The organism is Rhodococcus sp. SJ-2, from assembly GCF_053750035.1.
Window position 1 is genome coordinate 3,317,548 of record NZ_CM132340.1, and the last position, 112,267, is coordinate 3,429,814.

General features: G+C 66.1%; 112 protein-coding genes and 2 tRNA genes (2 of these 114 running past the window's edge). 74 read left to right on the top strand and 40 right to left on the bottom strand.

Going from position 1 to position 112,267, the window contains the following annotated elements; genetic code table 11:
- Positions 1 to 332, bottom strand: the start of a protein-coding gene (locus ACSYG9_RS15560; protein WP_440123426.1) for a trypsin-like peptidase domain-containing protein. The gene continues 763 nt to the left of window position 1, outside the view; only the first 332 of its 1,095 coding nucleotides appear in the window; the start codon lies at positions 330 to 332; its stop codon lies beyond the left edge, outside the window.
- Entirely contained in the window at positions 329 to 1,438 is a 1,110-nt protein-coding gene (locus ACSYG9_RS15565; RefSeq protein ID WP_440123427.1) for an NAD(P)-binding domain-containing protein, read from the bottom strand. Before ACSYG9_RS15565 ends, ACSYG9_RS15560 begins: the two co-directional genes overlap by 4 nt.
- A gap of 172 nt (positions 1,439 to 1,610) precedes the next feature.
- On the opposite strand from ACSYG9_RS15565, the gene ACSYG9_RS15570 reads away from it, so the two are divergent.
- The 8 genes from ACSYG9_RS15570 to ACSYG9_RS15605 all read left to right on the top strand — a co-directional run bounded on the left by ACSYG9_RS15570 (position 1,611) and on the right by ACSYG9_RS15605 (position 10,145).
- Positions 1,611 to 2,498, top strand: a complete 888-nt coding sequence (locus ACSYG9_RS15570; protein WP_454839049.1) for an SPFH domain-containing protein — start codon at positions 1,611 to 1,613, stop codon at positions 2,496 to 2,498.
- A 10-nt stretch (positions 2,499 to 2,508) separates the two neighbouring features.
- On the top strand, positions 2,509 to 2,712 hold the full coding sequence (locus ACSYG9_RS15575; protein ID WP_440123429.1) for a hypothetical protein: 204 nt from the start codon (positions 2,509 to 2,511) through the stop codon (positions 2,710 to 2,712).
- A 125-nt stretch (positions 2,713 to 2,837) separates the two neighbouring features.
- On the top strand, positions 2,838 to 3,479 hold the full coding sequence (locus tag ACSYG9_RS15580) for an ABC transporter permease subunit (RefSeq protein ID WP_440123430.1): 642 nt from the start codon (positions 2,838 to 2,840) through the stop codon (positions 3,477 to 3,479).
- Positions 3,479 to 4,681, top strand: coding sequence for an ATP-binding cassette domain-containing protein (locus tag ACSYG9_RS15585; RefSeq protein WP_440123431.1), 1,203 nt, complete (start codon positions 3,479 to 3,481; stop codon positions 4,679 to 4,681). Before ACSYG9_RS15580 ends, ACSYG9_RS15585 begins: the two co-directional genes overlap by 1 nt.
- Positions 4,678 to 5,415, top strand: a complete 738-nt coding sequence (locus ACSYG9_RS15590; RefSeq protein ID WP_440123432.1) for an ABC transporter permease subunit — start codon at positions 4,678 to 4,680, stop codon at positions 5,413 to 5,415. The genes ACSYG9_RS15585 and ACSYG9_RS15590 overlap by 4 nt, the downstream gene beginning before the upstream one ends.
- Positions 5,412 to 6,392, top strand: a complete 981-nt coding sequence (locus tag ACSYG9_RS15595; protein ID WP_454839050.1) for a glycine betaine ABC transporter substrate-binding protein — start codon at positions 5,412 to 5,414, stop codon at positions 6,390 to 6,392. Before ACSYG9_RS15590 ends, ACSYG9_RS15595 begins: the two co-directional genes overlap by 4 nt.
- Before the next feature lie 67 nt (positions 6,393 to 6,459).
- The gene (locus ACSYG9_RS15600; protein ID WP_454839051.1) at positions 6,460 to 8,193 is read left to right on the top strand and encodes an ABC transporter ATP-binding protein; all 1,734 of its coding nucleotides are present in this window, start codon (positions 6,460 to 6,462) and stop codon (positions 8,191 to 8,193) included.
- Positions 8,190 to 10,145, top strand: a complete 1,956-nt coding sequence (locus ACSYG9_RS15605) for an ABC transporter ATP-binding protein (RefSeq protein WP_454839052.1) — start codon at positions 8,190 to 8,192, stop codon at positions 10,143 to 10,145. The genes ACSYG9_RS15600 and ACSYG9_RS15605 overlap by 4 nt, the downstream gene beginning before the upstream one ends.
- Before the next feature lie 28 nt (positions 10,146 to 10,173).
- Here ACSYG9_RS15605 and ACSYG9_RS15610 read toward each other — a convergent pair whose 3' ends face one another.
- Complete coding sequence (locus tag ACSYG9_RS15610) at positions 10,174 to 11,160, bottom strand: Acg family FMN-binding oxidoreductase (RefSeq protein ID WP_440123436.1); 987 nt, start codon at positions 11,158 to 11,160, stop codon at positions 10,174 to 10,176.
- 152 nt (positions 11,161 to 11,312) lie between these two features.
- Between ACSYG9_RS15610 and ACSYG9_RS15615 the strand changes: the two genes are divergently transcribed.
- The 17 genes from ACSYG9_RS15615 (at position 11,313) to mddA (ending at position 28,970) form a co-directional block, all read left to right on the top strand.
- Positions 11,313 to 12,044, top strand: coding sequence for an enoyl-CoA hydratase (locus tag ACSYG9_RS15615; protein WP_440123437.1), 732 nt, complete (start codon positions 11,313 to 11,315; stop codon positions 12,042 to 12,044).
- A complete protein-coding gene (locus tag ACSYG9_RS15620; RefSeq protein ID WP_440123438.1) occupies positions 12,041 to 13,159 on the top strand; it encodes an MBL fold metallo-hydrolase in 1,119 nt (372 codons plus the stop codon). Before ACSYG9_RS15615 ends, ACSYG9_RS15620 begins: the two co-directional genes overlap by 4 nt.
- A gap of 90 nt (positions 13,160 to 13,249) precedes the next feature.
- Positions 13,250 to 15,703, top strand: coding sequence for an HAD-IC family P-type ATPase (locus ACSYG9_RS15625; protein WP_440127672.1), 2,454 nt, complete (start codon positions 13,250 to 13,252; stop codon positions 15,701 to 15,703).
- Between the two features lie 96 nt (positions 15,704 to 15,799).
- Positions 15,800 to 16,084, top strand: coding sequence for an Rv0909 family putative TA system antitoxin (locus tag ACSYG9_RS15630; protein ID WP_440123439.1), 285 nt, complete (start codon positions 15,800 to 15,802; stop codon positions 16,082 to 16,084).
- Positions 16,085 to 16,172: 88 nt separating this feature from the next.
- On the top strand, positions 16,173 to 16,352 hold the full coding sequence (locus ACSYG9_RS15635; RefSeq protein ID WP_206039891.1) for an antitoxin: 180 nt from the start codon (positions 16,173 to 16,175) through the stop codon (positions 16,350 to 16,352).
- Positions 16,353 to 16,447: 95 nt separating this feature from the next.
- The gene (locus ACSYG9_RS15640; RefSeq protein WP_440123440.1) at positions 16,448 to 18,085 is read left to right on the top strand and encodes a Na+/H+ antiporter; all 1,638 of its coding nucleotides are present in this window, start codon (positions 16,448 to 16,450) and stop codon (positions 18,083 to 18,085) included.
- A gap of 48 nt (positions 18,086 to 18,133) precedes the next feature.
- Positions 18,134 to 19,357, top strand: a complete 1,224-nt coding sequence (locus tag ACSYG9_RS15645) for a histidine kinase (protein ID WP_440123441.1) — start codon at positions 18,134 to 18,136, stop codon at positions 19,355 to 19,357.
- Positions 19,358 to 19,388: 31 nt separating this feature from the next.
- Positions 19,389 to 20,171, top strand: coding sequence for a response regulator (locus ACSYG9_RS15650; protein WP_440123442.1), 783 nt, complete (start codon positions 19,389 to 19,391; stop codon positions 20,169 to 20,171).
- A 74-nt stretch (positions 20,172 to 20,245) separates the two neighbouring features.
- The gene (locus ACSYG9_RS15655) at positions 20,246 to 20,551 is read left to right on the top strand and encodes a hypothetical protein (protein WP_247273046.1); all 306 of its coding nucleotides are present in this window, start codon (positions 20,246 to 20,248) and stop codon (positions 20,549 to 20,551) included.
- An 11-nt stretch (positions 20,552 to 20,562) separates the two neighbouring features.
- Positions 20,563 to 22,335: a sodium:solute symporter family transporter gene (locus tag ACSYG9_RS15660; protein ID WP_440123443.1), complete on the top strand. Its 1,773-nt coding sequence runs from the start codon at positions 20,563 to 20,565 to the stop codon at positions 22,333 to 22,335.
- 125 nt (positions 22,336 to 22,460) lie between these two features.
- On the top strand, positions 22,461 to 22,823 hold the full coding sequence (locus tag ACSYG9_RS15665; RefSeq protein ID WP_440123444.1) for a DUF485 domain-containing protein: 363 nt from the start codon (positions 22,461 to 22,463) through the stop codon (positions 22,821 to 22,823).
- Positions 22,820 to 24,454: a solute symporter family protein gene (locus tag ACSYG9_RS15670; protein WP_454839057.1), complete on the top strand. Its 1,635-nt coding sequence runs from the start codon at positions 22,820 to 22,822 to the stop codon at positions 24,452 to 24,454. Before ACSYG9_RS15665 ends, ACSYG9_RS15670 begins: the two co-directional genes overlap by 4 nt.
- 109 nt (positions 24,455 to 24,563) lie before the next feature.
- Positions 24,564 to 24,995 carry a type II toxin-antitoxin system Rv0910 family toxin gene (locus tag ACSYG9_RS15675; protein ID WP_454839058.1) on the top strand — a complete coding sequence of 144 codons (432 nt, stop codon included), beginning with the start codon at positions 24,564 to 24,566 and terminating at the stop codon, positions 24,993 to 24,995.
- 52 nt (positions 24,996 to 25,047) lie between these two features.
- The gene (locus ACSYG9_RS15680; protein WP_440123447.1) at positions 25,048 to 27,333 is read left to right on the top strand and encodes an ATP-dependent DNA ligase; all 2,286 of its coding nucleotides are present in this window, start codon (positions 25,048 to 25,050) and stop codon (positions 27,331 to 27,333) included.
- A 142-nt stretch (positions 27,334 to 27,475) separates the two neighbouring features.
- Positions 27,476 to 27,736 carry a LuxR C-terminal-related transcriptional regulator gene (locus ACSYG9_RS15685; RefSeq protein WP_440123448.1) on the top strand — a complete coding sequence of 87 codons (261 nt, stop codon included), beginning with the start codon at positions 27,476 to 27,478 and terminating at the stop codon, positions 27,734 to 27,736.
- 48 nt (positions 27,737 to 27,784) lie between these two features.
- Entirely contained in the window at positions 27,785 to 28,114 is a 330-nt protein-coding gene (locus ACSYG9_RS15690; RefSeq protein WP_454839060.1) for a YnfA family protein, read from the top strand.
- A gap of 76 nt (positions 28,115 to 28,190) precedes the next feature.
- Positions 28,191 to 28,970, top strand: coding sequence for a methanethiol S-methyltransferase (gene mddA / locus ACSYG9_RS15695; RefSeq protein WP_454839062.1), 780 nt, complete (start codon positions 28,191 to 28,193; stop codon positions 28,968 to 28,970).
- Here mddA and ACSYG9_RS15700 read toward each other — a convergent pair.
- Positions 28,957 to 29,415 (bottom strand): hypothetical protein, encoded by a 459-nt coding sequence (locus ACSYG9_RS15700; protein ID WP_440123450.1) that lies wholly within the window; start codon positions 29,413 to 29,415, stop codon positions 28,957 to 28,959. The two genes, mddA and ACSYG9_RS15700, sit on opposite strands and share 14 nt — an antisense overlap.
- A 191-nt stretch (positions 29,416 to 29,606) precedes the next feature.
- On the opposite strand from ACSYG9_RS15700, the gene ACSYG9_RS15705 reads away from it, so the two are divergent.
- Positions 29,607 to 30,500 (top strand): siderophore-interacting protein, encoded by an 894-nt coding sequence (locus tag ACSYG9_RS15705; RefSeq protein ID WP_454839064.1) that lies wholly within the window; start codon positions 29,607 to 29,609, stop codon positions 30,498 to 30,500.
- Positions 30,501 to 30,526: 26 nt separating this feature from the next.
- Here the strand turns inward: ACSYG9_RS15705 and ACSYG9_RS15710 are convergent.
- A tRNA-Arg gene (locus tag ACSYG9_RS15710) sits at positions 30,527 to 30,599 on the bottom strand.
- Between the two features lie 241 nt (positions 30,600 to 30,840).
- On the opposite strand from ACSYG9_RS15710, the gene ACSYG9_RS15715 reads away from it, so the two are divergent.
- On the top strand, positions 30,841 to 31,653 hold the full coding sequence (locus ACSYG9_RS15715; RefSeq protein ID WP_440123452.1) for a peptidoglycan DD-metalloendopeptidase family protein: 813 nt from the start codon (positions 30,841 to 30,843) through the stop codon (positions 31,651 to 31,653).
- A gap of 199 nt (positions 31,654 to 31,852) precedes the next feature.
- Positions 31,853 to 33,364: a glutamate-cysteine ligase family protein gene (locus tag ACSYG9_RS15720; protein WP_454839066.1), complete on the top strand. Its 1,512-nt coding sequence runs from the start codon at positions 31,853 to 31,855 to the stop codon at positions 33,362 to 33,364.
- A gap of 78 nt (positions 33,365 to 33,442) precedes the next feature.
- Here ACSYG9_RS15720 and ACSYG9_RS15725 read toward each other — a convergent pair whose 3' ends face one another.
- The 3 genes from ACSYG9_RS15725 to ACSYG9_RS15735 all read right to left on the bottom strand — a co-directional run bounded on the left by ACSYG9_RS15725 (position 33,443) and on the right by ACSYG9_RS15735 (position 37,512).
- On the bottom strand, positions 33,443 to 35,749 hold the full coding sequence (locus tag ACSYG9_RS15725) for a M28 family peptidase (protein ID WP_454839067.1): 2,307 nt from the start codon (positions 35,747 to 35,749) through the stop codon (positions 33,443 to 33,445).
- A 78-nt stretch (positions 35,750 to 35,827) separates the two neighbouring features.
- Complete coding sequence (locus tag ACSYG9_RS15730) at positions 35,828 to 37,054, bottom strand: globin domain-containing protein (protein WP_440123455.1); 1,227 nt, start codon at positions 37,052 to 37,054, stop codon at positions 35,828 to 35,830.
- On the bottom strand, positions 37,051 to 37,512 hold the full coding sequence (locus tag ACSYG9_RS15735; RefSeq protein ID WP_440123456.1) for an Rrf2 family transcriptional regulator: 462 nt from the start codon (positions 37,510 to 37,512) through the stop codon (positions 37,051 to 37,053). Before ACSYG9_RS15735 ends, ACSYG9_RS15730 begins: the two co-directional genes overlap by 4 nt.
- Positions 37,513 to 37,657: 145 nt before the next feature.
- Here ACSYG9_RS15735 and ACSYG9_RS15740 point away from each other — a divergent pair, with 145 nt between their 5' ends.
- The 3 genes from ACSYG9_RS15740 (at position 37,658) to ACSYG9_RS15750 (ending at position 40,630) form a co-directional block, all read left to right on the top strand.
- On the top strand, positions 37,658 to 38,569 hold the full coding sequence (locus ACSYG9_RS15740; RefSeq protein ID WP_440123457.1) for a universal stress protein: 912 nt from the start codon (positions 37,658 to 37,660) through the stop codon (positions 38,567 to 38,569).
- A 65-nt stretch (positions 38,570 to 38,634) separates the two neighbouring features.
- Positions 38,635 to 39,675 carry an LLM class F420-dependent oxidoreductase gene (locus ACSYG9_RS15745; RefSeq protein ID WP_454839069.1) on the top strand — a complete coding sequence of 347 codons (1,041 nt, stop codon included), beginning with the start codon at positions 38,635 to 38,637 and terminating at the stop codon, positions 39,673 to 39,675.
- 46 nt (positions 39,676 to 39,721) lie between these two features.
- Entirely contained in the window at positions 39,722 to 40,630 is a 909-nt protein-coding gene (locus ACSYG9_RS15750) for a universal stress protein (protein WP_440123459.1), read from the top strand.
- A gap of 733 nt (positions 40,631 to 41,363) precedes the next feature.
- On the opposite strand, the gene ACSYG9_RS15755 is transcribed toward ACSYG9_RS15750, so the two are convergent.
- Entirely contained in the window at positions 41,364 to 41,951 is a 588-nt protein-coding gene (locus tag ACSYG9_RS15755) for a TetR/AcrR family transcriptional regulator (RefSeq protein ID WP_454839070.1), read from the bottom strand.
- Between the two features lie 118 nt (positions 41,952 to 42,069).
- On the opposite strand from ACSYG9_RS15755, the gene ACSYG9_RS15760 reads away from it, so the two are divergent.
- Both ACSYG9_RS15760 and ACSYG9_RS15765 read left to right on the top strand, forming a co-directional pair.
- Positions 42,070 to 43,026, top strand: coding sequence for an alpha/beta fold hydrolase (locus tag ACSYG9_RS15760; RefSeq protein WP_440123461.1), 957 nt, complete (start codon positions 42,070 to 42,072; stop codon positions 43,024 to 43,026).
- Between the two features lie 278 nt (positions 43,027 to 43,304).
- Entirely contained in the window at positions 43,305 to 45,458 is a 2,154-nt protein-coding gene (locus ACSYG9_RS15765; protein WP_440123462.1) for a DUF6924 domain-containing protein, read from the top strand.
- A gap of 66 nt (positions 45,459 to 45,524) precedes the next feature.
- On the opposite strand, the gene ACSYG9_RS15770 is transcribed toward ACSYG9_RS15765, so the two are convergent.
- Positions 45,525 to 45,794, bottom strand: a complete 270-nt coding sequence (locus ACSYG9_RS15770) for a hypothetical protein (protein ID WP_440123463.1) — start codon at positions 45,792 to 45,794, stop codon at positions 45,525 to 45,527.
- A 22-nt stretch (positions 45,795 to 45,816) separates the two neighbouring features.
- Complete coding sequence (locus tag ACSYG9_RS15775; protein WP_454839072.1) at positions 45,817 to 46,740, bottom strand: nitroreductase family protein; 924 nt, start codon at positions 46,738 to 46,740, stop codon at positions 45,817 to 45,819.
- Positions 46,741 to 46,928: 188 nt separating this feature from the next.
- Between ACSYG9_RS15775 and ACSYG9_RS15780 the strand changes: the two genes are divergently transcribed.
- A complete protein-coding gene (locus tag ACSYG9_RS15780) occupies positions 46,929 to 47,576 on the top strand; it encodes a response regulator (protein ID WP_440123465.1) in 648 nt (215 codons plus the stop codon).
- Positions 47,577 to 47,598: 22 nt separating this feature from the next.
- On the opposite strand, the gene ACSYG9_RS15785 is transcribed toward ACSYG9_RS15780, so the two are convergent.
- From ACSYG9_RS15785 to ACSYG9_RS15800, 4 genes are all read right to left on the bottom strand, one after another.
- Complete coding sequence (locus ACSYG9_RS15785; RefSeq protein ID WP_440127673.1) at positions 47,599 to 49,260, bottom strand: GAF domain-containing protein; 1,662 nt, start codon at positions 49,258 to 49,260, stop codon at positions 47,599 to 47,601.
- A 5-nt stretch (positions 49,261 to 49,265) separates the two neighbouring features.
- The gene (locus tag ACSYG9_RS15790) at positions 49,266 to 49,910 is read right to left on the bottom strand and encodes an alpha/beta hydrolase family protein (RefSeq protein ID WP_454839073.1); all 645 of its coding nucleotides are present in this window, start codon (positions 49,908 to 49,910) and stop codon (positions 49,266 to 49,268) included.
- 19 nt (positions 49,911 to 49,929) lie between these two features.
- Entirely contained in the window at positions 49,930 to 50,940 is a 1,011-nt protein-coding gene (locus ACSYG9_RS15795; RefSeq protein WP_454842967.1) for a tellurite resistance/C4-dicarboxylate transporter family protein, read from the bottom strand.
- Positions 50,941 to 51,016: 76 nt separating this feature from the next.
- A complete protein-coding gene (locus tag ACSYG9_RS15800) occupies positions 51,017 to 51,883 on the bottom strand; it encodes an Fpg/Nei family DNA glycosylase (protein ID WP_454839074.1) in 867 nt (288 codons plus the stop codon).
- 88 nt (positions 51,884 to 51,971) lie between these two features.
- Here ACSYG9_RS15800 and ACSYG9_RS15805 point away from each other — a divergent pair, with 88 nt between their 5' ends.
- From ACSYG9_RS15805 to ACSYG9_RS15815, 3 genes are read left to right on the top strand one after another with little or no spacing between them, the layout of a single operon-like run.
- A complete protein-coding gene (locus ACSYG9_RS15805) occupies positions 51,972 to 52,772 on the top strand; it encodes a thymidylate synthase (protein ID WP_440123469.1) in 801 nt (266 codons plus the stop codon).
- Entirely contained in the window at positions 52,769 to 53,260 is a 492-nt protein-coding gene (locus ACSYG9_RS15810; protein ID WP_454839075.1) for a dihydrofolate reductase, read from the top strand. Before ACSYG9_RS15805 ends, ACSYG9_RS15810 begins: the two co-directional genes overlap by 4 nt.
- 34 nt (positions 53,261 to 53,294) lie before the next feature.
- A complete protein-coding gene (locus tag ACSYG9_RS15815; RefSeq protein WP_440123471.1) occupies positions 53,295 to 53,621 on the top strand; it encodes a cupin domain-containing protein in 327 nt (108 codons plus the stop codon).
- A 25-nt stretch (positions 53,622 to 53,646) separates the two neighbouring features.
- On the opposite strand, the gene ACSYG9_RS15820 is transcribed toward ACSYG9_RS15815, so the two are convergent.
- Positions 53,647 to 55,158, bottom strand: coding sequence for a carboxylesterase family protein (locus ACSYG9_RS15820; protein ID WP_440123472.1), 1,512 nt, complete (start codon positions 55,156 to 55,158; stop codon positions 53,647 to 53,649).
- A gap of 119 nt (positions 55,159 to 55,277) precedes the next feature.
- Here ACSYG9_RS15820 and ACSYG9_RS15825 point away from each other — a divergent pair, with 119 nt between their 5' ends.
- From ACSYG9_RS15825 to ACSYG9_RS15865, 9 genes are all read left to right on the top strand, one after another.
- Positions 55,278 to 57,116, top strand: coding sequence for a dynamin family protein (locus ACSYG9_RS15825; RefSeq protein ID WP_440123473.1), 1,839 nt, complete (start codon positions 55,278 to 55,280; stop codon positions 57,114 to 57,116).
- The gene (locus ACSYG9_RS15830) at positions 57,116 to 58,552 is read left to right on the top strand and encodes a GTPase (protein WP_440123474.1); all 1,437 of its coding nucleotides are present in this window, start codon (positions 57,116 to 57,118) and stop codon (positions 58,550 to 58,552) included. Before ACSYG9_RS15825 ends, ACSYG9_RS15830 begins: the two co-directional genes overlap by 1 nt.
- A 59-nt stretch (positions 58,553 to 58,611) precedes the next feature.
- Positions 58,612 to 59,691 (top strand): Hsp70 family protein, encoded by a 1,080-nt coding sequence (locus tag ACSYG9_RS15835; RefSeq protein WP_440123475.1) that lies wholly within the window; start codon positions 58,612 to 58,614, stop codon positions 59,689 to 59,691.
- A gap of 96 nt (positions 59,692 to 59,787) precedes the next feature.
- A complete protein-coding gene (locus ACSYG9_RS15840) occupies positions 59,788 to 60,162 on the top strand; it encodes a hypothetical protein (protein ID WP_440123476.1) in 375 nt (124 codons plus the stop codon).
- A gap of 22 nt (positions 60,163 to 60,184) precedes the next feature.
- Positions 60,185 to 60,505: a hypothetical protein gene (locus ACSYG9_RS15845; protein WP_454839078.1), complete on the top strand. Its 321-nt coding sequence runs from the start codon at positions 60,185 to 60,187 to the stop codon at positions 60,503 to 60,505.
- A gap of 52 nt (positions 60,506 to 60,557) precedes the next feature.
- Positions 60,558 to 61,076 carry an RNA polymerase sigma factor gene (locus tag ACSYG9_RS15850; RefSeq protein ID WP_454839080.1) on the top strand — a complete coding sequence of 173 codons (519 nt, stop codon included), beginning with the start codon at positions 60,558 to 60,560 and terminating at the stop codon, positions 61,074 to 61,076.
- 73 nt (positions 61,077 to 61,149) lie between these two features.
- Positions 61,150 to 61,776, top strand: a complete 627-nt coding sequence (locus ACSYG9_RS15855) for a TetR family transcriptional regulator (protein WP_440123479.1) — start codon at positions 61,150 to 61,152, stop codon at positions 61,774 to 61,776.
- Positions 61,773 to 63,395: an acyl-CoA dehydrogenase family protein gene (locus tag ACSYG9_RS15860; RefSeq protein WP_454839081.1), complete on the top strand. Its 1,623-nt coding sequence runs from the start codon at positions 61,773 to 61,775 to the stop codon at positions 63,393 to 63,395. The genes ACSYG9_RS15855 and ACSYG9_RS15860 overlap by 4 nt, the downstream gene beginning before the upstream one ends.
- A gap of 95 nt (positions 63,396 to 63,490) precedes the next feature.
- Positions 63,491 to 64,279, top strand: a complete 789-nt coding sequence (locus tag ACSYG9_RS15865; protein WP_454839083.1) for an FAD:protein FMN transferase — start codon at positions 63,491 to 63,493, stop codon at positions 64,277 to 64,279.
- Between the two features lie 6 nt (positions 64,280 to 64,285).
- On the opposite strand, the gene pgi is transcribed toward ACSYG9_RS15865, so the two are convergent.
- A complete protein-coding gene (gene pgi / locus ACSYG9_RS15870; RefSeq protein ID WP_454839084.1) occupies positions 64,286 to 65,920 on the bottom strand; it encodes a glucose-6-phosphate isomerase in 1,635 nt (544 codons plus the stop codon).
- Positions 65,921 to 65,995: 75 nt separating this feature from the next.
- Here pgi and ACSYG9_RS15875 point away from each other — a divergent pair, with 75 nt between their 5' ends.
- A complete protein-coding gene (locus ACSYG9_RS15875; RefSeq protein WP_454839085.1) occupies positions 65,996 to 67,447 on the top strand; it encodes an NAD-dependent succinate-semialdehyde dehydrogenase in 1,452 nt (483 codons plus the stop codon).
- A 21-nt stretch (positions 67,448 to 67,468) separates the two neighbouring features.
- Here ACSYG9_RS15875 and ACSYG9_RS15880 read toward each other — a convergent pair whose 3' ends face one another.
- Positions 67,469 to 67,792: a chorismate mutase gene (locus ACSYG9_RS15880; protein ID WP_440123484.1), complete on the bottom strand. Its 324-nt coding sequence runs from the start codon at positions 67,790 to 67,792 to the stop codon at positions 67,469 to 67,471.
- Positions 67,793 to 68,001: 209 nt separating this feature from the next.
- Between ACSYG9_RS15880 and pcrA the strand changes: the two genes are divergently transcribed.
- Positions 68,002 to 70,368 carry a DNA helicase PcrA gene (gene pcrA / locus ACSYG9_RS15885; RefSeq protein WP_454839086.1) on the top strand — a complete coding sequence of 789 codons (2,367 nt, stop codon included), beginning with the start codon at positions 68,002 to 68,004 and terminating at the stop codon, positions 70,366 to 70,368.
- 86 nt (positions 70,369 to 70,454) lie between these two features.
- On the opposite strand, the gene ACSYG9_RS15890 is transcribed toward pcrA, so the two are convergent.
- On the bottom strand, positions 70,455 to 71,411 hold the full coding sequence (locus tag ACSYG9_RS15890) for a M23 family metallopeptidase (protein WP_454839088.1): 957 nt from the start codon (positions 71,409 to 71,411) through the stop codon (positions 70,455 to 70,457).
- Positions 71,412 to 71,899: 488 nt separating this feature from the next.
- Here ACSYG9_RS15890 and sucC point away from each other — a divergent pair, with 488 nt between their 5' ends.
- Positions 71,900 to 73,069, top strand: coding sequence for an ADP-forming succinate--CoA ligase subunit beta (gene sucC, locus ACSYG9_RS15895; RefSeq protein WP_440123487.1), 1,170 nt, complete (start codon positions 71,900 to 71,902; stop codon positions 73,067 to 73,069).
- Between the two features lie 15 nt (positions 73,070 to 73,084).
- Positions 73,085 to 73,987, top strand: a complete 903-nt coding sequence (gene sucD / locus ACSYG9_RS15900; protein ID WP_440123488.1) for a succinate--CoA ligase subunit alpha — start codon at positions 73,085 to 73,087, stop codon at positions 73,985 to 73,987.
- Between the two features lie 91 nt (positions 73,988 to 74,078).
- Here the strand turns inward: sucD and ACSYG9_RS15905 are convergent, their stop codons facing one another.
- Positions 74,079 to 74,699 (bottom strand): IMPACT family protein, encoded by a 621-nt coding sequence (locus tag ACSYG9_RS15905; RefSeq protein WP_440123489.1) that lies wholly within the window; start codon positions 74,697 to 74,699, stop codon positions 74,079 to 74,081.
- Between the two features lie 64 nt (positions 74,700 to 74,763).
- On the opposite strand from ACSYG9_RS15905, the gene ACSYG9_RS15910 reads away from it, so the two are divergent.
- Positions 74,764 to 75,723 (top strand): DUF5336 domain-containing protein, encoded by a 960-nt coding sequence (locus tag ACSYG9_RS15910; protein WP_454839090.1) that lies wholly within the window; start codon positions 74,764 to 74,766, stop codon positions 75,721 to 75,723.
- Positions 75,724 to 75,772: 49 nt separating this feature from the next.
- On the top strand, positions 75,773 to 77,371 hold the full coding sequence (locus tag ACSYG9_RS15915; protein WP_440123491.1) for a cell division protein PerM: 1,599 nt from the start codon (positions 75,773 to 75,775) through the stop codon (positions 77,369 to 77,371).
- Here ACSYG9_RS15915 and ACSYG9_RS15920 read toward each other — a convergent pair.
- Complete coding sequence (locus ACSYG9_RS15920) at positions 77,368 to 77,517, bottom strand: hypothetical protein (RefSeq protein ID WP_440123492.1); 150 nt, start codon at positions 77,515 to 77,517, stop codon at positions 77,368 to 77,370. The genes ACSYG9_RS15915 and ACSYG9_RS15920 overlap by 4 nt on opposite strands.
- On the opposite strand from ACSYG9_RS15920, the gene purN reads away from it, so the two are divergent.
- Together purN and purH are read left to right on the top strand one after the other, a co-directional pair.
- Complete coding sequence (gene purN, locus ACSYG9_RS15925; RefSeq protein ID WP_440127674.1) at positions 77,447 to 78,073, top strand: phosphoribosylglycinamide formyltransferase; 627 nt, start codon at positions 77,447 to 77,449, stop codon at positions 78,071 to 78,073. The two genes, ACSYG9_RS15920 and purN, sit on opposite strands and share 71 nt — an antisense overlap.
- The gene (gene purH / locus ACSYG9_RS15930) at positions 78,060 to 79,670 is read left to right on the top strand and encodes a bifunctional phosphoribosylaminoimidazolecarboxamide formyltransferase/IMP cyclohydrolase (protein WP_440123493.1); all 1,611 of its coding nucleotides are present in this window, start codon (positions 78,060 to 78,062) and stop codon (positions 79,668 to 79,670) included. The genes purN and purH overlap by 14 nt, the downstream gene beginning before the upstream one ends.
- Positions 79,671 to 79,725: 55 nt before the next feature.
- Here the strand turns inward: purH and ACSYG9_RS15935 are convergent, their stop codons facing one another.
- The 3 genes from ACSYG9_RS15935 to ACSYG9_RS15945 all read right to left on the bottom strand — a co-directional run bounded on the left by ACSYG9_RS15935 (position 79,726) and on the right by ACSYG9_RS15945 (position 81,827).
- Positions 79,726 to 79,962, bottom strand: a complete 237-nt coding sequence (locus tag ACSYG9_RS15935; protein ID WP_440123494.1) for a hypothetical protein — start codon at positions 79,960 to 79,962, stop codon at positions 79,726 to 79,728.
- Between the two features lie 273 nt (positions 79,963 to 80,235).
- Positions 80,236 to 81,207, bottom strand: coding sequence for a serine aminopeptidase domain-containing protein (locus ACSYG9_RS15940; protein ID WP_440123495.1), 972 nt, complete (start codon positions 81,205 to 81,207; stop codon positions 80,236 to 80,238).
- A gap of 38 nt (positions 81,208 to 81,245) precedes the next feature.
- Positions 81,246 to 81,827 carry a DUF4126 domain-containing protein gene (locus ACSYG9_RS15945; protein ID WP_440123496.1) on the bottom strand — a complete coding sequence of 194 codons (582 nt, stop codon included), beginning with the start codon at positions 81,825 to 81,827 and terminating at the stop codon, positions 81,246 to 81,248.
- A gap of 99 nt (positions 81,828 to 81,926) precedes the next feature.
- On the opposite strand from ACSYG9_RS15945, the gene ACSYG9_RS15950 reads away from it, so the two are divergent.
- Positions 81,927 to 83,312 (top strand): sigma 54-interacting transcriptional regulator, encoded by a 1,386-nt coding sequence (locus ACSYG9_RS15950; RefSeq protein WP_440123497.1) that lies wholly within the window; start codon positions 81,927 to 81,929, stop codon positions 83,310 to 83,312.
- Positions 83,312 to 85,246 carry a vWA domain-containing protein gene (locus ACSYG9_RS15955; protein WP_454839092.1) on the top strand — a complete coding sequence of 645 codons (1,935 nt, stop codon included), beginning with the start codon at positions 83,312 to 83,314 and terminating at the stop codon, positions 85,244 to 85,246. The genes ACSYG9_RS15950 and ACSYG9_RS15955 overlap by 1 nt, the downstream gene beginning before the upstream one ends.
- A 10-nt stretch (positions 85,247 to 85,256) precedes the next feature.
- Here ACSYG9_RS15955 and ACSYG9_RS15960 read toward each other — a convergent pair whose 3' ends face one another.
- Genes ACSYG9_RS15960 through ACSYG9_RS15970 form a run of 3 tightly spaced genes read right to left on the bottom strand, consistent with a single transcriptional unit; the run spans position 85,257 to position 87,253 of the window.
- A complete protein-coding gene (locus ACSYG9_RS15960; RefSeq protein ID WP_440123499.1) occupies positions 85,257 to 85,637 on the bottom strand; it encodes a hypothetical protein in 381 nt (126 codons plus the stop codon).
- 47 nt (positions 85,638 to 85,684) lie between these two features.
- On the bottom strand, positions 85,685 to 86,857 hold the full coding sequence (locus ACSYG9_RS15965) for an MFS transporter (RefSeq protein WP_454839093.1): 1,173 nt from the start codon (positions 86,855 to 86,857) through the stop codon (positions 85,685 to 85,687).
- A 3-nt stretch (positions 86,858 to 86,860) separates the two neighbouring features.
- Complete coding sequence (locus ACSYG9_RS15970) at positions 86,861 to 87,253, bottom strand: hypothetical protein (protein WP_440123501.1); 393 nt, start codon at positions 87,251 to 87,253, stop codon at positions 86,861 to 86,863.
- A 61-nt stretch (positions 87,254 to 87,314) separates the two neighbouring features.
- Between ACSYG9_RS15970 and ACSYG9_RS15975 the strand changes: the two genes are divergently transcribed.
- Together ACSYG9_RS15975 and ACSYG9_RS15980 are read left to right on the top strand one after the other, a co-directional pair.
- Entirely contained in the window at positions 87,315 to 89,030 is a 1,716-nt protein-coding gene (locus ACSYG9_RS15975) for an ABC transporter transmembrane domain-containing protein (RefSeq protein ID WP_440123502.1), read from the top strand.
- Complete coding sequence (locus ACSYG9_RS15980) at positions 89,027 to 90,817, top strand: ABC transporter transmembrane domain-containing protein (RefSeq protein WP_440123503.1); 1,791 nt, start codon at positions 89,027 to 89,029, stop codon at positions 90,815 to 90,817. The genes ACSYG9_RS15975 and ACSYG9_RS15980 overlap by 4 nt, the downstream gene beginning before the upstream one ends.
- Here the strand turns inward: ACSYG9_RS15980 and ACSYG9_RS15985 are convergent.
- A complete protein-coding gene (locus tag ACSYG9_RS15985; RefSeq protein ID WP_454839095.1) occupies positions 90,806 to 91,732 on the bottom strand; it encodes an AEC family transporter in 927 nt (308 codons plus the stop codon). The two genes, ACSYG9_RS15980 and ACSYG9_RS15985, sit on opposite strands and share 12 nt — an antisense overlap.
- A 90-nt stretch (positions 91,733 to 91,822) precedes the next feature.
- Positions 91,823 to 92,692, bottom strand: a complete 870-nt coding sequence (locus ACSYG9_RS15990; RefSeq protein WP_454839096.1) for a hypothetical protein — start codon at positions 92,690 to 92,692, stop codon at positions 91,823 to 91,825.
- A 145-nt stretch (positions 92,693 to 92,837) separates the two neighbouring features.
- Between ACSYG9_RS15990 and ACSYG9_RS15995 the strand changes: the two genes are divergently transcribed.
- Positions 92,838 to 94,067 carry an IS30 family transposase gene (locus tag ACSYG9_RS15995; RefSeq protein ID WP_454839097.1) on the top strand — a complete coding sequence of 410 codons (1,230 nt, stop codon included), beginning with the start codon at positions 92,838 to 92,840 and terminating at the stop codon, positions 94,065 to 94,067.
- A gap of 89 nt (positions 94,068 to 94,156) precedes the next feature.
- On the opposite strand, the gene rpsR is transcribed toward ACSYG9_RS15995, so the two are convergent.
- The 4 genes from rpsR to rpmB are packed head-to-tail and all read right to left on the bottom strand — an operon-like array spanning position 94,157 to position 95,134.
- On the bottom strand, positions 94,157 to 94,414 hold the full coding sequence (gene rpsR, locus ACSYG9_RS16000) for a 30S ribosomal protein S18 (protein ID WP_054719669.1): 258 nt from the start codon (positions 94,412 to 94,414) through the stop codon (positions 94,157 to 94,159).
- 11 nt (positions 94,415 to 94,425) lie between these two features.
- A complete protein-coding gene (rpsN, locus tag ACSYG9_RS16005; RefSeq protein ID WP_454839098.1) occupies positions 94,426 to 94,731 on the bottom strand; it encodes a 30S ribosomal protein S14 in 306 nt (101 codons plus the stop codon).
- Between the two features lie 2 nt (positions 94,732 to 94,733).
- Positions 94,734 to 94,898 carry a 50S ribosomal protein L33 gene (gene rpmG, locus ACSYG9_RS16010; RefSeq protein WP_054719658.1) on the bottom strand — a complete coding sequence of 55 codons (165 nt, stop codon included), beginning with the start codon at positions 94,896 to 94,898 and terminating at the stop codon, positions 94,734 to 94,736.
- The gene (rpmB, locus tag ACSYG9_RS16015; protein WP_454842968.1) at positions 94,898 to 95,134 is read right to left on the bottom strand and encodes a 50S ribosomal protein L28; all 237 of its coding nucleotides are present in this window, start codon (positions 95,132 to 95,134) and stop codon (positions 94,898 to 94,900) included. The genes rpmG and rpmB overlap by 1 nt, the downstream gene beginning before the upstream one ends.
- A gap of 118 nt (positions 95,135 to 95,252) precedes the next feature.
- Between rpmB and mrf the strand changes: the two genes are divergently transcribed.
- From mrf to ACSYG9_RS16060, 9 genes are all read left to right on the top strand, one after another.
- Positions 95,253 to 96,521, top strand: a complete 1,269-nt coding sequence (gene mrf / locus ACSYG9_RS16020; protein WP_440123508.1) for a ribosome hibernation factor-recruiting GTPase MRF — start codon at positions 95,253 to 95,255, stop codon at positions 96,519 to 96,521.
- A complete protein-coding gene (locus ACSYG9_RS16025; RefSeq protein ID WP_440123509.1) occupies positions 96,518 to 96,775 on the top strand; it encodes a type B 50S ribosomal protein L31 in 258 nt (85 codons plus the stop codon). Before mrf ends, ACSYG9_RS16025 begins: the two co-directional genes overlap by 4 nt.
- Positions 96,776 to 96,803: 28 nt before the next feature.
- A complete protein-coding gene (rpmF, locus tag ACSYG9_RS16030) occupies positions 96,804 to 96,977 on the top strand; it encodes a 50S ribosomal protein L32 (RefSeq protein ID WP_454839100.1) in 174 nt (57 codons plus the stop codon).
- A 45-nt stretch (positions 96,978 to 97,022) separates the two neighbouring features.
- On the top strand, positions 97,023 to 97,712 hold the full coding sequence (locus ACSYG9_RS16035; protein ID WP_169687854.1) for a response regulator transcription factor: 690 nt from the start codon (positions 97,023 to 97,025) through the stop codon (positions 97,710 to 97,712).
- A gap of 8 nt (positions 97,713 to 97,720) precedes the next feature.
- Positions 97,721 to 99,103, top strand: a complete 1,383-nt coding sequence (locus ACSYG9_RS16040) for an ATP-binding protein (protein ID WP_440123511.1) — start codon at positions 97,721 to 97,723, stop codon at positions 99,101 to 99,103.
- A 114-nt stretch (positions 99,104 to 99,217) separates the two neighbouring features.
- A complete protein-coding gene (locus tag ACSYG9_RS16045) occupies positions 99,218 to 100,456 on the top strand; it encodes a S1C family serine protease (protein WP_454839101.1) in 1,239 nt (412 codons plus the stop codon).
- Positions 100,457 to 100,530: 74 nt separating this feature from the next.
- Positions 100,531 to 101,028: a molybdenum cofactor synthesis domain-containing protein gene (locus ACSYG9_RS16050; protein ID WP_440123513.1), complete on the top strand. Its 498-nt coding sequence runs from the start codon at positions 100,531 to 100,533 to the stop codon at positions 101,026 to 101,028.
- A gap of 765 nt (positions 101,029 to 101,793) precedes the next feature.
- Positions 101,794 to 102,555, top strand: a complete 762-nt coding sequence (locus ACSYG9_RS16055; RefSeq protein ID WP_454839102.1) for an MspA family porin — start codon at positions 101,794 to 101,796, stop codon at positions 102,553 to 102,555.
- A 54-nt stretch (positions 102,556 to 102,609) separates the two neighbouring features.
- Entirely contained in the window at positions 102,610 to 103,245 is a 636-nt protein-coding gene (locus tag ACSYG9_RS16060; RefSeq protein WP_247272832.1) for an MspA family porin, read from the top strand.
- 85 nt (positions 103,246 to 103,330) lie between these two features.
- Here the strand turns inward: ACSYG9_RS16060 and mscL are convergent, their stop codons facing one another.
- The 4 genes from mscL to ACSYG9_RS16080 form a co-directional block, all read right to left on the bottom strand.
- Positions 103,331 to 103,759 carry a large conductance mechanosensitive channel protein MscL gene (gene mscL, locus ACSYG9_RS16065; RefSeq protein WP_454839103.1) on the bottom strand — a complete coding sequence of 143 codons (429 nt, stop codon included), beginning with the start codon at positions 103,757 to 103,759 and terminating at the stop codon, positions 103,331 to 103,333.
- A gap of 116 nt (positions 103,760 to 103,875) precedes the next feature.
- Complete coding sequence (locus tag ACSYG9_RS16070) at positions 103,876 to 104,628, bottom strand: SAF domain-containing protein (protein WP_454839105.1); 753 nt, start codon at positions 104,626 to 104,628, stop codon at positions 103,876 to 103,878.
- A 112-nt stretch (positions 104,629 to 104,740) separates the two neighbouring features.
- Complete coding sequence (locus ACSYG9_RS16075) at positions 104,741 to 105,028, bottom strand: FmdB family zinc ribbon protein (protein ID WP_454839107.1); 288 nt, start codon at positions 105,026 to 105,028, stop codon at positions 104,741 to 104,743.
- Positions 105,029 to 105,096: 68 nt separating this feature from the next.
- Positions 105,097 to 105,699, bottom strand: a complete 603-nt coding sequence (locus tag ACSYG9_RS16080; RefSeq protein WP_440123518.1) for a 5-formyltetrahydrofolate cyclo-ligase — start codon at positions 105,697 to 105,699, stop codon at positions 105,097 to 105,099.
- 60 nt (positions 105,700 to 105,759) lie between these two features.
- On the opposite strand from ACSYG9_RS16080, the gene ACSYG9_RS16085 reads away from it, so the two are divergent.
- The 5 genes from ACSYG9_RS16085 (at position 105,760) to ACSYG9_RS16105 (ending at position 109,965) form a co-directional block, all read left to right on the top strand.
- Positions 105,760 to 106,671: a UTP--glucose-1-phosphate uridylyltransferase gene (locus tag ACSYG9_RS16085; RefSeq protein ID WP_247272835.1), complete on the top strand. Its 912-nt coding sequence runs from the start codon at positions 105,760 to 105,762 to the stop codon at positions 106,669 to 106,671.
- A 61-nt stretch (positions 106,672 to 106,732) separates the two neighbouring features.
- Positions 106,733 to 107,995, top strand: coding sequence for a molybdotransferase-like divisome protein Glp (gene glp, locus ACSYG9_RS16090; RefSeq protein ID WP_454839109.1), 1,263 nt, complete (start codon positions 106,733 to 106,735; stop codon positions 107,993 to 107,995).
- Positions 107,992 to 108,627 carry a GNAT family N-acetyltransferase gene (locus ACSYG9_RS16095; RefSeq protein ID WP_169687842.1) on the top strand — a complete coding sequence of 212 codons (636 nt, stop codon included), beginning with the start codon at positions 107,992 to 107,994 and terminating at the stop codon, positions 108,625 to 108,627. The genes glp and ACSYG9_RS16095 overlap by 4 nt, the downstream gene beginning before the upstream one ends.
- Positions 108,628 to 108,892: 265 nt before the next feature.
- Positions 108,893 to 109,747 (top strand): divisome protein SepX/GlpR, encoded by an 855-nt coding sequence (sepX, locus tag ACSYG9_RS16100; protein WP_454839111.1) that lies wholly within the window; start codon positions 108,893 to 108,895, stop codon positions 109,745 to 109,747.
- A 145-nt stretch (positions 109,748 to 109,892) separates the two neighbouring features.
- Positions 109,893 to 109,965, top strand: a tRNA-Ala gene (locus ACSYG9_RS16105).
- Positions 109,966 to 109,979: 14 nt separating this feature from the next.
- Here ACSYG9_RS16105 and ACSYG9_RS16110 read toward each other — a convergent pair.
- Positions 109,980 to 110,180 (bottom strand): hypothetical protein, encoded by a 201-nt coding sequence (locus tag ACSYG9_RS16110; protein ID WP_440123521.1) that lies wholly within the window; start codon positions 110,178 to 110,180, stop codon positions 109,980 to 109,982.
- Between the two features lie 69 nt (positions 110,181 to 110,249).
- Positions 110,250 to 110,858, bottom strand: a complete 609-nt coding sequence (locus ACSYG9_RS16115; protein WP_454839112.1) for a TetR/AcrR family transcriptional regulator — start codon at positions 110,856 to 110,858, stop codon at positions 110,250 to 110,252.
- A 102-nt stretch (positions 110,859 to 110,960) separates the two neighbouring features.
- On the opposite strand from ACSYG9_RS16115, the gene ACSYG9_RS16120 reads away from it, so the two are divergent.
- Positions 110,961 to 111,989, top strand: coding sequence for a GNAT family N-acetyltransferase (locus ACSYG9_RS16120; protein ID WP_454839115.1), 1,029 nt, complete (start codon positions 110,961 to 110,963; stop codon positions 111,987 to 111,989).
- A gap of 22 nt (positions 111,990 to 112,011) precedes the next feature.
- Here the strand turns inward: ACSYG9_RS16120 and ACSYG9_RS16125 are convergent, their stop codons facing one another.
- Positions 112,012 to 112,267, bottom strand: partial view of a nuclear transport factor 2 family protein gene (locus ACSYG9_RS16125; protein WP_454839116.1) — the 3' portion only. Its footprint extends 104 nt past the window's final position; 256 of the gene's 360 nt are visible here — the last part of the coding sequence; the start codon falls outside the window, past its right edge — the gene reads right to left on this strand; its stop codon occupies positions 112,012 to 112,014.

Here is a 112,267-nt window from a genome sequence, read left to right on the forward strand (position 1 = left end):
TCGTAGATCAGCCCGGTCGCGGGACTGACCGCGGTGATCTCGGTGGCGCCGCTCACGACGTGATGATTGGTCAGCGTCACGCCGTCGGGGGTGAGGACGATGCCCGTACCCGCGACCCCGCTCCACCCTCGGCTCGCGTCGATGTTGACCACCACCGATTCGGTCCGGGTAGCGAGTTCGTCGAACGACAGTGGGGGCGGAGGTGGCGGCGCGGGTGCTGCGACGGGCACGGGGGCCGGTGATCCGACCTCGACGACGGCGGGTGCGCTCACGAGCAGGCTCGCGGTGGCGACGAACGCCACCAGTAGCGTCGACCCCCCGCGCCCCGTCACGTCGCGTGCGCCTCCGTCTCCAGATGGTCGACGAGTTCGCGAGCCGCTGCGCGCCCCGCACGGTTGGCACCGATGGTGGACGCCGACGGACCGTAACCGACCAGGTGGATCCGGGGATCACCCTCGACCTGGGTCGCGAGTCGGCCGGTCAACGTGATCCCGCCGCCCGCGTTGCGCAGGTCCAGTGGTGCAAGGTGGTCCAGGGAACTGCGAAATCCGGTGCACCACAGGATGACATCGACGTCGAGCTGTGCCCCGTCGGGCCATTGCACGCCGGTCTCGGTGATCTCCGAGAATATGGGCTGACGTTCGAGGACGCCGCGTTCGCGTGCGGCTCGGATCGCTGGGGTGACGGGTAGGCCGGTGACGGAGACGACGGAGCCGGGTGGCATACCGCGCCGCACGCGGTCTTCGACGAGCGCGACTGCAGCTCTACCGATCTCGGGACTGAACTCTTCGTTGCGCCAAGCGGGTTCGCGTCGGGTCGTCCAGGTGGTTCTTGTGACGCGGGAGATCTCGTCGAGCAACTGCACCGCCGAGATCCCGCCGCCGACGACCAGGACGTGCTTGCCGATGAATTCGTCCGCGGAGCGATAGTCCTTCGTGTGCAGTTGACGACCGCGGAAGCGGGTGGCACCGGGATACCACGGGACGAAGGGATGTTCCCAGGTTCCGGTGGCGTTGATGATGCCCTTGGCGGTGTAGATCCCCGAATCGGTCTCGATGCGCAGGTGGTCGCCGCGATCGCAGACCACCGTCACTCGGACCGGGCGGTGGACCGGCAGATCGAATCGCGCCTCGTAGTCCGCGTAGTACTCCGGCACCGCAGTGGATGCGGGTACGAGACCGGTCTCGGAACCGACGATGTCCTCGAACGGTGACCCGGGAAGATCATGGATTCCATTGACGGTGCTCAGCGTCAACGACGGCCATCGGTGCTGCCACGCTCCTCCGGGTCCGTAGGAGCGGTCCAGGACGACGAAACCGGTTTCGGGGCGGACGCCGAATCGACGTAGGTAGTAGGCGGATGAGAGCCCGGCCTGTCCGGCGCCGATCACGACGACGTCGACGGCCTTCGTGTCGGCGGCGGTGTCCTCGAGCGTCATCGAACCCCTCCCGGTCGGTTCCCGTGTATTCAATGATGCCCCGCGGCGCGGGGACGTGCGCGGCAACTGTGCAGGGAGGCGGTTCGACGTCCGTAACGCCGGATTCGTGATCCCACATCGGCCGATAATGTGATATCACTTTAATATCGTCAAGGTATCGGAAGGGAACTTCATGGACACACCGGACACATTTACGGTCGAGCGACCGGGCCGCTCGTACAACGGCTGGGCCGTGCTCGTCGCAGGCCTCGTCGTCGACCTTGCTGCGATCGGACTGATCGTGTGGGGCGCGATCGAAGTCGCTGTACCCCTGATCGTCGCCGGTGCCGTGATCTTCGTCGTGGCGACAGTGGCCCTCGCAGGTCTGGTGCTCGTGGAACCCAACGAAGCCCGCGTCCTGCAGCTGCTCGGCGGGTCGTACTCGGGCACGCTGCGCGAACCCGGCCTGTTGTGGATGAACCCGCTCAACTCGCGCCGTAAGATCACCACCCGCATCCGCAACCACGAAACGGGGCGGGCGAAGGTCAACGACGCCGACGGCAACCCGATCGAGATCTCCGCCATCATCGTCTGGCAGGTCGAGGACACCGCCCGCGCAGTCTTCGATGTCGACGACTTCGAAGAATTCGTCGCAGTCCAGACCGAAGCCGCCGTTCGTCACATCGCAGGCAGCTACCCGTACGACGGTCCCACCGAGGTGATGTCGCTCCGTCAGAACGCCGACGAGATCACCACCAGGCTGTCGGAGGAGGTCCACGAGCGTGTGCAGTCCGCCGGCGTCCGCATCATCGAGACGCGCATCAACCAGCTCGCGTACGCACCGGAGATCGCTCAGGCGATGCTGCGTCGTCAGCAGGCCGGTGCCGTGATCGCCGCGCGCGAACAGATCGTCCAGGGCGCCGTCACGATCGTCGGCAGTGCGCTCGACCGACTCGTCGCCGAGAACACCGTCGAACTCGACGAGGAACGTAAGGCCACGATGGTCTCCAATCTGCTCGTCGTCCTCTGCGGCGACCAGAATGCACAACCCGTCGTCAACACGGGCTCGCTCTACCAGTAGGAACAACGGCATGGCCGAACGTAAGAAGGTGCTGTTGCGGCTCGACCCCGCGGTTCACGACGCGCTCGCGCGGTGGGCTTCGGACGAGTTGCGCAGCACCAACGCGCAGATCGAGTTCGTCCTGCGTCGAGCTCTGACCGACGCCGGGCGCATGCCGCGTGCCGCGGGACGGATCCGCAAGCCCGGTCGTCCCCGCGCCGACGAGGACGAGTGATTCGATCTCCGCCGGGCGAACAACGCGAACTGCCCACGCACGCGCTTCGTTGCCGTTAGCTTTGTGCGGATGGCGCCTCATCGGTACCCCGAGGCGGCTTCGACACGAACGACAAGAGGAATGCCGTGAGTCTGTGGAGCTATATACAGGGCCGTGAGCAGACTCTGCTGTTCCTGACCTACCAGCACGCCTCCCTCGCGTTCCAGACCGTCCTGGTCGGCAGTGTCGTCGCATTGGCGATCGGTGTTGCCGTCTATCGGCTGCCGGTGATGTCCTCGCTCACGCTCACCGGCAGCCGGGTGGCGCTGACCATCCCGTCGCTCGCACTGCTCGCGCTGCTGATCATTCCGTTCGGGCTCGGCGTCACCCCGTCGTTCGTGATGCTCGCATTCTTCGCGGCGATGCCGGTGATCGGCAGTTCCGTCGTCGGGCTGCGATCCGTGTCTCCGGCGGTGATCGAATCGGCACGGGGAATCGGCCTCGCACGATGGCGGATTCTCGCATTCGTCGAACTGCCGATCGCGTGGCCGGTCATTCTCAGCGGAATCCGCGTTTCGACCCAGATGGTCGTGGGAGTGGCCGCGATCGTCGCCTACGTGCTCGGTCCTGGACTGGGATCGCTGATCTTCAACGGACTGGCTCGCCTCGGCGGAACCAACGCCGTGGAGATGGCTTTGACCGGGACCATCCTCGTCATCCTCGTGGCTCTGGTCTTCGACGCACTGCTCGTACTGCTCGGACGCCTGACCGTTTCGAAGGGACTCTGATGGCAGACCGGCGCATCACCGGCACTTCGATACGGCTCGACGGCGTGGTCAAACGCTATCGCGGACAAGACAAGCCCGCCGTCGAGCGCCTCGACCTCGATATCGAAGCGGGCGACATCGTCGCCTTCGTCGGGCCGTCCGGATGCGGCAAGACCACCACTTTGAAAATGATCAACCGGCTCATCGAACCGACCGAAGGCCGCATTCTCATAGGCGACCGCGACGTCACCGACGAGAATCCCGACCGGCTCAGGCAGTCGATCGGCTATGTCATCCAGTCGGGCGGGCTTTTTCCACACTGGTCCGTCGCAAAGAACATCGGCGCGATCCCCCGAGTCCTCGGCTGGAATCGCACCGAGATCGCTGAACGCACCGAGTATCTTCTCGAACTCGTGGGCCTCGATCCGGGCACCTACGCCGACCGTCTCCCCAGGGACATGTCCGGCGGACAGCAACAACGCGTCGGTGTTGCCCGAGCCCTCGCGGCCGACCCGCCCGTGCTGTTGATGGATGAGCCGTTCGGGGCGGTGGACCCGCTCACCCGGGCCCGCCTGCAGGACAGCCTCCTGTCCATCCAGCAGGAGCTGGGAAAGACAATCGTCCTGGTCACACATGATTTTCAGGAAGCGACCAAACTCGGCGACAAGGTGCTCATCCTGTCCGAAGGCGGACGTATCGAGCAATACGCGCCCCCCGCGGAGATCCTCGCAGACCCCGCCACCCCTTTCGTCGAGGAGTTCGTCGGATCCGGTGCCACTCTCGCGCAGCTCACACTCACGAGAGTGCGGGACGTCGACTACGAACAGGTGGTCACCGCGTCGGTCGGAGAGAACGCAGGAGAAGTGGCGGACCGCGCCCGTCTTGCGGGCCACGACTGGATCGTCGTGGTCGACGGACGCGGAAGGCCGCGCGCGTGGCCCACCCTCGCCGAGATCGCCACAAAACCACAGATCTCCGACTACATCGACGCGAGACTTCCGGTGGTCAGCGAATCGTCGACGCTCAACGACGCGCTCGACTCGATGCTCGCCGCGAGCCAGGGTGGAGTCCTCGTCACCGACGGCCGTGGCGTGATGCGGGGTGCGCTGCGCATCGACACGGTGATGGCGGTGATCCGTGCCCACACCGCCGAGGTGAGATCGGACGACGAAGAGCCCTCGTACGTCTCACACGACGAGGACCAGCACCGGGAGGATTCGTGATCTCCGCGCGGCGGGTACCGGTGGACGTCTGGTTCGAGCCACTGATCATCGTTGTGGTCGGCGCGGGTTATCTGTACTGGTATCTGACTTCGTCGTTCACCGAAACCGAACAGGCGGCCCTCGGGTGGGACAACCTGAGGGCGACCATCGTCGACCACATCGTGCTGACGGTGGTGGCGGCGATCATCGTGATCGTGATCGCCGTGCCCCTCGGGATCCTGCTGAGCCGCGACTCGATGCGATGGCTCAACCCGGTCGTCGTCAATGCGGCGAACGTCGGGCAGGCCGCCCCGGCAGTGGGATTGCTCGTCCTGTTCACGATGTGGCTCGGCACCGGATTCCGGACCGCGGTCATCGGTCTCGTCGTGTATGCGATCCTTCCGATCCTCCAGAACACGATCGTCGGTCTGCGCCAGGTGGATCGGAGAGTCATCGAGGCGGCACGGGGTATCGGATTCTCCAGTGCACGCACTCTCGTGCGTGTCGAGTTGCCGCTCGCAGTGCCGATCATCCTCAACGGTATTCGGACCGCTCTGGTCATTCTCGTCGGAACCGCGACGCTGAGCACCTTCATCGGGGCCGCGAGTCTGGGAACACTGATCACCACCGGAGTCACGTTGTTCCTTCCAGCGTTGCTCATCTCGGGCGCGATCCTCGTGGCCCTGCTGGCACTGATCATCGATTGGCTGGGCAGGCTCGTCGAATTCGTCGCAACACCGCGAGGCCTCTCGTGACGCGGATTCTGCACGGTGCCCGCGTGCTCGTGGTCGTGGTGTGCGCGGTGGCTCTTGCCGCGTGCGGTCTGGTCAGTTCGTCGGGCACGTTCCGGAAAGCCACCCTCCCGGACGGAAGCGAACCGTTGGCCGGAGCGTCGCTGGTCGTCTCGTCCAAGAGTTTCACCGAGGGTGTCATCCTCGGCAAGATCACAGCCACCTACCTTGCCGCCGCGGGCGCTGACGTCTCCGACCTCACGGGTGCACCGGGATCGGCGTCGTCGCGTCAGGCACTGCTCAACGGTGACGTCGACATCGTCTGGGAGTACACGGGCACCGGGTGGGTGAACTACCACGGGCAGACCGAGACGATCGTCGACCCGCACGAATTGTGGGAGCGGGTCCGTGAGATCGAGAAGGAGGAATACGATCTCGAATGGCTGCCGCCGGCGAACTTCAACAACACCTACGCGTTCGCTGCATCCACTCCGACCGCGGAGCGACTCGGTGTGCGGCGTCTCGAAGACATCGCGAGCCTGCCGGTCGGTGAGCGCACCTTCTGCGTGGACGACGAGTTCTTCAGTCGGCCGGATGGTTTCGTTCCGATGCTCGAGGCATACGGGATCCCGTTCAATGATCCGAACGGTGTTCCCGCCGGAAATGTGACCAGGATGGACACCGGCGTGATCTATATGTCCACCGCGTCGGCCGAGCCCTGCAATTTCGGCATGGTGTACACCACCGACGGCCGGGTGCGGAACCTCGACCTGGTGGTCCTCGAGGACAACCGCAGCTTCTTCCTTCCCTACAGCGGGACCGCGGTGGTGCGCGGAGAGATTCTGGCAGCGCATCCGGAGATCGCCGAACTCATGGGCACGCTGTCTGCGCGACTGACCGAAGACGTGCTGCAGGACCTCAACGCCCGCGTCGACATCGAGGGGCAGGAGCCGTCCGAGGTCGCGTACGAGTGGTTGATCGGAGAGGGGCTCGTCACCTAGTTCGACCGGAGAAATTCTCTGGTCGAATCATGATCGCTCCCGCTAGTGTCGTGGAGGTGATGATGTCATGCTGATCCGCCTGATCGTCACCTACCTGCCGCGATACCGCGTGAACGTCGTGGCGGTGGTGATCCTGCAGTTCGTGGCAACGGTCGCGATGCTGTATCTTCCCACGCTCAACGCCGACATCATCGACAACGGTGTCGCCAAAGGCGATACCGACTACATCCTGCGTATCGGCGGCTGGATGTTCGCGGTGGCGTTCGTGCAGCTGGTCTGCATGATGTACGGCCAGTACTTCGGTGCCCGCGGTGCGCTCGCCGTGGGACGCGACCTCCGCCACGACCTGCTGCACCGGGTGAACACCTTCTCGGCGCGTGAAGTCGGCGCGTTCGGTGCGCCGTCGTTGATCACTCGCACCACCAACGATGTACAGCAGGTGCAGCTTCTATTGGTGATGAGTTCGTTCATCCTGGTCACAGCGCCGATCATGTGTATCGGCGGGATCGCCATGGGAATTCACGTCGCTGCCCCCATGGCGTGGGTGCTCGTGGTGGCGGTGCCCATTCTCGGCGTCACCATGGCCCTGATCATCCGGGTGATGGTCCCGGGCTTCCGGGTGATGCAGGCCCGGCTGGACAGCGTCAACCGGATCCTGCGCGAGCAGATCACGGGGATCCGCGTGGTGCGGGCATTCGTCAGGGAACGGTACGAAGCCGACAGATTCGAGGTCGCCAACGACGAGCTCGCGGACGCGAGTCTGCGGGTCGGACGCATGATGGCGTTGATGTTCCCCGTGGTCATGGGAATCACGAACGTGACCATCGTCGCGATCATCTGGGTCGGCGGGCACGAGATATCCGACGGCGCCGTGGAGATCGGCGCACTGACCGCGATGATCAGCTACGTCATGCAGATCATGATGTCGGTCATGATGGCATCGTTCCTCGCGATGATGGCTCCGCGCGCGACCGTGTGCGCGGAACGGATCGGTGAGGTCCTCGCCACCGAGACATCGGTGGTGCGGCCGGCGAAGGCGACCGGTTTCGCTACCGATCCGGCGACCGTGGAATTCCGAAACGCGCAGTTCCGCTATCCCGGCGCCGACAGTCCGGTCCTGGACGGAATGACGTTCGGTGTCGAACCCGGCACCACCACGGCGGTGATCGGATCGACGGGGTCCGGCAAGACGACCCTGATCGGATTGGTGCCGCGCCTGATCGACGTCACCGACGGGGCTGTCCTGGTGGGCGGCACCGATGTCCGGCACCTCGACCCCGATGTGCTGCGGGCGCAGATCGGGCTGGTGCCGCAACGCGCATATCTGTTCTCCGGCACCGTCGCATCCAATGTGCGCTACGGGAAGCCGGAGGCGACCGACGACGAGGTCTGGGAAGCGCTGCGCATCGCGCAGGCCGAAGAGTTCGTCCGCGCAATGCCCCGGGGGCTGGATACACCGATCGCCCAGGGCGGCACCACGGTGTCGGGTGGTCAGCGGCAGCGCCTGGCGATCGCGCGGGCCCTCGTCCGCCGGCCGTCGATCTACCTGTTCGACGACGCGTTCTCGGCGCTGGACCTGACCACCGACGCACGTCTGAGATCCGCGCTGCGGCCCGCGACCACCACCTCGGCGGTGATCATCGTTGCGCAAAGGGTGTCGACGATCATCGACGCCGACCAGATCGTGGTGCTCGATCGCGGACGGATCACCGGGTTGGGGCGGCACGACGAGCTACTCGACTCGTGCGAGACATACACCGAGATCGTACGATCGCAGCTCGCCGTCGAGGACCGGTCGTGACAGGCCCTGGCGGCAGGCAGCCGCTGGGCGCCCCGGCGCAGAAGCCCCGTTCGTTCGTTCCGTCCATGAAGCGGCTGCTGCACCTTCTCGTGTCGTATCGCGGCTTCATGATCGTGATCCTGACCGCGACCGTCGGATCGGTGATCCTCACGGCGATCGCCCCGCGGGTCCTCGGCCACGCCACCGACCTGATCTTCAACGGTGTCATCGGCCGGATGCTCCCCGCAGGCACCACCAAGGACCAAGCGGTCGCCGACCTTCGCGCACGGGGTCAGGACACGTTCGCAGACATGGTCGGCTCGATGGATCTCACCCCCGGTGTGGGCATCGACTTCACCGCCGTCGGGCAGGTGCTGCTGACCGTTCTCGCTCTGTATGTGGGCTCGGCGCTGCTCGCGTGGGTCGGCGCCTATCTGCTCAACATCGTGGTCGTCGGCACCATCCGGCGATTGCGAAGCGACGTGGAGGAGAAGGTCCACCGTCTGCCGCTGCATTACTACGACACGACTCCGCGTGGCGATCTGCTCAGCCGGGTGACAAACGACCTCGACAATCTGTCGCAGAGCCTGCAGCAGACGGTCTCCCAGGCGTTGAACTCCGTGCTCACCGTCGTTGCGATCCTCATCATGATGCTGTCGATCTCCCCGCTGCTCACGGTGATCGCGCTCGTGGCGATCCCGTTGTCGATCGTCGCGACAGTCCTGATCGCCCGGCGTTCCAAGCCGCATTTCTCCGCGCAGTGGTCGTCGACCGGCAAGCTCAACGCACAGGTCGAAGAGGCGTTCACCGGGCATGAACTGATGCTGGCTTTCGGCAGGCAACAGGAGGTCGAGGACGAGTTCGACGCCCGCAACGACAAGCTGTACGACTCGAGCTGGCGCGCCCAGTTCATTTCCGGTCTGGTCCAGCCGACCATCATGTTCCTCGGCAACCTGAACTTCGTCGCGGTCGCAGTCGTCGGTGGGCTTCAGGTCGCGTCGGGCTCGCTCAGCCTCGGATCGGTGCAGGCGTTCATCCAGTACTCGCGTCAGTTCACCCAGCCGCTCGCCCAGATCGGCTCGATGGTCAACCTCCTGCAGAGTGGCGTGGCCTCCGCGGAGCGGATCTTCGACATCCTCGATGCCGAGGAACAAAGTGCCGACCCCGCCGACCCACAGACCCCGTCGACGAACAGCGGACGTATCGACTTCGACGACGTGTCGTTCCGCTACGTACCCGACAAGCCGCTCATCGAGAACTTGTCGCTGGTGGCCGAACCCGGACACATGGTCGCGATCGTGGGGCCGACAGGCGCAGGCAAGACCACCCTCGTCAACCTCATCATGAGGTTCTACGACGTCGACTCGGGAACGATCCGCGTCGACGGAGTGGATTCGCAGCGCATGACCCGCGACGATCTACGCGAACGCACCGGGATGGTCCTGCAGGATTCGTGGCTTTTCGGCGGCACCATCTACGAGAACATCGCCTACGGCGATCCGACCGCAACTCGCGAGGAAGTTCTCGAAGCCGCTGAGCTGAGCCACGTCGATCACTTCGTGCGGGCCCTGCCCGACGGGTACGACACGATGCTCGACGAAGAAGGCGGCGGTGTCAGCGCAGGGGAGCGACAGCTGATCACGATCGCACGGGCCTTCCTCGCGAAGCCGGTGGTCCTCATCCTCGACGAGGCAACCAGCTCCGTCGATACCCGCACCGAACTGCTGATCCAGCAGGCGATGGCGACACTACGCACCGACCGGACGAGTTTCGTCATCGCGCACAGGCTTTCGACGATCCGCGATGCCGACGTCATCGTGGTCATGGAAGACGGTCATATCGTCGAGCAGGGCAACCACGAGCAACTGCTCGCGGCCCGCGGCGCCTACTACGAGTTGTATATCAGCCAGTTCACCGGCCCGGTCGAGGCGGAGGAGGACCGGGGCCACGAGGCGGTCGTCGAACAGGCGTGATGCCCGTTCTGTCCGAAGCGAACTCGGTTCAGCGTCGACCGTGCGCCATGGACAACACTGCTTCGGTCGGGAGCCGCGGCGTCGGCGCAGGCCTGCCTTCGGGTACGGCCGTCCCGATCCGGATCAGCGCCTGGGGGCAACCGCCATCGGGTGCCAGCCCGGCGATGATCTCGCGACTACCCGGAAGCTCGGTCACGTGGGTCAGGGGGCACGAGGCCAGACGGTGCGCTGTTGCTTCGAGGAGCAGTGCCGAAAGCATCCGTCCCGCGGCCAGCCACGCGCGCCGCTCGTCCGTCGGGGTACTGACGAGCAGGACCGTCGAAGCGTCGACCTGACCGGCCGCATCGGCCGGGGAAGTTCTGTTCCCCGCGGGAAAACTACGTCCGATATCAACCCGGCGATGCTGCTCGGTGGTCACCAGTGCCTCCGGCGGAATGCCGAGGGCCTTCGTCGTGTGACCTGCCCACCAGTGCAGTTCCTGCTGATACGAGGTGTCGTAACGGCGGAGAGCGGCGCTGCGTGCGGTCGCGTCGGCCAAGGTTGCCCGTGCCTCCGGAGACAGGACCGTCACAGAGGCGTCGCCGGGCCCGGCGCTCGCTACCACGTCGAGTGTCGTGGTGTTGTCGGGTGCTCCGAGTGGTCGTCGATCCGAGTAGCGTCGCCTGATCGCTGCAACGAGATCGAAGTCGTGTGAGGCGGGACGGGCACCGTGCCCGAACCGCACGGTGGCCAGATGGTCGGAGTGCGCACCCTCGGGGAGGTGCCGAACGTCGGTCGACCATTTCAGGGCTGTGAATGCGACCTGCAGGTGATGCAGCGCCGCGCCGCAACTGAGTACGAGTTGCCTGCCCGAGGGATCGACCGATCCGAGCATCCGTGTCGAGTCGCCGTGGAGGTGCAGCGATCCTGTTTCGTATCGCCAGTGCCACGGCTGACTGTTGTGCACCGACGGCGCGCGGCACGCGAGATCCACGGCCATCCGCACAACGTCGGAATCGGGAATCCGGGTGCTCATGATTGCTCCCACGCTTGTATGACCGGTCCGGTCTGGCCCCCATTGTTCGCTGTCCGCGCCGCCGGGTCCAGAGACGATTGTCATCGACTCGAACGGGTGACGCCGAGGGGTGGGAGAATGCGGAGGCTCGAAACCGAGAGGATGGGGTAGAGATGATCGGAATCAATCGCGACGGCGACGTCGTCACGGTGGAACTGCAGCGTGAAGAGCGTCGCAACGCCCTCACCACACAGTTGTGCGTGGAAATCCGCGAGGCCGTGGAGAAAGCCGCGGAGGACGATGCGCGGGTCGTCGTGATCACCGGACGCGGCAGTTCGTTCTGCGCGGGCGCCGATCTGTCCGGCGATGTGTACGCGGAGGGATTCACCGACAGCCTCGCCGAGCTGCTCCGCACGATCGTGGAAGCGCCGATTCCGGTGATCGCCGCCGTCAACGGTCCGGCAATCGGTGCGGGCACACAGCTGGCGCTCGCGTCGGATCTCCGCGTTGTGGCACCCGGCGCGAGGTTCGCGGTGCCCGCGGCGAAGCTGGGCATCTCAGTGGACCGGTGGACAGTCCGCAGGCTCGCGTCGCTCGTCGGCGGTGGCCGGGCCCGCACGGTGATGCTCGCCTGTGAGGCGATCGAGGCCGAGGACGCGCTCGCGTACGGCCTGGCCAACAAGATCGGTGATCTGGCCACCGCTCAGACGTGGGCGCAGGAAATCGCGAAACTTGCGCCGCTGTCGATGCACGCCCACAAGCTGTTCCTCAATGACGACGGCACCCGCCGCGATCCCACCGCCGAACAGCAGGCGGCAGCCGCCGCGGCGTGGCTCAGTGAGGACGCGCAGGAAGCGCGCCAGGCGCGGGCCGAACGTCGCGACCCGATCTTCCGCGGCCGATGAACATCGGGCGAATGGCGTCCTCCGCTGCAGCGGGCGCGGGACTGGTGTGGCTGGCACGAGCGGCCCAGGGGCTACCCACCTCGATCGGTGCGTCGGTATCCGACATCCGCCCGTACGCGGCCGGATCGCCGCAGTACCGGGAGGGCCGGTTCCACAACACCGATCCCGCGCAGATGCTCGGTCCGGACGCCGGCGGTGGGTTCGTCAAAGACCTGCTCGCCCGCGGATCCCGCGGAAAACCGCTGAGCGAGGTCCCACTCGCCCCGTACGTGGCGCCGGTGGAGGCCGCGCCACTCGCGGTGACGTGGTTCGGGCATTCGAGTGTCCTCGTGGAGATCGACGGATACCGGGTGCTCGCCGACCCGGTGTGGAGCGACCGAGTGTCACCTTCGGCAACGGTCGGTCCGATGCGATTGCATCGCACGCCGGTCGAACTGTCGGTGCTGCCGCCGATCGATGCGGTCGTCATTTCGCACGACCACTACGACCACCTCGATCGTTTCACGGTGGAAACGCTCGCGGCGTTGCAGCCTCGGGCCAGATTCCTCGTGCCACTGGGGGTGGGAGCGCACCTGCGGCGGTGGCAGGTGCCCGAGGAACGCATCGTCGAACTCGATTGGGATGAGCACACCGAGATCGGCGGGCTGAAGGTGACGTGCACCGAGGCCCGCCACTTCTCAGGTCGTGGCCTGCACCGCAACATCACGTTGTGGTCGTCGTGGGTGCTGGCGGGCCCGGCCCATTCGGTGTTCTTCGGCGGCGACAGCGGTTACACCCGCCGCTTCGCCGATCTCGGTGAGAAGTACGGGCCGTTCGACCTGACGCTGCTGCCCGTAGGGGCATACGACTCCCGGTGGCCCGACGTCCACATGAATCCGGAAGAGGCGGTGCGCACCCATCTCGACCTCGGCGGAACCGAGCGCCGCGACAGCCTTCTCGTGCCGGTGCACTGGGGAACGTTCAACCTCGCGTTCCACGCGTGGTCGGAGCCGATCTCCCGGCTTTTGCCCGCCGCGCAGGCCGACGGTGTCGTGACCGCCGTGCCGATGCCGGGACAGCGCGTCGATGTGTCGCGGTCGCGGGCGGACGAGCCGTGGTGGGTGGCACTGGGATGACGCTCGGGTGAACGTGATCGGCGGCGAACGCTACCGGTCGTGGTTGCCTGGAATAACCTGTTCGCTATGGCAGCAGACGAGCCCACCGCGATGGTCGGGCCGGCGGACACGATCGAGACCGAAGCTCCCCATCGGGTGACCGGGTTGACGACCGAGCAGGTCGCGGAACGGGTCGCGCGGGGTGAGACCAACGATGTTCCCGACAGGGCGTCACGGTCCGTCAACGACATCGTGCGAGCCAACGTGTTCACGCGCATCAACGCGATACTCGGTGTGCTCTTCCTGATCGTGTTGTTCACGGGATCGCTCATCGACGGCATGTTCGGGTTGCTGATCATCGCGAACAGCGGGATCGGCATCATCCAGGAGGTGCGCGCCAAGCGCACCCTCGACAGGCTTGCGATCGTCGGTCAGGCCAAGCCGGTTGTCCGGCGAGACGGCATCTCCGCGGAGCTGTCACCGCGCGAAGTGGTACTCGACGACATCATCGAGCTCGGGCCGGGCGACCAGCTCGTGGTCGACGGCGTCGTCGTCGACGCAGCGGCGCTCGAACTCGACGAATCGTTGCTTACCGGCGAAGCGGACGCGATCGACAAGGTACCCGGGTCGACGGTGATGTCGGGCAGTTTCGTGGCATCGGGCAGCGGTGCGTACCGCGCGACGAAGGTCGGCCGCGATGCCTATGCCGCGCGGCTCGCGGACGAGGCCAGCAAGTTCACGCTGGTGCACTCCGAGCTCAACTCGGGAATCAACAAGATCCTGAAGTTCATCACCTACCTGATGATTCCCGCGGGCCTGCTCATCATCTACAACCAGTTGTTCTCTAGCGGCGAGGCGCTCCGGCCCGCATTGAGCGGTATGGTCGCCGCGCTGGTACCGATGGTGCCCGAAGGCCTCGTGCTCATGACGTCGATCGCATTCGCTGTGGGTGTGATCCGGCTCGGCCGCCGCCAATGCCTGGTCCAGGAACTCCCCGCGATCGAGGGTCTCGCCCGCGTCGATGTCGTCTGCGCCGACAAGACGGGCACGCTCACCGAGAACGGGATGAGGCTGGCGGATGTCGTCGGTGCGGACGGCGCCGATCTCGATACCGCGCGAGCGGCACTTGCCGCACTCGCTGCCGACGACCCGCGGCCCAACGCGAGTGTGCTCGCGATCGCCGAGGCATTTCCGGATGATGCGGGGTGGGGGGAATCGACTGCGGTCGCGCCGTTCTCGTCGGCGAAGAAGTGGAGCGGGCAGTCCTACGGGGGCCACGGCAACTGGCTGCTGGGCGCTCCGGACGTGTTGCTCGATCCCGCGTCGGATTTCGCGCGGCAGGCCGAGCAGATCGGAGCGAAGGGGCTGCGGGTGCTGCTGCTCGCCTCCAGCGACCGTCCCGTCGACGACCCTGAAGCCCCCGGCACGGTGACACCGCAGGCACTGGTGGTGCTCGAGCAACGGATCAGGCCCGATGCGCAGGACACACTCGAATACTTCGCCGGCCAGAAGGTCGACGTCAAGGTGATCTCCGGCGACAACGCCGTGTCGGTGGGTGCGGTTGCGTCGTCGCTGGGCCTTCCGGGTGGCGAGAATCCCGTCGACGCCCGGACTTTGCCCGACGACCCGGATGCTCTTGCCGAGACCGTGGGAACGGCAACGACATTCGGACGCGTCCGGCCCGATCAGAAACGCGCGATGGTCGGTGCTCTGCAGTCGCGGGGGCACACCGTCGCGATGACCGGCGACGGTGTCAACGACGTCCTGGCACTCAAGGACGCGGACATCGGTGTCGCGATGGGATCGGGCAGTCCTGCGACCCGTTCGGTCGCCCAGATAGTCCTGCTGGACAACAAGTTCGCGACCCTGCCGTACGTCGTGGGGGAGGGTCGCCGCGTCATCGGCAACATCGAACGCGTCTCGAACCTGTTCCTCACCAAGACCGTGTACTCGGTGTTGCTCGCTTTCCTCATCGGTGTATCGGGGGCGCTGTCGCAGATCTTCGATTTCGAACCGCTGCCGTATCCGTTCCTGCCGCGCCACGTGACGATCGCGGCCTGGTTCACCATCGGTATCCCGGCATTCCTGTTGTCGCTGGCACCGAACAACGAGCGTGCGCGGTCGGGTTTCGTGTCGCGGGTGATGCGCCTTGCGATTCCGTCGGGCGTCGTGATCGGTGTGGCCACGTTCGTCTGCTATGTGCTCGTCTACGGCGGCCCCGACCAGACCGAGGAGCAGAAGATCCAAGCCGGGACATCGGCGTTGATCACGCTGATCATGATCGCGCTGTGGGTTCTCGCCGTGGTTGCACGCCCGTACCAGTGGTGGAAAATCGTCCTGCTCGCCGGGTCGCTGCTCGGATACGTGATTCTGTTCTCGGTGCCGTTCACGCGCGAATTCTTCGCGCTGGACCCGTCGAACGTCGCCTACTCGACCATCGCGGTGACCTGTGGCGCGATCGGTGTGGTGCTCGTCGAGGTCATCTGGTGGATTTCCGGGCGGCTGCACGGCGAGCATCGGCGCCTGTTTGCGGCCCCGGACGACCTGCTCCCGGGAGTACACTGACCGACGACTGTTGCCTGGACTCGTCGATGCATGTTTCGCAAGACCTCTCCGGTGGGAATTCGTGTCGACGACTCCACTTCATGGAAGGAGAGCGGCATGGGTTTCATGGATTCGGTCAAGGGACTGCTCGGCAAGGGCAAGGATTACGCGGCGCAGAATCCCGACAAGGCCCAGGGGTACATCGACAAGGCGGGCGATGCGGTCGACGGGAAGACCGGCGGCAAGTATGCGCAACACGTCGACAAGGCTCAGGACGCTGCGAAGAAGCATCTCGGCGCGACCGGTAACCCTGCGCCCGGCGCGCAACCAGGCCCCGGAGGCGAGCCGGGCCCTCAGTCCGATCCCGGACCGGACCCCCAGCCGGGGCCGCGCACCCCATAACGCCGGTCCGTCCACAGACGAGAGGCCCGTCGGTTGTGCGAGGATTCCTTCGCTCGATACCGAACGAAAGGGACACGCTGTGGGATTCATGGATCAGGTCAAGGGCCTCGTCGACAAGGGCAAAGATCTGGCTGCCGAGCACCCCGACAAGGTGAACGAGGCCATCGACAAGGTCGGTGATCTGGCCGACGAGAAGACCGGTGGCAAGTTCGCCGACAAGGTCGACACCGCCCAGGACGCGGCGAAGAAGGGGCTCGGCACCGCCTGAGTCGTGCTGCTCGCGCGCGCCGCACCTGCGGACGCGCGCGAGCACGCCGCGCGTCATGTCACGTGGCGGCGCAGCCATCGGCGCACAATCGACCCGTGAACGGAACCTGGATCCTGCTCATCGTGGTCGCGGCGATCGCCGTGACCGGATTGGCGAATCGCGGGAATCTGCAGGCGCCGCTGGTGCTCGTCGTGATCGGGGCGCTCGCGTCGTTCATTCCCGGCCTGCCGCGGATGGAGCTCGATCCCCACGTGCTCCTCGGTGTCGTCCTCCCGCCGCTGCTGTATTCGGCTTCGGTGCGATTCTCCGTCCCCACCTTCAAGCGGAATCTGTCGCATATCCTCCGGCTCGGTATCGGGACGGTCCTCGTCACGGCATTCGCCGTAGCGTTCTTTGCGGAATGGCTCGTCCCGGAGCTGACGTTCGGTGCCGCACTGGTTCTCGGTGCCGTGGTCGCGCCCACCGACGCTGTCAGCGCAGTCGCGGTCGGCCGGAAGCTCGGTCTCCCGAAGCGAGTCATCGCCATCCTCACCGGGGAAGGCCTGGTCAACGACGCCACAGCGCTGACCCTGTTCACGGTCGCAGTCTCCGCGGTGGTGGGGACCCAGGTTCTCGTCGATTCTCCTGTGGTGTTCTTCGGCTACGAGGTCGTCGGTGGTGTCGTGGTCGGGCTCGTCCTCGCTGTGGCCGTGCACTGGGTGCGCTCCCGAATGGACCACCCCTCTTTGGAAACCGCCTTGGGTCTGGTCATTCCGTTCACCGCGTATCTCGTTGCCGAGGAGATCCACGCATCCGGAGTACTGGCGGTCGTCGCAGCGGGTCTGTACATGGGGCACCGCTCGACCGACCTGTCGGTCACGACGAGACTGCAGGAACGATTCGTCTGGGAAAGTCTCGACATCCTGCTCGAGATGTTCGTGTTCGCCTACATGGGATTGCAGCTGAAGTTCGTCCTCGACGAAGTGACCGACAACGGATACGACGTCGTCACGATCCTGCTCTACGCGTTCGCGGTATTGGTTGTGGTCATGCTCGTCCGCCCGATTTGGGGACTGCTGAACTGGGGTCGGAGACGAGCCGCCCGGACGGTCGGGTTGGGCAGGCTCGGCCGCGACGCCCTGAGTTTCCGGGAACACATCGTGGTGTCCTGGGCGGGGATGCGCGGCGTGGTGACCCTCGCCGCCGCAGGCGGTATCCCATTCGTGCTGGCCTCCGGTGAGCCCTTCCCGGGCCGTGAGATCATCCATCTCACCGCGATCGTCGTCGCTGTCGGCACACTGTTGATCCAGGGTTCGACGATGCCGGTCTTGATCCGGCGCCTCGATGTCACCGACCCGTACGAGCAGTTGCGCGCCGATGAACAGCGGGCACTTGCACGATCCATCAGTTCCGATGCGGCGAGAGACAGGTTGCATGCCCTCGCAGCAGAACTGCCCGATGGAGCGGACGCGGCGAAGGTGCGGCGGATCCTCGAGCGCGTCGAACGATCGATTCGCTCTCGCGTCGATGCCGAGCGCGCCGAGTCCGAGATCGACATCGAACGCAGCCAGGACGCGGGAGCGTTGTTCGACCGGTTCCGCCGCGCCGTGCTGCGCGCGCAACGCACCGCGCTGATCGCCGCGCGTGACGACGGCTCCCTCGACGACGAGACGCTGCGTGCGGAACTCGAAAGTCTCGACATCGAGGAGGCAGCGGCGGAGGAGCGGATCGACCGGCGTGATCGGAAGGATTGACCGGCGCGGTCGTGATCGATCGACGAGCAGACGTCGTAGCGTGAGTTCGTGACCGTAACCGTCCTCCTCGTCGTCGCTGTCTCGGTGTTTGTCGTCGGCTTGGGGATTGCCGCGGTATGGGCACGTACCCGCAGAGTCGTCACGACACCCGCCGAGCGTGCGGTACACGCGACATTGCACACCGCGTCGCTCGCTGCGCGCCCCTTGCGCAGCGGCCTGGACGCGACGTCGGCTCAGGAAGCGGCGCCGCATCTGCGGCGGCTGCTCGCGGAGGCGCAGGCCGTGGCCCTGTTCGATACCGAGGGCGGGCTGCTCGCATGGGACGGGCCGTTCCAATCGCTGTCCGGGCAGGTGCGGATCGCCGCGACCCGCGCGATCGATGGCGAGCGGCGTGTGCTCGTCGGGCACGCTGCCCTCGAGCGGGGGCCGCACGATTTCGCCGCACGTGCCGTGGTCGCCCAGCCGCTGGTCGTCGACGATGTCGGTGTCGCGGGTGTGCTCGGTGTCGTCACCACCGCTGATCCGGGGCCTGCGCTGCTCGGTGCCCTCACCGAGGTGGCCCGGTACGCGTGCAGTCAGCTCGAACTCGCCGAACTCGACGCGTCCCGTGCCCGTCTCGATCGCGCCGAGGTGCGTGCGTTGCGGGCGCAGATCAGTCCCCATTTCATCTACAACGCTCTGAACACGGTCGCCTCGTTCGTTCGTACCGATCCCGATCGTGCTCGCGAGCTACTGCTCGATTTCGCGGATTTCACGCGGTACTCCTTCCGCGCGACCGGCGAGTACACGTTGCTCGCCGACGAGCTGCGCAACATCGACCGCTATCTGACGCTGGAACGGGCCCGCTTCGGCAACGCACTGGAGGTCAGACTGCAGGTCGCTCCCGAGGTGCTCAACGTCGCTCTGCCGTTCCTGGCCTTGCAGCCGCTGGTGGAGAACGCGGTGCGGCACGGCATTGCGGGCAAGCCGACACGGGCAGGCACCATCACGATCGTGGCGGCCGATGAGGGGACCGACTGCATCATCAGTGTGGAGGACGACGGAGTAGGCATGGAGCCGGAACTGCTGCGCTCGGGGATGCTCGATTCGACCGCCGATGGCAGCGAGGGAAGCGGTGTCAAGGAATCGGCGCACGTCGGTCTCTCCAACGTCGACGACCGGTTGCGTGCTGCGTTCGGCAACGACTACGGCCTGATCGTCGACACTGCACCGGGCGCAGGCACCAAGGTGAGCATGCGGGTGCCGAAATTCCGGGCGGGTATCAGGCCGTGATCGGATTCGTCCGTGGCACGATGAGTCTGCTGTGAACGAGACTCCCGACACCATGACCGTGCTCGCCGTCGACGACGAACCGCCCGCGCTCGACGAGCTGGCCTTCCTCCTGCGCGCCCGTCCCGAGATCGGGCGGGTCCACACCGCGGGTGATGCGACCACCGCGCTGCGGCTGCTGCGCGACGGTGGCATCGACGCGGTGTTCCTCGACATCAACATGCCGGGACTGGACGGGCTGGAACTCGCAGGAATCCTACGGAACTTCGCGACTCCACCGTCGGTGGTGTTCGTGACCGCGCACGACGACCGAGCCGTATCGGCGTTCGACCTGGGCGCTGTGGACTACGTTCTCAAGCCGTTGCGGGAGGAGCGTCTCGTCGAGGCCGTACGTCGTATCGTCGAGCGGTGGCGACCGGCACTACCGGACGGTTCCGAGGCGGAGTCGCGCGACGAGGTGATCCCCGTCGAACTCGGTGGCGTGACCACCCTGGTGTCGCGGTCGTCGGTGCGATGGGTGGAGGCGGACGGTGACTATGCGCGCCTGCACACCGACACCGGGTCACATCTCGTGCGCATCCCGATCTCGTCGTTGGAGAGCCGCTGGGCGGATGCGGGCTTCCTCCGTGTCCACCGCTCGTACCTGGTGTCGTTGCCGCTGGTGACCGGCATCCGCAGTGCCGGGACGGGGCTGGTCGTATGCATGAAACCGGTCGGTAATGCTGCTCCGGTCGAGTTGCCTGTCAGCCGCCGTCACACTCGTGAACTCAAAGACCGGTTGATCCGAGGGCCGATGCAGTCCTGGACGGCGCGGTGACGGGCCCGTCCGCGCGTCCCCCGGCCGGGCCGCACCGCGAACGCGTCGTGCTCGCGAAGAGGCGCGGCGCGCGCATGGTGCGTACCCGGGTCGAGGTGCAGCAGCAGACCGAGGTGGGCGACGCGATGGTCCGGGGTCTGGTGCGCGCGCAACTCGGGCTCGCGCTGCGGATCGCGGTGGTCCCGGTATGTCTGCTCGGCGCGATTCCGGTGGTACTCGCTCTGTTTCCCGCGCTGGCCGATCTCACTCTGTGGAAGGTGCGGGTGCCGTGGATCCTGCTGGGTTTCGTGTCGTATCTCCTGCTCCTGGTCTGCGCGTGGCTGTATGTGTTTCTGGCCGAACGCAATGAGCAGGATTTCACCGACCTGACCGACGACTGACCTCCGTATCCATGAACACCTCGGTTCCTGTCCTCACAGTGGTCGGCATCGTCGCCGCCGCGATCGCGACGGTCGCGATCGGGGTCTACGGCGTGCGGATCTCCCGTACCACCTCGGATTTCCTCGTCGCGTCCCGCAGTGTCGGACCCCGTTGGAACGCCGCCGCGATCTCGGGTGAATACCTTTCTGCCGCATCGTTCCTCGGGGTCGCAGGTCTCGTCGCCAAGTACGGTACCGATGCCCTGTGGTACCCGGTGGGGTTCACCGCCGGATACCTCGGTCTGCTGTTGTTCGTCGCGGCGCCGCTCCGCCGATCGGGTGCGTACACCGTGCCGGATTTCGCCGAGTTCCGGCTCGGCGAACCCTGGGTGCGGTCGCTGTCGATGATCATCGTGGCGATCATCTGCGTGCTTTACCTGGTACCGCAGTTCCAGGGTGCGGGTCTGACACTGAACATCCTGCTCGGTCTTCCCAGCTGGGTGGGGGCGGCAGTCGTCGGTGTCATCGTGATCGCCAATGTGGTGGGCGGCGGCATGCGGTCGATCACGTTCGTGCAGGCCTTCCAGTACTGGCTCAAACTCACCGCGGTGGCGCTTCCCGCGCTGGTCCTGACGATCTACTTCGTAGGTGACAACCGCGGCGTCGACGAGCCGGTACCTCCCACTGTCACGGAGACCACCACTGTCGACATCACTGTCGATGTCGTCGTGCAGGTCGCCGAGCCGATTTCGGTGACGGCCACCGGCGAGGTGGATTCGCGGCCCGTCGCAGGGCGCATCGTTCTGGCCCCCGGCGAACATGAACTCGGCGCGGGCACCGAATTGGTGCTCGAGGCGGGTTCGCCGGTGCCGGTGGTAGCGGGGGCGCCCTCCGACAACGACGCGTGGGCGTCGCCGGGCGCGGGCATCGGTGCAGGCGGTGAACACCACCTGTTCCAGGTGTATTCGCTCATGATCGCCACGTTCCTCGGAACGATGGGACTGCCCCACGTCCTCGTGCGGTTCTATACCAACACGGATGGCCGGGCCGCGCGCATGACGTCGTTCGCTGTGATCGGCCTGCTCGGATTGTTCTATCTGTTCCCGACGATTCTCGGAGTGTTCGCGCGTCTGTACGTGCCCCAACTGCTCATCACCGGCCGCTCGGATGCCGCTGTGTTGCTCCTGCCCAACTCAGTGCTCTCGGGTTGGGTGGGTCAACTGCTCGCCGCGCTCGTCGCGTCGGGGGCGATTGCGGCATTCCTGTCGACGTCGTCCGGTCTGCTCGTGAGTGTCGCGGGAGTGCTGTCGACCGACGTGCTGCGTGGACGGGTTCGGGACTTCCGGATAGCAGCGGTCCTGGCCGGGATCGTTCCCCTGCTCCTTGCGGTGTCGGTGGTGTCGCTGGATCTGTCCAGGTCGGTGGGGCAGGTGTTCGCCATCGCGGCGTCGACACTGTGTCCGCTGCTGATATTGGGAATCTGGTGGCGTGGGCTGACCGCGATCGGTGCCGCTGTGGGCATGGTCGTCGGGGGTGTCGTGGCAGGCGGGGCGGCTCTGCTCACGGTTCTCGTGCGATTCGACCCGGCGGTCGCCGGGGGCTGGCCGGCAGTGCTGTCCGCTTACCCGGGCGCGGTGAGCGTGCCGCTGGCGTTCCTGGTCATGATCGGGGTGAGCCTCGCGACGAAGAAGAAGGTGCCTGCCGACGTCGGTCGCACGTTCTCCCGAATGCACGTTCCGGAACGGCTCGGGATGGGCCGCGACCGAGAACTCGGTGCGTTCGGAGAGCGCCGTTCGTCGCAATGAGACGACCGTTCGGCGCACGCGACGACAGTTCGGCGTGCGATGGGCCCACACCCCTTCATGTGTGATGGTCGTCTCATTACCGTTTGTGTGCACTACACCTCACACGGACGACCAAGGAGTCGGCAGTGACCACAGCACCACTGAGCGAGAGCGACGTACCGGAGCGGCGGGTACCAACGCCGCAGGACTTCGTCGACATGCAGGCGAGTCCGGAATTTCAGGAGTTGCGTACCCGGTTGCGCCGGTTCGTCTTCCCGGTGACGGTGTTCTTCCTGGCCTGGTACGCCCTGTACGTTCTGCTCGCCACCTACGCGGCGGATTTCATGGCGACGAAGGTGATCGGCAACATCAATCTGGGCCTGATCCTCGGACTCGGGCAGTTCGTCACCACGTTCGTCATCACCGCCGTGTACGTGAAGTTCGCCGGACGTGAACTCGATCCGCGCTCGGCAGCGATCCGTGAAGAGCTGGAAGGACCGCAGCAGTGAACGTACTTGCGCAGGGCCACACCGATGTCGGTAACCCGCTGCTCAACATCGCCATCTTCGTGGCGTTCGTCGTCGTCACGATGGGCCTGGTCATCAAGGCCAGCCGCACCACGAAGAAGGCCTCGGACTTCTACACCGGTGGTGGTCAGTTCTCCGGTCCCCAGAACGGTTTCGCCATCGCAGGCGACTATCTGTCGGCCGCGTCGTTCCTCGGTATCGCAGGGGCCATCGCCGTCTACGGGTACGACGGCTTCCTGTACTCCATCGGCTTCCTCGTCGCGTGGCTCGTCGCGCTGCTGCTCGTCGCCGAATTGCTCCGCAACACCGGGCGATTCACGATGGCCGACGTTCTGAGTTTCCGGCTCAAGCAGCGGCCGGTGCGGATGGCTGCGGCACTGTCGACGCTCGCGGTGTCACTGTTCTACCTGCTCGCCCAGATGGCCGGTGCCGGTGGACTCGTCGCCCTGCTCCTCGACATCCAGGACAAGGCCGGCCAGGCGATCGTCGTCGCTGTCGTCGGTGTGCTCATGATCGTGTACGTGCTCGTCGGCGGCATGAAGGGCACCACGTACGTCCAGATGGTCAAGGCGGTGCTGCTGGTCGCGGGTGCGGGCGTCATGTTCGTGCTCGTGTTGCTCGCGGTGCGCGGCAACTTCTCGCAGCTGCTCGCCGACGCTCAGGCCATGGCATCGAACTCTGCGGACGAAGCGGTCGCCGGCCGCGACATCCTCGCGCCGGGTGCGAAGTACGGCATCAGCGGCATGACCCGGATCGACTTCATCTCCCTCGGCATTGCGCTGGTGCTCGGTACTGCGGGTCTGCCGCACGTGCTGATGCGCTTCTACACCGTCCCGACCGCCAAGGAAGCGCGCCGTTCGGTCACGTGGGCGATCGCGCTGATCGGAGCCTTCTACCTGTTCACGCTGGTACTCGGCTACGGAGCCGCGAAGATGGTCGGCCCCGACGTCATCCTGAACGCTCCGGGCAAGGAGAACGCTGCGGCTCCGCTGCTCGCGTACGAACTGGGCGGCACGATCTTCCTCGCGGTGATCTCCGCGGTCGCATTCGCCACGATCCTCGCGGTCGTCGCAGGCCTGGCGATCACGGCATCCGCATCGTTCGCACACGACATCTACGCGAGCGTGCTCAAGCACGGCAAGGCCACCGAGGACGAGCAGGTGCGGGTCTCGCGCATCACCGTCGTCGTGATCGGCCTGGTCTCGATCGTGCTGGGCATCCTCGCCATGGGGCAGAACATCGCCTTCCTCGTGGCACTCGCCTTCGCTGTCGCTGCCTCGGCGAACCTGCCGACGCTGCTGTACTCGTTGTTCTGGAAGAAGTTCAACACCACCGGTGCGCTGTTCAGCATCTACGGCGGCCTCATCAGCTGCCTGCTGCTGATCGTGTTCTCCCCGGCGGTCTCGGGCAGCCCCTCGGCGATGTTCCCGGATGTCGACTTCTCGTTCTTCCCGCTGTCCAACCCGGGCATCGTGTCCATCCCGCTCGCGTTCGCTCTCGGTGTCGTCGGCACCTACCTCGGCCGCAACAAGCCGGAGGATCCGTTCAAGCAGGCAGAGATGGAGGTCCGCTCGCTCACCGGTGTCGGCGTCGAGAAGGCCGTGTCGCACTGACTTAGCACCTGCGTCCGTGAGCCGAATGTCACCCTCGGTCAGTTCAACTGACCGAGGGTGACATTCGGCCATTCCCGGTGAGGGCTCCCGTCTCGTCTACGCTGCAGTCATGGCGAAACTCGAAGTCGCGACCGACCTTCCGCTCGACCCACAGTCTGCGTGGGAGAAGGCCTCCGACCTGGAAGCATTCGGCGACTGGCTGAGCATCCACGACGGCTGGCGCGGGGAGCTCCCCGACACGCTCGAAGCCGGGGTGGCGCTGCAATCCGTGGTTTCGGTCAAGGGGATGCGCAACCGGGTGGAGTGGAAGGTCGACGAACTCGACGTTCCGCATCACGTGGTGCTGCGCGGGGCGGGCAAGGGCGGCACCAAGTTCAAGATGCGCCTCGCGGTGGCCGGCACGGGGTCGGGATCGCGGTTGACGATGAAGATCGAGCTCGGGGGAGCCCCGCTGTTCGGCCCGATCGGGTCGGGTGTGGCACGTGCACTGCAAGGCGATCTCGACGCCTCCCTGCGCAAGTTCGCGGAGTTGTACGGCTGAATCGTTCGTTCGAAGCCGTATGGGCTCGAAGTGAGGTTGGCACAATGAGGTGATGCCGACCCGCACGATCGGGGACCGTCGCATCACGCTGACGAACCTCGACAAGGTGCTCTATCCGCGCACCGGCACCACCAAGGGCGAGGTGATCGACTACTACGTCGCCGTCGCCGAAGTCATGCTGCCGCACGTCGTGGAGCGTCCCGGCACCCGTAAGCGCTGGCCCAACGGCGTCGACGAACCGGCGTTCTTCGAGAAGAACCTTGCGCCGCACGCGCCGTCGTGGCTCGACCGTCGCACGGTGCACCACAAGCAACGGTCGGTCACCTATCCGGTGTTCGACTCGGTGGCAGGCATGGCGTGGCTCGGGCAGCAGGCCGCACTCGAATTGCACGTCCCGCAGTGGCGGTTCGCCGGATCCTCACCCGGCCCCGCGACCCGGCTCGTGTTCGACCTCGACCCCGGCCCCGGAGCCGGGCTCGCGCAGTGCGCACAGGTCGCACGGCACGTGCGCGACATGGTTGCCGAACTCGGGTGGCAGACCTATCCCGTCACGAGTGGCAGTAAGGGCCTGCATCTTTATGTCCCGCTGGACCGGCAACTCGCGTCAGGCGGTGCGTCGACCGTCGCCAGGCAGGTCGCGACAAATCTCGCGACGCTGCACCCGGATCTCGTCACGGCGACCATGGCGAAGGCAGTGCGCGGCGGCAAGGTCTTCGTGGACTGGAGCCAGAACAATGCGGCCAAGACGACGGTCGCGCCGTACTCGCTGCGCGGCCGCGACCAACCGTGGGTGGCTGCGCCGCGGAGCTGGGACGAACTCGACGACCCGGATCTGCGGCAGCTCACATTCGACGAAGTACTCGAGCGGATCGTCGAACACGGTGATCTTCTCGAGGGCCTGGATCCGGCCTCCGGCGATCCTCGACTCGGCACCGACAACAACACGGCGGACGACGCGCTCGCCGACTACCGGCGTAAACGCAACGCCGCACGCACTCCCGAGCCGGTCCCGTCCGCAATCACCGCCACGGGCGACGACGACCGGTTCGTCATCCAGGAACACCATGCCCGCCGTCTGCATTACGACCTGCGGCTGGAACGAGACGGTGTGCTCGCGTCATGGGCGGTACCGAAGAACCTGCCGGAGGATACCGGCCGCAACCATCTCGCTGTCCGGACGGAGGATCATCCACTCGAGTACCTCGATTTCCACGGCACCATACCGTCCGGTGAGTACGGCGCCGGGACGATGACGGTGTGGGACACCGGCACCTACGACACCGAGAAGTGGCGCGACGACGAGGTGATCGTGCGGTTGCACGGAGAAAAGGTCGAGGGCCGATATGCGTTCATCCGTACGGAGAAGGACCAATGGCTGGCCCACCGGATGAAGCAGCAGTCGGGTTCTGGGCGATCGGAGGAGTTTCCGGCCGACCTACGTCCGATGCTCGCAACCGCGGGTGATGTGGAGGATCTCGAGGGTGCGACGTGGGCGTTCGAAGGTAAGTGGGACGGATACCGCGCTGTCGTCGAGGTACGCAACGGAACCGTCCGGGTGCGTGCCCGCTCGGGACGGGATGTGACCGGAGAATTCCCCGCGCTCGGAGAGCTCGCGCACGTGCTCGACGGTCACGATGCCGTTCTCGATGGAGAGATCGTCGCCGTGGACGCGTCGGGCATCACGAGCTTCGAGCAGTTGCAGCGTGGGGCGAGCGCGGAGTACCGGGTGTTCGACCTCCTGTATCTCGACGGGGTCACGCTGGTGAGCAAGACCTACGACGATCGACGCCGTGTGCTCGATGCGCTCGCCGCGGCGGCGGAGAGATTGACCGTGCCGGGCCAGTTGACCGGGGACGGCGCCGCTGCGCTTGCCACGAGCCTCGAGCGCGGATGGGAAGGTGTTGTCGCGAAGCGCCGCGACTCGGTGTATCTCCCGGGAAAGCGGAGTACGGCGTGGGTGAAGGCGAAGAATTGGCTCACGCAATCGGTGGTGATCGGCGGTTACCGGTCGGGGCAGGGGAACCGCGCGGGGGCGTTCGGCTCGTTGCTTCTCGGCCTTCCCGGCGACAGCGGGCTCGTCTATGCGGGGAGGGTCGGTACGGGGTTCGACGACCGGACTCTCGCGGAGTTGACCTCGTCGCTGCGGGTGAGACGGCGGGACACGAGCCCGTTCGCGGACGAGCTACCCGCTGTCGATCGGCGTGACGCAGTGTGGGTGGAACCCGATCTGGTGGGGGAGGTGCGGTTCGCGGCGTGGACCGAAGGTGGCCGACTTCGTCACCCGAGCTGGCGTGGGCTGCGGAGTGATCTGGACCCGCACGACGTGCGCCGGGAATGAAATGCGCCGGTGCCGATGAGGGCGAATGAGGCCATTCGGTTGGTGGTTGTCGGTGTAAAATCGTATGTTCTTCTCATACCGGACTCGGGGGCTTTGTCGGGGAGCCGCCGGTAGTCAGATCGATCGACGAAGGAATCCCGACATGACGAGTGTGCTCGAGCCCTCCCGTATCTACTCCTCGCCGCAGCTTTCGGCTCGTGAAACCGAGATACTTCGGGAGTGGCTTCTGTGTGATTCCAAGTCCGAGGCAGCCGCCCGCCTGTTCGTGACCGCAGCCACCGTGAGTACTCACATCGCCCGCATCCGCGACAAGTACCTGCGTGTGGGGCGTCCCGCGACCACCAAGACGTCCCTGCTCGTGCGTGCACTCCAAGACGGTGTGGTATCCATCGACGAGCTGTGACGACGGTGCCGCCGAGTCAGGCCGATCCGATCCGTAACCTGTTCGAGCATGACCGTCCTGAAATCCCTCGTCCTGTTCGCGGTTGCCGCCTTGTTCGAAATCGGTGGGGCGTGGCTGGTCTGGCAGGGCGTGCGCGAGCACCGCGGTTGGATCTGGGTGGGTCTGGGTGTGATCGCCCTCGGGGCGTACGGGTTCGTCGCGACGCTGCAACCGGATGCCAATTTCGGCCGCATCCTCGCTGCATACGGCGGGGTCTTCGTCGCGGGCTCCCTGCTGTGGGGTGTCGTGATGGACGGCTTCCGTCCTGATCGCTGGGACATCACGGGGGCGCTGGTGTGTCTCGCAGGCGTCGCCGTGATCATGTACGCCCCGAGATGACGGAGCGTGCAAGGGTGGAGGATTCGCCACCTCAGGGGACCTTCTGAGCGCCGGCCATCATCCCGACACTGGGCGCATGACAACGACAACCAACTCGGGTCCTCGCACCCGCACTCCGGCTTCCCGGCTGCTCGTCACCGCATACGGGGTCTGCGCGTATCTCATATTTCTCGCGGTGTTCCTGTACGCGATCGGATGGGTCGAACGATGGGTGGTGCCCCGGCACATCGACGAGGGACCCCGTGCCCCGGCCGGTATCGCGGTCGCGATCGACCTGGCGCTGCTCTCGCTGTTTGCGGTGCAGCATTCGGTGATGGCAAGGCCCTGGTTCAAGAAACGGTGGACCAGGATCGTGCCGGAACCCGCGGAACGATCCACCTACGTCCTGCTCGCCTCGGCCGCGCTGGCACTCGTGATGTGGCAGTGGCGTCCGCTCCCGCATCTGATCTGGGACGTCGAGAGCAGCACGCTACGGATCCTGCTCTACGCGCTCTCGCTCGCCGGGTTCGGTCTTGTGCTCGTGTCGACGTTCGCCATCGACCATTTCGACCTGTTCGGACTGAGACAGGTGGTCCGGCACCTGCGCGGAAAAGTGCCTGCTGCGAGCACCTTCCGGGTACCGCTGCTCTACCGTTCGGTGCGGCACCCGCTCTATCTCGGTTTCCTGGTTGCCTTCTGGATTGCGCCGACCATGTCCGTCGGGCATCTCCTCTTCGCCACGGTCACCACCGCATACATCCTCGTTGCGATCAGATTCGAGGAGCGCGACCTGATCGCGTCGTTCGGTGAGCGATATCGCTCCTACCGGAGACGTGTGCCGATGATCGTTCCGTGGAAAGGTCTCAGCCGACGGTGACCCCGCCGGTGGCCGGAGTCGAATTGCACAGCGGCCCGCTGGCGAGGCTCACCGATCCGAACACGGTGGTCAGGACCTCGCCCGGCCCGGTGTCCACCGTCGCGGACAGGTTCGGGTAGTCCCCCGTGAGGTCGACGATGCCGGTGCGTCCGTTGTCTCGGTTGAGCCACGCGACGGTCACCTGGCCTGCGGCAGGAATCGGCCACAGTGCCTGCGTGGTGGAGAACTGCACGTGACCTGCGGCGATTCCGTGTTCCGCGTCGGGTCCCGGATGGGCTGCCACTGATGTGAGCGATGCGAGACTGCCTTGGTTGAGGCAGCCGATGGTGATCGCAGTACCCAACGGTTGTGTCGGGGCGGCTGCGGCGACCCCCGTGAAGAGAACAGCGGCTGCGACGGGGGCTGCGAATGTGAGTGCTCGACGGGTGAATCGCACTGCAGACATGCTGCGGGCTCCTCGGGTGGGTGAATGTCGTGTCCGGGTGCCGACCACGGCGTGCATTTCGTTCGTGGCGCGTCCCGCGACCGATCGACTGCCGTGATTCTATCGATCCGTCGATCATCGAGGGACGGTTTCGAGTCCGGCAGTGTTACGGCAGTCACAGGCCCCGATCTGCCATCGGTTAGCCTGGCCTAATGAAGTGGGAGAATTTTGTTGCCACGCTGGTCGCGCGTGAGCAGGTTGCAGCACACCTGCTGCGTGCACGCCTCCGGATCGGGGAGGGGACCGGCAACGGTTACCTTCCGCTTGCTGCGGCCGACGAGTCGGTGGCGTTCTATCTCTCACGCGACGGTGAGGAACTGCACGCGCGCCCCAGCGAGAATCCGAATGCTCTGGGCGGCTGGGAGATCGTCGACGAGGAGCGAAGCGCCGGGCACCGCAACTACACCGTGCGCTCATACGACGCGGAGTCCCGGGAGATGGTGGTCGACTTCGCGGAGCACGAGCACGGTCCCGCGATCGAGTGGCTGCGAGCAGCGGAGCCCGGCTGGCGTGTGCTGATGGCCGGTCCGCGTTCATGGCACGAACCTCCGCCATCGGCGACGCGTCACGTCCTTGCCGGAGACCTTGCTGCGCTGCCTGCAATGGCCAGGGTTCTGGAGCAGACCGATCCTTCGGTGCACGTGACCGTCCTCGCCGAAGTACTCGACCGCAGCGAACTCGAGTACCTGCCCGCGCGGCAGAACACCGACATCGTCGAACTCGTCGGCAGCGGCAACGGTGTGTCGCGCACGCGGTTGTCCGCGGCGCTCTCCGAACTGGACCTGCCCGCCGACGGATACTGCTGGTTCTCGGGGGAGGCCGCCGATATCCGCGCGGCCAAGAAGCATCTACGTTCGCTCGGATGGTCGCGTGAGCAGTACGACATCGTCGGCTACTGGCGTGAGGACGCCGAACGATGGACGGCGAAGTTCGAGGAGCAGGGCGACGAACTGCGCGCGGTGTATGCCGCCGCGCTTGCCGAGGGGAAGTCGGTGGAAGAAGCGATGGATGTCTACGAGGCCGCGCTGGAGAAGGTCGGCTTGTAGCCCCGGGTAGATGCGTCGAGAGTGTGTGCCCTCGGCAGGATTCGAACCTGCGACCTACCCTTTAGGAGAGGGTTGCTCTATCCCCTGAGCTACGAAGGCGCGCGCCGGTTCGGTGGACCGAATCGCGGCGCGCTGTGAGTGTAGCGGTCGCTCCCGCGCTGTGCGAAGAGAGCCGGAAATTCGCTGTTTGTTACCGACCGGTTGGTTCGGTTCCCGCTCTGTGGGATTGCAAAGAGGTAACGCTGGACCGGACGTATATCGTTTTGTTACCTTGAATCGCCAGGAACGACCGGGGTGTTACGCGCCGGCCGAAATCGGGACTACGAACGGGACAGCGACTGTGGCACGGCACCAGCGGACACGCGAAGATGCATCGGCATTCGAGATCGACCTGACGGTCGGATCGACCCAGCGTGGGCGTCATCGCATCGAGCCGACGGGCCCGTCGGCTCCGGCCAAGGCGGCCACCGTGGCGTGCGCCACCGGCGCGTTCATGGCCATCGGCGCGCAGTTCACCGCAGGCACCGCTGCCGCCCACCCCGGCCACGATCACGGCCCGGTCCAGGCGGCTCCCGCCCCGCAGCTTCCGTTCGAGCTGCCCGAGGGCATCGAGCTTCCCGCGATCCCCGGCATCACCACTCCCGCCGAGCAAGGCGCCCCGCAGCTGCCCGTCGAGGTCCAGGGTCTGGTGGACCAATTCACCGGTGGCGGCAACTGGCTCGACAACCTCAACCCGATCAAGCCGAACACGGTGCAGCCGGTGTCGGGCACGCTCACGTCCGACTGGGGTGCGCGCTGGGGCTCGCACCACGGCGGAATCGACATCGCTGCCCCTATCGGCACTCCGATTCAGTCTGCCGCCGACGGCACGGTCCTCGACGCAGGCGCCGCCTCCGGCTACGGCCAGTGGGTTCGCGTTCTCAACGACGACGGCACCACCGCTGTCTACGGTCACGTCGACACCTATCAGGTCTCCGCGGGTCAGCGCGTCTCCGCGGGTCAGCAGATCGCCACCGTCGGCAACCGTGGCTGGTCCACCGGACCGCATCTGCACTTCGAGGTGTGGGACGAGGCAGGCAACAAGACCAACCCCAACACCTGGCTCAGTGACCGCGGCGTTGTCGCCGACTGGAGCGGCTACCGCGCAGTCTGACCGCCGCTACCGGCAACACTTCGAAACACACCCGGCCTCGCGGCCGGGTGTGTTCGTGTTCACGGACGCACACATGCTCCGGTGTTTCGGGTGGCCGTGCGGTAGTTTCATCTTCACCGCCTGCTACGCAGGTGGCAGAAGTATCAGATCTGCGTAGACGCCTGCAGAGCGATCTGTCGGCACAGACCGGGGAGAACACGTGGGCACAGAGATTTCTGCTCGTTCGTTCACCGGCGCAGACCGCCGACAGTTCCGGCACAAGGTCCGCGAGTGCATGAGCGCGCTCGAACGTATGCTCCGCGACGGTGCGTTCGCCGATGCGCATTCTTCGCCGGAACCGCAGCTCGGCATGGAGATCGAGTTCAATCTCGTCCAGGACGACATGGCTCCGGCAATGTCCAACCTGGAAGTTCTCCAGGCGATCGACGACCATGCGGTCTTCCAGACCGAACTCGGCCAGTTCAACGTCGAGATGAATGTCGAACCGGGTCCGCTGTCCGGCGACGCCACGATCGAAATCGAACAATCCCTTCGTCACTCGCTTCGGCGCGCGGACGAGCGGATGCACCAGTTCGATGCCCAGCTCGTGATGATCGGGATGTTGCCGACCCTCGAACTCGACCATCTCGGCCGAGACCGGATCACCGCCAATCCCCGCTACGAGGCACTCAACGAGCAGATCTTCGCAGCACGAGGCGAGGACATCGAACTCGACCTCGACGGTGTGCCGCTCCCCGGTACGGGTGAGGTGGAACGCTTACGCGCCGACACCAACTCGGTGGTACCCGAAGCGGCCTGCACTTCGCTGCAACTGCATCTGAGGGTGGCACCCGAGGATTTCGCGCCACATTGGAACGCGGCGCAGTGTCTGGCGGGGGTGCAGGTGGCGCTCGCAGCGAATTCGCCGTTCCTGGCGGGTAAGGCGCTGTGGCACGAGAGCCGGATTCCCTTGTTCGCCCAGGCCACGGATACCCGGCCGCTCGAGTTGAAGAACCAGGGCGTGCGTCCACGAGTGTGGTTCGGGGAACGCTGGATCGAGTCCCCGATCGACCTGTTCGAGGAGAACTCCCGCTACTTCACTGCGCTGCTACCTGAGATCACCGACTCCGACCCCGCCGCGGAACTCGATGCGGGCCTGATTCCTCAACTGCGTGAGCTTCAGATGCACAACGGCACCATCTATCGATGGAACCGGCCCGTCTACGACATCAGTGACGGTCAGGCCCACCTGCGGATCGAGAACCGTGTCCTGCCTGCCGGGCCGACCGTCCTCGACACCATGGCGAACGCGGCGTTCTACTACGGATTGCTGCGAGCGCTCGTCGAGGACGACGACCCGTTGTGGCGGCGGATGACATTCGACGCGGCCGAAGAAAACCTGATCATCGGTGCCAAGTTCGGACTCGAATCCCGGCTGTACTGGCCGAAACTGGGCTGGGTCGGTGCCGACGAGCTCGTCCTGCGCCGGTTGCTGCCCCTGGCGGATCGAGGGCTGGAATCATTCGGGCTCTCGGCCCGTGCGCGCGACCGCTACCTCGGGATCATCGAGGGCCGGTGTCTGAATCGGCAAACCGGAGCGGCATGGCAACGCGAGCATGTCGCGCGACGTGAAGCGGCGGGCGAAGGTCGTCGCACCGCATTGTCGGGGATGCTCCGCGATTACGTCGCGGCGATGACCGACGGCAGACCCGTACACGAGTGGGGTGCGTAGGCGCGGACCGTACCGCGTCCGGCCGTGGTGTATCGATCATCGGTGTGTCGATCTTCGTCTCGTTGCGTTGCGAGTCGATCAGATCCGCAACGACCGGCTGACGATGACCGTCGGCGCCATCACCGTTCGATCCGTCGGTGGTTCGTAGCCGGGTACGACGCTCAAGTCGTCCGACAGATCGATCAGGCGCAGTCCCACTCGATCTTCGAGGACACTCAGGGTGAGGGTCACCTCGACTCCTTCCGGACCCGCTGCCCAGAATCGGAATCCGAAGTCGTCGGCCGGTTCCGCTCGGTGCCCGTCGACGGTTGCGCCGTGGACAGTGGCCGTTGTGCTGTCGACCCACAGTCCGATGGCGTTCGCGCCCCTGGGAGACGACAGGCGAAGCCGAAGCTCACGGGCGCCGCCTGCAGCAGTGTCGTCGAGCACCTCCATCTCGGGTGCCTGAAGAGGTGCTACGGGCGCCGGACCGTGCGCCATCGGCTCGTCTCGCCAGGGGAATTCCGCGGGCAGGGGGCTCGCCGGGTCGACGAGCAGTTCCCGGCTCCATTCCGAGCGCGGGGAGTCCGGGGACGCCCAGATTGCGGAGTCTCGGTCGCTGTCGAGTGCGTACCACAGGTGTTCCTGTCGCGGATCGGTCGCGCCGTCGCGGTTGAGATAGCCCGCGACGAGTGCACACACGAGTACCGACGCGATGGCTGCGGTTCCGGCCATCTGCGTCACGGAGACGCGCCCGACCCGGGTCGCGGACGACGGGAGCACCGCTTCCCAGAGCACGAGGGTCAGGGAGAACAGCACCGCGACGAATATGCCTGCGAGCGGAGCTCCGAACATGAGTCCCGCATCGAACGACATCACCACGGCAGGGACGAGGAGCAGTGCGGCGGGGACGGCCCCGACCGCCACCGAAAGGGTCGGAAGCGGTGGACGATCAGTGAGGAAGCGAGCGATCCGCATTCCTGCGAGAGCGGGCAGTGCGGGCAGAACCAGCACCGATGCGACACCGACGTACGGCAATGCGATCACCGAGGTGAAGGCGATCAGGACGAACGCCCCCACAACGAAGGATGCGGCCGGAAGGCGCGTTCGGGCCCACAGGTAGGTCGTGACGAGCACGCCCGCCGCCGCGAAGACGGCGGCAAGCTGGTAGACACCCGGACGGAAGGGCTCGCTCGAGACAGGGGAGGCCATGCCGGGAGCGAGGCGCATCGCGACGAACCACGGAAGCCATGCGGCGAATGCCGCGATCCCCACCGTGACTGCCGAGACCCCGGTGGCGGCGGCGACATTCCAGTACGTGGCTTCACCGCGTCGAATCCGCGCAGCGACCAGCCATCCGACCGCGACGACGAGGAGTCCCGTCAGCGCGATCTCCACCCAGCGCGGATAGTGGATCAATCCCCAGGGCGCTGCGGTGACGACCTCCTGGCCCCTGGAGTCGAGCGCGGTGAGGTCGGACTCGACGAGTTCGCGCGCGACGGTGAGGGCGGTATCGCCCATCTGTTGCAGCGACTCGTGGCTCAGCCGGTCCGGGGTGTCGAGGGGGCTGTGGTAGTACGCCGATCCCCTCGCGATCGCGGTGTCGTACGCGTGGAACCCGGCAGCGGCGAAATGCTTGAAATCCGTGTCGTTGGGAAGCAGTTCGAACCCGAATTGGGTGAACGAATCGGCGTTGGCGCCGGGTGCATGGGCAAGCGTCTCGATGAGGGCGCCGTTGGGGTCCGTGATGCGGAAGGTGACGGGTATGCCTGCGTTGCCGCGTGCCTCGTGGTTGAGGACGACGGTGGGGCCGAGGGACGGTGAGCGCGTCTGCGTGAACATCTGAGAGCCGAGGAGGCCGTCTTCCTCGCCGTCGGTGAGCAGGACGATGACGTCGTTGCGCGGTGCGGGACCGGCCGTGATCGCGCGCGCGGATTCGAGGACGGTGCCGATACCGATACCGTCGTCGGCGGCGCCGGGTGAACCACGCACGGTGTCGTAGTGGGCGGCGAGCACCACCGTCCCGGTGGGGTCCGTTCCTGGGAAGAGCGCGACGATGTTGTGCACTCGGGCGCCGCGCTGCGTTGCTCCGTCGGTGGGTGAGTACCAGCCCACGCCGCTCTTGACGGAGGTGCGCCAGCCGAGCGCCTCGAGTTCCCCGACGAGGTACTCGCGGGCAGCGGTGTGTGCGGGCGAGCCGAGGACCCTGGGCTCGGCGGAGATCGCCTCGATGTGGGCGGCGGCGCGTCCGGCGCTGAACACGTCGGCGGGCGCGTCGGTGGCGCGCGGCGTCGGGGAGGGGGGTAGCAGCACCGCCGCGAGCCCGACGACGAGCAGTGCGAGTAGCGCGAGCACGCTCGACCGTCGGGGTAGTGCCCGAGCAGCCTCGGGCGAGGCGGTGTCCATGGATCGAGCGTAGCGGTCAAAACGGGCAGTGCCCCGGCCGACAAGCCGGAGCACTGCCCGTTGATCGATCAGCTGTCCTCAGGCTCCCGCGGGTGCCCAGCTGTCGGGGCCGAACACCTCATAGTGGATGTTCTCGGCAGGCACGTTGCGTTCGATGAGGGCCTCGCGCAGCGACAGCATGAACGGGAGCGGTCCACAAAGGTAGGCGTGGGTCTTCGGGTCGAGGGGGAGATCCGTGATGTCGGCCCGTCCCACACGGATCGTCTCGAGCGGTTGACGCGCACCGAGGTCCTCGTACCAGCGGTAGACATCGGCCGACGGGATCTTCTCGACGAGGGTCGAGAGTTCGTGCCGGTGTGCGTGGTTGGCTGCGGAGCGGTCGGCGTGGAGTACCGAGATCGGGCGCTGGTCGCCGACCTCTGCGAGGTGCGAGAGCATGCCGATCATGGGGGTGCAGCCGATGCCCGCGGAGGCGAGGAACAGGGGGGTGTCCTCATCGGTGAGCACGAGGTCGCCGAACGGCGTGGTCACCTGGAGTTCGTCGCCTTCGAAGCAGTTCTCGAACAGGAAGTTCGAGACCTCACCGGCCGGGATGGCGGTGCCGTCGGGTGCGGTGGATGCGGCCACGCGCTTGACAGTGATCCGCCAGTCGCCCCGGGACGGGGCGTTGGACAGGCTGTACTGCCGGATCTGGCGGGCGCCGTCGGGCAGCTCGACGCCGACCGAAAGATACTGTCCGGGACGGAACGCGGGCAGGGGAGCGCCGTCGAGGGATGTCAGAACGAACGAGACGGTGTCGGCGGACTGGTAGACGCGCTCGGCGACACGTACGGTGCGCCACACCTGCCCGACCTCGACGCCCGCGGCCTTGTAGAGGTCGGCCTCGAGTGCGATGAGGGTGTTCGCCATCAGCCAGTACAGCTCGTCCCACGCCTGCGCTACCTCGGGAGTGACTGCGGCGCCGAGGACTTCGACGATCGCTTCGAACAGATGCTTGTGCACGATCCAGTACTCGTCGGGCTTGATGCCGAGAGAGGCGTGCTTGTGCGCGATACGGGAAAGGATGGACTCGACGCGTGCGGGATCGGGATCGAGCTGGAGGGTGGCGAACGCTGCGATCGATCCGGCGAGTGCCTTCTGCTGCTCACCCTGTTTCTGGTTGCCCCGGTTGAACAGGTTGCGCTCGAGTTCGGGGTGCGCCGCGAACATCTTCTTGTAGAAGAGGGGCGTGATATCGCCGATGGCGGCACCGACGGCCGGCAACGTAGCGGCGATGACTTCCTTGGATTCGGGCGAGAGAGTCATGGTGAACTCCATTTCCTGTCAGGGGTGGGCTGAGTGAGGGTCAACAGGACCGGTTCGATCTTCGATGTCGCCAGGTCGGCGACGGTGACGTCGTCGAGCGTGGCGTAGAAGGCTTCCTGCGCGTCGCGCAGCGCCTTCCTGAGTTTGCAGCCGTGACGGAGGGGGCACGGGTTCGCTCCCTCGCAGTCGACCACTTCCTCGTCTCCTTCGAGTTGCCGCGCCAGCCATCCGATACTGGCGGTGCGACCGAGCTCGGTGATGGCCAGCCCTCCGCCACGTCCGCGGCGGGTGGTGACGACGCCGAGCTCATTCAGTCTGGCGACCACTTTCGTCGTATGTGCGTACGACAGATGTAGTTGTTCGGCAACGAGTTTCGTTCTCGGCACGCTGTCCGCGGAGGACGCGGCCAGGTGCATGACAACTCTCAGTCCGAGATCGGTGAACTGGGTGAGTTGCATGGCCTCACGCTAGTTAATTTGCATCCCGGATGACAATTTAGTGTGACGTAGATCGCGTAGGGAATCTCGTTGTCTCACTTACTTCTCCGGTTGCAGGGACGAAAGTCCATTCCACACCACATCCTTAGGGGCTAGTCTCGATCTTGTGAAACCTCACGGTGAAACACCTCGGGACCACAACAATGTGACTGTCGGTGTGGACGGATCACCCGCGTCCACTCGGGCGGTCCGCTGGGCCGCAGCCACCGCGGCGCAACGAGGACTGTCTCTGCACCTCGTTCATGCGGTCGATTTCGCCACCACCGGCTGGGCAGCAACCCCCTTCGTTCAGACCTCACGGGTCTTCGAGTGGGCGGAGGAGGACGCCAAGGCCGTCCTCGGCGAAGCCAAGAAGATCGCGAAGGAGAGCTCTCCCGGTCTCGAGGTCACCGCCGCGGTGGCCCTCACGGGCACCGCGAAATGGCTGGTCCGATTGTCGCGGGAGACCCGGATGCTCGTGCTCGGGCAATCCGGCAGCGGGCGCCTCGGCGAAATGTTCCTCGGTTCGACGCCCGTTGCGGTCGTCGGCCACGCCGCATGTCCTGTCGTTGTCGTGCGTGGTGAGGACGCGCCACCCGAACCCGACTATCGTCCCGTCGTGGTCGGAATCGACGGCAGTCCGTTGAGCGAGAATGCGCTCGTCGCCGCGTTCGAGGAGGCCTCGTTCCGGGACGTCGACCTGGTTGCGGTGCACATCTGGAGCGATCTGAAGGTCGGAACCCTCGAGACCATGCCACTCGAATTCGAGCCGGAGGCGCTAGAGGACGTCGAGCGTGTGCTCCTCGGTGAGCGCCTGGCAGGCTACGGCGAGCGTTATCCCGACGTCACCGTCGTCCGCAAGATCTACATCGACGGACCGCGCACCCATCTGCAGGCGTGGAGCGAGCATGCGCAACTCGTCGTGGTCGGCAGCCGAGGCCGCGGTGGATTCAAGGGGCTCGTTCTCGGTTCCACGAGCAATTCGCTCCTGCGTGAGGCCCACTGCCCGGTCATGGTCGTCCGTCCGGACGAAGACTGACGGCGGTAGTGTTCGGGGCACGGTCCACAGGCGTGCCCCGCACGCCGCAGAGTTGAGGTGTGCGCATGCGAATCGGAATGGGTTTGAACTACAGCGGCGGATTCGCCGAGACCGTCGCCGAGGTCGCCGACCTCGAGCGGGCCGGCCTCGACATCGTGTTCGTCCCGGAAGCCTATTCATTCGACGCAGTGAGCCAGATCGGTTACATCGCCGCGAAGACGTCGCGGGTCGAGCTCGCATCCGGCATCTTCCAGCTCTACACCCGTACGCCCACGCTGACCGCGATGACCGCCGCCGGCCTCGACTACGTGTCCGACGGCCGCTTCGTGATGGGAATCGGGGCATCGGGTCCGCAGGTCATCGAAGGTTTCCACGGTGTGCCGTATCACGCGCCGCTCGGCCGTACCCGCGAGATCGTCGAGATCTGCCGGAAGGTATGGCGGCGCGAGAAAGTCGAGTACCAGGGCAAGTACTACCAGCTCCCGCTTCCCGAAGACAAGGGCACCGGACTCGGGAAACCACTCAAGATCATCAATAAGCCTGTGCGCGAACGAATCCCGGTTGTCATTGCATCGATCGGCCCGAAGAACGTCGAGCTGACCGCCGAGATTGCCGAGGGGTGGGAGCCCATCTTCTACTACCCGGAGAAGGTTGCCGAGGTGTGGGGCGACGCGCTGGCTGCGGGCAAAGCCAAGCGCGACCCCGCGCTGGGTGAACTGCAGACGTACGTCCAGGTCGCGCTCGCGATCGGCGACGACGTCGATCACATGATCGACTGGGTGCGGCCGATGCTCGCCCTCTACATCGGCGGTATGGGAGCGAAGGGCAAGAACTTCTACAACGATCTCGCCGTCCGCTACGGTTTCGAGAAGGAAGCCGCGCTCATTCAGAAGCTCTACCTCGACGGCAAGAAGGAGCAGGCGGCGGCGGCCGTGCCCGAGGATCTCGTGCGCGCCGTCTCGCTGATCGGTCCCGAAGGTTATGTGCGTGAGCGTGTCGCAGCGTTCGAAACAGCCGGCGCGACGACACTGAACGTCACTCCGCTCGCCGGCGACACCGCAGGGCGGGTCCGTCTGATCGAACAGATGCGGAGTATCTGCAGCTGACCCGTTCTCCGGGTCGGCGTCACCATCACGGAGAAAGGTTCCGGATATGAGCGAGATCAAGCCGATCGTAGTTGCGGTCGACGGGTCCGACGCGGCCTCGGGCGCGGTGATCTGGGCTGCCCGCGCGGCAAGTGCCCGATCGGTGCCACTGCGCATTGTCACAGTCGTCCACGTTCCGGCTTTTTACTACTCGGAGCCCTACCTTGCGCAAAGTTTCCACGAGGAGATGAAGACCACTGCCCGCGACCGCCTCGCCAATGCGGGGGTGCTCGCGCGGAAGGTCGTCGACGACAACAACGGCTCGGTGGAAATCAGCACCGAGCAGATCGAAGGCAAGGTCGCGCCCACACTGGTCGAACTATCGTCACACGCCGATCGGCTCGTCGTCGGATCACGTGGACTCGGCGAGGTCAAAGGTCTGCTCGCGGGCTCGGTGTCGACGTCCGTGGCCGCCCACTCCCTTGCTCCCGTGGTGATCGTGCGCGGCCGCACTCTCGATGGGGCGCCCCCGTTGGAGGGCCCGGTTGTGGTCGGTGTGGACGGGTCGGAGTCGTGCCGGGCCGCCGTCGAGTGTGCGTTCGAGGAGGCTGCCGCACGGCGCGCGACCCTCGTCGCGGTCAACGTGTGGAGCGATGTCAGTGTGCAGCCGTCGCTGGGCGCGGTGCCCGAGGATCCGCATTGGGCCCGTATCCAGACGGGCGAGGAAGTCGTGCTCGCCGAAGGCCTGGCCGGGTATCAGGAACGGTACCCCGACGTCGTTGTCGAGCGGGTGGTCGCGCGCGACCGGCCTGTGCGGGTGCTCAGTGAATATGCCGAGAGCGCACAGCTTCTCGTGGTGGGGTCGCGCGGGCGGGGAGGATTCAAGGGTCTGTTGCTGGGGTCCACCAGCAATGCCCTGATCCAGACCGCCGATTGCCCGGTGCTGGTGGCGAGGTCCGAGGTGGGCGGGGAGTAGAGATCTGACGGGCGCCCTGCGGGCGGCTGCGCCTGACCGTGCGGAGACCCTACGGGTCCCTGAGCTTGCCTTCGGCCCCTTCCCCAACGCTGCCCGGTCGCCATGCCCCGATAGACCGTCTCGGCCAGCACTTCTGGCCCCACGTCGGAGGTGACGTGTGGCTTGTACTGGACCCGGTCGGTTGTGTCGACCCGCGCGATCGGGTGCTCCACCGCCAGCTGCGGAGACGAAGGATACTGGCGCCCAGTCGGTTTCGTGCCGGGGAATGGCACCCCGGCACGCAGCGTCGATGCGCTGACGTCGGTACTGTGGGAGGCGAGCGACGATGCCTCTCGACGTGCCGTGGTTACCGAAACGGCCCTTGCGCACGCGGAAGCAGGCGAACACCTCGAGCCCCTCGATGCGCGCTGCCGAATCGGCAGGGATCGAGGGGCTCGAAGATCAGGACGTCAGTGGAGAACCTGGCGGGCGGGTGATGTGTCGGCCGGCGCGGAAGAATGCGCTCGCGGCTCGTTGCTGATTTACGCCTCTGAAGGGCGTGTGGATAGAATCCACCGTACGGTGCATGACAGCTCTTTCTGTCGTGTGCCCAGACCCCGGTTCGGTGTTAGCGCACCTGCCGGGGTCGACCTGTATTCAGGCCGGTGGAGCGATGATCTCACGTGGTGTGGTCGGGGTCAACTCGAACGATTGTTCGGTTCGCTAGGGAGTCTTGCCTGGTCACGGCATATGTCTATTGATCGGAGCTGTTGAGTACACCAGAGACGAGGAGCTGAACGAGGCGGTCGGCGTCGTAGTCGGGGTCGCCGGCTACTCCGATGCAGAGGTTTCCGATGCCCCTCATCAGGTTGTATGCGTCGACCGGCGCGACGTGTCCGGCGCCGCGATGTTCGAACGTGGCCTCGAGGAGTGAGGCGCAGACCGGTACGAGGCGATCGATGAAGTAGGCGTGCAGCGCATCGGATCCGGCGCTGTCTCCTTGCAGTGCGCCGGCGAGGCCGTGCTTGGTGACCAGGAATTCCACGAACAGTGCTACCCACGCGCGTAGGGCGGCTTCTGGGGTCGGGCTCTCCTCGAGCAGTCTTGGGCCGGCGTCGGCGCAAGCCTCGACCTGATGGCGGTACACCGCCACTACGAGTTCCGGGCGAGTCGGGAAGTGCCGGTAGATCGTTCCCATTCCGACCCCGGCTCTCGCTGCGATCTCACGAACCGGTGCGTCTACCCCGGACGTGACGAACACCGCCGCAGCCGCGTCGAGAAGCGCCTGTTCGTTCCGCCGCGCGTCGGCGCGCTTCGTGCGGCGTCCACTCTCATCGATCACAGAACACACTCTTTCATGCTGTCACGTGTTGCTATCCGGAACATCGCTCCGTATTATTCGGAACAGCGCTCCGTTTTCCATTTCATGGCAGGGAGCCGACCCTCGAAAGGATCCCGTTGTGACCTCTTCCGTCCTGACTACTCCACTTGTGTCCACCCTCGACGATCTCGTCGGCGACGGCACTCCCGTCGTGTCCGTTGCCCCCGTCGAACTGTCGGCCCGTGGTCGCGCACTGCCGCTCGACGTGCGGATCTCCGCGTCTGCCACCGGCTCCGACCTGCCGATCGTGCTGTTCTCACACGGCAACGGGTGGCACCACGACGGCTATGCGCCTCTGGCCGCGTTCTGGGCCTCCCGGGGCTTCGTCGTGGTCCAGCCCACCCACCTGGACTCCCGGCGCTACGGGATCGGATTCGACGACCCCCGCTTCCCGAGCATCTGGACCGAGCGGATCGCAGACCTCGGACGCATCCTCGACCAACTCGACGTCGTCGAAGCCGCTATCCCTGGACTGGGCGGACGGGTCGACCGCACCCGCATCGCCGTCGCCGGTCACTCCTGGGGCGCGCAGACCGCGCAGGCGCTTCTGGGCGCCCGGATCCTGGGCAAGGACGGGCAGGTCGGGGAGGACATGTCCGACAGTCGGGTCGCGGCGGGCCTCCTGCTGTCCGCGACCGGTGTCGGCGGCGAGGAGCTGCATCCCTTCGCGCAAGCCAACTTTCCATTCATGTATCCGTCGTTCGGGGAGCTCACCACGCCGACGCTCGTCGTGGCAGGCGACCGCGACCAGTCCCACATGTCGAGCCGCGGCCCCGACTGGTTCACCGACGCCTACACCCACAGTCCCGGCGCCACCGATCTCATCACCTTCTGCGATGCTGAGCACGCCCTGGGCGGGATTCCCGGGTACGAAGTCGCGGAGACCACCGACGAGAACCCGGAGCGTGTGGCCGTACTTCAGCGGATGAGCACCGTCTACCTCCGCACCGCGCTCGGCATCGACGACAAGTGGGCATCCGCCCGTGCGGCCCTCAACGACAGCGTCGACCCGATCGGTCACGTCCACAGCAAGTGAGCCGCTGTGCTTGCCGATCCGCTCGGAAACCATCCTCAGACCACCTCGCGGTGGTTCTGCATCGCCGAACGTGACTGGCACGCCTACCTCGCACACCGTCGAGCCGACTCGTCCCGGCACGAAAATGCGGTGCACCCGCGAGATGGCCGGAGCCCCTTTCGAATTTGCCGATGCAACCCCAGTCGGGGGGGGATACATGTGCTCGGCTGACCTCAGTTCAAGCCCGCGTACCCTTCCGCAGGCTTCGACCGGAGCCGACCGTCGGGTAGGTTCCGATCATGACGCCGACGTGGGAACAGGTCCGGGGCTCGAACTACGGCACGATGGGACGCACCGTTCGCGGAACTGTCCACCGTCCGGACGGATCGTGGAACCGCGTGTGGCACGCGCCCGAGAACACCTGGCGTTACGAGAACGAGTCAGGTGAGCCCACCTTCATCGAGAACGCCACCGACAGATGGTCCAGCGACGGGAGCGGCACGATGGTGCACACTGTCAAGTCTCCCAACACCGGCTACGCAACCAGCGGCTCCTCGCCCGCCCTTCTGCTCCGCGCCTATGACGTGTTTGCTCCCCGGGCAACTCGCGGGTTCGACGACCAACGATTCGCCGGGCCGAGCGCGCCCAGACCAGTTCGCGTACGTGGCCGCGACGGTTGGGAGGTGAGCGCCCTCGACCAGCACGCGAACGACACGGTCACCTACGTGTTCGACGCAGAACTCGGTATCGCGCTGCGGTGGCAGCGTGGTGACGACTGGATGGAACTCGAAAACCCCAGTCTCGACGACGTATTCGATCCTACATTGTTCGCGTGGACAGGGCCGTCACGCCCAGCTGAGGATGACTTCGCGAGATTGAAGCGGGAGCAGGAGGAACGTCAGCGCGCTCTGGCCGGGATCCCTCAGGCGCTTCCCGCGTGGCTGCCGCTGACGATAAACGCACAGTCCCAATCCGGCGATGCCCGCACCGGCGAGCTGAGTGTGTCGATCAGCGGGTATGCGCCGCAGTTCACGCTGCGCCGATGGGTGAGCGCGATCGGCGAACCAAAAACCGAATGGCCGAACGATTCGACGCCGGAACGCTACCGGCGGTCCATCGGCGACTGGACGTACGAGATCCGCAGCCACCAGGACATCGACCGCGACGATTGCGCTCGGATCGTGGACTCCGTCGTTCCGGTCGACCCGCCGGATCGCGACCCCTCCGAGATCACCGCCGAACTCGCCGCAGAGGAGCACGATCGCCGCGAAGCGGAGGTGCTCGCCACCCTCGGAACAGGACGAGTCCTCACCGACCATCTCGAAGGCGAGTCACTGCTCATCCGCACCGACTTCACCGACGACGCCGCCTGGCGAAGCATTGCCGTCGCGGCCATGGCTCCGGTACCGCAGGGAGACGGAACCGATTTCGCTGCTTACCTCACCTGCATCGACAATCCGGAGTACGACGGGCTGACTGTCGACGGGCTTCTCGAAGCAATCGGCGAATCCCTGATGTACTACGCGTTTCTCGTCGACGCCGAGACGGTGAGCAACCCGGAGATGCCCATCGTCGCCGCCTACACGGGGCCGGACGAACCGCACCGGCCTCGCGGACGGACATTCCGTGTCATTCCCTCGGAGATGTGGGGTGTGGAGAACAACCTGTCGATCTCGAACATGGACTTCGAGTCTTTCGCAGACAGCGCCGACGAGGACGGGGTATTTCGGGGTTTCCCGGAACCCGTGCGTCCCGTCGAGGAAGTGACCACCCGCGAGATCGCGCAGTGGATCGCAGACGATCTCGATACCGACGCGCTCCGGGAGTTCCATGCCCAGATCGCCGGGCGGAAGTACTGCTATCCGGTGTCGTTGTTCGAGGTCGACCTGGCGGAGGCGCATGCTCACACCCGCGACACCGAACACGGAACGCACGCAGATCTTCTCGGGTACGACGAGTTCTTGGACGCGACTTCGGCTGAGGGGCCGGCGCTGCGCGGTACTGTGCCGACGCACAACGGCTATTGGACCTTCGTCCTCGACCGCGTTTCCCATCGACCGATCGCGGCGTACCGCATCACTTACGCAGCCTACGTGCCTCCGGCACCTCAGGAAGGTGTGCGGCAACCGATGAGGTTCGAGGTGCCGTTCGTATGCACTGAACCGGTCTCGTTCTCGACGCTGACCGACGACGACGATCTGATCGACCGAGATGTCGTGCAGCGAGCTGTTCTGGCCGAAGCTGCCCGGCTGCATCCCGACGGCGAGATCACAGGTGGCGTTCCTACGCTCCAGCGGATTCCACGTCTCGTGGGTTTCAAGATCGGCTGCTATGTGCATATCGATGGCCGGCCGGTGTTCTATGTGGCTATCGTGACGGACGTCGACGACGAGTTCATCGTTCAGGAGGTGCCGCTGGAGGGGATGCGGGTGGTCGGCCCTGGCGAAGCCTGAAAGGTGACCGGGCTTCGACACTCGGCCGGTGAGCGACATGAGTTCCGAGTGCGAAGTGGACGTGGTTCAGCCGAACTCGTCGACGCCGGCCGCTCGCAGGCGACGCCACATGTCGGCCGGGTGAACACCCTCACGGATCGCGTTGTTCTCGATGAGAATTCCCAGCATTTCCGTGCACGTGTAGGCGAGGTCTTCGAGAGCGAGACCGCTGTAGCGCGCCGCCAACCACCCGGATGTGTTGCCGGACTTCGCTGCCTGCGCCATGTCCAGAACAGTTTGGAACAGCTCGGAACTCGACGGTTCCTCGAGCTCGATGGCGGTGAGTTCTTGTGTCACCTTCGACGATCCTTCCTCGCAGTCAGTAGCCGATCCGCATGATCAGCTGCGGCGGGGTGGCCATTCCCAGTCGTGCGCCGAGACGTTCGGCGGAGTCTTCGATTCGTAGTGGATGGGTGAGAACCGACGCGGACAGACGCGCGTCGACGGCCGCAAGCCACGCACGTTCGGTGGCTATTCCGATCCGCACGAGATCGATCGGGTCGGCGGAGTCGGCGTTGAACAGCAGTACGGTTTCGCGGTCGATCGCGGCGGCCAGGGCCGATGAGTCGGGCACATCGGTGGTGATCATGGCTTTGCCTGCGGCACCGTGCTCGTCCAGCGTGGCATCCCACCCTTCGACGACCTCAGCGTTGCCTTCCGGTTGCCAATGCGACGTCCACGAGAACATCTCGCGCTGATAGTGGAGATTGCGACGCTTGGCCTCGGCCGAATAGGTGAGCATGTCGGCGAGCGCCGGAGCCTCGTCGGACGCCAGTAGGCGGATGCCCACACTCGGCGCCCCGGCTCCCGCCGCAACGACGTCGCCGATGGTTTCGGCAGGCACCGGAATATCTGCGAACGACTCGCGGTGGCTCTTGCGGCGGGAGATTGCAGCGTACAAGCGCAGATCGGAACTGGTTGGAACAGAAGTCCCGAGTGTCTCGATCCGTGCGACCACGGACGGACGATCGGGGAAGGGGAACAGCTGTGTGCGGACCTGCCTGCCGAGGACACGCATCGCGAGTTCGAGATGGGCCACTGCGGTGCCGCACGAGATGAGCCGATCGGGGCGCAGGGGATCCGTCCCCGGCTCGGCGAATTCGAGACGTTCCTCCAGCTCCGCGGCGGAGCCGGGAAGCGTGAGATCCCACGGTTGGGTGTCGTGTACCGAGGGCGCTTCGATGACGGCTCGCGCAATGATGTCGGTATCACTAGGCGACCAGGTTTCGGAATCGACGGTCATCGCTACCCTCCTCATCCGGTCGTCACCGAGCGCCGACACATGTCCCGGTGTACTACGAGCGTCTCCCACGAGTGCGAGACGATGCACGGGGCGAAGGTCCCGAAAGTGACGTCGAACGGCCCTGGGAAGAACGCCGTCGTGGAAGGCTGCGACCATGGCACCATCGAGCTGAACGAAAGGTGCGTGCGATGCCCCGCATATTTCTCGTCGACGACCACGAGATCGTCAGACGCGGACTGGTGGATCTGCTCAGCAGCGTCCCCGATTTCACCGTCGTGGGTGAGGCCGCGTCCGTGGGCGAGGCGCTGGCCCGGATCCCGGGGAGCGGCGCCGACGTCGCAGTGCTGGACGTTCGGCTTCCCGACGGCAACGGTGTCGAACTGTGCAGGGAGTTGCGTACCCGGATGCCCGAACTGCGCGCATTGATGCTCACCTCGTACTCCGACGACGAGGCGCTGTTCGACGCGATCATGGCCGGTGCGTCCGGATTCGTGCTCAAGCAGATTCTCGGCACCGACCTCGTGTCGGCGGTCCGCACGGTGGGGGAGGGTGGCTCTCTGCTCGACAGTCGCGCCACCGCCGCGCTGATGAATCGGATCCGCGCGTCGCGGAACGCCGACCCCCTCGCGGAACTGTCCGATCAGGAGAAGGCCGTGTTCGAGCTGATCGGCGAGGGAATGACGAACCGTGAGATCGCCGAGCGGCTGTTCCTCGCCGAGAAGACGGTGAAGAACTACGTGTCGCGGTTGCTGGCGAAGCTCGGGATGCAGCGCCGCACGCAGGCCGCGGTCCTCGCGACCGAGCTGCGTAAAGGCAAGCAGCAGGGCCAATCCTGATCCTGCTCGGGTACAGGACTATTCAGAGCGGAGCCCGCCACAGCACCCTGGTCCCTCCGACGTCGCCGGGGCCGATGATGCACATGCCACCGCATTGCGCGGCCCGGCGTTCGAGGTTTGCCAGCCCGCTTCGCCGCGGTGCATCGGGGAGTCCGGTGCCGTCGTCGACGATCTCGATACGGAAGTCGTTGTCGGCGGTCACCGACACCGTGATGTTCTCCGACTGCGAGTGGCGCAGCGCATTGCTGAGGCCTTCGCGGAGAACGGCTTCGGCATGGGGGTGGATGCGGTCGGGAACCAAAGTGTCGATCGGACCGATGAATTGGACGTTCGGCGCGACCGTCGAGTGAATGCTGAGATCGCCCACGACGTCGAGCAGCCTCCGTCGGAGGCTGGTGCCCACCGCGGCCCCCGTGGTGTGCAGATCGAAGATGGTCGTGCGGATCTCGCGCACCGTCCGGTCGAGTTGCTCGACGGCGTGATGAATGACGTCGGTGACCCGGCCGGGGTCTGCGCCGGGGACCATGACGCTCTGCAGGCTCATTCCCGTTGCGAAGAGACGCTGAATCACGTTGTCGTGCAGGTCCTGTGCGATGCGGTCGCGATCGGCAAGGACATCGAGCAAGCGTTTCTTGCGTTGTTGTTCGGCGAATTCGAGTGCCACGGCGGCAAGATTCGACATCGACTCGAGCCGGGCGATCTCCTCGTCGTCCCAAGGATCGGATCCGGTCTCCCGGGTGACGATGAGCACGCCGGTGATGGTGGAGGTCGCCGACAGCGGCAGCACGATCGCGGTGCCTTCGTTGCCGTGCCCGGCCGACGGCAGCCCCGCCAAGGAGTCGGTGAGAACAGCCTGCCGGGTCTTGAGCGCATGCAGCACCGGCGTGTCGGTCAGGTCGATCCGCACGGTGTCGGCTGCCGGTGCGGTCGGTGATGCAGCGTGGAGCGTGCCGTGGGAACCGTCGACGAGGACGACGAAAACTCCAGCGCAGCGGGCAAGTTCGCGGACCTGGCCCGTGAGGAGGCCGAGTGTTTCGTCGACCGAGCCACCCACGAGAAGACGCGCGTTGATCGAGGCCATCGCCGCGAGCCACCGCTCGCGAGTCAGTGATCCTTCGAACAGGCGCGCATTGTCGACGGCCATCCCCGCGGACGTTGCCAGTACCTTCAGGATCACCGCATCTTCCTCGGTGAACTCCGGGTTGCCCAGCTTCTCGGTCAGATAGATGCTGCCGAACACTTTGCCGCGGATCATGATCGGAGTCCCCAGGAAGGACTTCATCGGCGGATGGTTGGGGGGAAACCCGATCGACGCCGGATGCTTCGACAGGTCGGCCAGTCGCACCGGCCGCGGATCGTTGATCAGCAGCCCGAGGATGCCGCGCCCTTCCGGCAGGTGCCCCATCTTGCTGCGTTGAGCAGTGCTGATGCCTTCGTAGACGAACTCCGACAGTCCTCCGTCGGCGGCGCGCACACCGAGCGCCCCGTACCGGGCATCGAGAAGTGACACCGCGGATTGGACGATGCGTTGCAACACGGAGTCGAGTTCGAGTCCCGACCCGACCACGAGCACCGCCTCGAGCAAGCTGCGCAGAGTCTCGGGTGCCGTGGCGGCGTCGTCGAGACGGTCACGCAGCTCGGTCAGGAGGGTGTCGATCGGCGCTTCGGTGACCGAATCGGGCATGTCGTTCACAGGGAGTCTCCCAGCAGTTCGAGTACCGCGGTGACCGTCTCGGCGGAGAGATCGGTCTTCGCTCGGCTCAGATCGTGACCGGCCGCAGGCACCTCGAGAAGGGCCGTGGGTCCGGTCACCAACGCTGCGGCGGCCGTGATCTCGTCGAGGGTGCCGAACGGGTCGCGGGCGCCGTGCACGAACACCGTCGGCACCGCGACGGCGGGCAGATGCTCGGTCCGGGCTTTTTCGGGCTTACCCGGCGGATGCAACGGGTACGACAGGAGGACCAGGGCGTCGGCGATCCCGGGTCGCTCGGATAGGAGCATGGATGTCTGTCGGCCGCCATAGGAAACACCGCCGACCATGATCGGTCCGGTGTGCCGTTCGCGCAGCGCGGCGATAGCCTCGGCCACTCCCGACCGATCCTCCGCGGCGCGGGCCGGTTGGGGCGGTCCCTTCGGTTTGCGACGCCGGAACGGCAGGTCGTAGCGGAGCGAGACGATGCCGTGTTCGGCGAAGCGCTCACACATCACCTGCAGGATCTTCGCGTCGCTGTTGCCGCCTGCGCCGTGGGTGAGCGCTATCGCGCCACGCGGCTTCCCGTCGGGGATATGCAGCCGGCCGTGCACGGTTCCGGTGTCAAGGAGTTCGACGCTCACCAGACCACCGTAACCGGGCTCATGGCGCATTCCGGTCGGAAGGAGCAGGTGCGGGTGTGCCGCGCGGGCGCACGAGAGTGGTCCACAGGTGGCGCAGCATGGCCGTGAACACGAGCAACCACGCCGCCATCGCGACCCACAGTTCGGCCGCACCGACGGCGCCGACGAGCGGCAATTCGTCGGCACGGCCGAGGTAGATCCCCGCGACGGCATACATGCCGAGGGGGAACACGATCGACCACAGCGACGAGTCATACGTCAGTGGGACCTTGTGGACACGGTGCCGCCACCAGCCCGCTGCAATCAGTGGCGGGAACAACCAGGTGGCGAAAGCCCAGATCACGACCGCGAGGCCCGCGATCAAGCCGCGGGTGGCATCGACCATCGGCGCGTCGGACATCTCGACGATCTGTGCTCCGGCCACGACAGTGATCGAGCATGCTCCCATCGCGACCCAGTACGGAGCAGTCAGGTCTGTGGGTCGCAGCGGATATTGCAGCATCCGCGCACCGACGAAGATCCCGGCCGCGGCATACAGGAACAGGCCAACGGCCCACGTGAACACCGCGACCGCGGCCAGCAACCGGTCCAGTTCCTGGTAGACGGGCTGCAGTGCCGCAGCAGCGATGGCGACGGATTCACTGGCCACCACCCAGATGAACCAGGTGCCGTTGGCCTTCGCGAGGACGGGACGCTTCGTCGTGCCGAGGACTGCGGTCCACGGGATCACATATCCGAGTACCAGCCAGGTCAGCGCCGCGAATAGCAGTAGCAGCGCCGCAGTGGAATGCCAGCCCTCCATCATCAGACGTACCCCGAGGACGTTGCTCCCTGCGATGAAGGTGAAGAAGCCGAACGCCCGCGACGAATCGGCCATGTCGTCGTACAGGTCGTGCCGGAACTTGATCGATCGCCAGAGCGAGAGCACGAGCAGAACCGCGTACGACACGGCTGTGACGATCAGCAGGATCACCGACGCGACGTCGAATCCTCGGAGATGGGCACCGATCGAGATGATGCCGCTCGACATGACGAGAGCGAAGTATCCGGGTGCGAGCGTCCGGACCGCCGCGCCGGAGCGGGACGAGAGATCCACTCGGCACACCCTACTTCAGCAGGCGGGACATCCTGCGATCAGCAAGGATCTTCCCGCCGGTCTGGCAGGTGGGGCAGTACTGGAAGGATCGTTCGGAATACGACACCTCGCGGACGGTATCGCCGCACACCGGGCACGGCAGCCCTGCCCGGGCATGCACTCGCAGTCCTGAGCGTTTCTCCCCTTTGAGCCGGGCGGCGTCCTGACCCACCGATCGGTCGACGGCGTCGACGAGGACCGAGCGCATCGCGCCGTAGAGAGTGGCGACCTGCTCACCTGTGAGACGCGACGCGGTGGCGAACGGAGACAACCGGGCGACATGCAGGATCTCGTCGGAGTAGGCATTGCCGATCCCGGCGAGCACCGACTGGTCGACGAGAAGCGTCTTCAGGCGCGCGCTACTGCCCTCCAGCAGCGCACCGAACTCGTCGGCGGTCACGTCGAGGGCGTCCGGTCCGAGCCGTGCGATACCCCGGACCTGGGCGGGGTCGCGGACGACCCACACTGCCAGACGTTTCTTGGTGCCTGCCTCGGTGAGATCGAACGCGGGGGTGGAGGCGTCGGGGCGGAACAGGTGCACGCGCAACGCCAGCGGCCCCTTGCCGAGCTTCGGCGGTGTCTGTGACGGCTCGTCGAGCCATCGCAGCCATCCGGCCCGCGACAGGTGCGTGATCAGCGACAGATCACCGCAGTCGACGACGAGGAACTTGCCGAAGCGACGGGCCCCGGTGATGTCGCGGCCTTGCAGCGTTGTGATCGGGGGATCGGCGGTCTGCAGCACGCTCAGGGCCGCGACGTCGATGCGACCCACCACGGACCCGACAGCGTGTTCACGTAAGAACACGGCGAGTGCTTCCACTTCGGGGAGCTCCGGCATGCCTCTCAGGCTACGACCCGTGCGCGGTCTTGGTAGCTCTGACGACCAGAAACGCGCACGGGTGGCGCAGCCGCCTAGACTGCCAACCGTGACTGTCCCGACTCCCTATGAAGATCTGCTGCGCCTCGTCCTGGACACCGGGACCCCGAAGTCCGACCGCACCGGCACCGGCACACGCAGCGTGTTCGGGCATCAGATGCGCTTCGACCTCGCGCAGGGCTTTCCGCTGATCACCACGAAGAAGGTCCACCTCAAGTCGATCGTCTACGAGTTGCTGTGGTTCCTGCGCGGCGACTCGAACGTGAAGTGGCTGCAGGAGCACGGGGTCACCATCTGGGATGAATGGGCGACCGACGAGGGAGAGCTCGGACCTGTCTACGGCGTCCAGTGGCGGTCGTGGCCGGCACCCGACGGCAGGCACATCGACCAGATCTCCGGTGTGATCGACACGATCCGGAACAACCCCGATTCGCGTCGCATGATCGTGTCGGCGTGGAACGTCGCGGATCTCGACGACATGGCGCTGATGCCGTGCCACGCGTTCTTCCAGTTCTACGTCGCCGACGGCAAGCTCAGCTGTCAGCTGTACCAGCGCAGCGCCGACATGTTCCTCGGCGTGCCGTTCAACATCGCCAGCTACGCACTGCTCACCCACATGGTGGCGCAGCAGACCGGACTCGACGTCGGCGAGTTCATCTGGACCGGCGGCGACTGCCACATCTACGACAACCACATCGAGCAGGTCACCGAACAACTCACCCGCGAGGCGTACGGGTACCCGACGCTGAGGCTGGCACCGCGCGATTCGATCTTCGACTACCGCTTCGAAGACGTCGAGATCGTCGACTACCGGCACCACCCCGCGATCAAGGCACCGGTGGCGGTGTGAGCGACCATGTCACGCTGATCTGGGCACAGACTCCCGGCGGTGTGATCGGCCGCGACGGCGCTATCCCGTGGCACGTCCCGGAGGACATGGCGTTCTTCAGGAAGGCGACGATGGGCAAGCCCGTCGTGATGGGCCGGCTCACCTGGGATTCGCTGCCGGAACGATTCCGGCCATTGCCCGGCCGCCGCAATGTGGTGGTCACGCGCAACCCCGAGTGGTCGGCCGACGGTGCCCTCACCGCGTCGAGTGTCGACGAGGCACTGGCGAGGGCCGGTGACGGCGAGATCGTCGTGATGGGCGGCGGTCAGATCTACGCGCAGGCGATGGATCACGCCACACAGCTGCTCGTCACCGAGGTCGATCTCGAGGTCGACGGCGATGCCCTTGCCCCGCCGGTCGGACCGGAGTGGATTACTGCCGACACCGGCGAGTGGACGACGTCCACCTCCGGAACCCGATTCCGATGGATCCGGTACATCCGAAGTTGAGTGGCGGATCTTCCGGTACGCCATACTGCGAACCATGGACAAGCTCTCGCTCACCGCGCTGGCCCGACAGCAACTGAAACTTGCCGCCACCTCGAGTAGCGGACGCAGCTCGCACACCGTGTTCGGTGGGCACGCCAAGAGCCTGCGGCAGACCGTCGTCGCGCTCCAGGCCGGACGGGAACTGCGCGAGCACGACAGCCCGGGCGAGGCGACCCTGCAAATCCTTACCGGTCAGTTGCAGTTGATCGCAGGAGACAATTCGTGGAAGGGCTCGCCCGGCGATCTGCTGATCATCCCGCCGGAGCGGCACAGCGTCGAAGCGCTCGAAGACGTTGCGTTCCTGCTCACCGTGTCCATGTGAGCCACGCTCGAGATGAGCGAAGTGCCTACAGCACAGGGGAATAGCCGCGATAGCCTTCCCATGCGAGTCTCCGCTCACTGCGAGGATCGTGCTCCACGCGGGTCGGCACGTCGAACACCACGGTCGCGCGGTCGGTCTCGTCGTAGCGAGGCCACGACGGCAACGGTTCGCCGTGTCGCGCGAACTGCAGCCACTGGCGTTGTACCGAGGCGGAGACCGTCCGCAGATCACGACGGCCACCCACCGAGGTGAGCAGCCTGCCCAGCAGTTCGTCGGCCTGTCCGAACACGGCCAGCAGTTCGACGGCGTGCGTGGCGTCGAAACCCGTCCATCGAAGCAGGCGGGGAGCGAAGTCGTAGCGGTAGGCGAACGTCGGTGCGTGGCGTGAGTGTGCTTGGGCGATCTGCACCGACGGATACCAGAAGGTGGTGTCGCCGCCGAGGTCGATGGCGGCACGTTCGGAGGGATACCCGGGATACGCTGCGGTGATGCGTTCGTGGGCGTCGGGGTCGGTGCCCGCGAACATCCGCTCGATCCGTTGCGGATCGGTGGGGAGTGCATCGAGGAACCGCGGGAAGAGCGCACCCTCGCGGTCGTTCGTTCCGATGATCAAGGGGACCGGGTGCGCGGTGCCCGCTTCGTACGCCTCGAGTGGTGCCACCGGCAGGTACTTCCCGTCGACGACCGGACCGAACGGGTGCAGCCCCGGCGTCGCACGCAGGACCGAGGCACCGAGGCGTGAGCCGGCACGACCCAGTTCTGCCGGGGATGCATCCGACAGCGCCTTCGCTGCGGTGGCGGCGTCGGCGCCGAGCAATTCGACGAAGCGCCGACCCCACTCGCGAGTGCGGTCGACGGTGTTGACCAGCCCCGGCGCGGGGCTCTGCGCGATCGCGCGCGCGAACAGTCCGTGCGCGGCAGGGGTCGCGAGCAAAGTGGTGATCGACGTGCCGCCCGCGGACTCACCGAAGATGGTCACGTTCTGCGGGTCTCCGCCGAACGCGGCGATGTTGCGTTGGACCCATTCGAGCGCTGCCACTTGGTCGCGGAGACCGAGATTGGAATCGAAGAGGCGAGAGGCGCCGGAGTACTCGGTGAAGTCGAGATAGCCGAGCGCGCCGAGACGATAGTTGAGCGAGACGTACACGATGTCGCCGTCGCGCACGAGGGATTCTCCGTTGTACACGGACAACGCGCTGGTGCCCATGGTGAAGGCACCACCGTGGATGAACACCATCACCGGCCGGGGCGTGTGGACGCGGCCGGACGGGGCGAGCACGTTGAGCGTCAGACAGTCTTCGCCGGCGGCGACCCGGGTGCCCGAGCCGGTGACCAGGCCGCGTGGATGCTGGCTCGCGGCGTTTCCGAAGCGAGTCGCGTCGAGGACACCCGACCACGGCTCGACGGGTTGCGGCGCACGCAACCGCAACGGGCCGACCGGCGGCGCGGCATAGGGGATACCCCGCCAGGCGACGAGGTCGCCATTGCGGATTCCGCGGACGGCGCCGTCCGGGGTGACGAGCATCTCGGACGTCATGGTGCGCACTGTACGTGACGTCCCGTCACACCAGTGTGAGCATCGTGCCTCTATGTCCGGTAATGCCCGGTTTTCCGGTGTCCGATACTGTCGCATCCGGTGCAGGAGAGGAGGTGCTGGTGACCGGAACCCAGACCACGCAGCCCGCGCAATCCGCTGCAGAGACGACTCGTTCCGAGGGTGTCGACGTAGATGTACTGGTCGAGGCGTCGGTGAAGGTGCTGCGCGCGTACGGGCGCAATGCCACGGCCGAGCTCGCCTTGGCCAAATCGAAAGCACCCGTGCAGCGCCGCACCGTGGTGGTGGTGGGGGAGGTGCAGCGTGGTAAGAGCGCGCTGGTCAACGCTCTCGTCGAGGAACTCGATGCGTCACCGTCCGCCGTCGAGACCACCACGTCCGCAGCGGTGCGGTTCGTGCCGCCCGACGATCGGCACCCGCCGGGATCCGTCGAACTTCTGTACGCAGATCGAAGTGTGCCGATCTCTCGCGCCGAACTGCCGGACTGGATCACCAGCAATGGTGCGCGCGTCTCCGACCCCACGATCGAAGACCTGCCGACCGGCGCGGTGGTCGCGACCGCGCGGCCCGTCCTTGGCGGAGCCGTCGTCGTGGACACCCCGGGCTCCGGTGGGCTCGTCGCCTCCCACACTGCGCTTGCAACACAGTCGGCACGGCAGGCTTCGGTGCTGGTGATGGTGTGCGACGCGTCCACCCCGCTGACCGAACCCGAGATGACCTTCCTGCGCGATGCGTCCGCGTCCGTCGAATCGGTGGTGGTCGTAGTCACCAAGACCGACAAGAACCTGCGACGCTGGCGCCCCATCGTGGGCGAGAACCGCGCCTTGATCGAGCGCCATCTGCAGCGGCAGATACCGGTGCTGGGCGTGTCGAGCCTGCGTGCGGCACTCGCTGCGCAGATGCCGCCCGGTCACGCACGGGACCGGGCCGAACGAGCGTCGGGCATCGTCGAACTGCGCGCGCAGATCAATGCCCTGCTCGACACGAGAGCAGAGCTTCCCCATGCCGATACGCTCCGTACTCTCCTCGAAGGACTTCGCCGCGTCGAGGAACGGGTCGCCTCGGATATCGCGGTGATCGACGACAACGCCACCGCAACCGCTGATCTCACCGCCGAACGCGACCGCCTGCAGGATTTGAAGAACCGGTCGCAACAGTGGGAGCAGTACCTTGCCCGTGATCTGACGCTCGCCCGCCAGGCCGCGCTCGCCCACCTCGACGAGGAACTCGACCGGATCCGACAGCAGTGGACGACCCGCGTCAACAAGTCGTCCCTGGAAGTGATGCGGCGCAGCGCGCAGAGTTTCACCGCCGACATGCAGACCGATCTGCTCGCGGCGATGGAATCGGCAGCGCAGGTGTTCCTCGAACGCATCGAAGTGATCGTCGCGGAACTGTTCGGCCCGAACTCACCGCAGTGGTCTCAGATCCGCGAACTCGTGTGGGCCGCGATGCAGACCGGCACCGTCAGCTCGGCCGAGGTCGGTTCGAAACGTCAGGGTCTGCTCGACCCGAGCGTGCTGACGATGGGCATGATCGGCACGTCGATGCTCGGCGCGGTCATCGGTGTGGGTGCCGTGGCCGGGGTGGTGTGGGTGGCCGTCAACCTCGGCTACAAGGCGATGCGGACAGGAAAGACCAACCTCCTGAACTGGTTGCGGGAGACGTTGGCCGCGACCCGCACAGGCACCTCGCGCATGCTCGAGTCGGCGTTGTCGGTGGGACGGCCGGAGATCGTGCTGCGCCACCGCGACGACCTGAAGAGTCGTATCGAGGATCTGCAGAGTCAATTGAAGGAAGCGCAGGAAACTGCCAGGCTCGATGCCGCGACACGTGAGAAGACCCTGGAGCGGTTGAAGAAGAACCGGAAGATCGTGCACAACCGGATCGAGGCGATCGAGAAACTGCTGGGATCCCAGACTTCGGGAGTGCAGAGTTGATGCCTCAGGGTGGGAGCCCCCAGCGAGCCGTCGATCCGGTACACGCTCGGATCGAGTCGGCACTGCACTCTCTGGCGAATTTGGGCGGTGATCTACCGTCGCACGCGTCGCGGATCGGCGCGATCCTCTTCTCGCCGCCGCGCATCGTCGTCGTCGGTCGCCTCAAAGCCGGTAAGTCGACACTGGTCAATGCACTGATCGGTGCCCCGCTGGCCGAGACCGCGGCTCTCGAGGCGACCAACGTCGTCACCGTCTACAGCAACGGCGCTCCGTCGCGAGCCGAGGTGGTCAAACTCGACGGCAGTGTCGTCCCGCAGCCGTTGAGTTTCGGGGGGACGGTCGAACCCGCTTTTCCGCCCACCGAAATCGCCTATGTGCAGCGGTTTCTCCCGTCCCAGTCGTTGTCGGACATCACGTTGATCGACACGCCGGGGCTCGCGACGCTGACGGTCGACAATGCCGCCACGACCCGGCGTGCGCTGATCGACGGATACGAGCAGACCCGCACGGCGTCGGTGGATGCAGACGCGGCGATCTTCCTTTTCGATTCCGCACCGCGCGCCGACGAGGTCGATTTCCTGCATCAGCTCGGGTTCACGCCGCTGACGACGCTCGGGGTACTCTCTCGCGCCGACGGTTTCGGGGAGGGGGCACTGGGCCGACGCGACCCGATCCCACACGCCGCGGACCACGCGGCCGTGCTGGCGGCGCAACTACCCGGACTGGTCGGCTCGGTGATTCCCGTTGCGGGTCTGCTCGCGGAGACCAGCCACACGGGCCGACTCACCGAGACCGATGCGCGGGCGTTGCGTTCGCTGGCGGGGCCGCCCGGCCGGGAACTGTTCGACATCATCGACGTGGGTGATCCGATGCCGGTGGACCCATCCACCGTTGAGCGACTGCTCGACCTGGTGGGCGAGTACGGGCTCGTGCACGGACGTCAGGTGGCGACGGGGGGTGCACATGCGTTGGGGACCTGGCTGTCCGAACGATCCGGCATCGGCCGCCTCCGCGAGGTGCTGCACACCTCTCTGCGTGAATACGCGGTGCTGCAACGTGCAGGCCGGATCCTGCGGGAGATCGATTCGCTCGCCTACGCTCATCCCGCACGCGATCACATCCGGTCGATCGCGTACGCCCTGGAGAACGATCCGGCGCTGACGCCGGTGTTGTTGTTGCGGGCGCTGCGGGCACTGTTGCGGGCAGATCCGTCCGCGGCGCTGGTTGCGGAACTGGTAGACCTGCTGCGCGGCCGGACGTTCGCCGAGCGGTTGCGTCTGCCACCCTCGGCGCCTGCGGGCGCCATCCGTGACGCAGCGGCGCAGCGGCTCGCAGCGGTCCAGCAGCGCACGTTGACCGCGTCCACCGCAGCCGAGGATGCAGCTCTGACGGTGCTCACGCGGGCCTATACCACCATCTGGCGGACCCATAGTTGATTTCGGAATCGGATAGGGCATGATGTCGGACGAAACGGTGTGCTCGTAGAGGGGGTTCGTTGTCCGGCTGGATGCTGTCGATCGACTTCGGTGCGTCGAATACGGTTGCTGCGCATACCAATCCGATACGCGGTACCGTCGAGTCGCTGATCGTCGATGATGCGGTCCGGCCCATCGAGGTGGTGTACGAGCGGACCCTCGCCGCACATCACGGACAACGTCCGAAGGTCGTGGTCCTCACGCATCCGGACGCCTGGTCGGAGCAGCAGATCCGGACGCTCGCCGACGCCGGGGCGCGGGCGGGCATCGATGCGCGCACGATCATGACGGTCTCCGAGGCTCGGGCCACCGTCGAGTACTGCACCCAGGGCCGGACTCTACGAGACGGGACGGTGTACGCGGTCTGCGACCTCGGCGGCACCTCGCTGGATACGGCCGTGGTTGTCGTGACCGAGACCGGGAGATTCGAGGTGGTAGCAGCCCGAGGCGACGACACTCTCGGCGGCCGCACCCTCGACGCGGCCGTGCGCAGGTGGGCGGAAGGCGTGTTCACCACGCGCGAACCGGGATTCGCTGCGCAACTGCAGCAGGCGCCGCTGGGTGTGCACCGGGAGTTCGACGAGCAGGCGCGACGCGCGAAAGAGGTACTGACGTACGAGCCGACGGCCACGATCGCTGTGACGCTCGACGGTACCGAATACGCCGCGACTCTGACTCGCGAGGAATTCGACGCTGCGATCACACCCCACATCGACCGTGTGGTCGAGACCATGTGGGGCACCTTGACCGATGCCCGGCTCGGGGTAGGGGATCTCGACGTTCTGTGCGCGACCGGAGGATCTGCGCGAATTCCCCTGTTACGTAACAGGCTGGCGCACCTCGGCCCTCTCGCGACCCCGAGCGATCCCGCGGTGGTGGCAGAGGGGGCGCTGATCTTGGCCGAGAACAGCAGGCGGAGCCTGCGCGCCCGCGCGATCGGCTGGATCCGACCCGTGGGGATCGTGGTGGCAAGTGCCCTGATCGTGGCGGGGGTCACCGTTGCCGCTGTGCGGGGGCTGCCGGAGAATTCCTCGGCTCGGGGGGACGGGACTGCCCCGGTGAGCACGGAGACGATGGTCGTCGACGACGGCTGGTCGTAGTCTTCGGTTCGGCCGATGTTCGTCGGCCGGGAACATTTGCGGTTGTCGCTGCATCTCATTGTCGTAAGCAGGTGAGCAGCGAGAATCGAGGACAAGATGGCAGAGAATCCTTACGGTGTCGGACCGGGATCCAGTTCGGAGCAGGGCCCGGTCCCGAACCCGGCACTCGGCGAGGGCGCGGTCGACCGTGACGGCGACGGAGTTGCCGACACCCTGTACGTCGACCTCGACGGTGACGGGCGTATCGATGGTGCACTGTTCGATCACAACGAGGACGGCGTGATCGACGAAGGTGACTTCGACATGGACGGCGACGGTATCGTCGACACCGTGATGGTCGACGTCGATGGCGATGGAGTGGCCGACGTCATGGGCGTCGACTACGACCAGGACGGATATGCCGACGAGGTCTACACACTCGAATCCGACACCGGATCGGCGGAGTCCACCGACTCGACCGGCCTGATGTGACCGACTCCGGGAAGGGGACGCGATGAGCGACTCGGATGTCTCCCTGTGGGAGGCCTTGGGACTGTCACCCGACAGTGCTCTCGAACCGGTGCCCGATGACGTGTGGGACGGTGCTGTGGGGGCAGCGGTGGATCCCGATGCAGTGATCGTCGCCTCCGGACTCGTGCCGGACGACGCATCTGCGGTCGCCGGCGACGACATCGTTCTCGACGATGACGAAATCGTTCTCGACGGTACCGATTCCGCCCTGGAAGACGAGACCTCCGATGCGTACAGCGATCCCGGAACCGACCTGGACGAGCCGGTCTCCGGTGGACTGGACGGGCTCGACCTGGGATGGTGATGCTCGGCCGAGGTCGGGGACGGTAATCTACCGCCACGACATGGGGGTATGAATGGACGACGACGAGCTGATCGCGCAGTGCCGAGCAGGCGACACCGCAGCGTTCGGTGAGCTGGTGGGTGCCTATCGAACCCGGACCTGGGCGGTGTGTCTCCAGATCACCGGCAACCGGCACGACGCCGAAGATGCGCTGCAGGACGCATTGACTGCGGCATGGCAGAACCTGGACAAGTTCCGGGGCACCGCCAAGTTCAGCACGTGGCTGCATCGCATCGCGGCGAACGCGGCTCTGGCGACCGTGCGTCGTCGCCGCGAGGTGATGGTCGACGAGATCGATCTGGGTGTGAGTTCCGAGTCGCCGGTAGCCGACCGCGTCGTCGACGTGGACGCGGTGCGCCGCGCGCTCGCAGACCTGCCGGACGAATATCGCACCGCGGTGGTGCTCCGTGAATACGCGCAGCTCAGCTATGCCGAGATCGCGGAGCATCAGGGGATCGGGGTGCAGACCGTCAAGAGCCGGATCAATCGTGCGCGCACCCGTCTGGTGGAGGCCCTCGCTCCCGCGGTGTGACCGTCGCCGGTGCGCGATGCTCCTTGACCCGAGGGCCTTGACTCAAGGGATGAACCGAAGTTCAATACTTGATGTGGCCTATCGGCGTACTCCCGCAGTGCAGCAACGACTCGACGCCCAACGCGACTCCATCGCGGCCGCGGCGGTCGCGTTGTTGACCGAACACGGGTACCAGGGGTTGTCCATCGCAGCCGTCGCCGAGCGAGCCGGGGTCGCCACCGGTACCGTCTACCGGCATTTCACGGACAAATCCGATCTCATGGTCCGTGTCTTCCGTGAACAGTGCGGTCGCGAGGTCGCCGCGGTCAGCGCCGTCGCCACCACCGGAACGGCCGCCGAACGTATCGCGCGTGTCATCGAGACGTTCGCCTCCCGCGCATTGCGGAAACCGACCCTGGCATACGCCCTGCTCGCGGAACCGGTCGACGCCGCCGTCGACGCCGAGCGACTCCAATTCCGTCGTGCGTTCGCCGCCTCGTTCGCCGATGCGATCCGACTCGGTGTCACCACCGGCGAACTACCCCCGCAGAACCCCGGGCTCGTAGCCGCAGCCCTCGTCGGGGCCGTCGGTGAAGTCCTCACCGGCCCCCTCAGCGTCGGTGAGGCGGCCGCCACCACCATTCCCGACCTTGTCACCCTCGGTCTGCGCGCGGCAGGATGCGACCCGGCCCTCGACCGGCACGAAGGAGTTCCGTCATGACATTCCCGGCCACCCACGAAGTGTTCAATCAGGTACCCGATCTCGTGCCCTATCAGGCGGCCGACGACCGAACGCTGCTCGAAGGGCTGCGCCGCGAGGGCGCATCCTGGGCCGAATACGAGGTCCGTGAACTCGGTGTGCGCGCCGGTGGTGTCGAGGCGCAGGAATGGGGCAGGCTCGCCAACGAGTACCCGCCCGTGTTGCACACCCACGACCGCTACGGAAACCGGGTGGACGAGGTCGAATTCCATCCGCACTGGCACGACCTGATGACCGTCGCCGTCGAACACGGCCTGCACGGCGCACCCTGGCGTGATCCTCGTCCGGGCGCGCACGTCGCCCGCGCCGCCAAGTTCTACGTGTGGGGACAGGCCGAAGCCGGGCACATGTGCCCCATCTCCATGACCTACGCCGCGATCCCCGCGCTCCGGCACAACCCGGAGCTCGCGGCGATCTACGAGCCGCTCCTCGCGGCACCCCACTACGACTTCGGCCTGCGCGAACCGTCGTCCAAGCGCGGCCTGATCGCAGGCATGTCGATGACCGAGAAGCAGGGCGGCTCCGACGTCCGTGCCAACACGACGACGGCGACACCCAACGCCGACGGCAGCTACACGATCGTCGGCCACAAGTGGTTCACCTCGGCTCCGATGTCCGACGTATTCCTGACCCTGGCCAATACGGAGACCGGCTCGTCGTGCTTCCTGCTGCCGCGGGTCCTGCCCGACGGCACCCGCAATCGCATCCATATCCAGCGTCTGAAGGACAAGCTCGGCAACAGATCGAACGCGTCGTCCGAGATCGAATACCAGGGTGCGATCGGATGGCTTGTGGGGCCGGAAGGGCGCGGCGTCAACACGATCATCGAGATGGTGAACATGACCAGGCTCGACTGCGTCATCGGCTCGTCGACCGGAATGCGGGCGGCCACGCTACGCGCCGTGCATCATGCGCGTCACCGTAAGGCGTTCGGTGCGTTGCTCATCGATCAGCCGCTCATGCGCAACGTCCTCGCCGATCTCGTCGTCGAATCCGAGGCGGCGACCACGATGATGATGAGGCTCGCCGGAGCGACCGACCGCGCGAGCGGTGACGAACAGGAAGCGGCGCTGCGCCGGATCGCACTCGCGGTCACCAAGTACTGGGTGTGCAAGCGCGCCCCCGCGCACAGTGCCGAAGCCCTCGAATGCCTCGGCGGCAACGGCTATGCCGAGGAATCGGGTATGCCGCGGCTCTACCGGGAAGCACCGCTCATGTCCATCTGGGAGGGCTCGGGCAACGTCGCAGCTCTCGACGCGCTTCGCGCGATGGTCAAGCAACCCGGCAGCGTCGACGCGTTCTTCTCCGAAGTACGACTGGCCGAAGGCGCCGACAGCCGGCTCGACGACGCGATCTCACGCCTCGGCAAGGAACTCGCCGACATCGAGAACATCGAATATCGAGCCCGGCGCATCGTCGAACTCATGGCACTGGTGCTGCAGGGAGCTCAACTGGTGCGGCACGGGCACCCCGCGGTGGCCGATGCGTTCTGCGCGAGCAGGCTCGATTCCGATTGGGGAATCGCACTGGGCACTCTGCCCACAGGGGTTGACACCGAAGGAATTCTGTCTCGAATCTGACCACGGCCGGGATCTGTTTCGGCACCTGACCGGCGCGAATATTCGAGGCATACTGGAGACCAACGTCCCAGAAACGATTGCGGGTGGTGCCCGTCATGATCAGCAGCACACAGTGGCGGGGGTGGGGGGAAGACGTCGCGGTGGCAGTCACAGAATGCGCAGCACTCGGTGAAGCCGAAGAACTCGTGCGGTCGGTTGTCGAGGAATCGGCGGCCGCATGCGACCTCCGACGCGGCGACGCGGAGATTCATACGGTGAACCTGGCGCAGGGCACACCGGTGCGGGTGAGCCCGAGACTGGCGGCACTCCTGCGGTCTGCACTGTGGGCTGCGCGGATGACGGACGGCGCGGTCGATCCCGTCGCGGGCGACGACGCGAGACTCGACGAGAAATCCGTGCCGCCGATCCATCCGATCCCGCGCTACCTCGACGTGCAGCTCGACGACGAGACAGTGCTCGCACCGTGGGGTGCGAGCCTCGACATCACCGCTACCGCGCACGCCGACGTCACCGACAGGGCGGCGACGCTGGTCGCGACCGTCCTCGAATGCGGGGTGCTGGTGCAGATGGGCGCCACGATTGCGACCGCGGGGCACTGCCCCGCGGGCGGGTGGCAGGTGTCGCTGCCCGACCACGGGATCGTCGAGCTGCCTGCTGGTGCCGCGATGAGTTCGCGGACGTCGGCCGCCGGCGAGCAACGATGGGGCACGATCACCGTCATCGCAGCGGACGCAGTGTGGGCCGATGCCGCCGCGGCGACGGCGCTGCATCGGGGTATCGGAGCGATATCGTGGCTCGAGCAGTACGAACTGGCGGGCCGCCTCATCGATTCGAGAGGCCGGGTCCACACGACGTCGACGTGGTCGGATCCACGTGCGGCCTGAGCTCTGTCAACTCTTGCGCATGCGGTGATACGTCCGGATCAGGGCGTCGGTGGAGGCGTCGCCCGCCGAGATCGTGTCCTCGCTGTCCAACGCAGGTTGTAGTGCCGTGGCCTGGACCTTTCCCAACTCGACACCCCACTGGTCGAACGAATCGATGCCCCACACCACCCCCTGTACGAACACCTGGTGCTCGTACAGCGCGATGAGCTGGCCGAGCGTGGACGGCGACAACTGCGGTGCGAGGATCGTCGTCGACGGCCGGTTTCCGGGCATAACCTTGTGCGCCACCAGCTCGTCCGCGGTGCCTTCGGCGCGGATCTGTTCCGCAGATTTCCCGAACGCCAGCACCTTCGATTGCGCAAGCATGTTCGCCATCAGCGTCGCCTGCATCGACCCTGTGCCGTCGCGGCCCGGGAGGTCCACCAGTGCCCGCGCGAACCCGATGAAGTCGGCGGGCACCAGGTGCGTGCCCTGGTGCAGTAGCTGATAGAACGCGTGCTGCCCGTTGGTGCCCGGTTCGCCCCAGAAGATCTCACCGGTCGGGTAGTCGACGGCAGACCCGTCGATCCGCACCGACTTGCCGTTCGACTCCATCGTCAGCTGCTGTAGGTATGCCGGAAACCGCACCAGGTCATTGGCATACGGCAGCACCGCCCGCGACTGGGCGCCGAGGAAACTCGTGTACCACACACCCAGCATCCCGAGCAGAATCGGAGCGTTCTGCGGTAGCGGCGCCGTGCGGAAATGAGTGTCCATCGTGTGGAAGCCGGCCAAAAATTCCGCGAACCGATCGCGGCCGATCGCGCACATCACGGACAGCCCGATCGCCGAATCCACCGAGTACCGGCCCCCGACCCAATCCCAGAACCCGAACATGTTCGCCGGATCTATCCCGAACTCGACGACCCGTTCACGGTGCGTCGAGACTGCCACGAAATGCGACGCCACCGCATCGCCTCCGAGCGCAGCAACCAGCCAGCGTCGCGCGGCCGTGGCGTTCGAGAGGGTTTCGAGTGTCGAGAAGGTCTTCGATGCCACCACGAACAGCGTGGACGCGGGATCGAGTCCGGTGAGCACTGCCGTCAGATCAGCCGGGTCCACATTCGACACGAACCGCACCTCGGGGCCGTCGGCGTAGTGGCGCATCGCGCGGGTGACCATCACCGGCCCCAGGTCGGAGCCGCCGATACCGATGTTGACGACCGTCGCGATCTTCTCTCCCGTAGCGCCACGCCACGCGCCCGAACGCACCCGATCGGTGAACTCACCCATCGCGCTCAGCACCTCGTGTACCTGTGCGGTCACGTCCTCACCGTCGACGACCAGCGACGAATCGCGGGGAAGCCGCAGTGCAGTGTGCAGGACGGAGCGGTCCTCGGTGACGTTGATGCGCTCCCCGGCGAACATTGCGTCCCGTCGGTCTTCGACCCGCGCTGCTCGCACGAGACCGAGCAACAACTCCAGGGTTCGCTCGGTGACCAGGTGCTTGCTGTAGTCGATCGACAGCTCGCCCGCGGATGTGCACATTCGCGTGGCACGCTGAGGGTCCTGCTCGAAGAGATCCCGCAGGTGTATCGACTCGACCTCCGCCCGATGCGCGGCGAGTTCCTGCCATTCGACAGTGGAGGTGATGTCGATCATGCGAGAAGACTATCTCTCACCTGCGGTTACTGCTGGGTTGATGACGAACCGTGTCCTACCGAGCACTATGAGGAAATGGACACCGCAGAGTTGATCCGTTCCGTTCCCACAGACCTGTTCCTCGGTGGCCGCTGGGTGCCCGCCGAAAACCACACCGTCTTTGCCGTCCACGACCCCGCCACCGGCGACGAACTGACCCGAGTGGCGGATGCCTCGCCCGGCGACGCCGCCACAGCCCTCGATGCGGCGGTGGCTGCAGGGCCCGACTGGGCGGCGACCCCTCCGCGGCAGCGCGGCGAGATCCTGCGGAGTGCCTTCGAGAAGGTCACTGCCCGCGCCGACGACTTCGCACACCTCATGTCGCTCGAGATGGGTAAAGCACTACCCGAGAGCCGATCCGAAGTCGCCTACGGCGCCGAGTTCCTGCGGTGGTTCTCCGAGGAAGCCGTCCGCATCCCCGGCCGCTACACCCAGGCGCCGGCCGGGACCGGACGTATTCTCGTCACCAAGCAGCCGGTGGGTCCGTGCCTCGCGATCACCCCGTGGAACTTCCCACTCGCGATGGGCACCCGCAAGATCGGTCCCGCCTTCGCTGCCGGCTGCACCATGCTCGTCAAACCCGCCTCCGAGACCCCGCTGACGTTGCTGCTGCTCGCAGAGATCTTCGCCGAAGCAGGACTGCCCGAGGGCGTGCTGTCCGTGCTCCCGACATCCCACGCGAGCGCTGTCACCGGGCCACTCCTCGAAGACCCACGGCTGAGGAAGCTCACCTTCACCGGATCGACCGGGGTGGGTCGCGCGCTCGCCGAAACCGCAGGCCGCTCACTGCTTCGCACATCACTCGAACTCGGCGGCAACGCGCCGTTCCTGGTGTTCGAGGACGCCGACCTCGACGACGCCGTCGATGGCGCAGTGGCCGCGAAACTGCGCAACGGCGGCGAAGCCTGCACGGCAGCGAACCGATTCCACGTCGCGAACTCCGTGAAGGAAGAATTCGTCACCAGGCTGGCCGAACGGATGTCGACATACCGCATGGGCCCAGGCACCCACTCGGACACGACACTCGGACCCCTGATCAACGAAGCCCAGCGAAACACCGTCGTCGAACTCGTCGACGACGCCATCTCGGCCGGTGCACGAGTGCGCCTCGGCGGACAGGTGCCGGACGGGCCGGGATGGTTCTATCCCGCGACGGTGATCGACGACGTACCGCAGCGGGCCCGCATCCTGCGCGAGGAAGTGTTCGGTCCGGTGGCCGCGATCAGCGGATTCGACACCGAGGACGAAGCGATCGCCGCAGCGAATGCCACCGAGTACGGATTGGCGGCTTACGCCTTCACCAAGGACCTCGACCGGGCGTTGCGCCTGTCGGATGCGATCGAGTCGGGCATCCTGGGCGTCAATCGGGGAGTGGTCTCCGACGTCGCGGCGCCGTTCGGTGGCGTCAAGGACTCAGGCCTCGGTCGGGAAGGCGGCAGTGAAGGGATCGAGGAGTACCTCGACACGAAGTACATCGCCTTGCAGTGACCGACGGCTCGGGGGCGCCTGCTAGTGGCCGAGGCGTCCCCGGCCGAGGCGCAGAAGCAGCATCGCCAGGGTGTGACCTTCCTGCCCGAGCTCGCTGAAGCGCTCGAGTACTTTCATCTCGCGGCTGTGGACGAGTCTGGTGCCACCGGAAGCCATGCGAGTGCGGCCGATCAGACGGGACACCTCGGCGCGACGCTTGACTGCGGCCAGAATCTCCGCGTCGAGGCGGTCGATCTCCTGGCGGAGCTTGTCGATCTCGGCCTCGGAGGTGGGCACGGGGTCGGCTGCGGCACCGTTCGGGGTGGCGGCACCGCCGGTCAGGGAAGCGTCGATGTTCGTACTCATGTCGTCTCCTCGAGTCAGCTCTGGAATCGTCCGGGAATCGGGGGCTGTTACCCGGATCGGGAAACGTCGGTGGTCGAGACGCGGAACCGACCGTGTGCGCGCAGCTCGGCCGAACGAAGGACACATGACATGGCGTCCAGTTTGCCACCCGTACACCGAGCGGCCAAGTCGGATTCGATGTCCGACCCGTCCGGTAGTTTTAGAGGACGATGAACACTCCTGCAGCGCTCGCCCATTCGCTCCCCGCTTCCGACGCCCTTCTCGAGGGCCTCAATCCGCAACAGCGGGAAGCGGTCACCCACGAGGGGGCTCCGCTGCTCATCGTCGCGGGAGCGGGTTCGGGCAAAACCGCTGTGCTCACCCGCCGTATCGCATATCTGCTGGCCGAGCGCGGTGTCACCCCCGGGCAGGTGCTCGCCATCACCTTCACCAACAAGGCCGCGGCCGAGATGCGCGAGCGTGTGGCGGGGCTCGTCGGGCCGCGTGCGCATTCGATGTGGGTTTCGACGTTCCATTCGAGCTGCGTGCGGATCCTGCGTGCGCAATCCGCGTTGCTGACCGGCATGAACTCCAATTTCACGATCTACGACTCCGACGATTCCCGTCGTCTGCTGACGATGATTGCCAAGGATCTCGAGCTCGACACCAAGAAGTACTCCGCCAGGCTGCTCGCCACCCAGATCTCGAACCTGAAGAACGAGCTGATAGGCCCTGAGGAAGCCGCCGCGACCGCAAGTTCCGATCCCGCTCCGCTCCCGAAGATCGTCGCGAGTGTGTACGCGCAGTATCAGAAGCGGTTGCGTGCGGCCAATGCATTCGACTTCGACGACCTCATCGGCGAGACGGTCGCACTTCTGCAGGCTCATCCGCAGGTCACCGAGTATTACCGCCGTCGCTTCCGTCACGTTCTCGTCGACGAATACCAGGACACCAACCACGCGCAATACGTGCTCGTGCGTACCCTCGTCGGCGACCCTGACGAACCGGGCGATGTCCCGCCGAGCGAGCTGTGCGTGGTGGGAGACGCCGACCAGTCGATCTACGCGTTCCGCGGCGCGACGATTCGCAACATAGAGGAGTTCGAGCGCGACTATCCCCAGGCGCGCACCATTCTGCTGGAGCAGAACTACCGTTCGACACAGAACATCCTGTCGGCCGCGAACGCCGTCATCTCCCGCAATACCGGCCGACGGGAGAAGCGACTGTGGACCGACGCGGGAACGGGTGAGGCGATCACCGGCTACGTGGCCGACAACGAGCACGACGAAGCCCGGTTCGTCGCCTCCGAAATCGACCGGCTGGTCGACACCGGCGAGGTCAAGTACTCCGATATCGCCGTGTTCTACCGCACCAACAATGCTTCCCGGCCTTTCGAAGACGTGTTCATCCGTCACGGTGTGCCCTACAAGGTGGTCGGGGGAGTGCGGTTCTACGAGCGTAAGGAAGTGCGCGACGCCGTCGCGTACCTCAAGGCTCTCGACAATCCCCACGACACGGTGAGCCTGCGCCGTATCCTCAATACCCCGCGCCGTGGCATCGGTGATCGTGCCGAGGCGTGTGTCGCCGTCCACGCAGAACGGTACGGCGTGAGTTTCGGGCAGGCGCTGCTCGATGCCGCTGAGGGCAATGTCGCGCTGTTGAACACGCGTGCGCAGAAGGCAATTGCGGGTTTTGTCGGCATGCTCGACGACTTGCGAACGATGTTGAGCGAGACCGACGCCGACGGAAATGACGCGGTCGACATCGGCGACGTGGTCGAGGCGATCATCGAACGCAGCGGTTACCGTGCCGAACTTGCCGCCAGCGACGACCCTCAGGACGGCACCCGCCTCGACAACTTGCACGAACTGGTCAGTGTGGCAAGAGAGTTCAGCTCGGATGCCCGCAACGCTGCCGGGGTGGTCGATCCTGAACTCGAGGAGGGCGAACCCGCGCCCGGCTCTCTGGCCGCATTCCTCGAGAAGGTGTCGCTGGTCGCGGATGCAGATCAGCTTCCCGACAACGACGACGGCGTCGTCACGCTCATGACACTGCACACCGCGAAGGGGCTGGAGTTCCCGGTGGTGTTCGTAACCGGTTGGGAAGACGGTCAGTTCCCGCACATGCGTGCGCTCGGCGACCCGGCCGAACTGTCCGAGGAGCGACGCCTCGCGTACGTGGGTATCACCCGCGCGCGTCGTCGTCTCTACCTGTCGCGCGCGATACTGCGCTCGGCGTGGGGGCAGCCGGTGACCAACCCGGAATCGCGTTTCTTGCAAGAGGTTCCGCAGGAGCTCGTCGATTGGCGTCGGGCCGATCCAGGTCCGGCGCGTGGGCAGTCCATCGGGTCGGGTACCGGATCTCGCTTCTCCGCCGGCGAATCACGTTCGGCGACTCCGAGTTTCGGAGCGCCGCGAGGGCGCAACAATCATCTGGTGCTTGCCGTGGGCGACCGCGTCACACACGACAAGTACGGTCTGGGGACGGTGCTCGAAACCAAGGGATCCGGGCCCACCGCGACGGTGGTCATCGACTTCGGAACTGCGGGTAAGGTGCGGCTGATGCTGGTCGGCGGTGTGCCGATGACCAAGCTTTGAGGAAAGTGGCGGCGCCGCGGCCAGCGGGGGAAATCACGCGGAGTAGCGACGCGGTGGCGTCTTCCGTAAGCGCCGGAGTGCTCTGCTCAGTCGGCGTTCTGGCCGAGGGAGATGCCTCGTGTGGCGAGCCACGGCAACGGGTCGATCTTGTCGACGCCGCCGAGGTGAACCTCGAAGTGCAGGTGCGGGCCGGTGGAGAATCCGCGGTTGCCCATGGTGGCGATCTGATCGCCCGCCATGACCTTCTGACCGACGGTGACGAGCGATTCGTTGATATGCCCGTACACGGTGACCGTGCCGTCTGCGTGGAGCAGGCGAACCCACATGCCGAATCCCTGGGCCGGACCGGAGTCGATGACCTCGCCGTCGGCGACCGCGAGGATTGGGGTGCCGATCGGGCCTGCGATGTCGACACCCGCGTGCAGGGTGCCCCACCGGGCTCCGAAATTCGAGGTGAACGCGCCGACGGCAGGCAGTACGAACAGGGGACGGCGGGCGGCTTCTTCGCGTGCTGCCCGCTCCTCGCTGAAACGCTGGCCCTTGGCGAGCAGGTTGGAGAACTGCGACAGATCGTTGGGATCTGCAATGTTGAGAACCTGGGGTGCCTGTGACGGCGCTGCGCCGTTGCTCGCAGAATCGGAGGCGAACTGGGCTGCCTGCGGCACGGCCGTCGCGGTGAGGGTGTTCGCGTTCGAGGTGTCGGCGGCGAGTGCGATCTCGGAGGTCTCGGGGCTCGAACCGGAAGTGCTGGTCGCGGCCTGTCCTGCGGCGACGACGGCACCGGCGGCGACCGCAAAGACGGCTGCGCGACCCTTGAGTGCGGTGGGGGGAGTGGGGATGCGGTGGGCACCCGTACGCGGCGCGGGGGAGTTGACGTTCTCGACCGGCTCGCTGCCGTAGTAGGTGGGTTGTGCCTTACCGGTGTTGCGGAAGTCGGTATCGCAGAAGTGCTGGGTATCGGACGAACTCCAGGGGTCCCAGGCGTCGTCGGGGGTGGTGGAGCGGCGAGCGGGGCTGCCGGTGATCTGGCTGCCTGGACGCATGCCGTCCTCCTTCGTCGTGACCTCATCGTTACTCGAGCTGGAGGTGACGGTAACGAAACGGTCGCGTAGGTGGCAAGCCGTATGTCCGAAGCGGGCGCTTATGTGACTGGCATCACAGGTTGGACCTGGGTGGATCCGGTCATTCCCCCCAGGTCACGAATTCAAACCTTCGATGAGTGCGGAGATTGCGAATGTGATCGTCGGGTGTCCTGCATGCCTGTGCGCGCGATCACCGGAACCCGCTCCGGGTGCCGGTCGCCATGCGGTCTCGGTCACCTGTCATCCTGGTTCAGGTGGTCCTCTCGGGTGTCGTACAGCTGCCTTCCCGGAGGTAACCCCCGTGAGGTAATACGAGGCCTGCGGAGCCCGTGATGTGTGCCACAGAGTGCGGGCGCAGTCGTTTCGTAGGTCGTCCGAGAAACTAGAGTCCGAAATCGGCCCGCTCAATACCCCCGAGCGGGCGAGAACGCAGACGAGACGGTGAGCAGATGGATCTCTTCGAATACCAGGCGAAGGAACTCTTCGCCAAGCATGACGTGCCGACATCGGCCGGCCGTGTGACCGACACCGTCGCCGGTGCCCGCGAGATCGCCGAGGAAATCGGCAAGCCCGTGATGGTCAAGGCGCAGGTCAAGGTCGGTGGCCGTGGTAAGGCCGGCGGCGTGAAGTACTCCGCGACCGCAGACGACGCGCAGACCCACGCCGAGAACATTCTCGGCCTCGACATCAAGGGTCATATCGTCAAGAAGCTGCTGGTTGCAGAGGCGAGCGAGATTGCGGAGGAGTACTACATCTCCTTCCTGCTCGACCGCACCAACCGCACCTACCTGGCGATGTGCTCGGTCGAGGGTGGCATGGAGATCGAAGAGGTCGCCGCCACGAAGCCCGACCGCCTGGCGAAGATCGCCGTCGACGCCGTCAAGGGCGTCGACCTCGCGTTCGCGCGCGAGATCGCAGAGAAGGGCCACCTGCCCGCCGAGGTTCTCGATGCCGCGGCTGTGACCATCCAGAAGCTGTGGGAGGTCTTCATCAAGGAGGACGCTCTCCTCGTCGAGGTCAACCCCCTCGTCCGTACGCCCGACGACCAGATCCTCGCCCTCGACGGCAAGGTCACCCTGGATGCGAACGCCGACTTCCGTCAGCCCGGCCACGCCGAGTTCGAGGACAAGGACGCGACGGATCCGCTCGAGCTCAAGGCCAAGGAGAACGACCTCAACTACGTCAAGCTCGACGGCGAGGTCGGAATCATCGGCAACGGCGCAGGTCTGGTCATGTCGACCCTGGACGTCGTCGCCTACGCAGGCGAGAAGCACGGCGGCGTCAAGCCGGCCAACTTCCTCGACATCGGCGGCGGCGCCTCCGCTGCAGTCATGGCTGCCGGACTCGACGTCATTCTGAACGACGCGCAGGTCAAGAGCGTGTTCGTGAACGTCTTCGGTGGCATCACCGCGTGTGACGCGGTCGCCAACGGCATCGTCGGTGCACTGAAGACCCTGGGCGACGAGGCCAACAAGCCGCTCGTCGTGCGCCTGGACGGCAACAACGTCGACGAGGGTCGGCGCATCCTCGCCGAGGCCGCTCACCCGCTGGTCACGGTCGTCGCAACCATGGACGAGGCTGCCGACAAGGCTGCCGAGCTCGCCTTCGCCGCGAAGTAAGGGACACACAGAACAATGGCAATCTTCCTGACCAAGGATTCCAAGGTCATCGTCCAGGGCATCACCGGCGGCGAGGGCACCAAGCACACCGCACTGATGCTCAAGGCAGGCACCCAGGTCGTCGGTGGCGTGAACGCCCGCAAGGCAGGCACCACGGTCTCGCACACGGACAAGGACGGCAACGCCGTCGAGCTGCCCGTCTTCGGCACCGTCGCGGAGGCCATGAAGGAGACCGGCGCGGACGTCTCGATCGCGTTCGTTCCCCCGGCCTTCTCCAAGGACGCCATCGTCGAGGCCATCGACGCCGAGATCCCGCTGCTCGTCGTCATCACCGAGGGCATCCCGGTGCAGGACTCCGCGTACGCGTGGGCCTACAACGTCGAAAAGGGCAACAAGACCCGGATCATCGGCCCCAACTGCCCCGGCATCATCACCCCCGGTGAGGCGCTCGTCGGCATCACCCCGGCGAACATCGCGGGCAAGGGCCCGGTCGGCCTGGTTTCGAAGTCCGGCACCCTGACCTACCAGATGATGTTCGAGCTCCGTGAGTACGGCTTCTCGACCGCCATCGGCATCGGCGGCGACCCGGTCATCGGCACCACCCACATCGACGCCATCGAGGCGTTCGAGAAGGATCCCCAGACCAAGGTCATCGTGATGATCGGCGAGATCGGTGGCGACGCCGAAGAGCGCGCAGCCGACTACATCAAGGCCAACGTCACGAAGCCGGTCGTCGGCTATGTTGCGGGCTTCACCGCTCCCGAAGGCAAGACGATGGGCCACGCAGGCGCCATCGTCTCCGGCTCGTCGGGCACGGCGCAGGCCAAGAAGGACGCTCTCGAAGCTGCAGGCGTCAAGGTCGGCAAGACGCCGTCCGAGACCGCTGCACTCGCGCGCGAGATCCTCGCATCGCTCTGAGCTGGTAGCGCCTGAGCAGATTCACCGCGGCGCCCACCCGGACCATACAGCCGGGGGGCGCCGCGTGCTCGTTCTCCGGTGAGTGCCGCTCCTACCGGTCGATCCACTCCGTGCCTGCCGGTTCGAGCTCGCCTGCACCCGAGGTCAGCGAAGCCACCAGGCCTTCGAGCTCGGCCGCATCGCCCGCCACCGTGAATTCCACCCGGTCGGTGTAGACGACGTCGAGCACTGCCACGCCCCGTCCGCGCAGTTCTGCTTCGAGTCGCCCGGCGTCGGCATGCCCGACATCGAAGGTGAACCGCTCACGTTTTTGTCGTTCGACGAGTGCGGCGGTGTCCAGCGCCGTCGACACCGCCCCGGAGTAAGCGCGCACCAGACCTCCCGCGCCGAGTTTGATACCGCCGAACCAGCGCGTGACCACCACGACAATGTTCACGAGGTCGCGGTGGTGCAGCACCTGCAGTATCGGGACGCCGGCTGTGCCGCCGGGCTCGCCGTCGTCGCTCGACCGTTCCGCCCGTTGCGCCTGGTCGTCGCCCACGACGAATGCCCAGCAATGGTGACGGGCATCCGGATACAGACGACGTTGTTCCTCCACGAAACCGGCGGCGTCGCCGGTCGAGTCGACCCGCCGCAGCGCGGCGAGGAAGCGCGAATGCTTCACCTCCGTTTCCACGACGACATCGGATCCGAGCGCGAGTGTGTGCGGCATGGCCACCATTCTGGCGTCGGGTGCATAGGGTGGTGATCAGCGACCGACTACTGCAGGAGGATCGATGTCATACCCCAGCGGCCCATCCGTCCAGAGCAAGGTTGTGCCGTTGCTGTTACCGATCGGCGTGGCGGTGCTCGGCGTCGTGAGTTTCATCGTCGGGCTCGCCCCGTACGTGAGGATCACGTTCGGCTCGTTCGTGTCGCTGTCGTCGTTCGACTTCGGGTTTGCGGTCGTGCCGCTGGCGTTTCTGCTTTTCGGCGGTGGTTGCGCGGCGCTGTCCTTGCTGCCCGGCCAGGATCTACGTGCTATAGCGGTCGTCGCGTCGGGGGTCGGATTCGTGACGTCGCTGTTCCAGCTGTTCCACCTGCCTCAGGACACCGGCATCGCCTGGGGCGGTGTGACGATTCTCGTCCTCGGTCTCCTGCAGACGGCGCTTGCGGTGTTCGCGCTGCTCTTCGGTATCGGCGTGCTGGTGCCGGGGCAGCGATCTGCCCCGCAGGGCGTGTACGGGCAGGGCTTCCAGCCGCAGTCCTTCCAGCAAGGTGCACCCCAGCAGGGCCAGCAATCTCCGGCGGGCCAGTTCGGCGCGCAATCTCCCGGGCAGGGATACGGCACCCAGGGATACGGCGCTCAGGGATACGGCAGTCAGGGGATTGGAGCTCAACAGTTCGGAGCTCAGCAGTTCGGGGCCCAGCAACAGCAGTTCGGTGCGCAACAGGGCGGTCAGACCCAGTACCCGGGGATGCAGCACTACCCGGGCCGGCAGGACACCTTTTCGGGGCAGACACCCGGGCAGGCTCCCTACAGCGAGTACCTGCAGCCCTACGTGGCGGCACAGCGCGAGGCAGGGCAGTCCCACGACCCGGGGCAGTCCCACGACCCGACCCGGTCGCAGGAGGCCGAGCCCGAACAGGCCCGCGAGACCGAGTCGAGTACGTCCCCTGCGGCCGAGAACCCTGTGGCCGAGAACACCCAGGATGCGCCGACTCAGGTGTTCCGCGCGCCCGACGACCAGCGGTGACCGGCGCGCCTGACGCAGTCGGCCGAACGACGGTGCAACCATCGAGGTGATGACTTCGACGCTAGGCCGGCCAGTTCGGCACACACCTTCCGATGACGAGCACATCGACTCGGAGCGCTTCCGGATCCTGATCGCAGCGGCGGCGCGTGTCCCCGCGGTGACGATCGCCTTCGTCGCGACCGTCGTGGTGATCACAATGGTCGTGGCGAACAGCGATCTGACAGGGATCTACGCGGCGATCGCCGGCACATGGCTGGCACTGCACCAGGTGACCCTGTCGATCGACGACACGTCGCTCGGCGTGCTCCCATTGCTGCCCACGGGGCTGATCGTGTGGCAGGCGGCGCGGGCGAGTGCCTCCGCCGTGGATTCGACCATCGACCACACCGAACAGAATCTGACGCTGCAGGATGCGGCGCGGATCGTTGTCGCAACCCTCGCGGGCCCGATGATCGTGACCGTGATCGCCCTGGTCGTGATGCAGGACGCCGCGGGAGTGCTCCCGGTGACGACCCCCAATGCTGCCGCTGCCCTCTCCTGGGTGAACGGCCTGTATCTCCTGGCCGCCGTGTTGGGGATCGGTTCCCGGACGTGGCGCGTGGTGTGCAGGAGGTACGAAGTCCCCGAGTGGCTCGTCCTGTCGGTGCGCCCGGCAGTGCGAGCGCTCCTGAGCATGTTCGCGATAGGCGGTGTCCTCACGCTGGTGGGCATGGCGTTGTCGTGGACCACCATGGGCGACCTGCTCGAGCGTGGCGAGGGAGTCGTCGGTGTCCTCGGTCTGACGGTGCTGTCGGTTCTCTATCTCCCCAACGTCTTCTTGGGTGCCTCGTCGATCCTTGCCGGTAGCACCGTGCAGTTCGGTGACGTCCGATTGAGCCTGTTCGAGGCGAGCGGCGGCGACTTGCCTGCGCTGCCCGTCCTCGCCGCGATTCCCGCCGGTCCTGCAGCTGCGTTCTGGCCGGTGATGCTTGCGGTTCCCGCGACCGTCGGGGCGCTCGCGGGCCGGTTCGTGGCGCACCGTGTCCTGCAGGCGCAGGCCGATGGCCTCCCGGTGCGCAGTTCCGACGCGTCGCTGACGCTTCTCGCGGCCGCCGCGCAGACCGGCGTCGCGATCGCGCTGCTGACCTGGGCTGCAGGTGGTCCGCTCGGGATCTTCGGGATCGTGGGGAGCAATTGGTGGCTCACGGGTGTTCTGGTGTTCGCGTGGGTCGGGCTGCTCGGGCTGATCACCGCGCAGTTGCTGATGTGGCGCGAAGGCAAGTTCGCGGCAGCGCAGGTGGCCGAGGACGAGTACGACGACTACGAAGACGAGTACGACGACCTCGATGGTGACGACGGGGACGACCAGGTCAAGGCGATCGAGGGCCCCGGTGCGGATACTGCGGATGACGGCGAGGAGGCCGCCGATCCCGAAGATGTCGAGGAGCCGGCCACCGAAGACGACGACACCGAAGACGCAGGCACCGAAGACGCAGGCACCGAAGACGAAGTCCTCGAAGCTCGGGATACCGACGGCGAAGCCGAGGACTCCGACGACCCGAACGTCACCGACCCGAATGTCATCGACGCAGAAGTCGTCGACCTCGAAGACGAGGAGTCGGACGCGCACGAGGAGGTCGAAGAAAAGCGTGGGAAGGAAGGCGACTAGTCTCTGAGGCGGCCGCCTTTCCGGCCTGCCCCCTCGAGTTCCAGGAGTACAGCGCTGACTGCCTCGCGTGACCAGCTGCCGCCCACCGCGCCCGCGCGGATCGTCGTCCTCGCTTCGGGCACGGGAAGTCTTCTGCGTTCGCTCATCGACGCGACTTTCACCGACGACTACCCTGCGCGGATCGTTGCCGTCGGAGTCGACCGCGAGTGCGCTGCGCAAGAGCATGCCGCTGCTGCCGATATCCCACACTTCAAAGCGAGCTTGCGCGACTACACCGACCGCGGCGAGTGGGATCGCGCCCTCACGGAGGCCGTCGCGAAACACGAACCCGACCTCATCGTCACCGCAGGGTTCATGAAGATCCTCGGCGCCGCTTTCCTCGGACGTTTCGGGGGGCGCATCATCAACACGCATCCCGCTCTGCTGCCGTCGTTCCCCGGTGCGCACGCTGTGCCCGACGCGCTGGCCTACGGCGTGAGGGTTTCGGGGTCGACCGTGCACCTCGTCGACGGTGGCGTCGACACCGGTCCGATTCTTGCGCAGGAAACCGTGCCGGTCCTCGACGGCGACGATGAGGCTGCCTTGCACGAACGCATCAAGATTGTGGAACGACGCTTGCTGGTCGACGTTGTCGCCGCCGTCGCGACCCGTGGAGTTGTATCCGATGGACGAAAGGCCGTGATCCCCAGTGACCGAACGTAAGACTGTGCGCCGCGCACTGGTCAGCGTCTACGACAAGAGCGGACTGGTCGAGCTGGCGAGTGGGCTGCACGACGCGGGCGTCGAACTGGTGTCCACCGGCTCCACCGCCGCGACGATCGCCGGTGCAGGCGTGCCCGTGACCCGGGTCGAGGAGCTCACCGGGTTCCCCGAATGTCTCGAAGGCCGCGTCAAGACGCTGCACCCGCGCGTACACGCAGGCATCCTCGCGGACACGCGCAAGCAGGACCACCTCGACCAGATCGCCGATCTCGGTATCGAGGCGTTCGAGCTGGTGATCGTCAACCTGTATCCGTTCACGCAGACCGTGGCCTCGGGCGCGACTCCCGACGAGTGCGTCGAGCAGATCGATATCGGTGGCCCGTCCATGGTGCGTGCTGCGGCGAAGAACCACCCGTCGGTCGCGGTGGTTGTCGACCCCGCCGGCTACGGTGACGTCCTCGAGTCCGTCAAGGGCGGCGGGTTCACGCTGGCCCAGCGCAAGCGTCTTGCGGCGCAGGCCTTCCAGCACACCGCTGCATACGACGTCGCGGTTGCGAGCTGGATGAACGCCGGCTACGCGAACGGGGCGAGCGAAGCGACGGGAAATGCCGCCGCGACCGATGAGGTCATCGCAGAGGGCGGCGACTCGCAGTTCCCTGCGTGGGCAGGTGCGACATGGGTCCGCGCGAATGTCCTGCGCTACGGCGAGAACCCGCATCAGGCCGCTGCGCTGTATGTGTCCGAGGACGGCGAGCCGGGTCTGGCGCAGGCCGAGCAGTTCCACGGCAAGGAAATGTCGTACAACAACTACCAGGACGCCGATGCTGCGTGGCGCGCTGCGCACGACCACAGCGAGCCGTGCGTCGCGATCATCAAGCATGCCAATCCGTGTGGCATCGCGATCGCCGACGATATCGCCGCCGCCCACCGCAATGCGCACGAGTGCGACCCGGTGTCGGCGTACGGTGGCGTGATCGCCGCGAACCGTGAGGTGAGCGTGAAGATGGCCGAGCAGGTCGCCGAGATCTTCACCGAGGTGATCATCGCCCCCGCGTACGCGGACGGTGCCGTCGAGGTGCTCTCCCGAAAGAAGAACATCCGCATCCTGCGCGCGGATTCGCCGAAGACCGCACAGATCGAGATGCGTCAGATCTCCGGCGGATTGCTTCTGCAGGAGCGCGACGCGCTCACCGCTGACGGAGATGCGCCCGCCAACTGGCAGCTCGCGTGCGGAGATCCGGCCGACGAGGCGACACTGCGCGATCTCGAGTTCGCGTGGCGCACGGTTCGTGCCGTCAAGTCCAACGCGATCCTGCTGGTGTCCGGCGGGGCGACCGTCGGTGTCGGTATGGGCCAGGTCAACCGGGTCGATTCGTCTCGCCTCGCGGTGGCCCGCGCCGGGGACCGTGTCGTCGGCTCCGTCGCAGCGTCCGACGCGTTCTTCCCGTTCGCGGACGGTCTGCAGGTGCTGACCGAGGCGGGCGTCAAGGCTGTGGTGCAGCCGGGCGGCTCAGTGCGCGACAGCGATGTCATCGAGGCTGCTCGCGAAGCAGGCATCACGCTGTACTTGACGGGTGCCCGCCACTTCGCGCACTGATGTTGCGTTGAGAGAGTATTTCTCGCAGGGCTACCGCCCACTCGCAGTTGCTGTTTCAGGCAGCGTGCGGGTGGGCGGTGTGCTGTGCGGGAGCATCTGCGTCGAGGACGCCGCGATCGTCGGCGATGACGAGGCGGGCGGCACCGCGATCGAGCAGCTTACGGATGAGATCGGCAGCTTCTGCGGCTTTTTCTGCATCGACGTGGCTGAGATCGATCGTGATGGCGTGGCCTGTCAGATCGTCGGGCAGGGTTTTCGGGATCTCGCCGGTAGGGGAGAGTCGGAATTTCATGGTGTTCTCCTGTTGGAAGGGAAAGAAAAAGGCACCCGGGGCGATGTGCCCGGGTGCCGAGAGCGGAGTCGTCGAGGACTCTATTCTCGGGGTTGCCGCGGGGCTACGTGGAAGTGGAAGTAGGCGAACGGTACGAAGCGGCGCTTGCAGAACTGATACTGACGTTGCATCGGACCGTACCTTTCTTGTGTGCTCCAGCGGGTTAACGGCAAACCATACACGATTTACACGTAAGCGACATCCAAAATTCCCCGCGCGGTCGCGGGCCTCTGGTCAGAGCGATTTGATCCACTTCTCGAAACCGCTGGTGAACTCCTCGGAGTACGGCAGATCGGCGACGTAGTCGGAGCCGGTGGACTGCTGCTCGCCGATGTCCTTGAGGACGTGGTTGGTGCGTTGCATGCGCAGCGACGTCAAGCGGGTGTGCACCAGCGCGGAATCGAGCGCGTCGACGTCCTCGATCCGGACCTGAATGTCTTTCGACGAGACGGTCGTGAGGACGGGAAGATTGCCGTCGATCTGCGCGGCGAGCATCCGGGGATCGAGTGCGTCCTCTTCTGCGAGGGCTTTCGCGTTGGCCGAGACGAGACCGGCGTTGCGGAGCGGTTCGGGCAGGTCGTCACTCAAGGTACCGTCGGCGCGGAGCGACTCGACCGCACCGGCGAGCGCGAGACGCAGTTGATCGGCGATCTGCACGGGCAGCTGCCGTGCAGACACCACCGCGTCGAGCTGGGCATCGATTTGGGCGGTGAGCAGATCGAGCAGGCGCACGGCCAGCGGCTCGAGGAGACCGAGGCCCTTGATGTCGATGTCGGTGCGAGCGTTGTTCTGCGCGAGCGACAGGGCGATCAGTGCTCCCTCGCTGTGCCCGATGACGTACATCCGCGAGGAATCCACGCCGCGTTGCTTTGCGAGAAAGGCCAGGGCGTCGGCGGCGGCTTCGATGAACGTCGAGAACCCGAGATCGGCGACGTCCTCGACGTCGTAGGGGCCGAGGCCCGTGGTGCCGCTGCCGAGCTTGTCGTAGCGCAAGCTTGCGAATCCGTTGTCTTCGAGGACGTCGGCGAGGTGCCGGAGAGTGCCGATCTTCCCCGGGAGCAGGGCGCTGTCGCCGTTGCGATCGGTGGGGCCGCTGCCCGCGAGCAACAGCACCGCCGGCACCGCTCCCTTGATCGAGACGGGAATGCGCATGCTGCCGTGCAGGGTCACATCGCCGCTGGAAAAGGTGATCTCGGTGTCCGACATGTCATTTGTCTATCAGAAGGGCACCCCTCGGTGGACACTCAGGCCGTTCCGGCAGACCGCGCGCGTCGCATCCGGCCGTACCCCTTGAATCCGAGCCAGCCGAACAAGATCAACAGAGGGATCACCAACAGCGGCAGGACCAGCGAGATCAGCGACGTCACGAACGACGCCACGCTGTCGATCACCGACAACACCGGATTGCCGAAGCCCGCGGTTGTGGCGGTACTCACGGCGCGCGTTCCGGTCTGCGCCGTGCTCACCGCGAGCGCGGTGGGCGCGCCGACGACGATCCCGGCGATCGCCGCCCACGCCGGATCGAGGTTGCTGAGCGCTGCCCATGCCACCAGCGCTCCCGCGACCGGGCGGGTGACCGTACCGGCCAGAGACAACGCATTGTCGACGAACGGGATCAGATCGGCGAGCACTTCTGTGACCGTCGCGATCGTGAGCGCGGTCAGAGCAGCGGTGGAACCGACCCACAACATCGAGTCACCCACGACGATGCCGAAGAGTTCGAAGTGCACCGCAGCGCTCAACATCAGCAGCGGGAGGAATGTGCGCAACCCGGTCGCGGCGGCCAGGCCGAGTCCGAGCAGCACCGCCAGGAACCAGGTGTCCATGAGCGGCAGTGTATGCGCGAGGCCCCGTGTTGCCGTCGTTTCGCTCGCTCGATTCGCGAGGGGGTGCCGAAACGACGCGACGGTCGTACCTTGGGTGGGGTGACCTCTCCCACATCCCGCCCGTCCACTCTCGGTGAGCTGCGCGCGTCCGGACACGTGCAGCGCTCCGTCAAGGACGAGATCAGACAGAATCTGCTCACTGCGCTGCGCGACGACACCGACCCGTGGCCCGGCATCGTCGGGTTCGACGAGACCGTGGTCCCGCAGCTCGAGCGGGCACTGCTCGCCGGCCACGATGTGGTGCTGCTCGGTGAACGAGGCCAGGGCAAGACCCGCCTGCTGCGCACCCTGCCGCTGCTCCTCGACGAATGGACACCCGTGATCGCCGGCTCGGAGCTGGGCGAGCACCCCTACGAGCCGATCACGCCCGCCTCCATCCGGCGCGCCGCCGAACTCGGTGACGACCTTCCCGTCGCGTGGCGGCACCGCAGCGAACGGTACGCAGAAAAGCTGGCGACCCCGGACACATCCGTGGCCGACCTCGTGGGCGATGTCGATCCTGTCAAGGTCGCCGAGGGGCGCAGCCTAGGTGATCCCGAGACCATCCATTTCGGTCTGGTACCGCGGTCGCACCGCGGCATCGTCGCCGTCAACGAGCTGCCCGATCTTGCCGAGCGCATCCAGGTGTCGCTGCTGAACGTGATGGAGGAACGCGACATCCAAGTGCGCGGATACACCATCAGGCTGCCGCTCGACGTACTGCTCGTCGCGAGCGCCAACCCGGAGGACTACACGAACCGCGGACGCATCATCACACCGCTCAAGGACCGCTTCGGCGCAGAGATCCGCACCCACTACCCGATGGAACTCGACGACGAGATCGCGGTCATCCGGCAGGAAGCCGAACTGCAGGCCCGTGTTCCCGGTTTCCTGCTCGAGATCCTGGCTCGCTTCACCCGGCTGCTGCGCGAGTCGACATCGGTCGACCAGAGGTCCGGAGTGTCGGCGCGGTTCGCGGTCGCGGGAGCGGAGACCGTTGCTGCCGCAGCCGTTCGTCGCGGTGCCGTCCTGGGCGAGGACGACCCGGTCGCGCGCCCGGTCGATCTCGGCACCGTCGTCGAGGTCCTGCGGGGCAAGGTCGAATTCGAGTCCGGCGAGGAGGGACGCGAATTCGAGGTGCTCGACCACCTGCTGCGCCGCGCGACCGCCGAGACTGCCCGCGCCCGCCTGGCCGGTATCGATCTCGCCCCGCTCGTCTCTGCCGTCGAACAGGGCGAGCCCGTCGTGACTGGGGAACGGATCACGGCGAAGGTGCTGCTCGACGAGCTGCCCGAACTGCCTGTGCTCGACGACATCGCCGACCGGCTCGCCGCGAACGACCCCGGAACCAGGGCGTCCGCACTCGAACTCGCACTCGAGGGGCTCTATCTTGCGCGCCGGATCGCGAAGGACACCGGCGACGACGGCGCGGCGGTGTACTCCTGATGAGTCGGGCGGCTCGCTACGGTCCGTACCACGGCGGTGATCCACTCGCCCCGCCCGTGGATCTGCGCGACGCGCTCGCCTCCATCGGCGACGATGTCCTCGCCGGCAGCTCGCCGCGACAGGCGCTGCGTGAATTGCTCCGCCGCGGGCAGGGCACTATGCGGGGCCTGGACAAACTTGCAGCGCAGGCGAACAGGCGTAGGCGTGAGCTGCTCGACCGCAACAATCTCGACGGAACTCTGCGGGAGGTGCGTGAGCTGCTGGACAAGGCTGTCCTCGAAGAGCGGAAGACGCTCGCGCGCGCCCTCGATGACGATGCGCGCTTCTCGGAGATGCGCATGGAGGAACTCCCGGGCTCCACCGCGCAGGCCGTACAGGAACTGGCCGACTACGACTGGCGGAGCGCTCAGGCGCGCGAGGACTACGAGAAGATCCGCGATCTGCTGGGCCGGGAGATGCTGGACCAGAGGTTCGCGGGCATGAAACAGGCGCTCGAAGGCGCGACCGACGAAGACCGGCAGCGCATCGCCGAGATGCTCTCGGATCTCAACGATCTGCTCGACAAGCACTCCCGTGGCGAGGACACCCCGGAGGACTTCGAGCAGTTCATGGCCGAGCACGGCGATTTCTTCCCGGAGAATCCGCAGAATGTCGAGGAACTGCTCGATTCGCTCGCGCAGCGTGCCGCCGCTGCGCAGCGACTGCGCAATTCGTTGACTCAGGAACAGCGCGACGAACTCGATGCGCTGGCTCAACAGGCGTTCGGCTCCCCGGATCTCATGCAGCAACTCGACCGTCTCGACGGTAATCTGCGTGCGGCCCGGCCCGGCGAGGACTGGACGGGTTCGCAGCGATTCCGCGGCGACGAGGGCATGGGTCTCGGGGAAGGCACCGGCGCGCTGCAGGAGATCTCGGAACTCGACCAGCTCGCCGAGCAGTTGTCGCAGCAGTATGCGGGTGCCTCGCTGGACGACATCGACCTCGATGCCCTCGAACGTCATCTCGGCCCGGAAGCTGCCGCCGATGTGCGGACGCTCGCCGAACTCGAGAAGGAACTGCAGAAGCAGGGGTACTTCGATCGCGGCGCGGATGGGCAGTGGCGTCTGTCGCCCAAGGCCATGCGCCAACTCGGGCAGCACGCGCTGCGCGATGTGATGAACCGTCTCTCGTCGCGGGGTGGACAACGAGAGACGCGGCGTGCCGGGGCGATGGGGGAACCGACCGGAGCAGCGCGGTCGTGGGAATTCGGCGACACCGAACCGTGGGATGTCGTGCGCACGTTGACCAATGCGACGTTGCGCGACCCCGGGGTGCCCGTTCGGATGACGGTCTCGGACGTCGAAGTCGTCGAGACGGAACAGCGCGCACAGGCTGCGGTTGCGCTTCTCGTCGACACCTCGTTCTCGATGGTCATGGACGGACGGTGGGTGCCGATGAAGCGCACCGCCCTCGCGCTGAATCATCTGGTGTCGACCCGTTTTCGCGGTGATGCACTGCAGCTCATCGCGTTCGGTCGGCACGCGCGGGTGGTCACGGCCCCCGAACTTGCAGGATTGGACGGCGTCTACGAGCAGGGCACCAATCTGCATCACGCGCTGTTGCTCGCCGGACGGCATCTGCGACGTCATCCGAACGCGCAGCCGGTGGTGCTCGTCGTCACCGACGGCGAACCGACCGCGCACCTGGAACCGGATGGGTATGCGGCGTTCGACTACCCGCCCAGCGCGCGGACCCTCGGGCTGACCGTGCGCGAGCTCGACCATCTCGCAAAGATCGATGCGCAGGTGACGATCTTCCGGCTCGGCGACGATCCCGGGCTCGCCCGGATCGTCGACAGGATGGCCCGTCGTGTGGCCGGCCGGGTGGTCGCTCCGGACCTCGACGGTCTCGGTGCGGCGGTGGTGGGCAATTACGTACGGATGCGTCGCAGGTAGGTGCGGGCCGTCAGCGCGTGACGCGGCTCGCTGACGGCAACGCGGCGGCGCACACCGCGGCCCATCCGGCCGCGACACCCATGACCTTGGCTTTCGCGGAGGGCGGACTGGCAATACCGAACGCGACGACGTCGCCGAGGTCGAACGCGACCCTCGCCGCAACGGCCGACCGGAGCGGTGCTCCCGGTGTGGCCAGCATCATCGAGAGTCCGGACAGCACGTCGCGGGCACCGAGGGCAATGCCGAGGGCGCGACCGGTGCGGGTTTCTCCGCTTCCTCGTGCCTCGAGTTCGGCGGCATGCACCAGCGACGCGGGGCGCAACGCGGTGTAGGCGCCGTACGCGGCGGTCAGTAGCCCGACGATGCGGGGATATGCGGGCGACAGGTTCATCTTCTGGTAGTACCCGGATTCCCCTCGTGTATTCGCGCGGAGACGAATCAGCGGCGCAGCGCCCGCCACGTGGAGGTGGCTGCTGCGGACAACAGCGCGGCCGTCACCCAGAACACCGACGCCACCCCCGCAACACCGGCGACCGCGCCCGCCGCGAGCGGCACCGCGACCTGCCCGAGCCGGTTGCCCGTCAACCGCACCGCCAGCGCCGAGGCCCGATCCGACGGTTCCACCAGCTCGACCACCCACGTCATCGTCAGTGGCTGACCCACGCCCCAGAAAACCCCGCATACCGCGAGCAGCAGACCGATCACCCACGGGTTCGGCACCACGGGAATCAGCGCGACCGGCACGATCGTGCCAGCGGTCGCCGACAACAGCAGTCGGCGTCGCGGGATCCGGCGCAACGCCCACGGCAGCAGCGCCCGGGACACGATCGATGCGACCGTCCGCGCGGTGAGCAGCACCGATACGAGCAGGACCCCGAAACCGAACTGCTCTCCGAGCAGCGGCAGGTACACGACGACGAGGTCGACGGAGGCCAGCACGATCAGGCTCGACAACATCGCCGGCTTCATCCCGGGTGTGGCGAGCATCGAGCGAACCGACTGCGGTGGGCCGTCGTCTGCAGTGCGCCCGGAGCCGAGCGGCTCCCGCAGACCGATGACGAACGGCAGGGCGAGCGCCGCCAGCACTGTCATCGCGATGAGCGCGCCGGTGGTCTCGACGGTGCCGTCGCTCGTGCTGTGGGTCGCGGCGATCGCACCCGCGACCGGAACTCCTACGGCCTGCCCGACCGACACACCGAGGGTGATGCCGGCGAACCCGCGATCGAGTTCGCCGGGCGACGACAGGATCGACACGAACGCCTGACCCGAGACGGTGACGAGCAGTTGACCGAGCCCGAGCACGATATTGCCGAGTCCGAGCACCAGCAGGCCGGAACTGAGCGCGATCGATCCGAGACCCACGGTGGACACGACGATCCCACCGCGCAGGATCACGGTCGCGTGGCCGCGGTCGACGGCGCGACCCATCCGTACTGCCGCGAGCAGCGGCACGATCGCATACAGGGCGGTGATCATGCCGATCGTCGCGGCGTCGCCGCCGAGAGCGAGGATCCGGTACGACACCAGCACACGCACCGACTGGAATGCTGCGTGCAGCAGCGCGGTGGAGATGCAGAGATAGAGCAGCCAGTGCCGGGGCGGGGAATGCATCGATCAGGAGGCGGTGACCACTCGATCCCCGAGGGGCGACTGCAACGGCACCTCGATGGTCCCGAACACCGCGACCATGATGCACATGCTGTCCTGCGCCTCCGGCAGGGTGCCGCCCTCGAGCGACACCGTCACGACGTCATCGGTCTCGGTCACGGCGGGGTCGACGCCGAAACACTCCGGGGTTCCGGTCTCGAAATGCAGAGACAGCCGGTCGTCGCCGATGCGTGAGAACGACGTGATGGTGAGCGGATGTGCTTCGACGATGTCCGGTCGGGCCGAGAACACCGTGGCGCCTGCCGGTTCGGGGCTCTCCGGTAGCGGGTCGACATCCGGGGGCGTCGAACCGCACGCAGCGGCGAGAAGGCAGCAGGCGAAGAGCACGACGAGACGCATGCGTTCCACCGTAGGCGTGCCACGTGGCAATGTGTGTACCCGCGCACCACAACGGAGGAACATGAAGCTGCCAGTCTTTTTCGACCCGCCACCCCGGGCGATGCCGACACCCGAGGTCGTCGTCGACGACACCCTGACACCCCGCCGCTTCACCGTGCGGACGATGCTGGCGGCGAAGAAGTGGACGACCCCGGCTGCGTTGCTCGTTGCGATCCATCAGGTGTGCGAGACGCTGGTGCCCGTCGTCATGGGGCATGCCATCGACCGGGCGGTCGCGACCAGGGATTTCGATGCCCTGTGGCGATGGCTGCTCGTCCTCGCCCTCGTATTCGCGGTCCTGACGGTTTCGGCACGCTTCGGTGGGCGCATCGGACAGGCGGGCATGCTTGCGGTCCAGCATCGGATGCGCACGCGTGTGACCGACCGGATCCTCGACGTGCGCGGCGTCGGCGGCCCGCAGCGCACCCCCGGCGACATGCTGAATATCGCAACCTCGGACGTCGAACAGCTTGCTCGCGGTATCGCCGTCATGGTGTACCCGATCGGGCATGTCGTCGCTGTGGTGTTCGGCGCCGTCGTGCTGCTGAGCGTGTCGTGGCCGCTCGGCCTGGCGATCCTCGTCGGAGCGCCCGTGATCCTGTGGTTGCTCGACAAGGGTTCCGGTCCGCTGCGGCGGCGCAGCTTCGAGGAGCAGAAGGTGGCGGGGGCTGCAGCAGGTACCGCCACCGACCTCGTCACCGGCATCCGCGTGGTCAAGGGCATCGGCGCCGACGCGGAGGCGTCGCGGCGATACGTCGGCGCGAGTCGTCGAGCGCTCGACGGTGTGCTCCGTTCGGCGCGCGCCGAAGGCGCCTACATTGCCTCCATGGAATTCGCGTCGGGCCTGCTCATCGTCGGTGTCGCGGTGGCCGCGGGCGCGATGGCCGTCTCCGGCTCGCTCACTGTCGGGCAGCTCATCACCGTCGTCGGCGTGACACAGGTGATCATGGGGCCGCTCGCCGCGCTCGGATCCAACATGGGCGCGGTGTGGGCGGCAGCGGTCGCCTCTGCCGAACGGGTCCTGAGTGTTCTGCAAGCACCCCCCGCAGTCGACACCGGCGATCGTGACGCCCCGGACGAGGGCACCCTCGAATTCGAGGCGTTCACGGCCGGGCGACTACGTGATCTGAATCTGACGATCGCAGCCGGCAAGTTCACCGTCGTCCATACCGACGCCGAGACCACCGCTGATCTGGTCGCTGTGCTCGCGCGGTCGCGTCACCCGGAACACGGACGAGTCCTGGTGGGCGGCGTCGACCTGTTCGATCTGGGGAACGACGCGGCGCGACGCAGCGTGCGGGTGGTGCCCCACGCGTCGCACCTGTTCGAGGGCACTGTCGTGGACAACATCGCTGCGGGTGTCCCGGACGACGCACCCGACGCCGATGCCCGCGTCACTCGCGCGGTGTTCGCCGCGGCGTGCGATGACGTCGCGCGGGTGCTTCCCGCTGGCCTCGACACACCGGTCGGCGAAGCGGGCAGGTTGCTCTCCGGTGGACAGCGTCAACGTGTCTCGCTTGCACGCGCTCTCGCGGCGCCCGCGGAAGTGCTGGTGCTGGTCGACCCCACGACGGCCGTCGATTCCGTTACCGAGGCCGCGATCGCCGAGCGCGTACCCGAACTCCGGCGCGGACGGACCACTGTGGTGTTCACGCGGTCGCCCGCGTTCACGGCGGCGGCCGACGATGTGCTCGAGCTGAGCGACCTTTCCTTCGCAGTTTCCGGAGATGATCGATGAGTACTACTGCTATTCGTGCGGGCGAGCGGTTCCGGACCGCGGATGCGCGCGGCACCGTGCGTGTTGCGCGGTCCGTGTTCGCAGGTAAGGGTCGTATGGCCTCCGGCGTATTCGTCGTGCTGGTGGTCGGTGCAGCGGCCGGTCTGGTGACGCCGTGGGCGATGGGGCGATCCGTCGACGTCGTGCTCGAAGGCGGCGATCTCACCGACATCGCGTGGCTTGCGGGAACAATGGTCGCCGGAGTCATCGTGTTCGCAGCATTGAGCGGTCTCGGGCTCATGCTCACCTCGCAGCTGTTCGAGACAGGCCTGGCGCGCTTGCGCGAACGTATGCTGGAGGCCGCGATGCGGCTGCCGCTGGCCAGGATCGAATCGGCGGGCAGCGGCGACCTCGTGTCGCGGGCGACCGACGATGTGGCCCAGGTCAGTTCCGCGATCCGCGAGGCCGCGCCGGCGATCTCCGGTGCACTGTTCACCGTCGTCCTCACGATGTTCGGTCTCGCGGTACTGGACTGGCGGTTCCTGATCGTGCTGATCGTGGTGTTGCCGGTCCACTATCTGGGTGCGCGTATGTACACGCGGGATGCGCCGCCGATCTACCAGCAGTCGCGGGTGGCAATGGGGGAGCGCGCTCACCACGTGCTCGGCGGGATCCGCGGCCTTCCGACGGTGCACGCGTTCGATCTCGGCCCGAGCCTGGCAGGCCCGATCGACGAGCATTCGTGGTGGGTTGCGCGCTGGGAGTTGCGGGCCCGCATCGTCGTCAACCGTCTGTTCGGGCGAGTCAATCTCGCCGAGTTCCTGGGAATGGCCTCGATCCTGTTCGTCGGCTTCCTGCTTGTGGACAACGACGCGATCACTGTCGGCGTCACGACTACCGCGATGCTGTTCTTCTTGCGCCTGTTCGGTCCGCTGGGTCAGTTGCTGATGGTGATGGACTCGCTGCAGAGCGGTCTTGCGTCCTTGTCGCGGATCGCGGGTCTGATCGAGGAATGCGAGGAATTCGAGGGCGCCGACCGTGAGCCTCGGGTTGCAACGCAGCCGGCGGGGCGTGAACTCGTTGCGCGCGACGTGCATTTCGGATACGACACCGGGCCGGAGATCGTCCACGGAGTGGACCTGACGATCGGCGACGGCGAACACGTCGCGCTCGTCGGTGCCTCCGGGGCAGGAAAGACGACGTTCGCCGCGGTGCTCGCGGGTGTGCACCCGGCGAGCGCCGGAACCGTCACTTTCGGCGGGGTCCCCATCGGCGAACTGGGCGACGAGCGTCGCACGCGCGAGATCGCTCTCGTCACCCAGGAAGTGCACGTGTTCTCCGGGTCGGTGCGCGACGATCTCCGGATGGCGGCGCCCCACGCAGAGGACGGCACGCTCGTCGAGGTGCTCGAGAGGGTCGGTGCACACGGCTGGGTGTCGCGGCTGCCCTCGGGGCTCGACACCGAGGTGGGCTCGGGTGGCCACGTACTCACTCCGATGCAGGAACAGCAGCTTGCGCTGGCACGTCTGATCCTGCTCGATCCGGCGTTGGTGATTCTCGACGAGGCGACCGCGGATGCGGGGTCGGCCGGTGCCGACGAACTCGAGGCGTCGGCCGAGGAGGCGTTGCGGGGGCGGAGCGCCCTGATCGTCGCGCATCGGCTGAGTCAGGCAGCGCGGGCCGACCGCATCGTCCTGATGGACGACGGGCGGATCGTCGAACAGGGCTCACACGACGACTTGGTCGCTCGGGGTGGCCGGTATGCGCGGTTGTGGGCGGCGTGGTCGGTGGGCCGGTCAGGCGAGTAGTGCCGCGACCACGCCGAGTCCGGGGATCGCCGCGAGCGTCGTGACGAGCGCGGCGTCGCGGGCCAGGACCATGCCGCGACCGTAGGCGCTCGCGTAGACGAACACGCTCTGGGCAGTCGGCAGCATCGCGACGACGACCACCGCGAACAGTTCGGTTCCGTCGAGACCGAGCAGGTAGCGACCCATCGCCCACGCGAGCAGTGGTTGGACGACGATCTTGAGTACCGATGCGAGCGCAACGTCGCGACGGGGACTGGTGCCCTTCTGGAGTACGCGCACACCCTGCAGCGACAACCCGAACGCGAGAAGCGCGCCGGGTACCGACGCGCCGCCGAGCAGCTGGATCGGCTGCAGCAGCGCGTCGGGCACATGCCACCCCGTTCCCGCGACGACGAGTCCCGCGGCACCGGCGACGACGATGGGGTTCTTGAACGGTGTGATGAGCGTTTCGAGTCGCGATGCTCCCGGTCGCGCGGTGGACAGATCGAGTGCGGTGAGAGCGATGGGGGAGAGCACGATGATCTGGAAGAGCATCAGCGGCGCGACGAACGACGCATCACCGAGAACGAACACCGCGATGGGGATCCCGAGGTTGGCGGAGTTGACGTATCCGGCGGAGAGCGCACCGACCGTCAACTCCGGTACCGCACGCTTCAGCCACAGTCGCGCGATCAGGAGATAGCCGATGGCAACGGCGAATGCGGTGGCCGCGCCGACGTAGAGGTGTTCGGAGAAGATCGTCGACAGGTCGGAGGTTGCGAGGGCGTCGAACAACAATGCGGGCGTCGCAACGACGAACACGATGCGGCTGAGCACGGTCTGCGCCTCGGCGCCGAGGGTGCCGCGCCGGCCCAGCACGAAGCCGATTGCGATGATCACGAAGATCACAGTGAACCCCGAGATCACACCAGACACGGTTGCTCAGTCTAACGACCTGTTCCGAGCCTCCGTCGAGTGTGCAGTTGTTGTCGTCGGTACTCGATATTCACGACAAGTACTGCTCGCTCAAACCGGGGCACCGGCTGCGCGAAGCCGGAGCCGGACCCTGTTCACGATGGATTTCGGACGTCGGCGCAGCTGCTCGGAATTCACCCGGATCATCGACCAGCCGAGTGACGCACATTCTTCGTACCGCTCGATGTCGCGCGTGCGTTGCCGCTCGTCCGTCCAATGGTGGGTGCCGTCGTACTCGACGGCCGTCCGCCACCGCCGCCACCCCATGTCGGCTCGCGCGATGACCCGGGCTCCGTCAACGATCGGCAGCTGGGTCTCGGGGACGGGAAGCCCGCCGCGGATGAGCAACAGCCGCACCCGGGACTCGGGAATCGACTCGGCCCCGGGGTCTACCTTCGCGAGAACGGTGCCCAGCTGTACGAGCCCACGTTCGTGGGGGTGACGACCGGCGAGCTCGAGGATGTCGCGGGGAATCAGGTGCGTGGCGCGGCACAATGCGTCGAGTTGGGCGATCGCGTCGTCTGGGTCGAGCCATCGGCCGATGTCGAAGCCGGTCCGTGCCGGTGTGGTGACGGCCATGGAGTCGACGTGGCACACCTCGTCGTCGAGGAGCGTGTCGCCGTGGACCACCAGGCCTGCCGATCCGCGGCGACTACCGCCTCGGATGAGTTCGGCAGGTGCGAGAGTGTCGATCCACCTGCACCCGTGCAGGGCCGCAGCCGATCGTCCGGCAAGTACACCCTTGCCGCCCGCCCACAGCCACGCTGCCTGCGCGCGCAGGATCGGTGTCACCGACACTGTCGGATCGATGTAGACACCCCGGTGTACCCGGCGGAAGCGCCGGAGCTGCCCCTTTGTCAACCGTCCCGCAGCGACCGCTTCGGTGCCGACGAACGGCTCGTCGAAGAAGAAATCCCCCATGTCCGCGACCTTGCCCGATGCGTTGACCTGGCGGAAGTACCGATTTGCGTCCTGTGGATAACTCGATCGAGTGTGCAGTTGTGGCCGCAATTTTCGAGGCGGTTTCAGGGAGCTAACGCAACACCCCTAACCAAGGGGTGTAGAGATGACGCGGAAGATCCCGTGGGAAATTCGAGCGACCGCCTATCGTGAGTTGGCCCGTGGCCGCTCTGCATTGGAACTGGGCGACACTTTGGGCGTGTCGAGGATGACGGTGAACCGATGGGCCGAACGGGCCGGTATGGAAGTACGCCTGGGATACATCGGCGGGGTGACGCCGGTGCCGATGGACGCCGATCCTCCCCAGACCCCGGGCCGGTCCTATCGCAGGCTGAGCCTGGCGGACCGTTCGTTCATCCAGGCGGCCCGGTCACTGCCCGAGCCGATGTCGCTCCGGGCGATCGCTGCAGAACTCGGGGTGTCTGCGTCGACGGTCTCGCGGGAGCTCACAGCGCACAGCGTTCTCGATTGGGGTGAGAGTCGCTACGACGCCGAGCTCGCGCACTACCTGGCGTTGGCGCGACGTCCTCGCCGACGAGACGGCAAGCTCGCCGACCCGGCTCTGCGGGACCGGGTCGTGGCACTGTTGAACCTGCGGTTCTCCCCGCAGCAGGTCGCGGCGGAACTTCAGACCCTGTTCCCCGATCAGCCGGAGATGCACGTGTCGCACGAGACGATCTACCAAGCCCTCTACGTACAGGGCAAAGGCGCGTTGCGGCACGAGTTGACCGTGGCCAAGGCCCTGCGTTCGGGACGCACGAGCCGGGTACCGCGCTCGAAGCTGCCGCGTCGCACCAATCGCCCGTGGCTCGACGGTGCCCGATTGTCGGATCGGCCGGCCGAGGTCAGCGACCGTGCGGTGCCCGGGCATTGGGAGGGCGATCTTGTGGTCGGGCCCGGCAACTCGGGGATCGTCACTCTGGTCGAGCGCTCCACCCGGTATGCGCTGCTCGGGAGGTTGCCGGGTACCCGCGAGAGCACCACGGTCGTGGACGTCCTCACCGGGATGATCGAGGGCCTGCCCGCCGAGTTGATCCGCACGATCACATGGGATCAGGGGCAGGAGATGGCCGCTCATGCTCGGTTCACCGTTGCCACCGGGTGTCAGGTGTTCTTCTGTGATCCGCATTCGCCGTGGCAGCGCGGCACCAACGAGAACACCAACGGGTTGATCCGGGATTTCTATCCCAAGGGCACGAATTTCAACGAGGTCAGTGATGCCGACCTCGCAGAAACTCAGCGTCTTCTCAACATCCGTCCCCGGCAGACTCTCGGGTGGCGCAAGCCGTGTGACAAGCTGGCCGAACTGATCGCGGGTGTTGCATTGGCTCCCTGAGACCAAGCGATATTCACGACAACAACTGCGCAACCAACGACGAAGGCGCCCTTCCCGACGAATCGGAAAGGGCGCCCTCGGTGCGGCTGCTACTTGCTGCTGACGTAGGGCAGCAGAGCCATCTCGCGCGCGTTCTTGACGGCGATGGCGACCTCACGCTGCTGCTGCGGGGTCAGGCCCGTGACGCGGCGGCTGCGGATCTTGCCGCGATCGGAGATGAAGGTGCGGAGCAGGTTCACATCCTTGTAGTCGACGTGGTCGATCTTCGCCGCGAAGAGGGGATTCTTCTTCGGCTTGCGGCCCTCGACGGCCCGCGACTTCTTCGACGGCCCTCGTTTGACTGCCATGTTCTCGCTCCTCACCAGCTCGACTTGTGGACGCCGGGCAACTCCCCGCGGTGGGCCATCTCGCGTACACGTACTCGCGAGAGCCCGAACTTACGCAGGTGGCCGCGTGGGCGACCGTCGGCAGCGTCTCGATTGCGCAATCGTACCGGACTGGCGTTGCGGGGCAGGCGCTGGAGGGCGGCCTGTGCTGAGGCGCGCTCCTCGGCGGTGCTCGTCGGTCTGCGGATCGTGTCCTTCAGTGCGGCGCGACGCTCGGCATAGTGCGCGACGACCTGCTTGCGCTGTTCGTTGCGGGCGATCTTGGACTTCTTGGCCACGGCTACTTCTCCTCTCGGAAGTCGACGTGCCTGCGAAGCGTCGGATCGTATTTGCGCAGGACCAGGCGGTCGGGATCGTTGCGACGGTTCTTGCGGGTGACATAGGTGTATCCGGTCCCGGCCGTCGACCGGAGTTTCACGATCGGCCGGATCTCGTTTCGTGCCATCAGAGCTTCTCTCCTCTCGCCCGCAGCCGGGCGATCACAGCGTCGATGCCGTCGCGGTCGATGGTCTTGATGCCCTTCGCGGAGAGGGTGAGCGTGATGCGTCGCCCCTCGGACGGGACGAAGTACGTCTTGCGCTGGATGTTGGGGTTCCAGCGCCTGTTGGTGCGGACGTGGGAGTGCGAGACGGATTTCCCGAACCCGGGAGAGCGTCCGGTCACCTGGCAGTGCGCCGACACGATGTTGTCCTTCCTGTCGGCCGCTCCGCAGAGCGTAACGACAATCATTTTCGACAAATGGCTGGGCCGACTGTACGCTGCCGAATGGCTAATGACAATCATTGTCGAAAGGAGAGAGGTGGATACCAGGACACCGCTGATACTCGTCGCGGGACGGGGCGGAACCGGCACCCGCGACGCCGGTGCTGGGCAGGTCGCCCACGGATTCCTGCGGGCGGGCACGATCGTCGTCCACCACGACCTCGCGCATGTCGGGGACGGCATCGTGCACCGCACCGTCACCACACCGGGCGATCGGCGACACGAAGCTCTCGAACTCGCGCACGCCTGCGTGTCCTGCACCCTGCGGGAAGATCTCCTGCCGCTGCTGCGCCGGCTGCACAGGCGTTCCGACGTCGATCGGATCGTGCTCCACCTCGATCCGCAACTCGAACCCGAGGCGCTGTGCTGGGCGATCGAGCACGTCATCATCGCCGACGTCGTCGGGCAGATCGACGGCCCCGCCTCTCGTGACGTACGCATCGAAGGAGTCGTCACGTGTGTGGACGCCGCCTCATGGATGACCGATGCCACCGGCGACGAGGACATTGCGACCACACCTGACGACGAACGCACCGTCGCCCAGGTGGTGGTGGGCCAGGTCGAGTTCGCAGACGCACTCGTCGTCCGGCCCGGAGCCGACGGCTGGGCACAGGCCCGGCTCCACGCCGTACTGGCCAGGCTCGCGCCCGACGCACCGATCGTGTGGAGCAACAGCCCCGACGTCGAGGCACTGCTGCGACGCATCCCGGCCGGCGCGCGGCGCGGAGAGATCTCCGATGCGCACTCACCGCTGCTGCGTGGCCAACCGCCGCTCGACGAGGACTGCGGAATCCGGCTGCTCGAATTCGGCGCGCAGCGACCCTTCCATCCCCAGCGACTCCACGAGGCGATCGACGTGCTGCTCGACGGAGTCGTGCGCACTCGTGGTCGCGCCTGGGTCGCGACCCAGCCCGACACCGCGCTGATCATCGAGTCGGCGGGCTGTGGCCTGCGAGTGGCACACGGGGGTCCGTGGCTGGCGTCGATGACACCCGAACAGCAGCAGCGCGTCCCCGATGCCCGCCGCGCGATGGCCGCCCTGCGCTGGAGCGACACGTACGGAGACCGCGACAGCTCTCTCGTCGTGCTCGTCCACGATGCCGATCCCGACACCGTGCTCGGTGCATTGCGGGACGCCCTCCTCACCGACGACGAATTCGTCCACCCCGAGCTGTGGCCGACGTGGGACGACCCGTTCGGCCACTACCACCAGGACCCGTGCACAGATCTGCCGACCGACGGGACTCGCGTCGAGCAGGCAGCCGAACGCACGGAATCAGGCTCCGAACAGAGAGGTCACGCATGAAATCCGGTCTCCACCCCGACTACCACCCGGTCGTGTTCCAGGACGCGAACACGGGGTCGACGTTCCTGACGCGCTCGACGATCACCTCCGACCGCACGGTCGAGTGGCCGGACGGCAACGTCTATCCGCTCGTCGTCGTCGATGTCACCAGCGAATCGCACCCCTTCTGGACGGGTACGGCTCGCGTCCTCGATGCCGCTGGGCGTGTCGAGAAGTTCGAACGCAAGTACGGCACCCGGCGTCCCCGCGGTTGATTCCGAATCAACAGAAACGAGACTTCACATGGCAGTTCCCAAGCGCCGCATGTCCCGCGCGAACACGCGCAGCCGCAGGTCCCGATGGCACGCGAAAACGCCGGATCTGGTGCCGGTGACCGTGGGCGGCGTGACCCACCGCGTGCCACGTCGGCTCGTCAAGGCCGTCCGGCTCGGAATGGTAGACCCCGACACACTCTGACCCGTTCTCAGGCACCTCTCAGCGGTCGGGGCCAAAATGGTGCGCATGCGCATCTTGGTGGTCGACGACGACCGGGCGGTGCGGGAATCCCTGCGCCGGTCACTCAGCTTCAACGGCTACACGGTCGAACTCGCGACGGATGGGCAGGACGCGCTGGAGAAGGTCGCCGCCGCCCGGCCCGACGCGATGGTGCTCGACGTGATGATGCCCCGCGTCGACGGACTCGAAGTGTGCCGTCGGCTGCGGAGCACGGGCGACGACCTGCCCATCCTCGTGCTCACCGCCCGCGACTCGGTCTCGGAGCGGGTATCCGGGCTCGATGCGGGTGCCGACGACTATCTGCCCAAACCGTTCGCACTCGAAGAGCTCCTCGCCCGGCTGCGGGCACTGCTGCGCCGAGCCGCCCCGGATCCGGACGGTGGACTCGAGGACACGATGCGCTTCGAGGACCTCACTCTCAACCCCGCGACACGCGAGGTCACCCGCGGCGAGCGGCAGATCAGCTTCACCCGCACCGAGTTCGCGCTCATGGAGATGCTCTTGGCGAACCCGCGGCGGGTGCTCACCCGTAGCCGGATCCTCGAGGAGGTGTGGGGCTACGACTTTCCGACGTCGGGCAATGCCCTCGAGGTGTACGTCGGATATCTTCGCCGCAAGACCGAGGCGGGCGGCGAACCACGGCTCATCCACACGGTGCGCGGCGTCGGTTACGTGCTGCGCGAGACCCCTCCGTGAGCGGTCAGATGAGACCCCCCATGCTGTTGACCCGGTCGGTGCCGCTGCGCACCCGGGTCACGTTGCTCGCTGCGGGAGCGGTTGCCCTCGCGGTCGCGGTGACCTCCATCGCCGCCTACATGGTGGTTTCGCGGGCTCTCTATTCCGACATCGACAAGCAACTGCAGGCTCGTGCTTCTGCGCTCGTCGAATCGAGCACGCTGATCACCTACGACCCCCGCTACATCGGCGGCGCTCAGCTCTACAGCTCCGACATCAGCGTCGCGCTCATCTATCCCGACCTCGGACGCTACGTGCCGCCCGGATCGTCGGTACCGATCGGCGCACCGGAACTCGCTGTCGCGGAAGGCGAGCAGACATCGTCGTTGCGGACCGTCGAACAGCAGCGGGTCCTGGCGCAACAGATCCCCGACGGCAGCACCATCGTCATCGCGCAACGCCTGCGGCCCACGGGTGAGGTGCTCAACCGCCTCGCAAGCGTGCTGTTCGTCGTCGGCGGATGCGGGGTCGTGCTCGCTGCGGCCGTCGGCGCGACGGTGGGCCGGACCGGTCTGCGGCCGGTGGCGCGGCTGACCGCCGCCGCCGAACGTGTCGCGAGGACCGACGACCTGCGACCGATCCGTGTGACGGGGCACGACGAGCTGGCGCGACTCACCGAGAGCTTCAACATGATGTTGCGGGCGCTGGCCGAATCGAGGGAGCGGCAGGCCCGGCTCGTGGCCGATGCCGGCCACGAATTGCGCACACCGCTGACCTCGCTGCGGACCAACATGGAACTGCTCATCGCCGCGAGTCGCCCCGGTGCGCCGAGCCTGCCCGACGATGACATGGCCGAACTCCGCGAGGACGTCGTGGGACAGATCGCGGAATTGTCGACACTGGTGGGCGACCTCGTCGATCTGGCCCGGGAGGAGGCACCGGAGACGGTGTTCGAGGCCGTCGACATCGCCGAGGTCGTCGATCGCAGTCTCGAACGAGCACGACGACGTCGTACCGAGATCGATTTCACCGCCGTCACCGAACCGTGGTTCGTGTTCGGCGACCACGCGACCCTGACCCGTGCGGTGGTCAACGTCCTCGACAACGCGGCGAAGTGGAGCCCGGCGGGTGAGGACGTGGTGGTGAAGATGCATCAGATCGGCACCGGACTGATGGAACTGACCGTCGACGACGCCGGGCCGGGTATCCCCGAGGAAGAACGGGAGCTGGTGTTCGAACGGTTCTATCGTGCGACCACCGCACGGTCGATGCCCGGTTCAGGGTTGGGGCTGGCGATCGTGCGACAGGTCGTGATGAAGCACGGCGGGACCATCGCGGTGGACCGATCGGAGCGCGGTGGTGCGCTCATCCGAATCGTGCTTCCGGGCACACCGCAGCTCGACGCCGACTGATTGCCAGGAAACTGTGAGCCGATTCTTCAGGAGCTTCTCAGCCGACAGGTCCATATTGGATGGAGTACGAACCCTCCACCCGGATCGACTCGAAGGACGAAGGCGACGAACGAGATGACCGACCCCACCCACGGTTCCGGACAACCTGCGCCTGGACAACCTGTGCCCGGACAACCCGGTCCCGCGCAGCCGCAGCAGCCCCACCAGTACGGAACCCCGCCGACGGCTCCCTACCAGCAGGCGCCTGCGCCCGCGCAGCCGCGCAAGTCCGGGCGTACCGCACTCGTCGTGGGTGCCATCGCGTTGGCGATCGTCAGTGGCGGTATCGGTGGCGCGGTGGGTGCATTGTCGGTCCGTGATTCCGGGTCGGGCGTCGGGGTGACCAATGCACTCGACTCTCCGCGGCCGGAGACCACCACGGTGGCGAACGCTCCCGAGGGCACCGTGCAGGCGGTCGCGCAGCGGGTCGTGCCCAGCGTCGTCCGTATCGAGGTGGTCGGGCGTTCGGGTGCGGGTGAAGGATCCGGTGTCGTCCTCTCGTCCGACGGCCTCATCCTCAGCAACAATCACGTCGTCGCGGGAGCCGGGCCGGGCGCCGAGCTCACCGTGGCCTTCGCCGACGGAACGTCCGCCAAGGCGAGCGTTGTCGGGACCGACCCGATCACGGACATCGCGGTGATTCGGGTAGAGGGTCGCAACGATCTCACCCCGATCGAGATGGGCAACTCCGAGAACCTTCAGGTGGGGCAGGCTGTCGTCGCGGTCGGTTCACCGCTCGGACTGGAGAGCACCGTGACCTCCGGGATCGTTTCCGCGCTCAACCGGCCCGTCTCCACCAGTGGTGAGACGGGTAATCAGAACACCGTGATCGACGCGATCCAGACCGATGCCGCCATCAATCCGGGCAACTCCGGTGGCGCGCTCGTCGACATGGAAGGCAACCTGGTCGGAATCAACACCGCGATCGCGACCTCGGGTCAGCAGTCCGGGTCGATCGGCCTCGGATTCGCGATCCCGGTCGATCAGGCCCGGCGCATTGCCGACGAACTCATCGACACGGGGACCGCAACACATGCGCTCATCGGTGTGCAGGTGCCCGCTCGCGCGGACGTGAACGGAGCCGCGGTCGTCGAGGTGGTTGCGGACGGGCCCGCCGCGCGTGCCGGAATCCCCGCCGGTTCGGTCATAACGAAGGTCGACGACCGGGTGGTAACCGATGGTGACTCCCTGATCGCGGCGATCCGCTCGCAAGCCCCGGGCACCACGGTGAGCGTCACCTACACCGACGCGCAGGGCAACAACCCGACGACTGTCGATGTGGAAACCGCCTCCGACGCGGATGGTGGCCGATGATTCAGGAGGCAGACATCATGGAGATTGTCGAACATACAGCGCGTCCGGACGACCTGCGAACTACCTTTGGATCCATGGAATTCGAAGCCCCCCGAACCGGTCGCGCACTCGTGGTGATCGTCGACGACCGCGTGTCGCATGGCGACAGCCCCGATTCGACCGGCCCGCTGGTGACGGAACTGCTCGTCGAAGCCGGCTACGTCGTCGACGGTGTGGTGTCGGTGTCGGCCGACGAGGTCGAGATCCGCAACGCGCTCAACACCGCGGTGATCGGGGGAGTGGACCTTGTGATCTCCGTCGGTGGCACCGGTGTGACCCCGCGCGACGTGACGCCGGACGCCACTGCTGACGTGCTCGACCATGAGATCAGGGGCATCGCCGAGGCTCTGCGCTCGTCCGGCCTCGCATCGGGTGCCGTCGATGCCGGTCTTTCTCGCGGCCTGGTGGGTGTGTCGGGTTCGACGCTCGTCGCGAACCTCGCTTCGTCTCGCGCGGCGATCCGGGACGGCATGGCGACCCTGTTGCCACTCGCTACCCACGTCATCGACGAGTTGTCGCGGGTGGAGGAGTAGCACCATCTCTGCAGACTCGGACAAGACGGACCATGAGAGCCGCGCCCGGATCGACCGGGCGCGGCTTGCTCGGATCTTCGGTGACGCACTTCCCGACACGACGAAGGACGAACGCGGGGTCGATGAAGACCGATCGGGCGACTCCGACGAATGGCTCAAACGTCAGGTTCCGCCTCATCACGGTTAACTGTGATATCAATCACTTTGCGTAGGGTAACTTAAGTCCCGAGCTCGGCTCGGTGTCGGCGTGTCGCAACCGGTTCGTAATGTCTCGTTTGCCTACGGGGTAGGGTTCGGCGGGCGTGACGAGTGTTCATGATCACAGGCATGCATCGTGTATGTGCACTTCAAGTGCACAAAATTCGAGCAATTACCTGCACGAACGTTCAGATCTTGGTGGCAAGAACCAATGCGCGAGGCTCGTTCCGGATCTTGGGGTGAATCCCGGTAGCGCATATCGGAGGTTTCCCACTTGTGTCCGACTGTGTTTCGTGAGCGTTCCGGTGGCCAGGTGTAGCCATTGCCTCGAGATAGGTCACGGTCTAATCTCCTGACAGGTTCGATCAGATCAAGGAAAGGTCGCAGGGGCCGCCTTCGATCACGAATCGGTAACGCAAACCGTGCGGACGTTGATCAACAACGAGCTCACCGGCGGCAACCACCGGCGGTGAGCTCTGTGTGGGATACGCCTCGCGGACGGCTAGGGCGACCAAGTTGTCGGACGCGGGCGCGCATACCGGCACGCAGAGAACGGATGAGACATTCATGAAGATTCAGACGCGACGCGGTTTCCGAACCGCCCGCAACGCCACGGTGGCGGCGGCCGCTGTGGCCGGTCTGGTTCTCGGATCGGCCGGGGCAGCAAGTGCCGAGGTCAATGATCAGAACCGGATCGTCTCCGACGGCCACGAAGTGATCGTCACCCAGGAAGACACCTTCATCAACGGTGTGCCTCCGATCGGTGGCAGCCCGCTGAGCCGTGAGTGGTTCCACAACGGTCGCGGTCTCGCCAACATCGTCGGACCCGACGCAGCGGACTTCGAGGGCACGACGTTCCAGTTCGGCTACCAGGTTGCCTGGTCGGCATCACTCGACGGTGCTATCGGCTTCAGCTGGACCAGTCCGGACCTCGAGGCCAAGTTCGAAACGGCTCAGGTGCAGGAGCCGATCCTCGACGCAGACGGCAATCCGGTATACCAGCATGACGAGGACGGCAACCCAATCCTCGACTCTGAGAACAATCCGGTTCCTGCATACGAGTTGGTAGAGACCGTCAAAACGACGCCTACCGTCAAAGGCCTACTTCCGCAGGTTACCGCTGGCGTCGAACTGACTCAGGCACCCGGCATTGCGGAGGTCGTCGTCGCTGAGAACGCCTTCGACGGCGACTTCAAGGAAGTGCAGATCGCCAACGTTCACGGTGCTGCCACCGGCGTCATCGGGCCTGTTTCTGTTCGCCCGTTCGTTCGCGCGATCACCGACAACGGCGACAACGTCACCACCTACGGCCAGGTCTGGACTCTTTAGAGTCCGGTCCGAGCAATCCCGCAGTAAATCCCCACCACCTAGTACGGAGTAATCATGGGAATCAAGTCGCGTGGCTTCAAGGCCGCTCGCAACAGCGTCCTGGCCGGTGCCGCCGTTCTCGGCATGGTCGTCGGTGCCTCGGGTGCCGCTTCGGCCGAGGTCAACGACCAGAACCGCATCGTCTCCGACGGCCTCGAGGTCGTCGTGACGCAGGAAGACACCTTCATCCAGGGTGTCCCGGCGCTCGGCGGCAGCCCGTTCAACCGCGAGTTCTTCCACAACGGCCGCGGCACCGTGAACCTCCTCGGTGAGGGTGCTGCTGACGAGTCCGGCACCACCATGCAGTTCGGCTACCAGTTCGCATGGGCAGGCAGCATCGACGGCGCCATCGGGGTCACCTACTCGACCCCGCAGCTGGAGCTCTCGCTGAAGCAGTCGGGCCCTGAGGCCAAGGTCACCGACATCCTCCCGCAGGCGTACGCCGAGCTCGAGCTGACCCCGGCTCCGGGCATCGAGGAGCTCGTCGTCGCCGAGGGCGAGTTCGACGGCGACTTCAAGACCGTTCAGTTCTCGAACGTCCACGGCACCGCCTCCGGCGTCCTCGGCGCTGTCCAGGTGCGTCCGTTCGTCCGCGCGATCACCGCGAACGGCGACAACGTCACCACCTACGGTCAGGCCTGGACCGTCTAAGACGGACCATCCGGCGTAAGCCGACGCTCCACAAGCTGGGCCCGCTCGCACTGCGAGCGGGCCCAGCTTCGTCTGCCTGTAGCGGCTACTCAGGCAGTGGCTTTGCGTGCGCTCCGCCCTCACCCGACTGCGCAGCCTGGGATTCGAGGATGTCGCGGATCTGGATCAGCAGGTCTTCGGCGCTGGCCTTCTCGTCGGATTTCTCGGTCGCGAAGCGCTTCTTCGCTGCGTTGGCCGGGACGATGAGCACGAAGTACACGACCGCCGCGATGATGATGAAGTTGATGGCCGCAGAAATCACCGCGCCGATGTTGATGAATGTTGCGGGGTTGTCGGCGATGATCTGGAATCCCCACCCCATCTCGTTGTCGCCGCCGAGGGCCGCGATGAGCGGGTCGATGATGTATTCGGTGAAGGCGGTGACGATCGCGGTGAACGCGGTGCCGACCACCACTGCGACGGCAAGATCGAGGACATTTCCTCTCAGGAGGAAGTCCTTGAATCCCTTCAACATGCTGCTCTCCCTTTCGGCTGGACCGCGCGAATGCGGAATCGACCCTGTGGCGACATGCGTGTTCTACGTCACATGCCGATATGGGGACGATAAACCGAGAAGAGCGATCGCGGGGGTCAGTGCAGCGTCACCGTCAGAGCGCTGGTGAGTGAGGCGGCCGCAACCGACACGGCCTGCTCGGGTTCGAGAGCCACCAGAATCACGCGTTCGCGCTGGTCGGTTGCCTCTTCATGTTGAGCGAGCACCACTACGGCTCCGTGCGCAAGGACGTGCGCATCGGGCATCGCCGAGTCGGACTCGCCCGTCACCGTCAGGACGTCCACCTTGTCGCCTTCGCGCAGCAACCGGCCGACCCCCGCATCGGCAAGCCGGATGGGCACGACGCGGGCATTATCGGCGCCGACGGCGGCAGCCGCGAGCCTGGGGCCGAGGATCCTGGTGTCGACGAGTGCCTCACCGGCAGGCACCGGACCGGCGAGTGTATGGCCCACGGCGTCGGCGATATCGGTGAGGGTGCCCGTCGCGAGAGCGGCGGTGTCGCGGTCGGCGAACTCGACGTCGTCGGCGGTGAGCGCGACTCCCGGCGCCAGATCGCGGGCCGCGACCACCACGGCGGTCCGTTCGGCAGAGGAATCGTCTCGGAACGCGAGGACCACAGCGAGGACGACGAGGAGTGCCGCTATCGCACGCCTGACGGCCACGGTGCGGGCCCAGCCGGGGCGCAGCAGGGCGCCGATGCGATCGGGGAGGCTCGGCTCGAGCGACGACGCGGGTCGCTGCGCACGGTCACGAAACTGCGCACGATCACGAAATTGCGGTCGATCTCGAAAGAACTGTAGATCTCGAGAAAACAAGGGTCCGGCGGGCATGCTCCGAACCTAGAGCTCGGATCGGCCCGCCGGACCTGAGGAACCGGGGGATTGCCGCGACCTGTGGATGAACAGGGCAGCTGTGGACAACTCCGGCGTGGAGCCGAAAATGTCAGCTGGCAGCTGCGGCCGTCGAGGTCGACGACGTGGACGCTGCAGCAGGCGCGGAGTCGGACTTCGTCTCGGCCTTCGCAGGAGCAGCAGACTCGCTCGCGGTACTGCCGCTACGCGAATCGGTGCGGTAGAAGCCGCTTCCCTTGAAGACGACGCCGACAGAGTTGAAGAGCTTGCGGAGCTTGCCGCTGCACTGCGGGCATACCGTCAGCGAGTTGTCGCTGAACGACTGCACGATGTCGAACTTGTTGTCGCACGCTGTGCAGGCATATGAATAAGTGGGCACCGGTGACTCCTCCGCGAATAAGATCGAACCGCAGCTTTAGCACTCTACAGTCGACAGTGCCAACAAATCTAGGGACTGTGTTGTTCCGCACCTTCGCCGGAGCCGAGACGGACCAGGCCCGATCCCGGTGTGAGCGCCCAGCCCATACGGATGTCGTGCGGATCTTCGGGCAGCTCATCGACCAATTCGTCGTCGCGCACCACCGCAATGATCCGTGCCTGCGGCGCGGCCAGGTGGAGAGTGCGGTCGTAGAACCCAGCGCCGCGTCCCAGTCGTACGCCGCGCCGGTCCACCGCGAGTGCCGGGACGAGAACGGTGTGCGCCCGCCCCACCGTCTCGGGCGGCAGTACCTCGCCGGTGGGTTCGTGAAGTCCGAAACCTGCCGCAGCCAGTGTGTCGGCCCCGAGAAAATGTGCCCAGTGCAGGGCTGTGTCCGGTCTGGTGACCGGTACGAGGACCTCGGCACCTGCCTCGGCCAGCGCGTCGAGCATCGAGATGCCGCCGGGCTCGGACCCGACAGGGACGTACGCGCACACGGTCGTGTCAGCGGGAACGAGCGTTGCGGCTAACGTGGCCAAAGCGGCATTCTCGCTACGGCGCTGTTCGGCGCTGAGAGTGCGCCGTCCGTCGAGGACCTTGGTGCGCCAATCGGCCTTGGTCGGGGGATGCATATTCGTCACCTTAGGATCACCGAGCCATCACTTCGCCGGCAAAAGTTAGGGTTGGAGCTTATGACGAACAATTCGACCGAGGTCGCGCGGCATTTCAAAACCGCGGTCGTGCCGGCAGCGGGCATGGGAACGCGCTTCCTTCCCGCCACCAAGACCGTTCCGAAGGAACTGCTTCCTGTGGTCGACACACCGGGAATCGAGCTGGTGGCGGGGGAGGCCGCCGAGTCGGGTGCCGAGCGACTGCTGATCGTCACCTCGCCCGGTAAGGACGGGGTGGTTGCGCACTTCGTCGAAGATCTCGTGCTGGAGTCCAAGCTCGAGGAGAAGGGCAAGTACGAGCTGCTCGCCAAGGTCCGCAAGTCGTCCGGAATCCTCGAGGTCGACTCGGTGATCCAGGCTCAGCCGCTCGGTCTGGGCCACGCCGTGGCGTGCGCCGAGGATGCGCTCGACGACGACGAGGATGCGATCGCGGTACTCCTGCCCGATGACCTCGTGCTGCCCGTGGGCGTGCTCGAGACCATGCAGAAGGTGCGCACCAAGCGCGGGGGATCGGTGCTGTGCGCGATCGACGTGCCGAAGGACCAGGTGAGTGCCTACGGCGTGTTCGACGTCGAGGTCGTGCCCGACGCCACCAACCCGGATGTGCTCAAGGTGCTCGGCATGGTCGAGAAGCCGGCCATCGAGGATGCGCCCTCGACCTTCGCCGCGGCAGGCCGCTACCTGCTCGACCGCGCGATCTTCGACGCGCTGCGTCGCATCGAGCCCGGGGCGGGCGGAGAGCTCCAGCTGACCGACGCGATCGCGCTGTTGATCTCCGAGGGACACCCCGTCCACGTCGTGGTCCACCGCGGCACCCGACACGACCTCGGAAATCCCGGTGGCTACCTGCGTGCTGCGGTTGACTCTGCGTTGAACACCGAGGAGTACGGTCCCTCGCTTCGTGAGTGGCTGGTCGAACGTCTCGAACGATGACGTCGACGGGTGATCTGTGAACGGTGACGCGCGGTAGTGCGGGCTGGAGGACGGTAGCGGTATGCGGTCGGTTGAGGATCAGCAGACCAGGGTGACGGCGGCAGCCGTTGCGCCCAGGCCTGTGCGGGTGGCGATCTCGGAGGCGCAGGGATTGCTCTGTGCAGAAGAGGTGGTCACCGAGCGTCCGTTACCGGGATTCGACCAGGCCGCGATCGACGGTTACGCGGTTCGCAGCGTCGATGTGCAGACGGTGGGTGCGCGCCCCGATCCGGAATCCGGTGAGGAACCCGCCGAGGTGACGCTCCCGGTGGTCGGCGAAGTGCGCGCGGGCTCGCGTCAGCCCATCCGGTTGCAGCCGCGGCAAGCCGTGCGGGTCGATACCGGTGCGCCGCTGCCCACGCTCGCCGATGCGGTGCTCCCGCTCGGGAGCACCGACGGGGGCGACGCCCGGATCAAGGTTTTCGAACCGGTCCGCTCGGGCGACTACGTGCGACGCACCGGCGACGACGTACAGCCCGGCGACGTGGCCGTGCGTGCGGGCGCGATCATCGGCGCCGCACAGGTGGGTCTGCTCGCCGCGGTCGGGCGCGACAAGGTGCTCGTGCATCCGCGACCGCGACTGTCGGTGATCTCGGTCGGCGGCGAACTCGTCGACATCGACCGTACGCCCGGCCCGGGGCAGGTCTACGACGTGAACTCCTACGCGCTGGCTGCGGCCGCGCGCGACGCAGGCGCCGACGTCAATCGGGTCGGGATCGCGAGCACCGAGCCGAAACGGCTGCGCGAGGTGGTCGAAGGACAGCTGATCCGCTCCGAGATCGTGGTGATCGCGGGTGCTGTCGGTGGTAGTGCGCTCGACGACGTCCGTGAGGCCCTGACCGATCTCGGCAAGCTCGAGGTCGAGCGGGTGGCGATGCATCCGGGTTCTGTTCAGGGATTCGGACAGCTCGGTCGCGACGAGGTGCCCACCTTCCTGCTTCCGTCGAATCCGGTCAGTTCCCTGGTGGTGTTCGAGGTGATGGTGCGTCCGTTGATCCGGATCGCGCTGGGGCGACGCCAACCGATGCGCCGCATCGTCACGGCCCGCACGATCGCCCCGATCACGTCGATTCCGGGGCGCAAAGGATTTCTGCGCGGGCAGCTCATGCGCGACGAAACGACAGGCGACTATCTGGTGCAGGCGCTCGGTGGCGCGGCGGGCGGGTCGTCGCACCTGCTCGCGACCCTTGCGGAAGCGAATTGCCTCGTGCTGGTTCCGCCGGAGGTGTCCGAGATCCGCACGGGCGACCCGGTGGATGTGTCGTTCCTCGGGCAACGTGGATGAGTCGTCACCCCGGGTGGCCGGCCGATTTGGGGCCGCTTCGTGTCGCGGGTGGGTCGGTGACGGTGCGGTCGGTGCGGCTCAGGGACGCCGCCGCGTGGAGCCGGTTGCGCACACGCGACCGTGAGCACCTCGAGCCGTGGGAGCCGACGGGGGAGTCACCGTGGGAGATGCGGCATCACATCTCCGTGTGGCCGGGCCTGTATCGGAGTCTGCGCGCGGAGGCCCGCAAGGGACTGATGGTGCCGATGGCGATCGAACTCGACGGTCGGTACTGCGGTCAGATCACGGTGGGCAACATCGTGCGCGGGGCGCTGAGATCCGCGTGGATCGGCTACTGGGTCGAGAAAGAGGTCAACGGACTCGGCGTCGCAACCGCAGCACTCGCGCTCGGGCTCGATCACTGCTTCGGCCCCATCGGCCTGCACCGTGTCGAGGCGACGGTGCGTCCGGAGAACCAGCCAAGCCGCGCCGTGCTGCGCAACGTCGGCTTCCGTGACGAAGGTCTGCTCCAGCGCTATCTCGACGTGCAGGGGCGGTTTCGTGATCATCTTCTCGTTGCGATGACGGCCGAGGAAGTACCCGGCTCGGTGGCCGATCGTTTGGTGCGCAGTGGGCGCGCGACCTGGGCCTGAGCGTCCGCCGCTGCCCGTCTCCGTGAGAACGGTGTGCTGCGTGTAATGCAAGTTACGTGCAACATGAGTAACAATCCCCACCGCAGAGATATACGTGTGTGACTAGAGTGAAGAGTGTGTCCCATGGTTTCGCGTGACTAGTGTGACGGCAGTAGCCGTCTGAGTCGGCGTTTCTGTAGAGATAAGAGTGATGATGCCGTTAACCTGGGAAAGGTCAGTGGCGTCGACGGACTGGTAGGCGACAACTGGGAGGAGGGCCGCCGGAATGCCGAACTCACTCCTGTGGATCGGGCTAGTTGCCGTGTGGTTGTTCGTCCTGGTTCCCATGCTGGTCACGAAGCGTCCTCGCATCCGTCAGACGACCGACGCCGCACTCGCAACACGGGTTCTGCATCGGGGCGACCAGAAGCCGAAGGCCCCCCGAGGCCCCGCGACAGGTCACCGCACCGATCCGAACTGGCGTCCGAGTCGTGATCACACGCACCGCCATGCGGAGGCTCGTATGAACACTCAGACCGACGACAGGCCCGACACCGAACCCGACTTCCACGACCTCGACGACGCTGCGGCGATCGACTCCGACGAGCACCGGTACGAGGCCCACGACCCCCCGGCGCGTCAGAGCGTTCCGCGCCGCCGCGGGCGAGGTGGATTCGATCCCCACGCCGATGCGGTGGCATCGGCCGAACGATACGAGTTCCGCCAGCGCGCGGTCTTGGGTCTGCTCATCGGCTCCATCATGACTGCGGCGCTGGGTTTGATCCTGTCGCCCGTGATGTGGTGGGTATGCGCCCTCGTGGTGGCAGCGTTCGTCGGTTACCTCTTCTATCTGCGCCGTCAGGTACGGCTCGAACAGGACATCCGCCGGCGCAGAATGGCCCGGCTGCAGAGGTCCGCAGCGACCGGAGTGCACGTGCGGGGCGACGGCGACTCCGGCGAGGTTCCGTCGCGACTGCGTCGCCCGGGGGCCGTGGTTCTCGAACTCGACGACGAAGACCCCGAATTCGAGCACCTCGACAGGTTCGACGACGAATACGCCGAGTACGTCGACCCGGGGTACCTCGACCCGGGTTACGACGAACCCGACGACTTCCCCGTCCGGCACGCCTCCGGTGCATGACGGACACTGGGAAACGACTTCGGAAAGCCCGCACCACAGGGTGCGGGCTTTCCTGCTTGTGAGGCCATGACCTGCGTCTATATCTTGATTTCGTGTTGAGGGTCTGCGTTTGCTAAGGTTTGCGAGTTGGTTCTGCGGAACCCTCGGGGCTGTGGCGCAGTTGGTAGCGCGCTTCGTTCGCATCGAAGAGGTCAGGGGTTCGATTCCCCTCAGCTCCACAATTTCAGACGTACTAGAACACCTGACATCGGTGGAAGCCGGGGGTTGGTGCGAGGGCGGCGAACGGCTCAGCGAGCTTGATCGTCGCCCTTTCGTATTCGCTGATCTCGATGCCGTCGGTGAGTGCTTGGTTCGTCAGCCGCCCCGTGGAGTGAGTGCGACGCGCCGCTGAACATCGCTCGATCAGTGGCCAGAGTCCTCTGGCACTGGCCATGAATTTGCTCGTTACTGTGCGTCTGGCCGCGACTCGCGATCACTACGACCCTTGTGGGTACGGGACGAGTCACTTCGCCACGTATTCGAGCAGGGCAGCGATCCCCGTAGTGAAGATGGCTTCGGTGTCGGCCCCATGTGCGACATGCAGGCGGGCGTAGGTGGGGGAGGTCTCGACGTCGATCGCCGTAGCGCGTTCGCTGTCTGCCATCGGAGCGGTCGTGGCGCTGCCAATGGCGAAGTTCGACAGTGCGTACGCCGCGCCGAGAGGATCTGGTGCTCCTGCCTGCTGGAGCAGGATCACCATGCGCTCGGAGAGTCGGAGGTAGTTTGGCCCTCGCGGTGCGCGCATCCCGATGACTTGGCAGGCCCAGCGATGGTCGGTCAGGTGCCGGTAGTAGGCGTGCATGAGTTCGAGCAGCGGTGCATCAGCGATGGCTTGGCTGATGGTCGGGTCGTTGCCGAGGGCTTCATCCAGAGCGAGGTCGAACAGGTCATCGACGGATTCGACTCGGGAATAGAGACTGGCGGGAGCCACGTCGAGTCGCGTCGCGACTGCGCGAGCGGTGAGCGCACGCAGCCCGCCGTCGTCCAGCAGGGTGACGGCGGCGCGGGCGATGTCCTGTACGTCGACAGCGCGTGCGCGGCGTACAGGCTTGGGGTGCTCCCAATAGCTCACCCTTCCAGGTTATCCGAACGATGTTCGCATTGTTATCCGCACTATGTTAGTTTTGGGGGTATGTTGGATGCCACGCGCCTCCCGCTTCGCAGCGAACACGCCGTGCTTAGAGCGATGCACACCGGCGACGCACGCCCATACGCCGAGGGAACTGCCGATGCCTCAGTGCGCCGGTACGCGCATCTGCCCGAACCGGAGTACACCGAGGCGTCCGTTACAGCACTCATCAACGGCGCAATCAGCGAGGGGCTGGAGCGCGGCGACCTCGCGGTGCTCGCCATCAGCGACCCCTCCACAGGTGAGTTCGCCGGGAGTCTCGTTCTGTTCGACGTCACCGACAAGTCGGTTGAGGTTGGCTTCTGGGTGCACCGCGACCATCGCGGCAAAGGACTCGCCGGTGCCGCACTCTCCCTCGCTGACACGCTCGCCCAGCGCAGCGGACTCACCCGTCTGACAGCGCGCACCGTGCCGGAGAACCTGGCTTCCCGGCGCGTACTCGAACAGGCAGGGTTCTCGTGCGGAGCCGAAGTCGACGACGTCGCCCCCTCCGGCGAAGCGGTCGTCCTGTTGCACTACTCGCGTGAACTTGTATCGAACCCGCTGATTCCGGTGGAGACCGAACGCCTCCGTCTCCGGCTCCACGAGTCTGGCGACATGGGTTGGTTGCACCGTTTGTACTCGAAATCCAGTGTCGCGCGGTATCTGTTGGATGAGCCGTGGAGCCGCGATGACGCCGCCAAGCGGGTCAGCGAGCGACTGGCCAAGACCGGCCTCGACAGCGACGCTCGAGCGCTGGCGCTCGTTATCGAACACGACGGAACGCCGATCGGAGATGTTCTCCTGTGGTTCGTCGACGCCGACCGCAGAGTCGCGGAGATCGGCTGGGTGCTCGACCCCGATCACGGCGGGAGAGGGTTCGCGCGCGAGGCGGTGAGCGCGGTGCTGCAGGTCGCGTTCGACCACTATCGAGTGCACCGTGTCTCCGCACAGATGGACGCGCGTAATACCGCCTCGGCCAAGCTCGCCACTGCCGTTGGAATGCATCACGAAGCGCATCTGCGCCGGGACTGGTGGAGCAAAGGTGAGTGGACGGACACCCTCATCTTCGGGATGCTTGCCAGCGACCGGTGAGCCGCACCACGCAAACGTCCCCTCAATCCTGTTGGGGCGGACCGTACGAGAGACGGTCGAAGATCAGCACACTCGCGCTGATCTTGCTGTCGCGCACCGTGAAGCATTCCGCGGCCGGGGCCGTGGCGGTTGCTGCGGTCTGCGGGTAGTAGAAGAGCGCGACGCGATCTCGGTCTGCGAAGTCGGCGATATCGGCCACACCGGTGAGTGCGGGTGCGAATCCGGCGATGAAGTCCTGGTACGCGGCTTTGCTGTTCAGATCGATGCCCGGTGCTCGG

Coding starts and splice junctions, on each gene's coding strand:
- ACSYG9_RS15565 (WP_440123427.1), bottom strand. CDS start 1,438: ATGACGCTCGAGGACACCGCCGCCGACACGAAGGCCGTCGACGTCGTC.
- ACSYG9_RS15570 (WP_454839049.1), top strand. CDS start 1,611: ATGGACACACCGGACACATTTACGGTCGAGCGACCGGGCCGCTCGTAC.
- ACSYG9_RS15575 (WP_440123429.1), top strand. CDS start 2,509: ATGGCCGAACGTAAGAAGGTGCTGTTGCGGCTCGACCCCGCGGTTCAC.
- ACSYG9_RS15585 (WP_440123431.1), top strand. CDS start 3,479: ATGGCAGACCGGCGCATCACCGGCACTTCGATACGGCTCGACGGCGTG.
- ACSYG9_RS15600 (WP_454839051.1), top strand. CDS start 6,460: ATGCTGATCCGCCTGATCGTCACCTACCTGCCGCGATACCGCGTGAAC.
- ACSYG9_RS15610 (WP_440123436.1), bottom strand. CDS start 11,160: ATGAGCACCCGGATTCCCGATTCCGACGTTGTGCGGATGGCCGTGGAT.
- ACSYG9_RS15615 (WP_440123437.1), top strand. CDS start 11,313: ATGATCGGAATCAATCGCGACGGCGACGTCGTCACGGTGGAACTGCAG.
- ACSYG9_RS15620 (WP_440123438.1), top strand. CDS start 12,041: ATGAACATCGGGCGAATGGCGTCCTCCGCTGCAGCGGGCGCGGGACTG.
- ACSYG9_RS15625 (WP_440127672.1), top strand. CDS start 13,250: ATGGTCGGGCCGGCGGACACGATCGAGACCGAAGCTCCCCATCGGGTG.
- ACSYG9_RS15630 (WP_440123439.1), top strand. CDS start 15,800: ATGGGTTTCATGGATTCGGTCAAGGGACTGCTCGGCAAGGGCAAGGAT.
- ACSYG9_RS15635 (WP_206039891.1), top strand. CDS start 16,173: ATGGATCAGGTCAAGGGCCTCGTCGACAAGGGCAAAGATCTGGCTGCC.
- ACSYG9_RS15655 (WP_247273046.1), top strand. CDS start 20,246: ATGGTGCGTACCCGGGTCGAGGTGCAGCAGCAGACCGAGGTGGGCGAC.
- ACSYG9_RS15660 (WP_440123443.1), top strand. CDS start 20,563: ATGAACACCTCGGTTCCTGTCCTCACAGTGGTCGGCATCGTCGCCGCC.
- ACSYG9_RS15675 (WP_454839058.1), top strand. CDS start 24,564: ATGGCGAAACTCGAAGTCGCGACCGACCTTCCGCTCGACCCACAGTCT.
- ACSYG9_RS15680 (WP_440123447.1), top strand. CDS start 25,048: ATGCCGACCCGCACGATCGGGGACCGTCGCATCACGCTGACGAACCTC.
- ACSYG9_RS15685 (WP_440123448.1), top strand. CDS start 27,476: ATGACGAGTGTGCTCGAGCCCTCCCGTATCTACTCCTCGCCGCAGCTT.
- ACSYG9_RS15690 (WP_454839060.1), top strand. CDS start 27,785: ATGACCGTCCTGAAATCCCTCGTCCTGTTCGCGGTTGCCGCCTTGTTC.
- mddA (WP_454839062.1), top strand. CDS start 28,191: ATGACAACGACAACCAACTCGGGTCCTCGCACCCGCACTCCGGCTTCC.
- ACSYG9_RS15700 (WP_440123450.1), bottom strand. CDS start 29,415: ATGTCTGCAGTGCGATTCACCCGTCGAGCACTCACATTCGCAGCCCCC.
- ACSYG9_RS15705 (WP_454839064.1), top strand. CDS start 29,607: ATGAAGTGGGAGAATTTTGTTGCCACGCTGGTCGCGCGTGAGCAGGTT.
- ACSYG9_RS15725 (WP_454839067.1), bottom strand. CDS start 35,749: ATGGACACCGCCTCGCCCGAGGCTGCTCGGGCACTACCCCGACGGTCG.
- ACSYG9_RS15730 (WP_440123455.1), bottom strand. CDS start 37,054: ATGACTCTCTCGCCCGAATCCAAGGAAGTCATCGCCGCTACGTTGCCG.
- ACSYG9_RS15735 (WP_440123456.1), bottom strand. CDS start 37,512: ATGCAACTCACCCAGTTCACCGATCTCGGACTGAGAGTTGTCATGCAC.
- ACSYG9_RS15745 (WP_454839069.1), top strand. CDS start 38,635: ATGCGAATCGGAATGGGTTTGAACTACAGCGGCGGATTCGCCGAGACC.
- ACSYG9_RS15750 (WP_440123459.1), top strand. CDS start 39,722: ATGAGCGAGATCAAGCCGATCGTAGTTGCGGTCGACGGGTCCGACGCG.
- ACSYG9_RS15765 (WP_440123462.1), top strand. CDS start 43,305: ATGACGCCGACGTGGGAACAGGTCCGGGGCTCGAACTACGGCACGATG.
- ACSYG9_RS15775 (WP_454839072.1), bottom strand. CDS start 46,740: ATGACCGTCGATTCCGAAACCTGGTCGCCTAGTGATACCGACATCATT.
- ACSYG9_RS15780 (WP_440123465.1), top strand. CDS start 46,929: ATGCCCCGCATATTTCTCGTCGACGACCACGAGATCGTCAGACGCGGA.
- ACSYG9_RS15785 (WP_440127673.1), bottom strand. CDS start 49,260: ATGCCCGATTCGGTCACCGAAGCGCCGATCGACACCCTCCTGACCGAG.
- ACSYG9_RS15795 (WP_454842967.1), bottom strand. CDS start 50,940: ATGTCGAGCGGCATCATCTCGATCGGTGCCCATCTCCGAGGATTCGAC.
- ACSYG9_RS15800 (WP_454839074.1), bottom strand. CDS start 51,883: ATGCCGGAGCTCCCCGAAGTGGAAGCACTCGCCGTGTTCTTACGTGAA.
- ACSYG9_RS15815 (WP_440123471.1), top strand. CDS start 53,295: ATGGACAAGCTCTCGCTCACCGCGCTGGCCCGACAGCAACTGAAACTT.
- ACSYG9_RS15820 (WP_440123472.1), bottom strand. CDS start 55,158: ATGACGTCCGAGATGCTCGTCACCCCGGACGGCGCCGTCCGCGGAATC.
- ACSYG9_RS15830 (WP_440123474.1), top strand. CDS start 57,116: ATGCCTCAGGGTGGGAGCCCCCAGCGAGCCGTCGATCCGGTACACGCT.
- ACSYG9_RS15840 (WP_440123476.1), top strand. CDS start 59,788: ATGGCAGAGAATCCTTACGGTGTCGGACCGGGATCCAGTTCGGAGCAG.
- ACSYG9_RS15845 (WP_454839078.1), top strand. CDS start 60,185: ATGAGCGACTCGGATGTCTCCCTGTGGGAGGCCTTGGGACTGTCACCC.
- ACSYG9_RS15850 (WP_454839080.1), top strand. CDS start 60,558: ATGGACGACGACGAGCTGATCGCGCAGTGCCGAGCAGGCGACACCGCA.
- ACSYG9_RS15860 (WP_454839081.1), top strand. CDS start 61,773: ATGACATTCCCGGCCACCCACGAAGTGTTCAATCAGGTACCCGATCTC.
- ACSYG9_RS15865 (WP_454839083.1), top strand. CDS start 63,491: ATGATCAGCAGCACACAGTGGCGGGGGTGGGGGGAAGACGTCGCGGTG.
- pgi (WP_454839084.1), bottom strand. CDS start 65,920: ATGATCGACATCACCTCCACTGTCGAATGGCAGGAACTCGCCGCGCAT.
- ACSYG9_RS15875 (WP_454839085.1), top strand. CDS start 65,996: ATGGACACCGCAGAGTTGATCCGTTCCGTTCCCACAGACCTGTTCCTC.
- ACSYG9_RS15880 (WP_440123484.1), bottom strand. CDS start 67,792: ATGAGTACGAACATCGACGCTTCCCTGACCGGCGGTGCCGCCACCCCG.
- pcrA (WP_454839086.1), top strand. CDS start 68,002: ATGAACACTCCTGCAGCGCTCGCCCATTCGCTCCCCGCTTCCGACGCC.
- ACSYG9_RS15890 (WP_454839088.1), bottom strand. CDS start 71,411: ATGCGTCCAGGCAGCCAGATCACCGGCAGCCCCGCTCGCCGCTCCACC.
- sucC (WP_440123487.1), top strand. CDS start 71,900: ATGGATCTCTTCGAATACCAGGCGAAGGAACTCTTCGCCAAGCATGAC.
- sucD (WP_440123488.1), top strand. CDS start 73,085: ATGGCAATCTTCCTGACCAAGGATTCCAAGGTCATCGTCCAGGGCATC.
- ACSYG9_RS15905 (WP_440123489.1), bottom strand. CDS start 74,699: ATGCCGCACACACTCGCGCTCGGATCCGATGTCGTCGTGGAAACGGAG.
- ACSYG9_RS15910 (WP_454839090.1), top strand. CDS start 74,764: ATGTCATACCCCAGCGGCCCATCCGTCCAGAGCAAGGTTGTGCCGTTG.
- ACSYG9_RS15915 (WP_440123491.1), top strand. CDS start 75,773: ATGACTTCGACGCTAGGCCGGCCAGTTCGGCACACACCTTCCGATGAC.
- ACSYG9_RS15920 (WP_440123492.1), bottom strand. CDS start 77,517: ATGAGCGAACGCAGAAGACTTCCCGTGCCCGAAGCGAGGACGACGATC.
- ACSYG9_RS15935 (WP_440123494.1), bottom strand. CDS start 79,962: ATGAAATTCCGACTCTCCCCTACCGGCGAGATCCCGAAAACCCTGCCC.
- ACSYG9_RS15940 (WP_440123495.1), bottom strand. CDS start 81,207: ATGTCGGACACCGAGATCACCTTTTCCAGCGGCGATGTGACCCTGCAC.
- ACSYG9_RS15945 (WP_440123496.1), bottom strand. CDS start 81,827: ATGGACACCTGGTTCCTGGCGGTGCTGCTCGGACTCGGCCTGGCCGCC.
- ACSYG9_RS15955 (WP_454839092.1), top strand. CDS start 83,312: ATGAGTCGGGCGGCTCGCTACGGTCCGTACCACGGCGGTGATCCACTC.
- ACSYG9_RS15960 (WP_440123499.1), bottom strand. CDS start 85,637: ATGAACCTGTCGCCCGCATATCCCCGCATCGTCGGGCTACTGACCGCC.
- ACSYG9_RS15965 (WP_454839093.1), bottom strand. CDS start 86,857: ATGCATTCCCCGCCCCGGCACTGGCTGCTCTATCTCTGCATCTCCACC.
- ACSYG9_RS15970 (WP_440123501.1), bottom strand. CDS start 87,253: ATGCGTCTCGTCGTGCTCTTCGCCTGCTGCCTTCTCGCCGCTGCGTGC.
- ACSYG9_RS15975 (WP_440123502.1), top strand. CDS start 87,315: ATGAAGCTGCCAGTCTTTTTCGACCCGCCACCCCGGGCGATGCCGACA.
- ACSYG9_RS15980 (WP_440123503.1), top strand. CDS start 89,027: ATGAGTACTACTGCTATTCGTGCGGGCGAGCGGTTCCGGACCGCGGAT.
- ACSYG9_RS15990 (WP_454839096.1), bottom strand. CDS start 92,692: ATGGGGGATTTCTTCTTCGACGAGCCGTTCGTCGGCACCGAAGCGGTC.
- ACSYG9_RS15995 (WP_454839097.1), top strand. CDS start 92,838: ATGACGCGGAAGATCCCGTGGGAAATTCGAGCGACCGCCTATCGTGAG.
- rpsR (WP_054719669.1), bottom strand. CDS start 94,414: ATGGCAGTCAAACGAGGGCCGTCGAAGAAGTCGCGGGCCGTCGAGGGC.
- rpmG (WP_054719658.1), bottom strand. CDS start 94,898: ATGGCACGAAACGAGATCCGGCCGATCGTGAAACTCCGGTCGACGGCC.
- ACSYG9_RS16025 (WP_440123509.1), top strand. CDS start 96,518: ATGAAATCCGGTCTCCACCCCGACTACCACCCGGTCGTGTTCCAGGAC.
- rpmF (WP_454839100.1), top strand. CDS start 96,804: ATGGCAGTTCCCAAGCGCCGCATGTCCCGCGCGAACACGCGCAGCCGC.
- ACSYG9_RS16035 (WP_169687854.1), top strand. CDS start 97,023: ATGCGCATCTTGGTGGTCGACGACGACCGGGCGGTGCGGGAATCCCTG.
- ACSYG9_RS16040 (WP_440123511.1), top strand. CDS start 97,721: ATGAGACCCCCCATGCTGTTGACCCGGTCGGTGCCGCTGCGCACCCGG.
- ACSYG9_RS16045 (WP_454839101.1), top strand. CDS start 99,218: ATGACCGACCCCACCCACGGTTCCGGACAACCTGCGCCTGGACAACCT.
- ACSYG9_RS16050 (WP_440123513.1), top strand. CDS start 100,531: ATGGAATTCGAAGCCCCCCGAACCGGTCGCGCACTCGTGGTGATCGTC.
- ACSYG9_RS16055 (WP_454839102.1), top strand. CDS start 101,794: ATGAAGATTCAGACGCGACGCGGTTTCCGAACCGCCCGCAACGCCACG.
- ACSYG9_RS16060 (WP_247272832.1), top strand. CDS start 102,610: ATGGGAATCAAGTCGCGTGGCTTCAAGGCCGCTCGCAACAGCGTCCTG.
- mscL (WP_454839103.1), bottom strand. CDS start 103,759: ATGTTGAAGGGATTCAAGGACTTCCTCCTGAGAGGAAATGTCCTCGAT.
- ACSYG9_RS16070 (WP_454839105.1), bottom strand. CDS start 104,628: ATGCCCGCCGGACCCTTGTTTTCTCGAGATCTACAGTTCTTTCGAGAT.
- ACSYG9_RS16080 (WP_440123518.1), bottom strand. CDS start 105,699: ATGCATCCCCCGACCAAGGCCGATTGGCGCACCAAGGTCCTCGACGGA.
- ACSYG9_RS16085 (WP_247272835.1), top strand. CDS start 105,760: ATGACGAACAATTCGACCGAGGTCGCGCGGCATTTCAAAACCGCGGTC.
- glp (WP_454839109.1), top strand. CDS start 106,733: ATGCGGTCGGTTGAGGATCAGCAGACCAGGGTGACGGCGGCAGCCGTT.
- ACSYG9_RS16095 (WP_169687842.1), top strand. CDS start 107,992: ATGAGTCGTCACCCCGGGTGGCCGGCCGATTTGGGGCCGCTTCGTGTC.
- sepX (WP_454839111.1), top strand. CDS start 108,893: ATGCCGAACTCACTCCTGTGGATCGGGCTAGTTGCCGTGTGGTTGTTC.
- ACSYG9_RS16110 (WP_440123521.1), bottom strand. CDS start 110,180: ATGGCCAGTGCCAGAGGACTCTGGCCACTGATCGAGCGATGTTCAGCG.